The 113700-nt window shown below is 60.7% G+C and carries 99 protein-coding genes, 5 tRNA genes and 2 pseudogenes (1 of these 106 running past the window's edge); 56 read left to right on the forward strand and 50 right to left on the reverse strand.

The features are described 5' to 3' along the window. Nucleotides 1–765 carry the 5' portion of a M48 family metalloprotease gene (locus tag ACWFVE_RS02955; protein WP_447527802.1) on the reverse strand. The gene continues 696 nt to the left of window position 1, outside the view, so only the first 765 of its 1461 coding nucleotides appear in the window; the start codon lies at nucleotides 763–765; its stop codon lies beyond the left edge, outside the window. Nucleotides 766–925: 160 nt separating this feature from the next. On the opposite strand from ACWFVE_RS02955, the gene ACWFVE_RS02960 reads away from it, so the two are divergent. Together ACWFVE_RS02960 and ACWFVE_RS02965 are read left to right on the forward strand one after the other, a co-directional pair. Next, nucleotides 926–1210, forward strand: coding sequence for a sulfurtransferase TusA family protein (locus ACWFVE_RS02960; protein ID WP_447527803.1), 285 nt, complete (start codon nucleotides 926–928; stop codon nucleotides 1208–1210). Then, a complete protein-coding gene (locus ACWFVE_RS02965; protein WP_447527804.1) occupies nucleotides 1207–2319 on the forward strand; it encodes an AI-2E family transporter in 1113 nt (370 codons plus the stop codon). The genes ACWFVE_RS02960 and ACWFVE_RS02965 overlap by 4 nt, the downstream gene beginning before the upstream one ends. A 68-nt stretch (nucleotides 2320–2387) precedes the next feature. Here ACWFVE_RS02965 and ACWFVE_RS02970 read toward each other — a convergent pair whose 3' ends face one another. Continuing rightward, nucleotides 2388–2867 carry a peroxiredoxin gene (locus ACWFVE_RS02970; RefSeq protein WP_447527805.1) on the reverse strand — a complete coding sequence of 160 codons (480 nt, stop codon included), beginning with the start codon at nucleotides 2865–2867 and terminating at the stop codon, nucleotides 2388–2390. Nucleotides 2868–3124: 257 nt separating this feature from the next. Here ACWFVE_RS02970 and dapA point away from each other — a divergent pair, with 257 nt between their 5' ends. The 3 genes from dapA to purC all read left to right on the forward strand — a co-directional run bounded on the left by dapA (nucleotide 3125) and on the right by purC (nucleotide 5796). Beyond that, the gene (gene dapA / locus ACWFVE_RS02975; protein WP_447527806.1) at nucleotides 3125–4009 is read left to right on the forward strand and encodes a 4-hydroxy-tetrahydrodipicolinate synthase; all 885 of its coding nucleotides are present in this window, start codon (nucleotides 3125–3127) and stop codon (nucleotides 4007–4009) included. A 62-nt stretch (nucleotides 4010–4071) separates the two neighbouring features. Next, complete coding sequence (locus ACWFVE_RS02980; protein ID WP_447527807.1) at nucleotides 4072–5052, forward strand: lipoprotein, NlpB; 981 nt, start codon at nucleotides 4072–4074, stop codon at nucleotides 5050–5052. Between the two features lie 27 nt (nucleotides 5053–5079). Continuing rightward, nucleotides 5080–5796 carry a phosphoribosylaminoimidazolesuccinocarboxamide synthase gene (gene purC / locus ACWFVE_RS02985; protein ID WP_447527808.1) on the forward strand — a complete coding sequence of 239 codons (717 nt, stop codon included), beginning with the start codon at nucleotides 5080–5082 and terminating at the stop codon, nucleotides 5794–5796. Nucleotides 5797–5838: 42 nt separating this feature from the next. On the opposite strand, the gene tsaA is transcribed toward purC, so the two are convergent. Further along, nucleotides 5839–6552: a tRNA (N6-threonylcarbamoyladenosine(37)-N6)-methyltransferase TrmO gene (gene tsaA / locus ACWFVE_RS02990; protein WP_447527809.1), complete on the reverse strand. Its 714-nt coding sequence runs from the start codon at nucleotides 6550–6552 to the stop codon at nucleotides 5839–5841. Nucleotides 6553–6672: 120 nt separating this feature from the next. On the opposite strand from tsaA, the gene ACWFVE_RS02995 reads away from it, so the two are divergent. Further along, on the forward strand, nucleotides 6673–7185 hold the full coding sequence (locus ACWFVE_RS02995) for an N-acetyltransferase family protein (protein WP_447527810.1): 513 nt from the start codon (nucleotides 6673–6675) through the stop codon (nucleotides 7183–7185). Nucleotides 7186–7202: 17 nt separating this feature from the next. Here ACWFVE_RS02995 and nadC read toward each other — a convergent pair whose 3' ends face one another. After that, the gene (gene nadC / locus ACWFVE_RS03000) at nucleotides 7203–8057 is read right to left on the reverse strand and encodes a carboxylating nicotinate-nucleotide diphosphorylase (RefSeq protein ID WP_447527811.1); all 855 of its coding nucleotides are present in this window, start codon (nucleotides 8055–8057) and stop codon (nucleotides 7203–7205) included. A gap of 77 nt (nucleotides 8058–8134) precedes the next feature. Between nadC and ampD the strand changes: the two genes are divergently transcribed. The 7 genes from ampD (at nucleotide 8135) to ACWFVE_RS03035 (ending at nucleotide 17563) form a co-directional block, all read left to right on the forward strand. Beyond that, a complete protein-coding gene (gene ampD, locus ACWFVE_RS03005) occupies nucleotides 8135–8719 on the forward strand; it encodes a 1,6-anhydro-N-acetylmuramyl-L-alanine amidase AmpD (protein WP_447527812.1) in 585 nt (194 codons plus the stop codon). Nucleotides 8720–9123: 404 nt separating this feature from the next. Then, the gene (aceE, locus tag ACWFVE_RS03010) at nucleotides 9124–11796 is read left to right on the forward strand and encodes a pyruvate dehydrogenase (acetyl-transferring), homodimeric type (RefSeq protein ID WP_447527813.1); all 2673 of its coding nucleotides are present in this window, start codon (nucleotides 9124–9126) and stop codon (nucleotides 11794–11796) included. 57 nt (nucleotides 11797–11853) lie between these two features. Then, nucleotides 11854–14001: a pyruvate dehydrogenase complex dihydrolipoyllysine-residue acetyltransferase gene (aceF, locus tag ACWFVE_RS03015; RefSeq protein ID WP_447527814.1), complete on the forward strand. Its 2148-nt coding sequence runs from the start codon at nucleotides 11854–11856 to the stop codon at nucleotides 13999–14001. Nucleotides 14002–14221: 220 nt separating this feature from the next. Then, nucleotides 14222–14875 (forward strand): adenylate kinase, encoded by a 654-nt coding sequence (gene adk / locus ACWFVE_RS03020; protein WP_447527815.1) that lies wholly within the window; start codon nucleotides 14222–14224, stop codon nucleotides 14873–14875. A gap of 141 nt (nucleotides 14876–15016) precedes the next feature. Then, entirely contained in the window at nucleotides 15017–15715 is a 699-nt protein-coding gene (gene tsaB / locus ACWFVE_RS03025; RefSeq protein ID WP_447527816.1) for a tRNA (adenosine(37)-N6)-threonylcarbamoyltransferase complex dimerization subunit type 1 TsaB, read from the forward strand. After that, nucleotides 15712–16428 carry a class I SAM-dependent methyltransferase gene (locus ACWFVE_RS03030; RefSeq protein ID WP_447527817.1) on the forward strand — a complete coding sequence of 239 codons (717 nt, stop codon included), beginning with the start codon at nucleotides 15712–15714 and terminating at the stop codon, nucleotides 16426–16428. The genes tsaB and ACWFVE_RS03030 overlap by 4 nt, the downstream gene beginning before the upstream one ends. 16 nt (nucleotides 16429–16444) lie before the next feature. Next, a complete protein-coding gene (locus ACWFVE_RS03035; RefSeq protein ID WP_447527818.1) occupies nucleotides 16445–17563 on the forward strand; it encodes a phospholipase D-like domain-containing protein in 1119 nt (372 codons plus the stop codon). A 7-nt stretch (nucleotides 17564–17570) separates the two neighbouring features. Here the strand turns inward: ACWFVE_RS03035 and ACWFVE_RS03040 are convergent, their stop codons facing one another. Then, entirely contained in the window at nucleotides 17571–18254 is a 684-nt protein-coding gene (locus ACWFVE_RS03040; RefSeq protein WP_447527819.1) for a YecA/YgfB family protein, read from the reverse strand. 83 nt (nucleotides 18255–18337) lie between these two features. On the opposite strand from ACWFVE_RS03040, the gene ACWFVE_RS03045 reads away from it, so the two are divergent. The 3 genes from ACWFVE_RS03045 (at nucleotide 18338) to ACWFVE_RS03055 (ending at nucleotide 21899) form a co-directional block, all read left to right on the forward strand. After that, nucleotides 18338–18889, forward strand: a complete 552-nt coding sequence (locus ACWFVE_RS03045) for a SprT family zinc-dependent metalloprotease (RefSeq protein ID WP_447527820.1) — start codon at nucleotides 18338–18340, stop codon at nucleotides 18887–18889. Nucleotides 18890–19055: 166 nt separating this feature from the next. Beyond that, nucleotides 19056–21005, forward strand: coding sequence for an acetate--CoA ligase (acs, locus tag ACWFVE_RS03050; protein WP_447527821.1), 1950 nt, complete (start codon nucleotides 19056–19058; stop codon nucleotides 21003–21005). 231 nt (nucleotides 21006–21236) lie between these two features. Next, the gene (locus tag ACWFVE_RS03055) at nucleotides 21237–21899 is read left to right on the forward strand and encodes a response regulator (protein ID WP_447527822.1); all 663 of its coding nucleotides are present in this window, start codon (nucleotides 21237–21239) and stop codon (nucleotides 21897–21899) included. 215 nt (nucleotides 21900–22114) lie between these two features. Here ACWFVE_RS03055 and ACWFVE_RS03060 read toward each other — a convergent pair whose 3' ends face one another. The 4 genes from ACWFVE_RS03060 to ACWFVE_RS03075 form a co-directional block, all read right to left on the reverse strand. After that, nucleotides 22115–26053, reverse strand: coding sequence for a hybrid sensor histidine kinase/response regulator (locus tag ACWFVE_RS03060; protein WP_447527823.1), 3939 nt, complete (start codon nucleotides 26051–26053; stop codon nucleotides 22115–22117). A gap of 78 nt (nucleotides 26054–26131) precedes the next feature. Beyond that, nucleotides 26132–26665 carry a hypothetical protein gene (locus tag ACWFVE_RS03065; protein ID WP_447527824.1) on the reverse strand — a complete coding sequence of 178 codons (534 nt, stop codon included), beginning with the start codon at nucleotides 26663–26665 and terminating at the stop codon, nucleotides 26132–26134. A 91-nt stretch (nucleotides 26666–26756) separates the two neighbouring features. Then, nucleotides 26757–28538: a sodium:solute symporter family protein gene (locus tag ACWFVE_RS03070; protein ID WP_447527825.1), complete on the reverse strand. Its 1782-nt coding sequence runs from the start codon at nucleotides 28536–28538 to the stop codon at nucleotides 26757–26759. Nucleotides 28539–28541: 3 nt separating this feature from the next. Beyond that, nucleotides 28542–28802 (reverse strand): DUF4212 domain-containing protein, encoded by a 261-nt coding sequence (locus ACWFVE_RS03075; RefSeq protein WP_447527826.1) that lies wholly within the window; start codon nucleotides 28800–28802, stop codon nucleotides 28542–28544. Nucleotides 28803–29357: 555 nt separating this feature from the next. On the opposite strand from ACWFVE_RS03075, the gene ACWFVE_RS03080 reads away from it, so the two are divergent. The 3 genes from ACWFVE_RS03080 to ttcA all read left to right on the forward strand — a co-directional run bounded on the left by ACWFVE_RS03080 (nucleotide 29358) and on the right by ttcA (nucleotide 32823). Beyond that, nucleotides 29358–31175, forward strand: coding sequence for a putative nucleotidyltransferase substrate binding domain-containing protein (locus tag ACWFVE_RS03080; RefSeq protein WP_447527827.1), 1818 nt, complete (start codon nucleotides 29358–29360; stop codon nucleotides 31173–31175). Between the two features lie 4 nt (nucleotides 31176–31179). Continuing rightward, nucleotides 31180–31836, forward strand: a complete 657-nt coding sequence (locus ACWFVE_RS03085; protein ID WP_447527828.1) for a DNA polymerase III subunit epsilon — start codon at nucleotides 31180–31182, stop codon at nucleotides 31834–31836. 84 nt (nucleotides 31837–31920) lie between these two features. Further along, nucleotides 31921–32823 (forward strand): tRNA 2-thiocytidine(32) synthetase TtcA, encoded by a 903-nt coding sequence (gene ttcA / locus ACWFVE_RS03090; RefSeq protein ID WP_447527829.1) that lies wholly within the window; start codon nucleotides 31921–31923, stop codon nucleotides 32821–32823. 7 nt (nucleotides 32824–32830) lie between these two features. Here ttcA and fnr read toward each other — a convergent pair whose 3' ends face one another. From fnr to ccoN, 11 genes are all read right to left on the reverse strand, one after another. Next, the gene (gene fnr / locus ACWFVE_RS03095; protein WP_447527830.1) at nucleotides 32831–33571 is read right to left on the reverse strand and encodes a fumarate/nitrate reduction transcriptional regulator Fnr; all 741 of its coding nucleotides are present in this window, start codon (nucleotides 33569–33571) and stop codon (nucleotides 32831–32833) included. Between the two features lie 34 nt (nucleotides 33572–33605). Further along, a complete protein-coding gene (gene hemN / locus ACWFVE_RS03100) occupies nucleotides 33606–35015 on the reverse strand; it encodes an oxygen-independent coproporphyrinogen III oxidase (protein ID WP_447527831.1) in 1410 nt (469 codons plus the stop codon). Nucleotides 35016–35122: 107 nt separating this feature from the next. Then, on the reverse strand, nucleotides 35123–35818 hold the full coding sequence (locus ACWFVE_RS03105) for a sulfite exporter TauE/SafE family protein (RefSeq protein WP_447527832.1): 696 nt from the start codon (nucleotides 35816–35818) through the stop codon (nucleotides 35123–35125). Further along, on the reverse strand, nucleotides 35815–36018 hold the full coding sequence (ccoS, locus tag ACWFVE_RS03110) for a cbb3-type cytochrome oxidase assembly protein CcoS (RefSeq protein ID WP_447527833.1): 204 nt from the start codon (nucleotides 36016–36018) through the stop codon (nucleotides 35815–35817). The genes ACWFVE_RS03105 and ccoS overlap by 4 nt, the downstream gene beginning before the upstream one ends. After that, nucleotides 36015–38462 carry a heavy metal translocating P-type ATPase gene (locus ACWFVE_RS03115; protein WP_447527834.1) on the reverse strand — a complete coding sequence of 816 codons (2448 nt, stop codon included), beginning with the start codon at nucleotides 38460–38462 and terminating at the stop codon, nucleotides 36015–36017. The genes ccoS and ACWFVE_RS03115 overlap by 4 nt, the downstream gene beginning before the upstream one ends. Next, nucleotides 38459–38971, reverse strand: coding sequence for a FixH family protein (locus ACWFVE_RS03120; protein WP_447527835.1), 513 nt, complete (start codon nucleotides 38969–38971; stop codon nucleotides 38459–38461). Before ACWFVE_RS03120 ends, ACWFVE_RS03115 begins: the two co-directional genes overlap by 4 nt. Before the next feature lie 4 nt (nucleotides 38972–38975). Then, nucleotides 38976–40370, reverse strand: a complete 1395-nt coding sequence (gene ccoG / locus ACWFVE_RS03125; protein ID WP_447527836.1) for a cytochrome c oxidase accessory protein CcoG — start codon at nucleotides 40368–40370, stop codon at nucleotides 38976–38978. 118 nt (nucleotides 40371–40488) lie between these two features. Then, complete coding sequence (ccoP, locus tag ACWFVE_RS03130) at nucleotides 40489–41436, reverse strand: cytochrome-c oxidase, cbb3-type subunit III (RefSeq protein ID WP_447527837.1); 948 nt, start codon at nucleotides 41434–41436, stop codon at nucleotides 40489–40491. After that, entirely contained in the window at nucleotides 41433–41615 is a 183-nt protein-coding gene (locus tag ACWFVE_RS03135; protein WP_447527838.1) for a cbb3-type cytochrome oxidase subunit 3, read from the reverse strand. Before ACWFVE_RS03135 ends, ccoP begins: the two co-directional genes overlap by 4 nt. After that, the gene (ccoO, locus tag ACWFVE_RS03140; RefSeq protein ID WP_447527839.1) at nucleotides 41616–42224 is read right to left on the reverse strand and encodes a cytochrome-c oxidase, cbb3-type subunit II; all 609 of its coding nucleotides are present in this window, start codon (nucleotides 42222–42224) and stop codon (nucleotides 41616–41618) included. Continuing rightward, nucleotides 42214–43686, reverse strand: a complete 1473-nt coding sequence (gene ccoN / locus ACWFVE_RS03145) for a cytochrome-c oxidase, cbb3-type subunit I (protein ID WP_447530494.1) — start codon at nucleotides 43684–43686, stop codon at nucleotides 42214–42216. Before ccoN ends, ccoO begins: the two co-directional genes overlap by 11 nt. Before the next feature lie 299 nt (nucleotides 43687–43985). On the opposite strand from ccoN, the gene ACWFVE_RS03150 reads away from it, so the two are divergent. From ACWFVE_RS03150 to ACWFVE_RS03170, 5 genes are all read left to right on the forward strand, one after another. Next, nucleotides 43986–44061 (forward strand) — tRNA-Val (locus ACWFVE_RS03150). 47 nt (nucleotides 44062–44108) lie between these two features. After that, nucleotides 44109–44185: transfer RNA gene (locus ACWFVE_RS03155), tRNA-Asp, on the forward strand. A gap of 34 nt (nucleotides 44186–44219) precedes the next feature. Beyond that, nucleotides 44220–44296: transfer RNA gene (locus tag ACWFVE_RS03160), tRNA-Asp, on the forward strand. A gap of 55 nt (nucleotides 44297–44351) precedes the next feature. Next, nucleotides 44352–44427, forward strand: a tRNA-Val gene (locus ACWFVE_RS03165). 44 nt (nucleotides 44428–44471) lie between these two features. Continuing rightward, nucleotides 44472–44548 (forward strand) — tRNA-Asp (locus tag ACWFVE_RS03170). Between the two features lie 129 nt (nucleotides 44549–44677). Here the strand turns inward: ACWFVE_RS03170 and ACWFVE_RS03175 are convergent. The 4 genes from ACWFVE_RS03175 to glcD are packed head-to-tail and all read right to left on the reverse strand — an operon-like array spanning nucleotide 44678 to nucleotide 49004. After that, nucleotides 44678–45079 (reverse strand): heme-binding protein, encoded by a 402-nt coding sequence (locus ACWFVE_RS03175; RefSeq protein WP_447527840.1) that lies wholly within the window; start codon nucleotides 45077–45079, stop codon nucleotides 44678–44680. A gap of 56 nt (nucleotides 45080–45135) precedes the next feature. Beyond that, entirely contained in the window at nucleotides 45136–46365 is a 1230-nt protein-coding gene (gene glcF, locus ACWFVE_RS03180; RefSeq protein ID WP_447527841.1) for a glycolate oxidase subunit GlcF, read from the reverse strand. Between the two features lie 11 nt (nucleotides 46366–46376). Beyond that, on the reverse strand, nucleotides 46377–47471 hold the full coding sequence (gene glcE / locus ACWFVE_RS03185; RefSeq protein ID WP_447527842.1) for a glycolate oxidase subunit GlcE: 1095 nt from the start codon (nucleotides 47469–47471) through the stop codon (nucleotides 46377–46379). Nucleotides 47472–47504: 33 nt separating this feature from the next. Then, entirely contained in the window at nucleotides 47505–49004 is a 1500-nt protein-coding gene (glcD, locus tag ACWFVE_RS03190; RefSeq protein WP_447527843.1) for a glycolate oxidase subunit GlcD, read from the reverse strand. A 184-nt stretch (nucleotides 49005–49188) separates the two neighbouring features. Here glcD and glcC point away from each other — a divergent pair, with 184 nt between their 5' ends. Continuing rightward, complete coding sequence (glcC, locus tag ACWFVE_RS03195; RefSeq protein ID WP_447530495.1) at nucleotides 49189–49929, forward strand: transcriptional regulator GlcC; 741 nt, start codon at nucleotides 49189–49191, stop codon at nucleotides 49927–49929. A gap of 100 nt (nucleotides 49930–50029) precedes the next feature. Then, nucleotides 50030–50554 carry a gamma carbonic anhydrase family protein gene (locus ACWFVE_RS03200; protein WP_447527844.1) on the forward strand — a complete coding sequence of 175 codons (525 nt, stop codon included), beginning with the start codon at nucleotides 50030–50032 and terminating at the stop codon, nucleotides 50552–50554. Nucleotides 50555–50647: 93 nt separating this feature from the next. Here ACWFVE_RS03200 and ACWFVE_RS03205 read toward each other — a convergent pair whose 3' ends face one another. Beyond that, nucleotides 50648–52339 carry an L-lactate permease gene (locus tag ACWFVE_RS03205; protein WP_447527845.1) on the reverse strand — a complete coding sequence of 564 codons (1692 nt, stop codon included), beginning with the start codon at nucleotides 52337–52339 and terminating at the stop codon, nucleotides 50648–50650. Nucleotides 52340–52686: 347 nt separating this feature from the next. On the opposite strand from ACWFVE_RS03205, the gene ACWFVE_RS03210 reads away from it, so the two are divergent. Beyond that, nucleotides 52687–53379: a glutathione S-transferase N-terminal domain-containing protein gene (locus ACWFVE_RS03210; RefSeq protein ID WP_447527846.1), complete on the forward strand. Its 693-nt coding sequence runs from the start codon at nucleotides 52687–52689 to the stop codon at nucleotides 53377–53379. A gap of 140 nt (nucleotides 53380–53519) precedes the next feature. Next, nucleotides 53520–53876: a phasin family protein gene (locus ACWFVE_RS03215; protein WP_447527847.1), complete on the forward strand. Its 357-nt coding sequence runs from the start codon at nucleotides 53520–53522 to the stop codon at nucleotides 53874–53876. Between the two features lie 63 nt (nucleotides 53877–53939). Here ACWFVE_RS03215 and uraD read toward each other — a convergent pair whose 3' ends face one another. Next, on the reverse strand, nucleotides 53940–54491 hold the full coding sequence (uraD, locus tag ACWFVE_RS03220) for a 2-oxo-4-hydroxy-4-carboxy-5-ureidoimidazoline decarboxylase (protein ID WP_447527848.1): 552 nt from the start codon (nucleotides 54489–54491) through the stop codon (nucleotides 53940–53942). 106 nt (nucleotides 54492–54597) lie between these two features. On the opposite strand from uraD, the gene uraH reads away from it, so the two are divergent. Next, nucleotides 54598–54951: a hydroxyisourate hydrolase gene (gene uraH / locus ACWFVE_RS03225; RefSeq protein ID WP_447527849.1), complete on the forward strand. Its 354-nt coding sequence runs from the start codon at nucleotides 54598–54600 to the stop codon at nucleotides 54949–54951. 51 nt (nucleotides 54952–55002) lie between these two features. Next, nucleotides 55003–55722, forward strand: a complete 720-nt coding sequence (locus ACWFVE_RS03230) for a GntR family transcriptional regulator (RefSeq protein ID WP_447527850.1) — start codon at nucleotides 55003–55005, stop codon at nucleotides 55720–55722. A 92-nt stretch (nucleotides 55723–55814) separates the two neighbouring features. On the opposite strand, the gene ACWFVE_RS03235 is transcribed toward ACWFVE_RS03230, so the two are convergent. After that, the gene (locus ACWFVE_RS03235; RefSeq protein ID WP_447527851.1) at nucleotides 55815–56711 is read right to left on the reverse strand and encodes a LysR substrate-binding domain-containing protein; all 897 of its coding nucleotides are present in this window, start codon (nucleotides 56709–56711) and stop codon (nucleotides 55815–55817) included. Nucleotides 56712–56841: 130 nt separating this feature from the next. Between ACWFVE_RS03235 and ACWFVE_RS03240 the strand changes: the two genes are divergently transcribed. Then, on the forward strand, nucleotides 56842–57738 hold the full coding sequence (locus ACWFVE_RS03240; protein WP_447527852.1) for a DMT family transporter: 897 nt from the start codon (nucleotides 56842–56844) through the stop codon (nucleotides 57736–57738). A gap of 113 nt (nucleotides 57739–57851) precedes the next feature. Here ACWFVE_RS03240 and ACWFVE_RS03245 read toward each other — a convergent pair whose 3' ends face one another. From ACWFVE_RS03245 to ACWFVE_RS03255, 3 genes are all read right to left on the reverse strand, one after another. Beyond that, nucleotides 57852–59330, reverse strand: a complete 1479-nt coding sequence (locus tag ACWFVE_RS03245) for an NCS1 family nucleobase:cation symporter-1 (protein WP_447527853.1) — start codon at nucleotides 59328–59330, stop codon at nucleotides 57852–57854. A 57-nt stretch (nucleotides 59331–59387) separates the two neighbouring features. Continuing rightward, on the reverse strand, nucleotides 59388–60749 hold the full coding sequence (locus tag ACWFVE_RS03250; RefSeq protein WP_447527854.1) for an NCS1 family transporter: 1362 nt from the start codon (nucleotides 60747–60749) through the stop codon (nucleotides 59388–59390). A 136-nt stretch (nucleotides 60750–60885) separates the two neighbouring features. Further along, nucleotides 60886–61641 (reverse strand): aspartate/glutamate racemase family protein, encoded by a 756-nt coding sequence (locus tag ACWFVE_RS03255; RefSeq protein WP_447527855.1) that lies wholly within the window; start codon nucleotides 61639–61641, stop codon nucleotides 60886–60888. A gap of 260 nt (nucleotides 61642–61901) precedes the next feature. Between ACWFVE_RS03255 and puuE the strand changes: the two genes are divergently transcribed. From puuE to exaC, 10 genes and pseudogenes are all read left to right on the forward strand, one after another. Then, the gene (puuE, locus tag ACWFVE_RS03260; protein ID WP_447527856.1) at nucleotides 61902–62849 is read left to right on the forward strand and encodes an allantoinase PuuE; all 948 of its coding nucleotides are present in this window, start codon (nucleotides 61902–61904) and stop codon (nucleotides 62847–62849) included. Between the two features lie 12 nt (nucleotides 62850–62861). Then, on the forward strand, nucleotides 62862–63692 hold the full coding sequence (locus tag ACWFVE_RS03265; protein WP_447527857.1) for a bifunctional allantoicase/(S)-ureidoglycine aminohydrolase: 831 nt from the start codon (nucleotides 62862–62864) through the stop codon (nucleotides 63690–63692). 61 nt (nucleotides 63693–63753) lie between these two features. After that, nucleotides 63754–64245 (forward strand): ureidoglycolate lyase, encoded by a 492-nt coding sequence (locus ACWFVE_RS03270; protein ID WP_447527858.1) that lies wholly within the window; start codon nucleotides 63754–63756, stop codon nucleotides 64243–64245. A gap of 71 nt (nucleotides 64246–64316) precedes the next feature. Then, nucleotides 64317–65792, forward strand: a complete 1476-nt coding sequence (gene pyk, locus ACWFVE_RS03275; RefSeq protein WP_447527859.1) for a pyruvate kinase — start codon at nucleotides 64317–64319, stop codon at nucleotides 65790–65792. 14 nt (nucleotides 65793–65806) lie between these two features. Beyond that, complete coding sequence (locus ACWFVE_RS03280) at nucleotides 65807–66337, forward strand: DUF192 domain-containing protein (protein ID WP_447527860.1); 531 nt, start codon at nucleotides 65807–65809, stop codon at nucleotides 66335–66337. 156 nt (nucleotides 66338–66493) lie between these two features. Next, nucleotides 66494–66847 (forward strand): annotated as a pseudogene (locus ACWFVE_RS03285) (TRAP transporter large permease subunit); the annotation flags it as partial. 389 nt (nucleotides 66848–67236) lie between these two features. Next, entirely contained in the window at nucleotides 67237–68217 is a 981-nt protein-coding gene (locus ACWFVE_RS03290) for a TAXI family TRAP transporter solute-binding subunit (RefSeq protein ID WP_447527861.1), read from the forward strand. 141 nt (nucleotides 68218–68358) lie between these two features. Next, nucleotides 68359–70962 (forward strand): TRAP transporter permease, encoded by a 2604-nt coding sequence (locus tag ACWFVE_RS03295; protein WP_447527862.1) that lies wholly within the window; start codon nucleotides 68359–68361, stop codon nucleotides 70960–70962. Nucleotides 70963–70974: 12 nt separating this feature from the next. Beyond that, nucleotides 70975–71403: a universal stress protein gene (locus ACWFVE_RS03300; protein WP_447527863.1), complete on the forward strand. Its 429-nt coding sequence runs from the start codon at nucleotides 70975–70977 to the stop codon at nucleotides 71401–71403. Nucleotides 71404–71536: 133 nt separating this feature from the next. Continuing rightward, nucleotides 71537–73057, forward strand: coding sequence for an acetaldehyde dehydrogenase ExaC (exaC, locus tag ACWFVE_RS03305; RefSeq protein WP_447527864.1), 1521 nt, complete (start codon nucleotides 71537–71539; stop codon nucleotides 73055–73057). A 55-nt stretch (nucleotides 73058–73112) separates the two neighbouring features. Here the strand turns inward: exaC and dauA are convergent, their stop codons facing one another. Continuing rightward, on the reverse strand, nucleotides 73113–74873 hold the full coding sequence (gene dauA, locus ACWFVE_RS03310) for a C4-dicarboxylic acid transporter DauA (protein ID WP_447527865.1): 1761 nt from the start codon (nucleotides 74871–74873) through the stop codon (nucleotides 73113–73115). Nucleotides 74874–75078: 205 nt separating this feature from the next. Beyond that, entirely contained in the window at nucleotides 75079–75465 is a 387-nt protein-coding gene (locus ACWFVE_RS03315) for a hypothetical protein (RefSeq protein WP_447527866.1), read from the reverse strand. Nucleotides 75466–75616: 151 nt separating this feature from the next. On the opposite strand from ACWFVE_RS03315, the gene ACWFVE_RS03320 reads away from it, so the two are divergent. The 5 genes from ACWFVE_RS03320 (at nucleotide 75617) to ACWFVE_RS03340 (ending at nucleotide 80711) form a co-directional block, all read left to right on the forward strand. After that, nucleotides 75617–76549 (forward strand): alpha/beta hydrolase fold domain-containing protein, encoded by a 933-nt coding sequence (locus ACWFVE_RS03320; protein ID WP_447527867.1) that lies wholly within the window; start codon nucleotides 75617–75619, stop codon nucleotides 76547–76549. A gap of 116 nt (nucleotides 76550–76665) precedes the next feature. Beyond that, nucleotides 76666–77679: a Bug family tripartite tricarboxylate transporter substrate binding protein gene (locus ACWFVE_RS03325; RefSeq protein WP_447527868.1), complete on the forward strand. Its 1014-nt coding sequence runs from the start codon at nucleotides 76666–76668 to the stop codon at nucleotides 77677–77679. A 44-nt stretch (nucleotides 77680–77723) separates the two neighbouring features. Beyond that, a complete protein-coding gene (locus tag ACWFVE_RS03330) occupies nucleotides 77724–78176 on the forward strand; it encodes a tripartite tricarboxylate transporter TctB family protein (protein ID WP_447527869.1) in 453 nt (150 codons plus the stop codon). A gap of 9 nt (nucleotides 78177–78185) precedes the next feature. Beyond that, nucleotides 78186–79691 (forward strand): tripartite tricarboxylate transporter permease, encoded by a 1506-nt coding sequence (locus ACWFVE_RS03335; protein ID WP_447527870.1) that lies wholly within the window; start codon nucleotides 78186–78188, stop codon nucleotides 79689–79691. Nucleotides 79692–79694: 3 nt separating this feature from the next. Then, nucleotides 79695–80711, forward strand: coding sequence for an AbrB family transcriptional regulator (locus ACWFVE_RS03340; RefSeq protein WP_447527871.1), 1017 nt, complete (start codon nucleotides 79695–79697; stop codon nucleotides 80709–80711). Here the strand turns inward: ACWFVE_RS03340 and ACWFVE_RS03345 are convergent. The 6 genes from ACWFVE_RS03345 to ACWFVE_RS03370 form a co-directional block, all read right to left on the reverse strand. Beyond that, nucleotides 80695–82140, reverse strand: a complete 1446-nt coding sequence (locus ACWFVE_RS03345) for a sensor histidine kinase N-terminal domain-containing protein (protein ID WP_447527872.1) — start codon at nucleotides 82138–82140, stop codon at nucleotides 80695–80697. The two genes, ACWFVE_RS03340 and ACWFVE_RS03345, sit on opposite strands and share 17 nt — an antisense overlap. Nucleotides 82141–82156: 16 nt before the next feature. After that, nucleotides 82157–82822: a response regulator transcription factor gene (locus ACWFVE_RS03350; RefSeq protein ID WP_447527873.1), complete on the reverse strand. Its 666-nt coding sequence runs from the start codon at nucleotides 82820–82822 to the stop codon at nucleotides 82157–82159. A 173-nt stretch (nucleotides 82823–82995) separates the two neighbouring features. Continuing rightward, nucleotides 82996–83730 (reverse strand): response regulator, encoded by a 735-nt coding sequence (locus ACWFVE_RS03355; RefSeq protein WP_447527874.1) that lies wholly within the window; start codon nucleotides 83728–83730, stop codon nucleotides 82996–82998. A 12-nt stretch (nucleotides 83731–83742) separates the two neighbouring features. Next, nucleotides 83743–85164, reverse strand: coding sequence for an ATP-binding protein (locus ACWFVE_RS03360; RefSeq protein WP_447527875.1), 1422 nt, complete (start codon nucleotides 85162–85164; stop codon nucleotides 83743–83745). Beyond that, on the reverse strand, nucleotides 85161–88262 hold the full coding sequence (locus ACWFVE_RS03365; RefSeq protein WP_447527876.1) for an efflux RND transporter permease subunit: 3102 nt from the start codon (nucleotides 88260–88262) through the stop codon (nucleotides 85161–85163). Before ACWFVE_RS03365 ends, ACWFVE_RS03360 begins: the two co-directional genes overlap by 4 nt. Continuing rightward, nucleotides 88259–89464, reverse strand: coding sequence for an efflux RND transporter periplasmic adaptor subunit (locus tag ACWFVE_RS03370; protein WP_447527877.1), 1206 nt, complete (start codon nucleotides 89462–89464; stop codon nucleotides 88259–88261). The genes ACWFVE_RS03365 and ACWFVE_RS03370 overlap by 4 nt, the downstream gene beginning before the upstream one ends. 203 nt (nucleotides 89465–89667) lie before the next feature. On the opposite strand from ACWFVE_RS03370, the gene ACWFVE_RS03375 reads away from it, so the two are divergent. After that, entirely contained in the window at nucleotides 89668–90273 is a 606-nt protein-coding gene (locus ACWFVE_RS03375; protein ID WP_447527878.1) for a TetR family transcriptional regulator C-terminal domain-containing protein, read from the forward strand. 40 nt (nucleotides 90274–90313) lie between these two features. Here the strand turns inward: ACWFVE_RS03375 and fabF are convergent, their stop codons facing one another. Continuing rightward, nucleotides 90314–91579 (reverse strand): beta-ketoacyl-ACP synthase II, encoded by a 1266-nt coding sequence (gene fabF / locus ACWFVE_RS03380; protein WP_447527879.1) that lies wholly within the window; start codon nucleotides 91577–91579, stop codon nucleotides 90314–90316. A gap of 88 nt (nucleotides 91580–91667) precedes the next feature. Here fabF and ACWFVE_RS03385 point away from each other — a divergent pair, with 88 nt between their 5' ends. Then, on the forward strand, nucleotides 91668–92306 hold the full coding sequence (locus tag ACWFVE_RS03385) for a TetR/AcrR family transcriptional regulator (RefSeq protein ID WP_447527880.1): 639 nt from the start codon (nucleotides 91668–91670) through the stop codon (nucleotides 92304–92306). Between the two features lie 481 nt (nucleotides 92307–92787). On the opposite strand, the gene ACWFVE_RS03390 is transcribed toward ACWFVE_RS03385, so the two are convergent. Next, nucleotides 92788–93642, reverse strand: a complete 855-nt coding sequence (locus tag ACWFVE_RS03390; protein ID WP_447527881.1) for an SDR family oxidoreductase — start codon at nucleotides 93640–93642, stop codon at nucleotides 92788–92790. A gap of 569 nt (nucleotides 93643–94211) precedes the next feature. Here ACWFVE_RS03390 and ACWFVE_RS03395 point away from each other — a divergent pair. From ACWFVE_RS03395 to ACWFVE_RS03405, 3 genes are read left to right on the forward strand one after another with little or no spacing between them, the layout of a single operon-like run. Further along, a complete protein-coding gene (locus tag ACWFVE_RS03395; protein WP_447527882.1) occupies nucleotides 94212–94922 on the forward strand; it encodes a hypothetical protein in 711 nt (236 codons plus the stop codon). A gap of 50 nt (nucleotides 94923–94972) precedes the next feature. Next, the gene (locus tag ACWFVE_RS03400) at nucleotides 94973–95410 is read left to right on the forward strand and encodes a phage holin family protein (RefSeq protein ID WP_447527883.1); all 438 of its coding nucleotides are present in this window, start codon (nucleotides 94973–94975) and stop codon (nucleotides 95408–95410) included. Beyond that, a complete protein-coding gene (locus ACWFVE_RS03405; RefSeq protein WP_447527884.1) occupies nucleotides 95407–96639 on the forward strand; it encodes a DUF3618 domain-containing protein in 1233 nt (410 codons plus the stop codon). The genes ACWFVE_RS03400 and ACWFVE_RS03405 overlap by 4 nt, the downstream gene beginning before the upstream one ends. 64 nt (nucleotides 96640–96703) lie before the next feature. On the opposite strand, the gene xseA is transcribed toward ACWFVE_RS03405, so the two are convergent. From xseA to ACWFVE_RS03430, 5 genes are read right to left on the reverse strand one after another with little or no spacing between them, the layout of a single operon-like run. Then, nucleotides 96704–98047: an exodeoxyribonuclease VII large subunit gene (xseA, locus tag ACWFVE_RS03410; protein ID WP_447527885.1), complete on the reverse strand. Its 1344-nt coding sequence runs from the start codon at nucleotides 98045–98047 to the stop codon at nucleotides 96704–96706. 36 nt (nucleotides 98048–98083) lie between these two features. Continuing rightward, nucleotides 98084–98806 (reverse strand): dipeptidase PepE, encoded by a 723-nt coding sequence (gene pepE, locus ACWFVE_RS03415; RefSeq protein WP_447527886.1) that lies wholly within the window; start codon nucleotides 98804–98806, stop codon nucleotides 98084–98086. A gap of 54 nt (nucleotides 98807–98860) precedes the next feature. After that, nucleotides 98861–100489 (reverse strand): OPT/YSL family transporter, encoded by a 1629-nt coding sequence (locus tag ACWFVE_RS03420; protein WP_447527887.1) that lies wholly within the window; start codon nucleotides 100487–100489, stop codon nucleotides 98861–98863. Between the two features lie 52 nt (nucleotides 100490–100541). Continuing rightward, a complete protein-coding gene (locus tag ACWFVE_RS03425) occupies nucleotides 100542–101231 on the reverse strand; it encodes an AroM family protein (protein WP_447527888.1) in 690 nt (229 codons plus the stop codon). Further along, nucleotides 101228–102169: a DUF1177 domain-containing protein gene (locus ACWFVE_RS03430; protein WP_447527889.1), complete on the reverse strand. Its 942-nt coding sequence runs from the start codon at nucleotides 102167–102169 to the stop codon at nucleotides 101228–101230. The genes ACWFVE_RS03425 and ACWFVE_RS03430 overlap by 4 nt, the downstream gene beginning before the upstream one ends. Nucleotides 102170–102264: 95 nt before the next feature. Between ACWFVE_RS03430 and ACWFVE_RS03435 the strand changes: the two genes are divergently transcribed. The 5 genes from ACWFVE_RS03435 to ACWFVE_RS03455 all read left to right on the forward strand — a co-directional run bounded on the left by ACWFVE_RS03435 (nucleotide 102265) and on the right by ACWFVE_RS03455 (nucleotide 109961). Beyond that, nucleotides 102265–103182, forward strand: coding sequence for a LysR family transcriptional regulator (locus tag ACWFVE_RS03435; RefSeq protein WP_447527890.1), 918 nt, complete (start codon nucleotides 102265–102267; stop codon nucleotides 103180–103182). 194 nt (nucleotides 103183–103376) lie between these two features. Beyond that, on the forward strand, nucleotides 103377–104846 hold the full coding sequence (gene guaB / locus ACWFVE_RS03440) for an IMP dehydrogenase (protein WP_447527891.1): 1470 nt from the start codon (nucleotides 103377–103379) through the stop codon (nucleotides 104844–104846). A gap of 117 nt (nucleotides 104847–104963) precedes the next feature. Further along, a complete protein-coding gene (guaA, locus tag ACWFVE_RS03445) occupies nucleotides 104964–106541 on the forward strand; it encodes a glutamine-hydrolyzing GMP synthase (protein ID WP_447527892.1) in 1578 nt (525 codons plus the stop codon). A gap of 569 nt (nucleotides 106542–107110) precedes the next feature. Then, complete coding sequence (locus tag ACWFVE_RS03450; RefSeq protein WP_447527893.1) at nucleotides 107111–108184, forward strand: DUF4297 domain-containing protein; 1074 nt, start codon at nucleotides 107111–107113, stop codon at nucleotides 108182–108184. 52 nt (nucleotides 108185–108236) lie between these two features. Continuing rightward, nucleotides 108237–109961 (forward strand): hypothetical protein, encoded by a 1725-nt coding sequence (locus tag ACWFVE_RS03455; RefSeq protein WP_447527894.1) that lies wholly within the window; start codon nucleotides 108237–108239, stop codon nucleotides 109959–109961. 49 nt (nucleotides 109962–110010) lie between these two features. On the opposite strand, the pseudogene ACWFVE_RS03460 reads toward ACWFVE_RS03455, so the two are convergent. The 5 genes and pseudogenes from ACWFVE_RS03460 to ACWFVE_RS03480 all read right to left on the reverse strand — a co-directional run. Next, nucleotides 110011–110411: pseudogene (locus ACWFVE_RS03460) on the reverse strand (transposase); the annotation flags it as partial. 115 nt (nucleotides 110412–110526) lie between these two features. After that, entirely contained in the window at nucleotides 110527–111417 is an 891-nt protein-coding gene (locus ACWFVE_RS03465) for a pseudouridine synthase (protein WP_447527895.1), read from the reverse strand. Between the two features lie 215 nt (nucleotides 111418–111632). Next, nucleotides 111633–112892 (reverse strand): HipA domain-containing protein, encoded by a 1260-nt coding sequence (locus tag ACWFVE_RS03470; RefSeq protein ID WP_447527896.1) that lies wholly within the window; start codon nucleotides 112890–112892, stop codon nucleotides 111633–111635. Beyond that, nucleotides 112882–113139 (reverse strand): helix-turn-helix transcriptional regulator, encoded by a 258-nt coding sequence (locus tag ACWFVE_RS03475; RefSeq protein ID WP_447527897.1) that lies wholly within the window; start codon nucleotides 113137–113139, stop codon nucleotides 112882–112884. The genes ACWFVE_RS03470 and ACWFVE_RS03475 overlap by 11 nt, the downstream gene beginning before the upstream one ends. A 209-nt stretch (nucleotides 113140–113348) precedes the next feature. Then, nucleotides 113349–113657 (reverse strand): hypothetical protein, encoded by a 309-nt coding sequence (locus ACWFVE_RS03480; RefSeq protein ID WP_447527898.1) that lies wholly within the window; start codon nucleotides 113655–113657, stop codon nucleotides 113349–113351. Nucleotides 113658–113700: the final 43 nt, after the last annotated feature.

Consider the following 113700-nt stretch of genomic DNA (forward strand, 5'->3'; position numbering starts at 1 on the left):
CAAGCGGCTGTCCGATACCGGGTGGGTCAGCAAAAACTCCGGCGGCGTGCCGCCCTGCAGGCGCGCCATGCGCTGCATGGAGGCGAACATGCGCACCATCGCTTGCGGCTCATAACCGGCGTCGGCCATGGCCTGTAGGCCGATTCGGTCCGCCTCTTGCTCGAAGCGCCGCGAGTAGGAGAGCTGGTCCTGGATCACCGCGGCCTGGGAGCCCATGGCCGCGGCGATACCCGCATCGCCGCCGCCGCTAGCGGCGATCAGAATGCCGGCCAGCATGCCCGCCATGGCGGGTAGCTGGGTTTGCCCCGCGCGTTCGGAGCCGCGGGCGTAGTGGCGCTGAGACAGGTGGCCAAGCTCGTGGGCGAGTACCGAGACGAAAGCGCCTTCATCGTCGGCAAAGGCAAATAGCCCCGAATTGATCCCCACCACGCCACCGGGTACCGCAAAGGCGTTGAGCGCGCGGTGATCCACCATCACCGTCGTGGTGTTCAAAGCGCCCAGTTGGCTGTAAGGCGTGAGCCGGGCCACTAGACTCTCCAGGTAGTCGTTGACGATCGGATCCTGCCACTGCGGCGCCTGGGCGCGAAACTGCCTGAGCCAGGCGCGGCCAAGGCGAAACTCTTCCTGGCTGACCGAGGGCGCGGCGCCGCCAAGACTTGGCAGTTGGCTGTTGTCGAAGGCTCGACCTTGCGAGGGCAAAAGAACGCTTGCCAGTACCAGCGTAAACGCCAGGGCCCAGCGTGGCAGAAAACGAACGTGCGGCATGGCATCCTCTTCTAGTAAGACCTGCTCGGGGAAGCGGGGACGTGGATGTGACATTGATTCGAGCGGGGAAGTGCCGTTAAATCAAACGCAATCGAAGCTTAGTGATAACCAGGTTTATGCCACAATGCCAGCTTTGCCCAGGCATTTTAAGGGAGGCGCCATGGCCAGTGATGACGAGTTGGATCAAAACACGCCCGAAGCACCCGCGCCGGACGCGTTCGTGGACGCCTGTGGTCTGGCCTGCCCGCTGCCGCTTTTGAAAGCCAAGCAGGGGCTGGCGGCGCTCGAAAGCGGTCAGCTTCTGGAAATCGTCGCAAGCGACCAGGGGTCATGGCGGGATATCACCTCGTTCACCGAGCAGAGCGCTCACCGGCTTATCAAGCGCGAGCAGCGCGACGATAAGTACCATTTTTGGATACGCAAAGCAGAGAGTTCGCCTATATGACCATGCGCAACATCCTGAAAAGCTGGGTGGAACGCTACTTCTCGGACGAAGAAGCCCTGGTGCTTCTGTTAGTGCTGATCGCCGGGTTTGCCGCCATTATCTGGTTTGGCCGTATGCTGGCGCCGTTTTTCACCGCGCTGGTGCTGGCCTTTCTGCTGCAGGGCGTGGTGAACGTTTTCACCCGCCGCGGCGTGCCGCACCTGTTGGCCGTCATCATCGTCTTTTTGGCGTTTATCGGCGTGCTGCTGACCCTGGCCTTCATTTTGATGCCGTTGATCTGGAATCAGTTGGTGGGGCTCGTGCAGGAGTCGCCGCGCATGTTCGCCAGCAGCCAAGCGTGGCTCGACGATCTTCAGGCTCGCTACCCCAACCTGATCACCCCGGACCAGATGCAGAGCTGGGTGGGCGTGGCCAGCCGCGAGATCAGCCAGCTTGGCCAGCGCGCGCTGACGCTGTCGCTGGCCTCATTGGGTAACGTGATGTCGATCATCATCTACTTGGTGCTGGTGCCGATTCTGGTGCTTTTCATGCTCAAGGATCGCGACAAGCTGGTGGGCTTCATTCTTTCGTTATTGCCGCAAAAGCGTACGCTCTTGACGCGCATCTGGCGGGAAATGGATGTCCAGATCGCCAACTATATCCGCGGTAAATCCATCGAGATTATCATCGTGGGCACGGTGGCGTTTTTCACCTTCACGCTGTTTGGCCTGCCTTATACTGCGCTTTTATCGGTGCTGGTCGGCTTTTCGGTGCTGGTGCCGTTTATCGGCGCCGCCGTGGTCACGCTGCCGGTAGCCGCAGTGGCGGGCTTTCAGTTCGGTATCGGCGAGCAGTTCGCCTACGTGCTGCTCGCCTACGCCATCATTCAGGCGCTGGATGGCAACGTGCTTTCGCCGATTCTGTTCTCGGAGACCAACAACATCCACCCGGTGTCGATCATCGTCGCCGTGCTGTTCTTTGGCGGTATCTGGGGCTTTTGGGGCATCTTCTTCGCGATCCCCTTGGCCACGCTTTTAAAAGCGCTGGTCTACGCCTGGCCCAGGCGCGTCAATACCCGGCAAGCGCTCGAGGAGCCTGGCATCATGGTGACGGACGAAAGCAGACTATAAGCCAGTCCAGAAGCCGCTCTAAAACGCCACAGTAAGCGCCCGCCAGAGCCTCTGGCGGGCGCTTTGGGTTAAGCGCTTTGCGGGTCGAGGGCTTGGGCCTCGGCCAGCACCTCTTCGACGTGGCCGGGTACCTTGACACCACGCCACTCCTTGGCCAGTACGCCGTCTTTATCGATCAAGAAGGTGCTGCGCTCGATCCCCAGGTGCTCCTTGCCGTACATCTTTTTTAGCTTGACGACGTCGAAAATCGAACACACCGTTTCGTCCTTGTCGGAGATCAGCTCGAAGTTGAACGCCTGCTTGGCCTTGAAGTTCTCCTGGGCGCGAATGCCGTCTCGGGAGACGCCGATCACCACCGTATTGGCCGCTGCGAACGCCTCCTTGTGGTCACGGAAATCGCCCCCTTCGGTGGTGCAGCCGGGGGTGCTCGCCTTGGGGTAGAAGTAAACGACCACCTGCTGGCCCTTGTAATCCGAGAGCGTTACGGTGGTGTCACTGGTCGCCGGGGCGCTGAAATCGGGAACGGGTTTGCCTACTTCCACGGCCATTGAAAAGCTCCTGTTACTGGGGGGTGTTGCTCGATTACACGCAACTGGGCTCTCTGTGTCAAAGTCGGCGGGAGCGTCTCTTGCCCGGCCAGGTGAAAACTTGGCGCGCTTTACGCTGTACAGGTTCGAGTGCGCTGAGTACCATTTGCCTCTTGAATGTGCCTGTCGGCGGCAAGACGAGGGCGTTTTAGAACGCTTCGAGCGGGCCGATCGTTTTAATATGACGTATTTACACTTACCAGGTGAGGAATAAGCGGATGATCACAGGCAGCATAGTCGCCCTGGCGACGCCAATGAAAGTCAATGGCGATATCGACTGGGAGGCGTTACGTCGTCTGGTGAACTTCCATCTCGAGAACGGCACCGACGCCATCGTCGCCGCGGGCACGACCGGCGAGCCCACCACGATGTCTTTTGCCGAGCATTTCGATGTGATTCGAAGCGTGGTGGAGGAAGTGAACGGGCGCATTCCGGTCATCGCCGGTACTGGCGCCAACGCGACTTCTGAGGCGGTAGAGCTTGCCCGTTACGCAAGCGAGGTAGGCGCGGACTACTGCCTGTCGGTCTGCCCGTACTACAACAAGCCCACCCAGGAGGGCCTGTACCAGCACTTCAAAGCGGTGGCCGAGGGCAGCAAACTGCCGGTCATCATGTACAACGTGCCGGGGCGCACCTGCTCGGATCTTTACAACGAAACCGTGGTGCGTTTGGCCGAAGTGGACAATATCATCGGTTTGAAGGACGCCACCGGGAACCTTGAGCGCGCGGAAGATCTAATTGCACGGCTCAAAGGCAGCGGTTTCATGCTCTACTCTGGTGACGATGCAACCGCCTGTGACTTCATGCTGATGGGGGGGCACGGCGATATCTCGGTGACCGCCAACGTCGTCCCCAGCGCCATGCACGAGCTGTGCAGCGCGGCGGTTGCCGGTGATAGTGAGAAAGCGCACCAGATCAATACACGTTTGATGCCGCTTCACACGAATCTCGGGATCGAGTCCAATCCGATCCCCGTCAAGTGGTCGCTCAACCGCATGGGCTACATGGACGCGGGCATTCGGCTGCCCTTGACCTGGCTTTCGGAAAAATACCACGCCACTGTTAGTGAAGCGCTGCAGTTGGCTGGCGTCGTCGAAGAGTAACGGCGTCCGACCCCAATGCCCGGCCACGCCGGGCGAGTGAACTGTTGACTTAAGGTGGCTTGATGAGCTCTGTGCTTAAAAGACCCGCGCTGAAATGTATGCCGCTGGCACTGGTTATGGGGGTGGCGCTTTCTGGCTGCGCACGCGATGGCTTCTATGACGATCGCAATCTGGACTACGCCGACGTCACCCCGGCCTCGCCGCTGGTGCTGCCGGAAAGCCGTAACGCCCAGCGCTACAACGATGCCATGCCGGTCCCCCAGGCATCGCTTCAGGGCAGCCGGGTCGAAAGCGCCGCCGACGTTGCACCGCCGCCGTCGCTTTCGATCGGCAGTGGCCTGGAGCCCGAATACGTCGAGCGCCGCCAGGTAGGCAGCCGCGCTTGGCTGGTCGTCGCCGCCGATACCGGCGCCGTGTGGCCTCAGCTTGAAGCCTTCGCGCAAAGCCGTGGGCTGGGTATCCAACAAAGCGATGCCAATCAGGGCGTGATCGTCACCTCCCAGGCCAGGCTTGAACTGCAAAGCGCGCTGCGCGCGGGCAGTAGCGAAGTGCGCTGCGAGCAAAACGGCCAGGCGGCAAGCAGCTGCCTCGACGCCCTGGAAGAGTATCTGGGCGCGCGCAGCGCCACGGCCAGCGCCTCCTCCTGGAACGCGCAGCGCCTTTCCAACGAGCGCAGCTTGCAAATTCGCCAGCAAGACGGCGAGTGGGAAGCGGTCATTCCGCAAGATGCCGAGCGCGTATGGGCCGAGCTCGACCACTACATGACCCAGGATTTCACCGTCGAGAATCGCCGTGAGCTGGTCGAAAAGTCGCCGGAGAACTACGAATTTCTGGTCAACTACATGACCGCCTCGGAAGAGGGTCGCAACCCGATTCAGGTTGTCTTTAGTAATGACGTTCGCCGTATGACCCAGAACATTCGCCTGGTGCTTGAGCCCCAGGGCAACGAAAGCGTACTTCGCGCCATCAATGCAAGCGATCGCGAATTCAGTGCCAGTGATCAGCGCGAGCTTCTCGAACGCGTTTCCGGCTACTTGCGCTAACGTTTAACTACATTATTCGGAGCCCCCATGGAAAAGCGTAACGAACTCTACGCTGGCAAAGCCAAGTCGGTCTACACCACCGACGACCCGGACCTGCTGGTCCTTAAGTTTCGCGACGACACCAGCGCTTTTGATGGCAAAAAGATGGAGTCGCTGGCGCGCAAGGGGATGGTCAACAACGTCTTCAACGCCTTCATCATGGAGCGTTTGGAAGAGGCCGGGATTCCTACCCATTTCGAAAAGCAGCTCTGTGATACCGAGAGCCTGGTCAAGAAAATGGAGATGATTCCGGTCGAGTGTGTGATCCGTAACGTCGCCGCCGGCGGTCTGGTCAAGCGTCTGGGCATCGAGGAAGGGCAGGCGCTGACGCCGCCCACCTTCGAGCTTTTCTTGAAAAATGACGAGAAAGGCGACCCGATGATCAACGAATCATTAGCGGAGACCTTCGGCTGGGCCACCCCCGAGCAGCTTTTACAAATGAAGAAGCTGACCTACAAGGTCAACCAGGTGCTCAAGCAGCTCTTTCATGAGGGCGGCATGCTGCTGGTGGACTACAAGCTCGAGTTCGGCGTGTTCAAGGGTGAGATCGTACTCGGCGACGAGTTCTCCCCGGATGGCTGCCGTTTGTGGGACGCCAGCACCCGCGAGAAGATGGACAAGGACCGCTTCCGCCAAGGGCTCGGGGGCGTGATCGAGGCCTACGAAGAAGTCGGCCGCCGCCTGGGCATTACCTTTCCGGGCTAAGCGCTAATCTTGAGTACTGGGATTAAGTACTAATCTTAAGCACTAGGCGCTGCCGGATTCGATAGCCACCACCTCCAGGGTGGTGGCGTTGTTTTGGGCCGCGCAAAATTTCACTTCTACATCGCGCAGGCGCAGGCCGTACACGCGCTCGCCGCCGGTGTGGTAGGCCGGGCGCGGGTCCTGGCTGAGTACCTGCTCGATCAGCGCATAAAGCGACGCTCGGTCCGGACGGTTTTCCAAAAAGGTCAGCGCTTTGGCGCTGAACGCGACCGCCTTGAGCGTAGGCGCTTGCGGTGCGAAGCCCGCTTGTGCCTCGGGGACCGATTCCGCCCAGGGCAGGTAAGGCTTGATATCCACGACCGGTGTACCGCTGACCAGATCGCACCCTTCCAGTTGCAGGCGCACGCCGTTTTTGAGCTCGATGCCCACCAGTTTGACCAGCGAAAGCCCTAGCCGGTTGGGGCGATGGGTGCTGCGGCTGGCGAACACCCCGACCTTTTGATTGCCGCCAAGCCTTGGCGGGCGTACCAGCGGTGTCCAGCGTATGGGGCTTTGGTGAAAGATGAAACTCAGCCACAAATGGCTAAAGGTTTCGAGCCCTCGCACCGCCAGTGGGTCGTTATAGGGCGCCTGCAGTTCGAGGGTCGCCCTGGCCGCCGGGGCAAGCCCTGGCTGGCGCGGTATGCCGAACTTGTCCGGGTAGTCGCTCGCTATCAGTCCAACGGTCGCGAGTGAAAAGGGCGGGGCGTTGTGCATCGCGTGGCCTTGTGCTGAGATAGGTGCCCCAGTATAAAGCAGCAAGGCGCCTGGGCCGAGCGACTGGAAAATCCGAGGGGCCTTATGTTTTAACCCCCGAACCCTGCGTAGAGGTGGTGCATGACGACAACACGAGAGCCGGCCGCGCGCATTACCTACCGCCAGGCCTTGGGGCGCGACGCCTCGGATCAAGCGGAGGTGTTTTATCACGCGGTGATGCAGGGGGCGGCGAGCCACTACGCGACGAGTGAGCGCGAAGCTTGGGCCAACGCGCTGCCCCGCGAGGCCAGCGCCTGGGCGGCGCGCCACGCCTTTTATACGACCCTGGTGGCGGTATGCGACGGGCGCTGCGTGGGCTTTTTGGAGCTCGACAGCCAAAACGCGCGGATTGTCACCCTCTACGTTTGGCCCTCGCTTACCGGGCGCGGGATCGGCAGTACCCTGCTGATCCACGCCGAGCGCCTGCTGCTCGAGCAGGGCATTACGCGGGTCGAGATCGAGGCGAGCCTGGTGCTTTATGAGCGCCTCGAGCGCCGCGGCTTTGAAAACCACGGCGAGCAGTGGGTGGAGCGCAGCGGCGAGTGGCTCAAGCGCTACCACATGAGCAAGGCGCTCAAGGCCGTCGAGACCTAACGCCTTACGCTTGAGAGCTAAACGCTAAAGGTTTGGGTGATGCGCATGGAAAGGTCGATCGAGGCGATATCCTGGGTCAGCGCGCCGCTCGAAATCGTGTCGACCCCGGTCTCGGCGATGGCTCTTAGCGTGGTGGCATCCACGTTGCTCGAGGCCTCCAATACCGCCCGGCCGCCGTTGATCTCCACCGCCACGTAGAGATCCTCAATCTCGAAGTTATTCAGCATGACGATATCGGCGCCGGCGGCCAGTGCCTGGTCGAGCGCCTCAAAAGTGGCGACTTCGACCTCGACGAGCACATCGCTTGCAAGCTTGCGCGCCTGGGACACGGCGGCCTGGATGCCGCCGCAGGCCGTAATGTGGCTCTCCTTGATCAGGAAAGCATCCCAAAGGCCCAAGCGATGATTATGCCCGCCGCCGCAGGTCACCGCGTACTTCTGGGCGATGCGCAGTCCCGGCAGCGTCTTGCGGGTATCGAGTAGCCGGGTCGAGGTGCCCTTTAGAAGGTCAACGTAGGCACGGGTCGTCGTGGCCGTCGCACTCAACGTTTGTAGAATGTTTAGCGCGGCGCGCTCGCCGGTTAACAGGCTGGCCGCCGGGCCCTCCAGTTCCAGAAAATGGTGCTCGGGCGTAATGGTGTCGCCATCCGCTGCTTCCCAGCGCAGCGTAACGCGGCTGTCCAGACGGCGAAAAATCTCGTCGACCCAGGCCACGCCGCAAAGCACCGCGTTTTGGTGTGCACTGATCCGGGCGGTCGCCCACTGGTGCTCGGGAATCAGCTGCGCAGTGATGTCCCCCGCGCCCACGTCCTCCGCCAGCAGGCGGGCGGCGCTTTCGCGGATCTCTTCGGCAAGAGCGTTTTGATAATGCATGGCGGTATGGTCTCAAGGCGTAGGTATAGCGCAGAGTATAGTGAATTTACTACCCGAACCTAGAGGAGAGTGGTGACGTGGTCCAACCCGGTTCCCCGGGCATCTGGCCTGGCGCACGCCAGGCCAGATCGCCCAATGCAGACGAGCGCGCGGGCGGCGAAGTGTCACTTTTGGTGATTCACGCGATCAGCCTGCCGCCTGGCCAGTTTGGCGGCCCGGCGATCGAGGCGCTGTTTACCAATACCCTGGATGCGAAGCGCCACCCGTTTTTCGAAACGATTGCCCACCTTCGCGTCTCTGCACATCTGTTGATCCGCCGCGACGGCGAGTGCGTGCAGTTTGTCGATACCGACCGGCGCGCCTGGCATGCCGGGCGCTCACGCTGGTTCGACCCTTGCCTTGGGCGCTCGCGCGACGCGCTCAACGAGTTTTCCGTGGGCATCGAGCTTGAAGGCGACGGCGTGAGTCCGTTTACCCGCGCCCAGTACAAAAGCCTGGTCGCGGCGACCCGGTGGCTGATAGCGCGTTATCCGGCGCTCGATGCGTCGCGCATTACCGGCCATGCGCATATTGCCCCGCTTCGTAAAGAGGACCCGGGACCCTGCTTTGATTGGGCTTACTATCATCAACGTCTGAATTCACCGTCATCGCGCCTGCGTTAGGCGAGCAGGGCGCCTGACAAGCCCAACGCATTCATTCGTCGGGAAATAAAACGGTAGTTTGACTACAGTTCACGCCAGTCAAGGGTATGGAAATAGCTTCCAAAAGCGCTATGTTGCGGTGCAATATGCTGTTTTGGATGGAATTTCCATCGCGCTGGAATTGGCAGAATAGCGACTTTGCGGTATCTTCTATATACAAAAGGCTACCCTTTACGGCCCCTATGTAGCTTTCCTACATTCTCGAGCGTTTTCCTGATCGGGTAGCTCGTTGAATGTAGAATAAAAAAACGTTCAAGACACGCAAGCTCGGCTTTTATCGGCCTTGGCGGCTCAACGTCGCAGCCGCCCCATCCCCAAAAGGGTCGCGGGCGTATTGTCATTTATCGTCATTCGGAGAGACCTCTATGAGTCTGGAGACAAGAGAAGATCTCGATCCGGTCGAAACCACGGAGTGGCTGGAATCCCTGGAATCGGTACTGGATCGTGAGGGCGAAGATCGCGCCCGCTACCTGATGACCCGCCTGGCGGATCGCATGCGTCGGGACGGTATGAAGGTGCCCTTCTCGGTGACGACCCCGCACCGTAATACGATTCCGGTTCACCGCGAAGCGCAGATGCCGGGCGATTTGTTCATGGAGCGGCGTATCCGCTCGCTGATTCGCTACAACGCGATCGCCCAGGTCATTCGTAACAACCGGGCCAACCCGGGATTGGGCGGCCACATCGCAAGTTTCATGTCCTCGGCCACGCTTTATGATGTGGGCTTCAACCACTTCTTCCGCGCGGCCAAGGACGACTTTGCCGGCGACCTGGTCTACATCCAGGGCCACGTGGCGCCGGGTATCTACGCGCGTTCCTATCTGGAAGGGCGGCTGTCCGAGGATCAAATGGACAGCTTCCGCCAGGAAGTCGACGGCGACGGTCTTTCGTCCTACCCGCACCCCTGGCTAATGCCGGACTACTGGCAGTTCCCCACGGTTTCCATGGGACTTGGCCCGATCCAGGCCATCTACCAGGCCCACGTGATGAAGTACCTGCATCACCGTGAGCTCAAGGACATGCACGACCGTAAGATCTGGTGCTTCATGGGCGACGGTGAGTGCGACGAGCCGGAATCGCTGGGCGCGATTTCCCTGGCGGGCCGTGAGAACCTCGACAACCTGATCTTTGTCATCAACTGCAACCTGCAGCGCCTCGACGGCCCGGTGCGCGGTAATTCCCGCGTCATGGACGAGCTCGAAGGCGTGTTCCGCGGTGCCGACTGGAACGTCATCAAGGTCGTTTGGGGTCGCCATTGGGACTCGCTGTTCGAGAAGGACAGCAAGGGCGTTCTGCAAAAGCGCATGGACGAAGCAGTCGATGGCGAGTACCAGAACTACAAGGCCAACGGTGGCGCCTACACCCGCGAGCACTTCTTCGGCAAATACCCGGAAACCGAAGAGATGGTCAAGGATCTCTCGGACGAAGACATCTGGAAGCTCAACCGCGGCGGTCACGACCCGTTCAAGGTCTACTCGGCCTACCATGAAGCGGTGAATACCCAAAACGGCAAGCCAACGGTCATTCTGGCGCATACCGTCAAGGGCTACGGCATGGGTGCCGGCGACGGCGAAGCGGCCAACGAGGCCCACCAGGTCAAGAGCATGGAGCACGAGGCGCTGAAGAAATTCCGCGACCGCTTCGGCATTCCGCTTTCCGACGAGCAGCTGCAGGAAGTGCCGTACTACAAGCCCGAGGAGGACTCCCCGGAGCTCAAGTACATGCACCTGCAGCGCGAGCGCCTGAACGGCTACCTGCCGAGTCGCCAGAGCGACTTCGAGGCGCTGGAAATCCCCACCCTCGAAGACAAGACCTTCGCCTCGCAGCTCGGCGGTTCGCGCGGGCGTGAAGTGTCGACCACCATGTCCTTCGTGCGCGTGCTCAACGGCCTGGTCAAGGACAAGAAGCTTGGCAAGTACGTCGTGCCGATCATCCCGGACGAGGCGCGTACCTTCGGCATGGAAGGCATGTTCCGCCAGCTGGGTATTTACTCCGCGGCCGGGCAGAAGTACGAGCCGATGGATAAAGGCCAGATCATGTACTACCGCGAGGACCAGAAAGGTCAGGTTCTCGAGGAAGGCATTACCGAGGCGGGTGCGATGTCGGCCTGGATGGCGGCCGCGACCTCCTACAGCAACAACCACGTCACGCTGTTGCCGTTTTACATCTACTACTCGATGTTCGGTTTCCAGCGCATTGGCGATTTGGCTTGGGCGGCAGGCGATTTGCAGGCGCGCGGCTTCATGGTCGGCGGCACCGCCGGGCGGACCACGCTCAACGGCGAAGGCTTGCAGCACCAGGATGGCCACAGCCTGATCCAGGCCTCCACCATCCCCAACTGCAGAAGCTACGATCCGACCTATGGCCACGAAATCGCGGTGATCGTTCAGGACGGTCTGAAGCGCATGTTCACCGATAAGGAGAACTGCTTCTACTACCTGACCGTGATGAACGAGAACTACGAGCACCCGGAGCTCGAGGACGTGCCCGCCGACGATATCGTCAAGGGCATGTACCTGCTGCGCGAAACCAAGGGTGACAAGGGCCGCGTTCAGCTGCTTGGTTCCGGCACCATTTTGCGCGAGGTCGAAGCCGCGGCGGAGCTTCTCGCCGAGGATTGGCAGGTAGGCGCCGATATCTGGAGCGTCACCAGCTTCAACGAGCTGCGTCGTGAAGCGCTAACCCTTGATCGCGAAGCCTTCCTGAACCCGGAGAGTGAGGCGCAAACGCCCCACGTCACCAAGTGCCTGGCAGGCCGCGAGGGCCCGGCCATCGCCTCGACGGACTACATGAAGCTTTATGCCGATCAGGTCCGCGCTTGGGTGCCGACTGATTACACCGTGCTGGGTACCGACGGCTTCGGCCGCTCGGACACCCGCGAGAAGCTGAGAAGCTTCTTCGAGGTGGACCGCTACTTCGTAGTGGTCGCCGCCCTGCGGGCGCTGGCCGAGCGTGGCGATATCGAACGTAAGCTGGTGGGCGAGGCGATGAAGAAGTACAACATCGACGCCAACAAGCGTAACCCGCTGACTAGCTAAACCGCAGCCCGGCGGGCAGTGCCCGCCGGCTCGATCCGATTTGGAAGGAGCGCGACCTTGAGTAGCGAAATCATCAAAGTTCCCGATATCGGTGGCGATACCGATGTCGAAATCATCGAGATTGCGGTGTCAGAAGGCGACGTCATCGAAGCGGAAGACGCCCTGATAACGCTGGAATCCGACAAGGCCAGCATGGATGTTCCCTCGCCCAAGGGCGGCAAGGTCGTCAAGGTGCTGGTAAAAGAAGGCGACAAGGTCTCCGAAGGCGACGACATCATCGAGCTCGAAGTCGAGGGTGATGATGACGGCGACGGCGAGCAGGTCGAAAGCGACGACCAACAAAGCAGCGAGCAGTCAGAAAGCGCCGCCCAGGACGAAGGCCAGCAGGAGCAAAAAAGCGAGCAGAAAAGCGCTTCCTCCGGCAGTGCCAAACCCTCCGGCGGTAAGCAGACCGTCGATATTATCGTGCCCGACCTTGGTGGCTCCGAGAACGTCGAGATCATCGAGGTCGCCGTCAGCGAAGGCGATAGCGTCGAGGCCGAAGACGCGCTGATCACGCTCGAGTCCGATAAGGCTTCGATGGACGTGCCGAGCCCGCACACCGGTAAGATTGTCTCTTTCACCGTGAAAGAGGGCGACACCGTCTCGGAAGGCGACGTGATCGGCCAGATCGAAATCGAAGGCGAAGGGGCTGGCCAGGACGAAAGCGATAGCGCGGACGACGCGCCGGAGCAAAAGCAAGACACGGCTTCCGATGCCGACGATACCGAGTCCGATGACGACGAGGACGATGACGAGGAAGAGAGCGGCGGCACCGAGCGCAAGGAAGTTCGCGTACCGGATCTTTCCGGCGCCTCGGAAGTGCCGGTCATCGAAATCGCCGTGTCCAAGGGCGACGAGGTCAACGAAGAAGACGCGCTGATCACGCTGGAGTCCGACAAGGCCTCGATGGACGTACCGAGCCCTTACAAGGGCAAGCTGGTCGAGGTCAGCGTCAAGGAGGGCGATACCGTCTCGGAAGGCACGGTGATCGCGATTATCGAAGTGGCCTCTTCGGGCGGTGCCAAAAAGGCGAAAAAGCCCACCGGCAAGCCGTCGGATCAACAGAAGGACAGTGAGAACAGCACCTCGAACCAGGGCTCTGAGAGCAAGAAGTCGGAGTCCCAAAAAACCGAGAGCAAATCCGCTGACAAGACACCTTCAAAAGGCAAGGGCGAAAGCGCGGGTGGCTCGCCAAGCCCGGAAGCGGCCATGGCGGCGCATAAACCGCGCGACGGCAAGCTGGTCCACGCCGGCCCCGCGGTACGCATGCTCGCCCGTGAGTTCGGCGTCGACCTGGAACTCGTCAAGCCCAGCGGTCCGAAAGAGCGCATCCTGAAAGAGGACGTGCAGGCCTACGTCAAGCAGGCGCTCTCCAATGAGGGCGGTGCCAAGGCCCAGGCTGGCGCGGCCCCTGCCGGCGGCGGCAGCGGTATTCCGCCGATTCCGGAGGTCGACTTCAGCCAGTTCGGTGAAGTGGAAGAGAAGCCGATGGGGCGTCTGCTCAAGATGGGCGCGACCAATCTGCACAGAAGCTGGGTGAACGTGCCCCACGTGACCCAGTTCGACGAGGCGGACATCACCGAGCTCGAGAACTTCCGCAAGTCGATGAAAGCCGAGGCCGAAGCCCAGGGCGCGAAACTCACGCCGCTGCCGTTTTTGGTCAAGGCCTGCGCCTTTGCCCTTAGGAAGTTCCCGCAGTTCAACGTAAGCTTGAAGGGCGACGGCGAAACCCTGGTATGGAAGAAGTACGTCCATATCGGTATCGCCGTGGACACACCCGAAGGCCTGATGGTGCCGGTGCTTCGCGATGCGGACAAGAAATCCTTGATCGACATCGCCAAGGAAATGGCCGAGCTTGGCAAAAAAGCGCAGAGCAAAAAGCTCAAGCGCGACGAGATGACTGGCGGCTGTTTCACCATTTCGAGCCTTGGCTCGATTGGCGGCACGGCGTTCACGCCGATCGTCAACGCCCCGGAAGTCGCGATTTTGGGCGTGTCGAAGTCGCAGATGAAACCGGTCTGGGACGGCGCTGCCTTCCAGCCGCGTTTGATGATGCCGCTGTCGCTCTCTTATGACCACCGTGCGATCAACGGCGCTGACGCTGCGCGCTTCACCGCGTTTTTGGCCGATGTGCTGACCGATATCCGTCGCCTGCTGCTCTAGGCAGCGTTGGCGGAAAGTAAGCGGCGCCCATTTTTATGGGCGCCGCTTGCGTTTCATCGACCCCCTTTTGAGGCAAGGCGCCGGGCCAAACGAAAAAAAGCGCTCGTTTGAGGCTTTTGGAGAGTTGTGCCGCCCGAGTGGCCCGGTTATTGTCCTTCTATTCACGTTTACTTTGACCGTTTTATTACTTTGAACGATTTATGACTCGAGGAGCAGTGCCATGCGTTTAATCTTGTTGGGTGCCCCAGGCGCGGGTAAGGGAACCCAGGCCCGGTTCATTTGCGAGCGGTTCAAGATTCCGCAGATATCGACCGGCGACATGCTCCGCACGGCCATCAAAGACGGCACCGAGCTTGGCCTGAAGGTTCAGGAAATCATGCAAACCGGCGGGCTTGTGTCCGATGACATCATCATCGACCTGGTGAAAGAGCGCATTAGCCAACCCGACTGCGAAAACGGTTTTCTCTTCGACGGCTTCCCGCGCACCATTCCCCAGGCCGACGCCATGCGCGAAGGCGGCGTGAAGATCGACCACGTGCTGGAAATCGCCGTGCCCGACGAAGAGATCGTCGACCGTATGGCCGGGCGCCGCGTACACCCAAGCTCCGGGCGCGTCTATCACATCGATCACAACCCGCCCAAAGAGCCTGGCAAGGACGATGTGACCGGCGAAACCCTGATTCAGCGCGAAGACGATCAGGAGTCCACGGTGCGCAATCGTCTGTCGGTCTATCACGACCAGACCGCACCACTGATCGACTACTACCAGCAGTGGGCCACGCAAGAGCCCGAGGCGGCGCCCCAGTACCACCGCGTGGAAGGGGTGGGCAGCGTTGCCGACATCACGCAACAAGTGAAAGACGCCCTGAGCTAAATTACTGGCTTTTCAGGCACCGGGGCCCGCTGATGCGGGCCTTTTACATCGCCGGGCTTTCGGCGTTCAACGCCTGGTTTTATCATATCGCCTCGAGGCGCCCCTGTTACCTGCGCCCCTGGATCGGAGTATCAAGTCGTCATGCCGTCATACCTTCTCGCCCTGGACGCCTCGTCGAGTGCCTGTTCCGCGGCGCTCATCCGCGCCGAGGGCGAGCGCCGCGAGTGTCTGGCCCGCTTCGAGCATACCCCGCGCGCCCATACCAAACGGCTAATGCCCATGGTGGACGACGTGCTCGGTGAAGCCGGGATTGCCCCGAAGGCGCTAAACGGTATTGCCTATGGCCAGGGGCCAGGCTCGTTTACCGGTCTGCGGATCGCCGCGGGCACCGCCCAGGGGTTGGCGTTCGGCCTCGACTGCCCGCTGGTGGGCGTCTCCACCCTCGAGGCGCTGGCGCTTCAGGCCCATCGGCGCTATCACGTTCGCCATATCGTGACCGCCCTCGATGCGCGCATGGGGGAAGTTTACACCGCTGCCTGGCACTGTCAGAACGACACCCCCACGTTGATCGATGAAGAAGTGGTCGTAGCACCTTCGCAGGTGCTGCTACCCGACCAGCAGACCGACTGGGTCGGTATCGGCTCGGGGTTTACCCTCTGGGAGCAGTTCGACGATCTCTTGAAGGCGAGCATGACCCAGCACCTGAGCGATCTCGAGCCTCGTGCCGAGGAGATGGCCTGGCTTGCGCTGCGCACTCTGGAAAGCGGCGGCGGCCAGGCCCCGATCGAGGTGCAGCCGGTTTATCTGCGCAACGACGTGGCCTGGAAGAAGCCTGCATGAATAGCGTGCAGGCCCCAGGCCTTGGCCTTCCCGCCGGGCTGAGCCTGGCCGAAATAGACGGGCGGCTAGCGCTTGCGGGCGAGCCTGGGGAGTTCGGCCACCCCTTGAGCGTGGATTTCGTCGGCGGCAAGGCCGGGCACCGGCGCCAGTTCGGCGGCGGGCGCGGCCAGCTAATCGCCAAGGCGTGTGGCTTGAGCCAAGGCGTGACGCCAAGTGTGGTGGATGCCACCGCCGGGCTTGGCCGCGACGCCTTCGTGCTGGCAAGCCTGGGGGCGCCGGTGCTGTTGATCGAGCGGGTAGCGGCGATCGCCGCGCTGCTCGAAGACGGCCTGGCCCGCGCCGCCCGCGAAAGCCAGGTCGAGATGATCGTGGCGCGTATGCGCCTGCTTCATGGCGACGCTGCCCGCGCGCTCGCCGCGCTGGTCGAGCAGGCCGGTTTTACCCCGGAAGTCGTTCATCTGGACCCGATGTTCCCTCACCGGGAGAAGTCCGCGCTGGTAAAAAAGGAGATGCGTCTTTTTCGGCTTTTGGCGGGCAGCGATGACGATGCGCCGCTTCTTCTGGAGCAGGCGCTGGATGTGGCCACTCACCGCGTGGCGGTCAAGCGTCCGCGCAAGGCACCGCCCATCGAAGGCCCCGCGCCCAATCATACGCTGCTGGGCAAAACCAGCCGCTACGACCTTTACGTGCACCGCTCGCTTAAACCCCGTTAACGGTCGAGGAGTCGCCATGTCGCCCATGTGGCGCGACGGTAATCGCTTTACCCTGCTGCCCGAAGCATCCATATTTTTGCCCGAGATGCTCGAGGCGATGGCGAGCGCCGAACACTATATTTTCGTCGAACTCTACCTGATGGAGTCTGGCGAGCTTGCCGATCGGCTAAGTCAGGCGCTGATCGACGCCCGCGCTCGGGGAGTGAAGGTATATTTGCTGCTCGACGGTTACGGCGCCCGGGGGCTTGCGCGTAAAGACCGTGCGCGGCTGATGGAAGGCGGCGTGGCGCTGCGCTTTTTCAACCCGCTGGGGCTTCATTCGCTGGCACGCAACTTGAGCCGGGATCACCGCAAGATCGTCGTGGTGGATGGGAACGTGGCCTTTACCGGCGGCTTCGGCGCGGTGGATGAGTTTTTGAAGGCCTGGTACGAAATTGCCGTGCGCGTCGAGGGCCCTTCGGTGAAAGACTGGGAGTCACTGTTTCGCCGCCTGTGGCGCTCGAAGCTGACGCGCCGCGCCAAGGGCAGCCCCGAGTGCGAGCTGGTCGAGCGCCGTGCGCCGCCGGCGTTCGATGACGGTGCCAAGGGGCGGGTGATGCCGGCCCGGGGCTATCGCTACCAGGCGATCCGGCGTTCGCTTTTTGAGCGGGTGCGCCACACCGACACGCGGCTTTGGCTCTGCACGCCGTACTTCGTACCGACGTTTTCACTGCGCCGGCGGCTGGCCTGGGCGGCCCGGCGCGGGGTCGATGTGCGTTTGCTGCTACCCGGTCGCAAGCACGACCACCCGGGCGTGCGCTACGCCGGGCAGCGTTACTATCAGGCGCTATTGAAAGCAGGGGTGCGGATTTACGAGTTCCAGCCGACCTTCATCCACGCCAAGTTCGTGCTCGCCGATAACTGGGTGAGTATCGGGTCGTGTAACTTCGATCACTGGAACCTGCACTACAACCTGGAGGCCAACCAGGAGATCGATTCCCCGGAGATGGCCCGCCAGGTTCAGGCGCTTTTCGAGCGTAACTTCGCCGCAAGCGACGAGGTCGATGCCACCGCCTGGGGTGAGCGCCCTTGGGGCCAGCGTGCCCGCGAGTGGATGTACGGGCTGCTGAACGCGGTGGTGATGCGCCTTAAGTAGGCTGGCTCTAACGCTTTTTGCCTTTGGGCGGTTTTTTACCGGCGGGCTTTTTGGGGCGCGGCTTGGGCTTGGCGGTTTCCGGCGGTACGCGGTAGTGCAGGTATAAATCGAGCACCAGCTCCGGCAACTGCGCAACGAGCTCCTCCTGGCGGGCGGTGTCGCCGGCTAAATCCTGCATGTCCGGCTCGTCGTCGAAAAGCCCGGAGAGCAGCATGAAAGGCAAAAGTAGCGTAGCCGCGGCCTCCTCATCGTCCTGGAACCAGGCGCTTTCGTCGCTAAACACCGCTTCCATGAACCCCGCGCACCAGTCGCCGATGGGCGTCTCTTCCGGCGCAATGCCGTCCAGGCTCAGCTCGAAGGGCAGCTCCGGAAGCCCCCCTTGCTCTAGCACGCTGACCGCATTGTTGCGAAGCGTGGCCAAGAGCCCGGTGATCTCATCGCGCTCGGCGGCGTCCTGGTAGTCGGGCTCGCCCTGAAAAAGCTCTTTGAGCCAGGTGTCGTGAGGCTGCTCGCTGGGGGCCACGGCCAGCGCCACCAAAAAGCCGTGGGCAGAAATCAGATCCAGCGCGTCTTCGCCGACGCGATCGGAGTCGAGAAAGTCGTCCAGCCGGTCGAGCTGCTCGTCGTCCAGCAGCGGCTCCGGCGGGAGCTGCTCGGAATTTTCACTACCACTTTGCGGTTCAACTGCCATAAAAGGCCTCGTTCGATCATTTTGAGAAATCCGGCGCGATCGCTCACACTGGCAAGCGTCACCTGGGAGCTAGTTTATCATCAATGCGTATTTCTCCACTGCCCGCCTGGCCGCTCGAGCGGCTAAATGCGTTAAGCCAGCCGGCGCTTTTTGATGCTGCCCGCACCCGCGCCGACGAGGCGCTGGCGCGAGCCCGCGAGGTGCACCCACATTTACCCGCGCCCAGGGTGTGGTTCGACCTCAAGGGCGCCAGCGCCGGCCAGGCCCACCTGGGGCGCGGGGGCTTGCGCTTCAACCCGGCGCTGATGGCGGACAACCGCCAGGCCTATTTTGATGAGGTCATTCCCCACGAAATGGCCCACTGGCTGGTGTTCCATCTCAAAAATGGCCCGCGCCTGAAGCCCCACGGGCGCGAGTGGCAAACCGTAATGCGCGAGCTTTACGGCCTTGCCCCGCGCGTGACCCACCGCTTGGATATCACCCAAACCCAGCGCCGGCCTTATCACTACCGCTGCGATTGCCAAAGCCACCATTTCACTGCCCAACGCCATGCTCAGGCGGCCAAGGGGCGGCGCTACAAGTGCCGGCGTTGCGCCCACACGCTTCGCTTCATCGCCCGAGTTGAACCAGAATAGGGCATTAAACACCTGTTTTTTATGGCAAATTAGCTACTACCAATGTCTAAGGGGAAGGTGCTCTGAGTAGGTTTATGCTAGGTTGATATTTGCCCGCCTGACCCGGCACGATCTACGGGCGGCGCCGTTTTCCAACTATTGCAATTTCACGGACTGAGGCAGTGTCATGAGCGAGCATAAGAACGTTTATCCGGTGCGCGATAACATCGCTGCTAATGCATGGGCTGACAAGGCCAGTTATGAGGCCCTGTACCAGCGCTCCATCGACGACCCCGAAGGTTTCTGGGCCGAGCAGGCCAAGCGACTCGATTGGATCAAGGCGCCGGGCACCATCAAGAACACCTCGTTTTCACGTGACAATGTCGATATCCGCTGGTTCGAGGACGGCACGCTCAACGTCGCCGCCAACTGCCTGGACCGCCACCTGGAAAAGCGCGGCGACCAGACCGCGATCATCTGGGAAGGCGACGACCCGAATGACACCAAGCACGTAAGCTACCGCGAGCTTTACGAGCGCACCAACCAGCTTGCCAACGCGATGAAGTCCCTGGGCGTCGGCCGTGGCGATACGGTCACGCTCTACATGCCGATGATTCCCGAAGCCGCCATGGCGATGCTCGCCTGTGCGCGTATCGGCGCGGTGCACTCGGTGGTGTTTGGCGGCTTCTCCCCGGACGCCGTTGCCCAGCGCGTGATCGGCGCCGACTCCAAACTGGTCATCACCGCCGACGAGTCCGTGCGCGGTGGCAAACAGGTACCGCTCAAGGAGAACGTCGACGCGGCGCTGACCCGCGATGGCACCGAGGTGTGCAAGAACGTGCTGGTGGTCAAACGCACCGGCGGCGATATCGACTGGCACGAGGGGCGGGATATCTGGTTCAGTGATCTGGTCGATCAGCAATCCACCGAGTGCGCGCCGGAAGCGATGGGCGCCGAAGACCCGCTGTTCATTCTCTATACCTCCGGTTCCACCGGTGCGCCCAAAGGGCTCAAGCACACCTCCGGCGGCTACCTGCTGTTCGCGGCCATGACCCACCAGTACGTGTTCGACTACCAGGAGGGCGAGATCTACTGGTGCACGGCGGATGTCGGCTGGGTCACCGGCCACAGCTACATCGTTTACGGGCCGCTGGCCAACGGCGCGACGACGCTGATGTTCGAAGGCGTGCCCAGCTACCCAAGCCACGGCCGCATCGGTGAGATCGTCGACAAGCACCAGGTGAATATCCTCTATACCGCGCCGACCGCGGTGCGCGCGCTGATGGCCCACGGCGATAGCGTGATGGACTCAAGCTCTCGCGACTCGCTGCGCCTTTTGGGCTCGGTCGGCGAGCCGATCAATCCGGAGGCCTGGGAGTGGTTCTACCGGGTGATCGGCAACGAAAAATGCCCGATCGTCGATACCTGGTGGCAAACCGAAACCGGCGGCATCATGATCGCCCCGCTACCCGGCGCGACCGACCTCAAACCCGGTTCCGCCACCAGGCCTTTCTTCGGTGTCCAGCCGGCGCTGGTCGACAACGAAGGCACTCTTCTCGAAGGCGCGACCGAAGGCAACCTGGTGGTACTCGACTCCTGGCCAGGGCAGGCGCGCTCTATCTGGGACGACCACGAGCGCTTCGTGCAGACCTACTTCTCGACCTACGACAACATGTACTTCACCGGCGACGGCTGCCGGCGCGATGAAGACGGCTATTACTGGATCACCGGGCGAGTAGATGACGTGTTGAACGTTTCCGGTCACCGCATGGGCACCGCCGAGATCGAGTCGTCGCTGGTTGCGCACTCAGCGGTCGCCGAGGCGGCGGTAGTGGGCTTCCCGCACGATATCAAAGGCCAAGGCATCTATATCTACGTCACCTTGAATGATGGCATCGAGGCCTCTGACGAGCTCAAGAAGGAGCTGACCCAGTGGGTGCGCAAGGACATCGGGCCGATCGCCTCGCCGGACGTGATCCAGTGGGCGCCGGGGCTGCCCAAGACCCGCTCGGGCAAAATCATGCGCCGGATTCTGCGCAAGATCGCCGCCAACGAGTGCGAGGGGCTTGGGGATACCAGCACGCTGGCGGATCCCTCGGTGGTCGACGATCTGATCGAGCATCGCGCCACGCAGTAGCCCGCCAAGGAATATCAGACGTTGAATGGCAGGCTATGTTAAGTTGAACGCAGGTCACAACCGTTCGGGTGCCGGCTTTTAGCCGGCACCGTTTTTTTACGCCGGATGACGAATGACAAATTGTGCATGGCGGAGCTTTTGTAACTTAAAGCCCATGGGGTACCATGCTAAACCGTATGAGCTAGCCGTTGCGGCAAAGATGTCCCGCGCTCGAGGAACCGGAGGAGTATCATGGCAGTAGCCCATAAGTTTATCGTCGCTGACGATCATCCGCTGTTTCGAGCAGCGCTTACCCAGGCGTTGCGTCAATTGGCTCCCCAGGCGGAGATCGTCGAAGCCGATACCATGGAAGCTACCACCGAGGTGGTGAACCGCCACCCGGACGCGGATCTGATTTTGCTCGATCTGCACATGCCCGGCGCCCACGGCTTCTCGGGACTTATCCAGCTTCGCGGCCAGATGCCCGACGTGCCGGTAGCGGTGGTCTCCGGTAGTGACGAACCCTACGTCGTGCGCCGCGCCATCGACTACGGTGCCTCGGGCTTTATTCCCAAGTCGTCGTCGCTTCAACTGATTGCCGAGGCGGTTGGTGAGATCCTTCAGGGCGAAGTATGGCTGCCCGAGGCGCTGGCCGGCATTCTGGAAGAGACCAGCGAAGAGGAATCGCGCTTTGCCGAGGCGATCGCCTCGCTCACGCCGCAGCAGTTTCGCGTGCTCAACATGCTGACCGAAGGCCTTTTGAACAAGCAGATCGCTTTTGAGCTCAACGTCTCCGAGGCGACCATCAAGGCCCACGTCACCGCGATTCTGCGCAAGCTGGGCGTTCATTCGCGCACCCAGGCCGTGATCGCCGCCCAGAAACTCGAGGTCGAGCCGCCGAAAGTCGAATCCTGACCGCGGGTATGTGAGTTCCAGAGACCTCGCTTATGGTATCCATAAGCGAGGTTTTCTTTTGGGAGAGCGGGGGATGGCACCGCGGGCTCGAGCAACCCTTTGCGGGTCGCTGTGAATACCTCCCTGTACGCTACTTTCGCCATCCCTGGCGAAAAATCCCCGCGACGGGTTACTCGAGCCCGCTCCCTTCTGCCTTAATTGCAATACGCATCACATCAGCTTCTGGCCCGGCTCGCCTGTAGCGTGCGGGTCAAAAGCGCGCGCAGGGCGGCGGGTTTGACCGGTTTTAGCAAGAGCTGGTAGCCGGAACGCTTCACTTCTTCGGCGACCTCCTCGGTGCGGTCGGCGGTAATCACGATACCCGGTACCGCGCCTTTCAAACGCTCGCTGAGCGCCTCCAGCGCCATCAGGCCGGTGACCTCGTTATCCAGGTGGTAGTCGGCCAGAATCGCGTCCGGGTCGCCGTCCATGTTACGCAAAATCGACTTTGCCCCGCCGATGCTGGTGGCGGTGAATACCTCGCAGCCCCAGCCGCTGAGCATCGCCGTCATGCCTTCGAGTATCAGCGTTTCGTTATCGATGCATACGACCCGCGCGCCGGCCAGCTTGTTGCCACCGCGCCGGGTGGGCGCCTCGCTCGCATCCGCGCTGCGCTCCTGGGCGGCCACTACCGGCACGCTGACCGAGAAGACCGTGGCCACCCCCGGCCAGGAGCGCACCTTGATCGGGTGATCCAGCACGCGGCTCATCCGGTCAGCGATCGAGAGCCCCAGTCCCAGCCCTTTTTCGCTCTCCTTGTGGCGCGATACCTGATCCAGACGACGAAACTCCTGGAAGATTTCGGTGAGCTTCGACTCGGGAATTCCTGGGCCGCTGTCCCACACCTCGATGTTCAGGCGGCCGTTTTGGCGGCGACAGCCCAGCAGCACGCGGCCCTGTTGGGTGTAGCGCAGGGCGTTGGAGAGAAAGTTCTGTACGATGCGTCTCAGCATCTGCGGGTCGGAGTCGACCCAGAGCGCGGTGGGCACGACCTTGAGATCCAGGCCGCGCTCGTCGGCCATCACATCGAACTCGGCGCGCAGCGGGCGGGTGATATCCGAAAGCGCAAAATGGCTGCGCCGCGGGGTCAAGGCGCCGGCGTCGAGCTTGGAGATATCCAGAAGCGTGCTCAAGAGCTCCTCGGCGGCCTGCAGCGAGTTGTCAATATGGCCGATGGTGCGCTGGGTGCCGCTTTCCTGCTCGTTTTGCATCAGCGCCGAGGTGAAAAGCCGGGCCGCATTCAAGGGCTGGAGCAGGTCGTGGCTCGCCGCAGCCAGAAAGCGCGTTTTGGAGGCGTTGGCGTCTTCGGCGACCTGCTTGGCCTGGCGCAGTGCCTGCTCCGCCTCGGCGCGTACGCGGTTCTCCTGGCGCAGCGCAGCGTTGGCCTTGGAGAGCGCCTGGGTGCGCTCGCGCACCCGCTCCTCGAGGGTCTCGTTGGTCTCCTTGAGCGCGATCTCGGCCTGGCGGCGTTCGGTAATATCCTGATACAGCGCGAAAAAGCCCAGAATCGACTGGCTGTCGCCGAAGTGGGGCGTGTAGGTCACCAGCATGTAGCGCATGTGCGTGTCCACGCGCATGGCCACCTCGAAGCTCACCCGCTCGCCGCTTTGGGCTCGCTTCACCCAGGGCAGGCGCTCCTCGGCCTGTTTCACCGGCAAAACGTCTTCGAAACGGCGGCCGATCACCGCGTTACGGTCGATGCCAAAGGCCTGTTCGTAGGCGCGGTTGGTAAAGAGGTAGCGGCTCTCTTTATCGAAGTAGGCGATCAGTGCCGGTACGTTGTCGGTGTAAATCCGGATATTGTTTTCCGAGCGAATCAGCGCCTCTTCGATGTGCTTTTGCTGGGTGATGTCCTGATAGGTGTACACGAAGCCACCGCCGGGCATCGGCGTGCCCTGAACCTCCAGGACGCTGCCATCCTGGCGGTAACGTACGTAGCGGTGGGGCTGGCCCTTGCGAATGTTATCCATCAAAAGCTCGACGTGTTCTTCCGGGTCCCCCGGGCCGTACTCGCCGTTGTGGGCGTTGTAGCGAAAGATGCGATCGATCGGCGCGCTCACCCGAATCAAGTGATCGGGAAAGCGGAAGAGCTCCAGATAGCGCTGGTTCCAGACCACCAGACGCAGATTCTGGTCGACCACGCTGATGCCCTGGTTGATGTTCTCGATGGTGGCCTGCAACAGCGCCCGGTTGAACTCCAGCACCTGGGAGGCTTCGTCGACGATCGAGATCACATCCGAGATACCGATACCGCGGCCCTGAAGCGCCGAGTTCACCACGATGCGCGCCGAGGAGGCGCCGAGTACCGAGGCTAGAAAGCGTTCGGTGAACTGAATTACGTCGATCGAGGCGCGGGTGGCGTTATCCAGCGGCTTGCCGGCCCGCCCGGCGTAGTCCTCGAAGGCGCGCGCCACCTGGTCGGCACTTAGAAAACGCTCGCAGAGCACCTTGAGATCGCCCACGGTGGTGGCCCCGGTCCAGGGGCGGTTGACCGAGGTCTGGCGGGTCTCGACGCTGTCAACGAACAGAGACGCCTGGATGCGCTCGACCACCCGCTGCGAGCTCACCTGGGAGACGAAGATATAGCAAAACAGATTCACCCCTAAAGAGAGCATGACGCCGTGGGTGAAGCTATCGCCCAGGTTCAAACCAAAAAGCGCCGTGGGCGAGAGCCAGCCGATACCCAGCGGCCCGCCAGCAAGCCACGCCTGAGGCAAAACGCCTGCGCTGATCATCGCGGGCAACAGCAGGCTGTAGGTCCAGATCGCGAAGCCCGCGTTCATGCCGATGACGACCCCCAGCCGGTTACCGCGCTTCCAGTAGAGCCCGCCGATCACCGCCGGGGCGAACTGGGCGGCAGCGGCAAACGAGAGCATGCCGATCGAGGCGAGCGAGGTGAACTCGGCAAGCAGCTGATAAAAGCCGTAGGCCATCGCCAGCACGGCGATGATCGTCAGGCGCCGGGCGCGCAGCACCAGTCGGCCGTAGTCCCGCGCCTTGGTGTCGAACCAGCGCAGCCGGAAAAGCGCTGGAATCACGATCTCGTTGGAGATCATGATCGACACTGCCACCGCCGCGACGATTACCATGCCGGTGGCCGCGGAGAAGCCGCCGATAAAGGTCAACAGCGTCAGCCACTCGTGGCCGGAGGCCATGGCTAGCGTCAACACGTAGGTGTCGGGCTCCACGCCGCTGTCCGAGAACAGATAAAGGCCCGCGGCGGCCAACGGCACCACGAAAAAAGCGATCGCCAGCAGGTAGAGTGGGAAGAGCCAGCGCGCCTTGGTGGCGTCGTCCGGGTGGATGTTTTCGACCACGGCAACGTGGAACTGGCGCGGCAGGCACAAAATGGCCAGCATCGCTAAAAGCGTTTGCGCCCAGAAGCTCTGGCCGAAATCCTGGTTGGCGAGCTGGCGCTGTAGGCCCAGCTGGGTTTCGGCGTGCTGCATTAACGCACCTAGCCCGTCGAACATGCCCCAGGTGACGAAGGCCCCCAGCACGACAAAGGCGAAGAGCTTGACCAGCGACTCGAAGGCGACGGCGTGGATCAGCCCCTCGTGATGCTCGGTGGCGTCGGTGTGGCGGGTGCCGAACAGCACCGCGAAAAGCGCCATGACGATCGCCACGTAAAAGGCGGTATCGTTGAAAAGCGCCCCGGTGGGGGCGTTGTTTTCGGTCAGCACGCTAAACGTGGTCGAGACGGCTTTGAGCTGCAACGCGATATAGGGCAGGGTGCCGATCAGCGCCACCAGGCTTGCGAAGGCGGCAAGCGACTGGCTCTTGCCGTAGCGCGAGGCGATGAAGTCGGCAATCGAGGTGACGTTTTGGTGCTTGGCGACGCGAATCATCTTGGCCAACACCGGCCAGAAGAGCAAAAAGGTCAGAATCGGGCCGACGAAAATACTCGCAAAGGACCAGCCCGCCGTCGCGGCCTGGCCCACCGCGCCGTAAAACGTCCAGGAGGTGCAGTAAATCGCCAGCGCGAGGCTGTAGATGATCGGCCGGCGGCGGCTGGCACCGCGGGTGCGCGCGCGGCGGTCGCCAAACCAGGCAATGCCAAAAAGCACCGCGATATATAAAAGCGATACCGCGACCAGCAGCCCACCGTGAAACATGCCTATTCCCTCTACCAACGATTATTTTGCCCAGTAAGCGGTGCTTGCAAGGTTCTTCATTCTAGGTAAAAGCGGCGCTTACGTCTGCTCTTGAGCGCCCGCGAGTCCGCAGACCGCTGTGAGTAGCGGCGAGGTTTCGCGCAGGCGGCGTAATTCGCCGGGGGAGGCCGCGTCGGCTGTGCTGTTCAACGCCATTAGCTCGCGAGTAGCGCAGTTTAGAACGTAAGGCTGGGTGGTCAGAATATCGGTGTGGTGGCGCTCGAACTGATACAGCAGGAACTCCGCCACCCAAGCGTCCTCGATCTCTCGGGCCACGATATTGTCGCTATCCACTACGCTGAATTTGGTGGTCATGGGAAAGGCAAACGTCCAGGGACGCCATACCGCAGTCGACGTATCGCTTGAAATCACGCGCGCCGTCTCCGGCAGCTGCGCTTTTTTGTGCTCGAACCAGGAGTATTCTACCTGAATCTGATAGGCCAGCATGCCAAGCCCCCCCAATACCGGCACGACCCATTTGGGAAGGCGTTTGCCGCTTAATGCGCGCAGCAGCAGGCCGATCCCGGCGCCAGCAAGGCCGGCAAACACGGCGGCGATCAGGTGCCATATCATAGAATTTCCTTTCTGAAAGTCATCGGGCCTCCCTGAGGAGGCCCGATGGTCAATGGTGATTCCTGCACGAGGTGTCAGGATCGATTATGGCTTAGTGGTCGACGGCAACACCAGCTCCTTTCGGGTAGCGCACGCTTTCTACCAGCTCCTGGATCTCTTTCGGCGGTGCGGCGGTGACGCTGGAGACCGCAAACGCCACGGCGAAGTTGATCATTGCACCGACCGCGCCAAAGGAGAGCGGCGAGATACCGAAGAACCAGTTATCCGGCGTGTTGGCCAGCATGTTGGTGCCGGGGATGAAGAACCAACCCAGGTAGGTGAAGATGTAGAGCAGCGTGCAGAGCAGGCCCGCCAGCATACCGGCAATCGCGCCGACGTTGTTCATGCGGGTGGAGAAGATCCCCATCATGAGCGCCGGGAACAGCGACGCACCGGCGATACCAAAGGCCAAGGCGACGGTTTGCGCGGCAAAGCCTGGCGGGTTCAAGCCCAGGTAGGTCGCCAGCAAGATCGCCCCGCCCATGGAGATGCGCGCTGCCAGCATTTCGCCTTTCTCGGTGATTTTCGGGTTGATCATGGTCTTGATCAAATCGTGACTGATCGCCGAGGAGATCGCCAGCAAAAGGCCCGCCGCCGTCGAAAGAGCCGCTGCAATACCGCCCGCCGCGATCAAACCGATGACCCAGCCGGGCAGGTTGGCAATTTCCGGGTTGGCCAGTACGAGAATATCGTTGTTGACGGTAAGCTCGTTGCCTTCCCAGCCGCGGTCGGCGTAGTCGGCGTCGTCGTTGTAGAACTGAATACGACCATCGTTATTCACATCGTTGTATACGATCAGCCCGGTATCTTCCCAGGTACGGAACCACTCCGGACGCTCTTCGTAAAGAATGGGATTTTGTGTGGCTTCTTCGTAGTTTTCCACCTGGCCGGCCATCTCCGGGTAGACCGTGGTCATCAGGTTCAGGCGCGCCATGGAGCCTACCGCCGGGGCGGTCAGGTACAAAAGCGCGATGAACACCAGCGCCCACCCCGCGGACCAGCGCGCATCGGCGACTTTCGGCACGGTGAAAAAGCGAATGATAACGTGGGGAAGACCGGCGGTACCCACCATCAAGGACAGCGTGAACAGCACCATGTTGAGCTTGTTATCGACATCGGCGGTGTAGTCCTGGAAGCCCAGGGCACTGACCACGTCATCGAGTTTTTGCAGCAGCGGAATGCCCGACTCGGTGTGCGTGCTGAACATGCCGAACATGGGGATCGGGTTGCCGGTCAGTTGGAAGGCGATGAAGACCGCAGGAATCGTGTAGGCGATGATCAGCACCACGTACTGCGCTACCTGGGTATAGGTAATCCCTTTCATGCCCCCGAATACGGCGTACAGGAAGACGATCAGCGCTGCCAGCCAAATGCCCCAGGTATTGCTGACTTCCAAAAAGCGCGAGAACGCCACACCCGCACCGGTCATTTGACCGATAACGTAGGTGACCGAGGCGATGATCAGACACACGATCGCGACCAGGCGAGCGGTGTTGCTGTAAAAGCGGTCACCGATGAAGTCCGGCACGGTGAACTTGCCGAACTTGCGCAGGTAAGGCGCCAACAGCATGGCCAGGATCACGTAGCCGCCGGTCCAGCCCATCAGGAAGGTGGAGTTGGCGTAGCCGCCGGAGGCCAAAAGACCCGCCATGGAAATGAACGACGCCGCCGACATCCAGTCCGCGGCGGTCGCCATGCCGTTGGTGATCGGGTGGACGCCGCCGCCGGCGACGTAGAAGTCCTTGGTGGAGCCGGCCCGCGCCCATATCGCAATGCCGATATAGAGCGCGAAGGAGGCGCCTACGAACAGTAGGTTAATTGCAAACTGGCTCATCGCTTACTCTCCCAGGCCGAATTTCTTGTCGAGCTGATTCATTCTCCAGGCGTAGAAGAAGATCAGTACGATGAAGGTAAGGATGGAGCCCTGCTGGGCGAACCAGAAGCCGAGATCCGTGCCACCCACGGGAATCGCGGCCAGCAGCGGGCGGAACAGTATCGCACAGCCATAGGATACGAATGCCCAGACCACCAGGCAGCCAGTGATCAGGCGAACGTTGGCTTTCCAATATGCAGCAGCGTTGGATTTGTCATCTGCCATTATGATGCTCTCCGTTTATGGTTTTTAAGGTTGGAAAGTGTCTTCACAGCGGTTTGCGGCCTTGTACCGCGCAGATAAAACCACCGGGTCGAAAGTGCCCTTGCCAAATCGATGAGTGTGACGCTTTGTTGCGCGACCCCCTGTGTCGCGTTAAGCGTCTCGATAATGTTTGTCCCGGGGATTTATTGGCTTTGTGAACTCAAGGTAATACTGGCCAATAAATGAAAAAAAGAAATCCAGACTTTGGTATCACGGACTAAAGGCGTCCTTGGCAGACTGCTTTATACAGGTAAATTACTCTAGGTGTTCACGTTTTTACGCCAAAAGAGTACGACTTTAGTCCGGATGGGACGATAGTCTATAGGTGGTCATAAAGCGCTATCCGCTATTTTGAAAGTGCCGTCCTGAGTCTCTTCGAAGGCAGTTTTAAACGTTTCAGAAAAGGGCTTCTCGGTCGTTTTATATAGACTTTAGTAATGCCCACAATAATCGCGATAAGTATTGAGGTGTCTAAGTACGCCGTATGTTAAAGGGCCATTTTTATCGGGGTGATCCATGATCGAGGTCGATCTTACCAGGCTGCCATTTTCCCTGCTCGACGAAGCGGGGCTCGAGCGCGTGCGCAGTGACCTAAACCTGGCTTACTTCGACATCGGCGATATCATTTTAGAGGCCCGCCAAGCCGGCGAAGGCGTGTTCATCATCCATAAAGGCGAGGTCGCCGAGCTCGACCCGGCGATGCCCCAGGCGCAGGCACGCATCGGCCACTACACGCCGGGCGACCTGTTCGGGGCGATCAGTATTTTAAACGGCCAAAGCCGCTACCGCTTCGAGGCGGAGCAGGAGGCGCTTTGCTACGTGCTTCCCAAAGCAGCGTTCTGCGCGCTTTGTCAGCACTATCCGGCGTTCGAGGCGTTTTTCAAACAAACGCTTGCCAACAAGGCGCGGCTTCTTACCGAGCGGCGTGCCGTGGGCGGGGTCACCATGGCCGGGTTCATGCTGGCCCGCGTGCGCGAGTGCATGCGCGCGCCGATCGTCATCGAGGCAGGCCTGGACATTCAAAGCGCGGTCCATACCCTCTTGGCGCATCAGGCCGACAGCCTGCTGGTCAGCACCCAAGGCGCCTACGGTATGGTCACCAAAACGGATCTGCTCAACGCCCTGGTCGTCGAGCAGAAGCCCCAAACCACGCCCATCGACGCCCTGGCCTGCACTGCGCTGGTCGCCGCCGCTCCGGAGCAGTATTTGTTCGAGGTGCTGGTGCTGATGACGCGGCACAAGGTGGCCCGGGTGGTCGTAATGAAGGAGAACACGCTTTGCGGCATCGTCGAACTCACCGACGTGCTGAGCTACTTCTCCAGTCGAAGTTACGTGGTGGGGCTACAAATCGAGAAGGCCAGTGATCTAAAAGCGCTGGCTCAGGCGAGCCAACGCACGCCGGAACTCGTCGAGGCGTTGATGGTTCAGGGTGTGAAGCTTCGCTTTGTCATGGAGCTTTTGGCGGCGCTTAACGCGCGTATCATCCACAAGGCCTGGACGTTTAGCGTGCCAAAGGCGCCAGAACAGCGGTGCTGCCTGGTGGTCATGGGCAGCGAAGGCCGGGGTGAGCAGATCCTCAAAACCGATCAGGACAACGCGCTGATTCTCGAAGACGATCAGAGTTGGCCAGATGTCGCGGCCCAAATGCAGCGCCTGAGCGATACGCTGATCACGCTTGGCTACCCGCCGTGCCCCGGCCATATCATGGTCTCCAACCCGGAGTGGGTAGGTAGCGTGGCGGTCTGGCAAGCGCGTATCGCGCGCTGGGCCGAGCGGCGCGACGGTGACAGCCTGATGAAACTTGCCATCCTGCTCGACGCCCAAGCCGTGGCCGGCAACCCCGCGCTTGCCCGGCGCGTGCAGCAGGCATTGTTTGATCGCTGCGCCGGCGACGAGCTGCTGTTGAGCTACCTGGCCCGCGCTGCGCTGAGTTTCTCCACCCCCCTGACGCTGTTTGGTTCGCTTAAAAAGCGCGAGCACGGCATCGATATCAAAAAGGGCGGCATCTTTCCCATCGTTCACGGCGTGCGCACCATGGCGCTGGAGCGGCGTATCGAAGCCGTGGGCACGCTCGAGCGCCTCGAGGCGCTGGTAGATGACGGCCGACTGGAGAAGCGCTTTGCCGAGGACCTGGGCGAGGCGCTGACGCTTTTCACCGAGCTTCGCCTTCGCCAGCAACTGGCCGAGGCGAATGCGTCGACGAGTACCTCGACCAACCGCGTGGTGGTGCAGCATCTTTCCTCGCTGGAGCGCGACCTGCTGCGCGAGGCGCTGCATATCGTCAAGGAGTTCAAGTCGCGGCTGACCCATCGCTATCATCTGGAGTACGCGTAGCCGTATGCGCTTCACGGACCGATACGCGCCGCTTTTGGGCGGCTCGCTGCGCACGCTTGTCAAGCGCGAAAGCGACCGGCGCCGCTTCGCCGGCTCCGCCTTCGAGTGGCTTTTTCACCCCTACCTGGGCGAAGAGTTCGTGGCGCTGGCGTTCAGGTTTTCTCAGGAGAGCGAGAGTTTGAGCATCGCGGCGGTGGTGTTTGACCAGCGCCAGGTGTATACCCGAAGTGCCTGGGTCGCCACCCTGGCGGACGAGGCTCCAATAAAGCGCAGCCGCCAGCGTCCTTCCATTGACCGACACTGCATCGCCCAGCACCGAATCGCCGCGCCGCTCCCCCCGACGGCGGAAAACATCGCAACGCTTGCCGAGTTTATCGGCAACCGACCGGTGGTGGGGTGGGGGCTTGGCAGGGCGCTGGCACCGATCAACCGGCTTTTCAACGCACGGCTCGGTTTCGAGCTGCCCAACGCCCAGGTCGATGTGGCCAGGCTTTATCAGCGCAAGGCTCGGCGTTCGCCGGTAGAGGTGCAGGCGGCAAGCTTTAGTCAGGCGCTCAGCCACTCGCGGCTGGCGCTGCCCTGGCCGTCGCTTCTGGGCGAGGCCAGCGCCTGTGCGCTTTTGTACATGCGGCTCAAGCGCGACGCCGCGCTCGAGGTTTGAAGGCGCTCGAAGGCTTTGTTGGGTGGCAGCGGGAGTCTTGATAGAATAGCGCCTTCACCACCCATCACCGGCAGTGCTTACACCATGCAACAACCCGATCATTTCGAGCCCGTCGTGGCCGAGGCCCCGGCCCCGGCAAGTTCAATCGAGCCAGGCGATGTGAAACAAAAGCGCGAATTCAACAAGTTGCAGAAAAGACTTCGCCGCGAGGTCGGCAACGCCATTCTCGACTACCAAATGATCGAAGAAGGCGACCGGGTGATGGTGTGCCTCTCCGGGGGCAAGGATAGCTATACCATGCTCGAGATCCTGCGCAATCTGCAGCGCAACGCCCCGGTCAATTTTTCGCTGGTGGCGGTGAATCTCGACCAGAAACAGCCCGGCTTCCCCGAGCACGTGCTGCCTCGCTACCTCGACAAGCTGGGCGTCGAGTACCATATTCTCGAGCGTGATACCTACTCGGTAGTGAAGGAGAAAACCCCGGAGGGTAAGACGACCTGCGCGCTTTGCTCGCGGCTACGCCGTGGCTCGCTCTACGGGTTTGCCGAAGAGATCGGCGCCAACAAGGTGGCGCTTGGCCACCACCGCGAGGACATTCTCGAAACCCTTTTCTTGAACATGTTCTTCGGCGGCACGCTCAAGGCCATGCCGCCCAAGCTTTTGTCCGATGATGGCAGGAATATCGTCATTAGGCCGCTGGCCTACTGCAAGGAAGCGGATATCGCCGAGTTCTCGCGGCTAATGGAATTTCCCATCATTCCCTGCAACCTGTGCGGCTCGCAGCCCAACATGCAGCGTCAGAACGTCAAGGCGATGCTTGCCGAGTGGGATAAAAAGTACCCGGGCCGGCTCGAAAGCATGTTCAAAGCGGTGACCAACGTCGCCCCTTCGCAGTTGGCCGACCAGGCGCTGTTCGACTTCCAGGGCCTGGAAGCCAAACAGGCGGAAATGAAGGCGGGGCGTATTCAGGCGCTCAATGTGGGCTAAAGGCGGGTTAGGCGGACACTTCTTCGTCGGCCAGGGTGGTCAAGCGCGCCATATCGAGAATGTTCACCTCGCGTCCGGAAACGGCGACCACCTGCTGCTGCTGAAGCCGGCTTAAAATCCGGCTGACCGTCTCGACGGCCAACCCCAGGTAGTTGCCGATATCGGCCCGCGCCATGGAGAGGCGGAAGCTATAGGGCGAGTAGCCGCGGCGGCGGAAACGATCAGAGAGCGTGGTGAGAAACGTCGCCAGGCGCTGGTCGGCGGTCTTGCGCGATAAAAGGCGCATCATCCGGCGATCGTCGCGAAGCTCTTTGCTCATGCTGCGATAGAGTTGGCCGCGCAGCTCGGGCAGCTCTTCGGAGAGCTTGTCCAGGTGCTGGAACGGAATCTCACATACCGTGGTGGTTTCGAGTGCAATGGCGCTGCCCGGGTAGAATTCCTCATCGATACCGTCGAGGCCGACCAGCTCGCTTGGTAAATAGAAGTTGGTGAGCTGGTCGTCGCCATTGCCTTCGCTGGTTACCTGCTTGAGACTTCCCGAACGGACCGCGTAGACGCTGGAGAAGCGCTCGCCTTGATGAAACAGCGCCTCGCCCTTTTTGAGCGGCGCGCGGCGGCGGATGATGGCGTCGAACTGGCTGACGTCCTCGAGCTGCAGCGCTAGCGGTAAACAGAGCGAACTCAAGCTGCAGGTTTGGCAGCGCGGCGCCTGTAGCATCGAGCGGCGTTGGCTGGCAGTGATGGACATCACCTTCTCCTCGTATGGCCGGGTACTTAGCATCTTATAATATTCTTGAATAACGTGCGGCGAACTGCTCTGTCAAGTAAGTATCGAAGGCCATAGCCAAGTGGCGGATCAGTAGCCGACCGATCGGCGTAACGTTCAATACCAGGTCCTGGCGCGTCACCAGCCCGTCACGTTCGGCCTGACGCAGGTTATCCAGCGCTTGGGCGAAGTACGTTTCGGCATCGATCCCGAAACGGGTGCCAATGGCCGCCAGGTCCAGGTGCATATCGCACATTAGCCGCTCGATCACCTCGCGGCGAATGAGGTCGTCCGGGGTCAGGCGCACGCCTTTACAGGTGGCCAGTTTACCCTGATCCAGCGCCTTTGCGTAGTCATCCAGGGTGACCGGGTTCTGCGCGTAGACGTCGTCGACCCGGGAAATCGCCGACACCCCCAAACCGATCAAATCGCACTGCGCGTGGCTTGAGTACCCCTGGAAGTTACGCTGGAGCGTGCCGTTTTGCTGGGCGAGCGTCAGGCTATCATCGGCGCGGGCGAAGTGGTCCATGCCGATATGCACATAGCCCGCTTGGCTTAACATTTCGATACTCATGCGCAAAATGGCGAGCTTTTCATCGGCGCCGGGCAAGTCGGCTTCGAGAATACGCCGCTGGGGCGCAAAGCGCGTGGGCAGGTGAGCATAATTGAAAAGCGATAACCTGGCCGGGTTGAGCTCGATGATCTGCGCAAGCGTATCGGCGAAGCGTTGCTCGGTTTGGCGCGGAAGCCCATAGATCAGGTCCACGTTGAGCGAGCTAAAGCCCAATCGGTGCGCCTCGTCCATCAGGGTTTCGGTGAGCCTGCGGGGCTGGACGCGGTTGATCGCTTTCTGGACCTCGATGTCCAGATCCTGCACGCCCAGACTCAGCCGATTGAACCCAAGCGATTGAAGATGGCGCAGGGTGAGGACGTCCGCCTCGCGCGGGTCGATTTCGATGGCGTAATCCCGCGCCGGGTCACTCGAGAGCCCGAAGCGGGCATCCATCCGGTCGATCAGGTCGCCCATCTGCGAAAGCGTCAAAAAGGTAGGCGTGCCACCGCCCCAGTGAAGCTGCTGCACCGGGCGCGCGGTATCCACGTGGCGCGCGGCCAGCACCATTTCCCGGTCGAGGCGGGAAAGGTAGGGCTCGGCCAACTGGCGATTCTTGGTCGCGATCTTGTTGCAGGCGCAGTAAAAGCAGATCTTCTCGCAAAACGGAATATGCACGTAAAGCGACAGCGCCCTTTGGCTATCGTTGCTTCGCGCTAAAGCGTCGGTAAGATCCTCCGGGCCAAACGCTTCGTGAAAAGCGAGCGCCGTGGGGTAGGAGGTGTAGCGCGGCCCGCTTTTATCGTAACGGCGCACGAGCGCTTCATCCCAGGCGGGAGCGGTTGACGAGGGGGCAGCGTGGGCGCAGGTCGACATAAAAGCTCCCGGGTAGGTGAATGAGCGGCCGGACGGGTAGGTGGCGACGTACAGATTAACGTCTGCCGCCAGGGCCTACGTTGAGCTGAGTCAAGAAAGCCCGCCGCTTAATGCCCCGCGTGGGGTAAAAGCGCCCACAGCTGGTAAAGCGCAAAGCCGATGATGAGAAGCGCCGCGACGACGCGGGTGGCCGGGTGGCGGATTAGCCCGGCAAGCGTGCGGGCGGCAAAGCCGGTGGCCAAAAGCGCGGGCAGCGTGCCCAGGCCGAACGCGCCCATGAGCAGCGCGCCCTGAGCGGGGCTGGCGCTGGCCATGCTCCAGGCAAGCATCGAATAGACCAGCCCGCAGGGCAGCCAGCCCCAAAGCGCCCCCAGCGCAAAGGCCTGGGGCAAGTGAACCACCGGCATCAGGCGCCGGCCCACTGGCTCGATATGACGCCAAAGCCTGCGTCCCAGCGCCTCGAGCGCTAACAGCCCCTTCCACCAGTTGGCGATATAGAGCGCCATCAAAATCAGCATCACTGCGGCAAATACCTGAAGCGTCAGCCGGGCGGCAGGTGCGAGGGAGACTAGCGTGCCAAGCCCTGCCACCAAGGCGCCGGCCAGCATATAGCTCGATACGCGCCCCAGGTTGTAGCCAAGCAACAGCCCGGTCATGCGCGCGGGGCTTCGCATGCTGGGCGGCACCGCAAAGGCCAGCGCGCTCATGATGCCGCCGCACATGCCGATGCAGTGCGCCCCGCCAAGCAGGCCGAATACCAGCGCGGCGGCAAGCGGCGGTAAGTCCATGCCGGTGGGGTTCATGGCGGTGGCTCTTTGGAGGATGGGGGCTTGTCACCGGCGCGGCGCTTTGCCGGCGGGGGCGGGTCGTCATCGAACAAAATGCGATGAGCGGGGCCGTCCAGATCGTCGAACTGGTCGTTTTTGACCGCCCAGAAAAACGCCCATACGGCCATGGCGAGCAGCGTGAGCGAGAGCGGAATCAGCAGGTAGAGAATCGTCATGCGCGCACCTCTTGGGGAGGCGTCTCTTGGGAAGGCGTCGTGTGTGCGTCGACCCGCGCGCGAGCGTTCAGGCGCAGCGCGTTGCAAACCACCACCAACGAGCTCAGCGACATGCCAAGCGCGGCAAGCCAGGGCGGCACCAGGCCCAGGGCGGCCAGCGGTAGCGCCAGGGCGTTGTAGCCCACCGACCACGCCATGTTTTGGCGCATCACCCGCCGGGTGGCGCGGGCAATGGTCAGGGCCTCGCCAATGCGGGTCAGGCGTGGGCTCAATAGCAGCGCATCCGCGCGGCTGCGCGCCAGGTCCGTTGCGCCATTCATCGCCAGGGCGACATCCGCACCGGCCAGTACCGGCACGTCATTGATGCCGTCACCGACCATCAAAACCCGCTCGCCGCCGGCCTGTAAAGCGCGCAGCCGCGTAAGCTTGGCCTCGGGCGAGGCCTGGGCCTGCCAAATCGGGATGCCAAGCGCGGTGGCCAGGTGCTCCACCGCCTCCGGCGTGTCGCCGGACAAAAGCTCGACCCCCACCCCGAGCGCCTTTAGCCGGGCAATGGCCAGGGCGGCGTCGTCGCGCAGGGTATCTTCGAGTTGGAACCAGGCCTTGGGAGCGTGCTCTTCGCTGAGCAACAGCCACTGGCCGGGGCCGGGAGGGGCGAGTTCGCGTCCTGCGGCAAATGCCGCCTGGCCAAGGCGCCAAGTGGTGGCGCCGAGCGTGGCGGTTAGCCCACGGCCCGTCTCGCGGACGACATTTTCCGCGCTTGTTTCTACATCCCTGAAAGGGCGAAACGCCGAGGCGATGGGGTGCTCGGAGTGGGCCTCGATGGCGGCGGCGATGCGCCGGGCCTGGTGGCCGGTCAGGGTGTCGTCCACTGGCTGGGTAGCGCTTAGGCGCATCTCGCCTTGGGTCAGCGTGCCGGTTTTATCGAACACCACGCGGGTCACCGTGGCAAGTGTTTCCAGCGCGTCGGCCCGGGTGATCAGCACGCCGCGCTTACCCAGATGGCCGTGGCCGGCGGCAAGCGCCGTAGGGGCGGCCAGCGCCAGCGCGCAGGGGCAGGTGACTACCAAAACCGACAGCGTCACCCAGAACGCCCGGCCGGGGTCGATCAACGTCCAGACGATGGCCACGCACACCGTGACCAGCAGCAGGCGCAGCACGAAGCGCTGGGCCATGGTCTCCGCCAGCCGGGCAAGCCGTGGGCGGCGCTCGAACGCGCGGTCGGTCAAATCCAGCACGTGGGAGATCGCCGCCGAGCTGCCGGCCCGGGTGACGCGCACCACCAGCGCGTTTTCCATGTTCTGGCTGCCCCCGGTGACCCGCTCGTTCAGCCGCCGGGTGACCGGCAGAAACTCGCCGGTGAGCATCGACTCGTCAAGGCTCGACTCGCCCTGTTCGATCACGCCGTCGGCGGGAACGGTGGTGCCGGGTTTTATCAGCACGCGGTCATCCGGGGCAAGATGGCTGGCGGGGACGATGCGCTCGGCGCCATCGGCTTCCAGGCGCACCGCCGAGGCGGGCAGCGCGCCGCTCAAGGCGTTGCCGCTTTGCCCGCCACGGCGCCGGGTGCGCGCCTCGATGTAGCGGCTAAACAGCAAAAAGAAGGTGAACATGGCGATGGAGTCGAAATAGACCTCGCCCTGGTGGAACACCACGGCAAAGGCGCTGGCCAGGTAGGCGCCACCCACGGCGAGCGCCACCGGTACCTCCATGGTGAGTCGGCGGTGTTGAAGCCCCGCGAGCGCCTGCTGAAAAAACGGCCAGGCCGAAAAAAACACCACCGGCGTCGTCAGCGCAAGCGACAGCCAATGAAAGAGCGCGAAGAAATCAGCGCCCAGCTCATCCGGGCCCGCCACGTACATGGGCACGGAGAACATCACCACCTGCATCATGCCCACCGCGGCGACGATCAGCCGCCGCACGGTCATACGTTCTTCGCGCTTCAGGCGCTTTTGCGCCCGGTCGGGCTCGAAGGGCATCGCCGCATACCCGATGGCGGCTAGTTCGGCAAAGATATGGGACGGTTTGAGCGTGTCCGGGTCCCAGCTCACCCGCAGGCGATGATCCGACAGATTCACCGCGCTTTGAGTAATGCCTTCCAGCGCGTTCAGGTGGTGCTCGATCAGCCAGGCGCAGGCCGCACAGGTAATATTTTCCACGGCCAGGGTCGCGCTAACGTCCGCTTCACGCGGGTGAACGAACTGCGCCTGCAGGTCCGGGTGGTCGAACGCCGACCAGGTTTGCGCCGCGGCCTGGTTGCTTTCCGGGCGGGCGGAGAGCTCGGTGCGGTAGCGGTAGTAGTTCTCGAGCCCGCCCTCGACGATGGCGTGCGCCACCGCCTCGCAGCCGGGGCAACAAAGTGGGTGCGTGGCACCGTCCAGCGTGATGGACCAGGGCGCACCGGCGGGCACCTGCGTGCCGCAGTGATAGCACGGTGGCGTCACGGTGCGCTCCTGGCGGGGGCCAGGGTGACGCCCGCGTTGGACGGCAGGGTGATCTCGCCGCTTAGCCGCCACTCGTCGGTCTCTTGCGGGGTGAGCGTTACGTACCAGCGGTGCTCGAGCCCTGCCGGGGCCTGGCCTAAGTAGCGCCCGCCGTGGCGGTGCGTCAGCGCTACGGTATGGTCACGGTTATCCTGAGTGGGAAATATCAGGTTGAGCGTCAACACCTCCGGGCGCGCCTGGCCTCTCAGGTCGAGCACCACCTCCTGGGTGAGCGAGTCGATACGCAGCCCGGCTTCAAGATTCAGCGCCTCGGCGCGCTCCGCTTTGGCGAGCACCGCGTTGATCGCTTTGCCGTGCTCGAAGTAATCCTCCTGGACCACCATACCGTCGAAGGTCTTGACCGCCACCACCGCAAAGCCAACGCTCACCAGCATCGAAGAGAGCAGCAGGGTGATCAAAAACCAGGGCCAGAACTGGCGATACCAGGGCGACGGCGCAGGTTCCAACATGGGGCTATCTCCTCTCGCCGCTCAAAAAGCGGGTTTGCCGCTCGGCACGTATCGGCGCGTGCTCGGCTTCAAGGATGAAAGCGAGCGGCTGGCTGGGGGTAAGCCCGGGGCCAGGGGCGCTCACATTGACCACTTGGGTGCGCGAGGCCCCAGCGGGCACCCTTAAGCTTCGGGTGTCGAGCTGCGCGTCGGCCACACCCTCGACGCTTAGCCGGTAGGTATGGGCCTGGCGGTCGCGGTTGCGCACGGTCAGCCGGTAGACGTTTTGGATGTCGCCGCTGGCGGTGGTGGTATAAAGCGAAGCCCGAGGGCGCTCGGCCTCGAAGCTTACCGGCACGCGCTGGCCAAGGGCAAAGCCAAGTGCGGCCAGCGCCACGGTTAACGCCGCCAGGTAGCCTAAAAATCTTAACCGGTAGCGCGAAGAGGGGCGCCCTTCCAGGCGGTTTTGGGTGGTGTAGCGGATCAAACCGTGGGGTTTTTCGAGACGGTCCATCACCGTGTTACAGGCGTCCACGCAGGCGGCGCACTGGATACAGGCGTACTGCAGCCCGTCGCGAATATCGATACCGGTGGGACAAACCTGCACGCAAAGCGAGCAGTCGATGCAGTCGCCGCCGGTGCTTGGGGCGTTCGAGGCCTTTCGCCCCCGGGGCTCGCCACGGCGGGCGTCGTAAGCCACGGTGAGCGTGTCGCGGTCGAACATTACCGACTGAAAGCGCGCGTAGGGGCACATGTAAAGACACACCTGCTCGCGTAGCCAGCCGGCGTTGAGATAGGTGAAAAAGCCAAAAAAGCCCACCCAGAACAGCGCCCAGCCGTGGGCCTGGAGCGTGGCAAGTTCCGCGACCAGCGCTTGGACGGGCGTAAAGTAGCCGACGACCGTGACGGCGGTGACCAACGCCATCGCCACCCAAAGGACGTGTTTGACTGCCTTGCGCGCGAAATGGCCTTTTGGGCGGGTGCGGTCGCGGCGGATACGCCGGTGACGCGACCCCTCCAGGCGGTGTTCGACCCACATGAACGCAAAGGTCCACACGCTTTGCGGGCAGGTGTAGCCGCACCACACTCTGCCGGCTAGCGCGGTGATAAAGAAAAGCCCGAAAGCGGCGGCGATGAACAAAAGTGCCAGCAGGATGAATTCCTGGGGGTAGAACGTCGTAGAGAGCAGATGAAATTCCCGCCCCGGGATATCGAGCCAGATGGCCGGGCGCCCCTGCACCTCGACCCAGGGCAGCAGGAAAAAAACCAGCATCAGCAGGGTATTGAGCCCGCGGCGAAGTGCCTGGAAAAACCCTTTGCTTTCGCGCACGTAAAGGCGGCCGTGCTGGCTTTGCGGCGCTTTGGTCGTCGGTGGTTTCTCGGCGCGAGGGGTTATGTCCTGGGCGGGTATCGGCTGCATCGAACTCCGGCCTTATCGGCGGTGGCGCAAAAGCGTAGGGCCATGATAGCAATAATCGCGGCCAGATTAGATGGCCTGGGTTAGGTGGGCGCCAAGTGATGGTGCGGCAAATGCGCGCCTACTCGCGCTGAGTGGCGCTAAAGCGCAGGCTGTAGACGTAGGCGGCCACCAGGTGAATGCGCTCCTCGTTAATGAACGGCGCTTGGGGCGGCATTTGGCCGGTTCGGCCTTCGTTCAGGGTCTGGCGGATCGCCTGGGCCACGCTTTGGCCGGGCGCCTGGTGCAGCCAGATGTCGTTGGTCAAGTTCGGCGCTCCCAGGGCCTGGTTGCCGGTGCCGTCTGCACCGTGGCAGGCCACGCAAAAACGGGCATAGCTTTGTTCGCCGCGTTCGGCCTGGGGGCTTTCGTGTTCGCGGCCGGCCAGGGCGAGCACGTGTTGGGTAAGGTCTTCGAGGGTCTCGTCGCCCAGCTGCGCCCAGGCCGGCATCACCCCGCGCCGGCCTTCGCTAATCGTCGTTACCAGCGTCTGTGGGTCGCCGCCGTAAAGCCAATCGTCGTTGGTCAGGTTGGGAAAGCCATCGCCGCCCTGGGCGTTAACGCCGTGGCACATGGCGCAGTTGTTCATGAACAGGCGCTCGGCGATCTGCATGGCCTCAAAATCCTCGGCGAGCTCGGGGATCGGGACTTCGTGGTACTGGGCGAAAATAGGCCCGAAGCGCGCCTCGGCGGCGGCCACTTCCTCTTCCCACTGATCTTCCTGGGACCAGCCGAGCAGCCCTCTAAAGTTGCCAAGCCCCGGGTAGAGCGCGAGATACCCCAGCGCGAACACCACCGTGGCCGCGAACAGGTAGAACCACCACTTGGGGGTGGGGTTGTCGTACTCTTCGATGCCGTCGACCTCGTGGCCGGTGGTCTTGCGCTGCGCCTCGCCGTCAGCGCCCGGCGGGCCACCGTGGCCGACATTGGCCGCCACGATCCAGACCACCAGCGCCAGGGTGATCAGCGTGAGCGCGATGATCCAGGCGCTCCAGAAGCCGGGCAAGGCGTTATCCCACAAATCGCTCATGGGCGATCCTCGCGCTCGTCTTCGCGGGGCCTTGCGCTTTCGTCGTCGTCGGCGAAGGGAAGGTGGGCGGCTTCGCTGAAATCGTCGCGGCGGCGTTTTGAGTATGCCCACACCACGATGCCGATAAAGGCGATGATGAGAAACAGGGTGATGAGCCCGCGAAAGGTGCCGGTATCCATTTAGCGTGCCCCCTCGAGTACCGTGCCGAGCTGCTGCAGGTAGGCGATGAGCGCGGTGATTTCCGGGGTGCCCTCGACCTGCTCCTGGGCGCTTTCGATCTCTTCATCCGAGTAGGGCACGCCCAGGCGCTGCAAGGCACGCATCTTGGCGGGCGTGGCCTGGCCGTCGAGCTCGCGCTCGAAAAGCCAAGGGTAGGCGGGCATGATCGACTCTGGCACGACGTCGCGCGGGTCGTACATGTGCCGACGGTGCCAGGCGTCGGTGTAGCGCCCGCCGACCCGGGCAAGGTCCGGCCCGGTGCGCTTGGACCCCCACAAAAAATTGTGCTCGTACAGACCTTCGCCGGCCACGTTGTAGTGACCGTAACGTTCGGTTTCGGCGCGAAACGGGCGAATCATCTGGGAGTGGCAGCCCACGCAACCTTCGCGGCGGTAAATATCGCGCCCCTCGAGCTCCAAAGCGGTCAGTGGGCGAAGTCCCTCCACGGGCTCAGTGGTATCTTTTTGAAAGAACAGCGGCACGATCTCGGCAAGCCCGCCGAAGCTGATCGCCACGAGTATCAATACGCCCAAAAGCCCGGCGTTTTTCTCGACCAGTTCATGCTTCATGGCGGCCGCCCTCCAGCGCTACCGTGCGCGGTGCGGGCGCCGAGGTTTGGCGGTACTTCACCGTCATGTAGACGTTGAACGCCATCACCAGCATGCCCGTCAAAAAGAACAGCCCCCCCAGCATGCGCACCACATAGCCTGGGTGGCTCGCCTCGACGGCGTCGACAAAGCGATACATCAATGTGCCGTCGGCGTTGATCGCGCGCCACATCAGCCCCTGGATCACCCCGTTGACCCACATGGCGGTGATGTAGAGCACCGTACCGATGGTCGCTAGCCAAAAGTGCAGCGCGATCAGCCCCACCGAGTGCATCTGGGTGCGGCCGTAAAGGCGCGGTATCATGTGATAAAGCGAGCCGAAGGTGATCATCGCCACCCAGCCAAGAGCGCCTGCGTGGACGTGGCCGATGGTCCAGTCGGTGTAGTGGGAGAAGGCGTTGACGGTCTTGATCGCCATCATCGGGCCCTCGAAGGTCGCCATACCGTAGAAGGTGAGCGCGACCACCAAAAAGCGCAGGATCGGGTCGGTACGCAGCTTATGCCAGGCGCCGGAGAGCGTCATGATGCCGTTGATCATGCCCCCCCAGGAGGGTACCAGCAGGATGATCGACATCACCATGCCAAGCGACTGTGCCCAGTTGGGCAGGGCGGTGTAGTGAAGATGGTGCGGCCCGGCCCACATGTAGATCATGATCAGCGCCCAGAAATGGACGATCGAGAGCCGGTAGGAGTAAATCGGCCGCTCGGCCTGCTTGGGCACGAAGTAGTACATCATGCCCAGAAAGCCTGCCGTCAGGAAAAAGCCCACGGCGTTGTGGCCGTACCACCACTGCACCATGGCATCCACGGCCCCCGCGTAAAGCGAGGTGGAGTACATCGGCGTGACCGGAAGGGCTGCGTTATTGACGATATGCAGCACGGCGATGGTGAGAATGAACGCCGCATAAAACCAGTTGGCGACATAAATATGCGAGGTGTTGCGCCGCTTCAGGGTCATCAAAAAGACCACCGCGTAGCTCACCCATACCACCGCCAGCAGGATATTGATCGGCCATTCGAGCTCGGCGTACTCCTTGGTGGTGGTGTAGCCCATCGGCAGCGACACGAGCGCAGCGACGATCACCGCCTGCCAGCCCCAGAAGGTGAACGCCGCCAGTCGGTCGCTATAAAGCCGGGTCTGGCAGGTGCGCTGGACCACATAGTACGAGGTGGCGAATAGCGCCGAGCCGCCGAAAGCAAAGATCACCAGGTTGGTGTGCAGCGGGCGAAGGCGGCCAAAGCTCGTCCAGGGCAGGCCCAGGTTGAGCTCGGGCCACACCAGCTGGGCGGCCAGCAAAAGGCCCACCGCCATGCCAACGATCCCCCAAACGACGGCCATCATCGCGAACTGACGCACGACCGTGTAGTTGTAAACAGAGTTATAAACCGAGTTGTAAACCGGGGCCGAGGGCGGTGGCGGCATTGTATGGGCGTCGCTTTGTGGGGCGCTTTGCATAATGGCTTTCCATGAAACGGGGAGGGCATGAAGCCCTGGGCGAGTCTAGCCTGGCGGCGCGTTAAGCTAAATAGCACGTGTGGTGAAAACCGCTGCTCGATTGTGACACTTTTGATTGACGAAGCGGGGGCAGTTGCGGCATTCTGCCTCGGCGCTCAAGGCAGGTGGTTCGGGCTCTAGCGGCAACACGTTAATTTGAATCAAAAATTCATTAGCGTATTGACACCAGACCGGAACCCTGTAGAATGCAGCGCCACGTGACCAGCGGGTGGTTAGCTCAGTTGGAAGAGCACCAGCCTTACAAGCTGGGGGTCACTGGTTCGAACCCAGTACCACCCACCATTTTTTAATGGGTTGGACACGTTAGCAGTAAAAGTTGGTGTATCAGCGGACCGGTAGTTCAGTTGGTTAGAATGCCGGCCTGTCACGCCGGAGGTCGCGAGTTCGAGTCTCGTCCGGTCCGCCATCATCGCTTTTGTTGCCCTATGTTATCGTTATTCGGACCGGTAGTTCAGTTGGTTAGAATGCCGGCCTGTCACGCCGGAGGTCGCGAGTTCGAGTCTCGTCCGGTCCGCCATCGATAACAGTCGCGGTAGATAGAAAGTGATTGAACGTTTTCGACGTTAGATCATGGGTGGTTAGCTCAGTTGGAAGAGCACCAGCCTTACAAGCTGGGGGTCACTGGTTCGAACCCAGTACCACCCACCATTTAAAAGCGCCTCTGAACCGCGATTAAATGGTTGTTTCAAAGTGGACCGGTAGTTCAGTCGGTTAGAATGCCGGCCTGTCACGCCGGAGGTCGCGAGTTCGAGTCTCGTCCGGTCCGCCATCAAGTTTCCTTCCTGCTTTATCCTTTTCTTTGCTTCTCCGCGCCACCGCGCACTCTCAGCCTGTTTACGCTTCACACATAAAAAAAACCCCGAGCCATTGCCCAGGGTCGTTTTTGCGTGCCTGACGTTTAGCCGATCGCGGCGACACCGGCCTTGGCGACCTGCGCGTCCTGGTCCGGCTTCACGCCGGAAACGCCCACCGAGCCTACAACCTGGCCGTCGATGATGATCGGGACGCCGCCGGTCAGCATGCCCTCGAGCGGGGCGGAGAGAAACGCCGTGCGGCCATTGTTGATCATCTCCTCGAAAACCTGGGTCTCTTTACGGCCAAGGGCGGCGCTGCGCGCTTTTTGCGTGGCGACCTCGGCGCTGAAGGGCGCGGCGCCGTCCAGACGGCGAAGGCCCAATAAGTAGCCGCCGTCGTCGGCGACTGCAATGGTCACCGACCACCCCTGGCGTTCGGCTTCCTTTTGCGCCGCGTCGAGGGCGGTGAGTACATCGGTCTGGCTCAAAATGGCTTTGGTTTGCATACTGTTTCCTTTTTGATGTTGTAAAAGTGCTTGGATTGCGCGGGGGTTAAAACGGGTCAGGTCAGCGCGGCATCGACGATTTCTACCCAGTGACGAACCGGTGTGCGGTTGGCGCCGGCCAGGTGCGTTTGACAGCCGATGTTAGCGGTGACGATCATCTCCGGGTCGCCGGCTTCCAGGGCGTTGAGCTTGTTGTCGCGAAGCTGCGTGGCAATTTCGGGCTGGGTGATCGAGTAGGTACCCGCGGAGCCGCAGCACAGGTGGCTATCCTGCACCGGTGTCAGCGTAAAGCCGAGCTTGGTCAGCACGCCTTCTACCGCGCCGTTGAGCTTTTGGGCGTGCTGCAGCGTACAGGGGCAGTGAAACGCCAGGCGTTTGTGCTCTTTCACGGCAAGTTTCTCCAGCGGCTCCTCGCGTAACACTTCGACGATGTCGCGGGCCAAAGCGCTTACGCGCTCGGCTTTGGCGGCGTACTGCGGATCGTGTTTGAGCATTTCACCATACTCCTTCACAAACGCCCCGCAGCCGCTGGCGGTTTGCACGATCGCCTCGACTCCTTGCTCCACGTGGGGCCACCAGGCGTCGATATTGGCGCGCATGCGTTGGCGTCCCGCCTCCTGGGCGTTCAGGTGAAAGTCGATCGCCCCGCAGCAACCCGCCTCGCTAACCGGCGTCAGGCCAATGCCCAGCCGATCCAGCAGCCGGGCGGTGGCGGCGTTGGTGTTGGGCGAAAGCCCCGGCTGCACGCAGCCTTCCAAAATCAGCATCTGCCGGGCGTGCTGAGTGGTCGGGCGTGTGCCCGCATCCACCGGGGGCGGCGGCATTTTGTCTCTGAGCGTAGCCGGCACCAGCGGCTTGAAGGTTTGACCGAGTTTCAAAAGCGCCTTGAAGCGTTTGGGCTCGACCATCATCTTGCGTAGCGCAAAGCGCGTGGCGCGTTGGCTTGCCGGTCGCGGCACCCGGCGCTCGATCTCCGCGCGGCCGATGTTCAAAAGCTTGTGATACTCCACCCCCGACGGGCAGGTGGTTTCACAGTTTTGACACGTCAGGCAGCGGTCCAGGTGAAGGCGCGTTTCTTCGGTCACCTGGGTATCGTCGTCGCGGCTCTCCAAAAGCTCCTTCATCAGGTAGATACGCCCACGCGGGCCGTCGCGCTCGTCGCCTAAAAGCTGGTAGGTCGGGCAGGTGGCGTTGCAAAAGCCGCAGTGTACGCAGGTGCGCAGAATGCGCTCGGCTTCCTGAATGTGCGGTTTCTGGCGGTCGGCATCGGTAAAGTGCGTTTGCATGAAAGCTCTCCTCAAAGCCCCGCGTAAAGCCGGCCCGGGTTGAAAATGCCGTAGGTATCGAGCTCGGCCTTGAGCTTCTTGTGATACTTCTCGACGACCGGGTCAAGCGGTGTAAAGGGCGATTCATCGCCCCCCTGGGCGTGGGGCGTAAAGCAGGTGGCGTGTCCGCCTTTGGCCTGGCACGCTTGGCGCAGCGCCTGGCCGTCCCGGGTTTTTACCCAGCGCTGGCAGCCCGCCCAGTCGTAAAAAACCTCGGCCTCGCCGGTATCCAGCGCCGCGGTATGCGCAGGGAGCGAGGCGCGCCAAAGCGTCTGGCCTGCTTCGAGAGTGAAGAAGTCGTGGCGGTGGTCGCGAAGGGCCGTCCAGAAATCACCCTCCAGGGTTTCGCCGCCCAGGCGCTCGCGGGTCGCCTTGACCGAGCTTTCCCCCCCTTCGAGGCGAATATAGAGCGCATTTTGATGCCACGCTGCGCCGGTGATCGGCAAGGGCTCGCGGCCGAGTGTGGAAAGCATCTCCAGCGCTTTTTCGATGCCCAGATCGTCAAGGCGCAGGCTGTGGCAGGCGCTGGGTTGGGGCAGCACCTTGAAAGAGATATCGGTCAGTACGCCTAGCGTGCCCTGGGCGCCGGTCATCAGCCGTGACACGTCGTAGCCGGCCACGTTTTTCATCACCTCACCGCCAAAGCGCAGCTGTTTGCCTTGCTGGGTGATCACGTGGCTGCCCAGTACGAAATCGCGCACCGCCCCCGCCCAGGGGCGTCGCGGGCCGGAAAGCCCGGTGGCCACGGCCCCGCCGATGGTGCTGGCCGGGCCAAAGCGCGGCGGCTCGAAGGGCAGCATCTGATGATGCTCGCCAAGCGCCGCTTCCAGGGCGTCGATACGCGTGCCCGCGCGCACGGTGACGACAAGCTCCACCGGGTCGTAGCTTACGATGCCGCTATGCTCGGCGAGGCTGAGTTCGATACCCTCTACCGGGCGCCCGTAAAAGCCGCGGGTGTCGCCGGCTTTAATGCGCAATGGCGCCCTGGTTTGGTAAGCGTTGGCGACCTGTTGGCAAAGCGCCTCGCTAATATCGCGATCAAAAGCCTGTACCGCTGGTTCTGTCATGGTCATTCCTTTATGTCGCAAACCGGACCGGCGTTAAAAACGCGGCAGCTCCGGGTGGGGCAACTCGTTGTTATGGACGTGCATCGCCCCGAATTCGGCACAGCGCGCAAGCGTGGGAATGTTCTTGCCCGGGTTGAGCAGGCGCTTTTCATCGAAGGCCGCCTTTACGGCGTGAAAAACGCTGATCTCATCCGCCTGGAACTGGCTGCACATCTGGTTGATCTTCTCACGGCCCACGCCGTGTTCGCCGGTGATCGACCCGCCGGCGGCCACGCAAAGCTCCAAAATCTTGCCGCCCACGTCCTCGGCGAGTTCGAGCTCGCCCTCCTTGTTGGCGTCGAACAGGATCAACGGGTGCATATTGCCGTCGCCGGCGTGAAACACGTTGGCCACGCGAAGGCCGCTCTCTTCGGAAAGTGCGGCAATACCCTTGAGCACCCGGGGCAGCTCACGACGGGGGATGGTACCGTCCATGCAGTAGTAGTCCGGCGACATACGCCCCACGGCAGGGAAGGCATTCTTGCGTCCGGCCCAGAAGTTGGCGCGCTCGATATCGTCCCGGGCTTGCTGTATATCCGTGGCGCCGGCCTTTTCAAGCACCCGGCGTACGGTCTCGCAGTCATCGTCCACATCGGCCTCGACACCGTCGAGCTCGCATAAGAGGATGGCCTCGGCCTCCAGCGGGTAGCCTGCTTTGACGAAGTCCTCGGCGGCCTGGATGGCGAGTTTGTCCATCATCTCGAGCCCGCCGGGAATGATGCCCGCGGCGATGATGTCACCCACCGCTTTGCCGGCTTTTTCCACGTCATCGAAGCTTGCCATCAACACCTTGGCGGTTTCCGGCCTGGGCAGAAGCTTCACGGTGATCTCGGTGACCACTCCAAGCATGCCTTCCGAGCCGTTCATCAGTGCGAGCAGATCAAACCCGGGGGCATCGAAGGCCTCCGAGCCCAATGTCATGTGCTCACCCTCGATGGTCAGCACGTCCACGCGCAGCACGTTGTGCACGGTCAGGCCGTACTTCAAACAGTGAACGCCGCCGGCGTTTTCCGCCACGTTGCCACCAATCGAGCAGGCGATCTGGGAGGAGGGGTCCGGGGCGTAGTAGAGACCATAGGGCGCGGCGGCTTCAGAAATCGCCAGGTTGCGTACCCCGGGCTGTACCCGGGCGATACGGGCGTCCGGGTCGACCTCGACGATTTTGTTGAAGCGCGACATCACCAGCAGCACGCCTTGCTCGAGCGGCAACGCCCCACCGGAGAGCCCGGTGCCCGCACCGCGGGTGACCACGGGCACACCCAGCGCGAAACAACACGTCAAAAGGCGTTCGACCTGCTCGAGGTTCTCGGGTAGCGCCACCAACATGGGCAGCACGCGGTACGCCGCCAGCCCGTCGCATTCGAAGGGGCGCAGGTCCTCTTCCCTGTGCAGAAGGGTTAGCGTGGGGGCCGCGTTTTGAAGCTCGCGCAGAACCTCGCTCTTGTCACGGTCAGCCAGCTCGCCGTCCAAGCGGGCGTCGTAGAGGATGTTCATATCCCCTCCTGTTTTTGTAATATCGATTTTTAAACGCGGCGTAGCGCCGCTGATATCGAATAATCTGGGCTTTTTTCGTGCAGGTGTCTAGCCTGTGGTGCAGTGGTCTGACCAGTTATTCGAGCCCGCCCTGGAGGAGACGCGCGTGAGCCAGATACCTTTTGAGACGCCGCTTGGGCGGCGCATGCCGGAGCAGGTAGCCGCGAAAATCGAGGCGCTGATTCTGGAGGGCGTGTTCCGCCCGGGCCAGCTGCTGCCCTCGGAGCGGCGCCTTTGTGAGCGCCTTGACGTCTCCCGCGCCTCGCTGCGCGAAGGCCTGCGCATTCTGCGCAGCAAGATGATCATCGAAACCCGTCAGGGGCGCGGGTCCGTGGTCGCCTCGCTGCTGCCCATGCCGCAGCAAGGCCCGCTCATGCATCTGTTTCGCGATCACCCGCGCACACTGTTCGATCTTTTGGAGGTGCGCGCGCTGCTGGAAGGCGAGTCCGCCTACCTGGCCGCTCGACGGGGCACCTCGATGGACCGGGTACTGATTACCCGCCGTTTCGAGGCAATGGCCGATTACGTCGCCAACGCTGAAGAAGTGGATGTCGAGAAGCTGGCACGCTTCGACCACGCCTTTCACCTCGCGGTCTCTCAGGCCTCGCACAATCCGGTGCTGGTGCATACGCTTCAGGGGTTGACCGATCTGCTGTTGAGCTCGGTATTCGCCTCGGTGAAGCACCTTTACCACCGCCCGGGCCCACGCGCGATGATCAACCACCAGCACGAGCAGCTCTTTCACGCGGTGGTGAAAGGCGACGCCGAACAGGCCAAGCGCATCGCCCTCGAGCATTTGAGCAGTATCACCGAGCTTTTACGTGAGCTCGACGCGGAAAACGAACGTCTCGAGCGCTCCTCGATGCGGCTGGAGGAGTGGCGTTAGTTCAAGGCTCAGGCGTTGGCGGTTTAACGAGCCAGGCGTTAGCCTGAACCTGCGCGACAGAACGAATAACTCAGCACACAACGAACAACAGGAGATCAACGTGGCCATTTATCAATTTGGCGAGGAGCGTCCGGAGATCGCCGACGATGTCTACATCGCCGACACCGCGGACGTGATAGGCAAGGTGACCCTCAAGGCGCGATCGAGCGTGTGGTATCAGGCGGTGCTGCGCGGTGATACCGAGCGCCTGGAAGTAGGCGAGGAGAGCAACATCCAGGACGGCGCGGTGCTCCACGCCGACCCCGGCTTTCCTCTGAAAGTGGGCAAGGGGGTCACCGTGGGCCATCAGGCGATGCTTCACGGCTGCACGGTGGAGGATGGCTGCTTGATCGGTATTCAGGCGGTGATCTTGAACGGCGCCGTGATCGGGGAGAACAGCCTGGTGGGGGCCTGCGCTTTCGTGAAAGAGGGCGCGGTGTTCCCACCTAACTCAATGATCGTCGGCTCCCCCGCGCGGGTGGTGAAGGAGCTACCCGAAGGCGCGGTAGAAGGGCTCAAGCTCAACGCCCAGAGCTATGTCGAGCGGGGGCAAGAGCACGCCAAAAAGCTCAAGCGAATCGACTAGCGAAGAAGTACTGGTTGTAAGGTCGCCCATAAAAAAACCACCCCGAGGGGTGGTTTTTTACGCGGTGAATGACGCGTTTGGAGGCGCCTGTCACTACATCAACATATCGGTCACGCCGAGGACGTAAAACGCGATCAGCGCGATGATACCCGTGAAAGTGATGTAGTAGATCGTCGGCAGGATCGTGATACGGATCGTCGCCCCCTCGCGGCCCAACAGGCCCACGGTGGCGGACGCCGCGACCACGTTGTGGATGGCGATCATGTTACCTGCCGCCGCACCCACGGCCTGGAGGGCTACCATCATGGCCGTGGAAAGCCCGAGGGTTTGGGCCACATTGAACTGAAACTCTGAAAGCATCAGGTTCGAGACGGTGTTGGAGCCGGCGATGAACGCCCCCAGGGCACCGACGGCCGGGGCAAAGAGCGGATAGATATCGCCCACGCCATTGGCGACGGCCTGAGCCATCATCACCGGCATGGAGACCAGATCCGCCTCGTTCACACCGGAGTTGATCAGGATACGCACCATCGGCACGGTGAATACCAGCACGAAGCCCGCGCCGAAAATGGTCTTGGTGGACTCCGACATGGCTGCTTTCAACTGACTGCCATTCATCTTGTGCAGGAAGTAGGTGATCAACACCACGGCGATGATGATGCCGCCGGGCAGGTAAAGGGGCTGCACGCCGCCGCTGACGCCGGTTTCACCCAGGATATTGGCCCAGTTCAGGTTGATGGAGGTCAGCGCGGCCTGCAGCGGCTCCACGGTGCGCGAGGCGACCAGGAAAACCGCCAACAGCACGTAGGGAACCCAGCCGCGGAAGGTGGACATGGGCGCCTGGCCCGCCACGTCATCGAGTTTGATCTGCAGTTTGCCGATCCACTCGTCCGGCCAGGACGTCGCCTCGGGGAAGTCCCAGGTATCCTTGGGCAGCAAAAAGCCTTTACGCGCTGCCGGCACCACGATGGCCAGACCCACCATCGCGCCGATCATGGAGGGGAATTCCGGGCCCAGGAAAACACCGACCAGCATATACGGGACCACGAAGGAGATACCGGTAAAAATCGCGAAGGGCGTGATCGACAGGCCCTCTTTCCAGGACTTGTTGGCGCCGAAGAAACGCACCATCACGGTCACCAGAATCAGCGGCATCAGAAGACCCACGATGCCGTGGGTGATGACGACTTCACTGGTGATCAGTTGAAAGAACACGTCCCAGGAGGAGCCGTTGGCGGCCAGGTCGGCGGTGATGCCGTTGCGATCGAGGCCGGTCCCCACGCCCACGATGATTGGTGTGCCTACCGCGCCAAAGGAAACCGGCGTGGATTGCAGCATCATACCCACGACCACGGCGGCCAGCGCCGGAAAGCCCAGAGCGACCAGCAGTGGCGCCGCCACGGCGGCGGGAGTACCAAAGCCCGAAGCGCCTTCGATAAAGCAGCCAAACAGCCACGCCACGATCAGCGCCTGCACGCGGCGGTCCGGGCTGATGCCGGAGAAGCCGTTACGAATGGCGGTGATGCCGCCGGAGTGTTTGAGCGTGTTGAGCAGTAAGATCGCCCCGAAGATGATCCACAAAAGCCCTGCGGTTTGGATCAGGCCTTGTAGGGTGGAGGCCGCCACGCGGTTAAAGGTCATGTCCCACGCGGTCAGACCGATAATGGCCGCCGTCAGGAAGACAATCGGCATGGCAATTTTGGCAGGTATTTTAAAACCCACCAGCAAAATACCCGCAAGCAGTAGCGGCATGAATGCCAGTAATGCAAGTATCGTATCACTCATGAAAAACGGCCCCTTGTTGTTAATCGGCTACGCTTTTTTAATCATTGACGCCCGGCGCTCTGACCGCCCGACGCTTTCACCTGCAAGATACGGACAGCTTAACGCCATGACTACATTGGAAAATTGGTCTTACCAATAGGCAGGTGATATCGTCGCTTTAAAAGAGCCAATCAAATTTTTTAACGTTTTGAATTTTAAATATTTTATGAGAGTTGAACGATTAAGCGATGACTCCCTCTCATTAGACTAATAGATAGGGGCAACCCCGCAGGCTGAAACTCGATGGCTTGCAGGGCGCGGGGCTCACGCCCATGCTGATTTTGTATTCCCATAAGTAGAGGTGACCGATGGATCGTATTGTTTATGACCTTTGTGGCCGCGACGAACGCCTGCGTTTTTCACCCTTTTGCTGGCGGGTGCACATGTCGATGGCCCATAAGGGCCTTGCGTATCGCACCGAACCCTGGCGCTTTCAGGAAAAGGAGAAAATCGCCTTCGCCAATCACGACAAAGTGCCGGTGCTGGTGGATGGCGAAACCGTAGTAACCGATAGCTTCGATATCATGCGCTATTTGGATAAGACCTACCCCGAATCGCCTATTCTGGGGGAAGGGCAGGACTACCAGCGCGCGCTCTTTTTCAAGCTTTTCGTGGAGCGCAGCGTCACCCCCGCGCTTTTTCGTATCGTAGTGATGGATCTGCTTGAGGCCATTCATCCGGACGATCGCGACTACTTCCGCGAAAAACGCGAAGCGAGCTTCAACATGCGTTTCGAAGAGCTACATGACCCCGAACAGGGTCGCGAGCAGCTTAAAAAAGCGCTGGTGCCGGTCAATGCAATGCTCGAAGAGAGCCCGTTTCTCGATGGCGAAGCGCCCAGCGGCGCCGACTATTTGCTGTTTGGCAGCATGATGTGGGCCCACGTGGCATCGAAGGAAGCGCTTTTTGAAAAAGACGCGCCGATAGCGGCCTGGTTTGAAAAAATGCTGGCGGTTCATGACGGTATAGCGGGCAAGGCGCCGACCGTACGCGACGTTTAAAGCCCACAAGCGGGGCTTTTAAAATTTTATGTTGCGCTGCACAAAAAGCACTGCTAGCTTTAGCAGAACAAGGCAATTGCTTTGCTATCGACCGCCAGTCTACAAGCGCGTCGAATCGCTAACTTGCAGGAGGTTACGTGATGGATAGGACCGCAGAAAATACCAAGCAGCAGTTCGAGTCGGCTTTCGTATCGCCGATGCGCTCATACACGCTGGCGGCGCTTGATTACTACGAGCGTCTGGTAAGTGCCCAGATCGACGCGGCGCGTGCTTACTCCGACATGAGTATTTCCCAGGCACGTACCTGGCTTGATGTAAAAGACGCGGACAGCTTCAAGCGTGCGATGCAGACCCAGCAGAAGACCGCTTCTGACTTCGTGGAGCGCGTAAAAGGCGACTCCGAGAAAGTCACCTCGATCGGTCAGGACTTCATGCAGGACAGCCAGAAAATGGCCGAAGAGAATACTCAAAAAGCCGCCGACAGCCTGAACAAGTAATCAGGCGTTAGCCGCTTTTCAAGCCGCGCTTTTTAGCGCGGCTTTTTCGTGGGTGAAAGAAACTCAAGAAGCCTCTTCGCTACGCGCCACCAAGCGAAAGCGCGCGATGTGAATGATCTGCTCGATAGCGGTTTGCCGCTCGACGGCGGGGGCGTTCTCCAGGCGCGTTTCGAACGCCTCGAGAATCGCGTAGCGATCGAGGCCCTTCACCGCGGCCACGAAGGGAAAGCCGAACTTCTCTTTATAGGCGCTATTGAGCGACTCAAAACGGGCAAGCTCCTCCGGTGAGCACTGATCGAGCCCGGCGCCGGCCTGCTCGCTTGTCGACGATGACGTAAGCTCCCCGGCAAGCGCCGCCTTGCCCGCTAAATCCGGGTGGGCGCGAATCACCTCGATTTGACGCTCCGGGCTTGCCGCCAGCAGCACACTACCCATCGTGTCGGCCAGCGCCGTCGGCGCGTCGTGGGTGGCGTTCAGTCCTTGCTGCCAGGCGCGCTCGGCAATCCAGGGGGAGTGCTCGAAGATGTCGCCATAATGGGCTACAAAATCATCCCGCCCGCACTGGCTAGGTGCTGGCGTAAGAGAGCGGTTAGCATCGCGATTAGCGTGAGACACGGCGTCTTCTCCTGGGCGTACGTCGAGGGCGTTAGCGTATACAATCGATAGTATCACCCGTAATCTTTGACCAATAGGTCAAACACAACCCCAATAAGGAGACGCTATGGGACGGCTTACCACTCACGTGCTGGATACGGCGAAAGGCCAGCCCGGAGAAGGCATTACCATCGAAATTTTTCGGCTATCCGCTGGCTCTCGTGAACATCTGGGTAGCGTCGTCACCAACAGCGACGGCCGCTGTGACGGCCCGATTCTGGAAGGCGAAGCGTTCCCGGCGGGTGAGTACGAGCTCGTTTTTCACGCCGGCGACTACCTGCGCACCCATGGCGTCGAGGCCATCGAGCCGCGCTTTTTGGACGTGATTCCGCTGCGCTTTGGCGTGGCCGACGCCAGCCAGCACTACCACGTACCGCTTCTGCTCTCCCCCTATGGCTATTCGACGTATCGCGGCAGCTAACCCCCTAAAGCGTGGCTAGCGCAGGACGTTCAACCATTGCAAGGAGAGGGCATGCGCGACGAGGCAACAACGAAACGCCGCACATTCGAGAAAGAGGGCGACGCGCGCCATGAAGCGATTTATCGCGCGGTGAGCGACGCCATCGTCGAGCAGCGGCTACCTCCCGGCGCGCGTCTGCGCGAAGACGCGCTATCAGACGTATTCGGCATTAGCCGCACCGGTATCCGCAAGATTTTACAGCGTTTGGCGCTCGAGCAGTTGGTCACGCTCACCCCAAGGCGCGGCGCCAGCGTCACCCGCCCGACCGCGGACGAGGCCAAGGATGTATTCGACGCCCGCCAACTCGTGGAGTGTGGGCTGATGGCGGACGTCGCTCGGCGGATGGGGGCGAAGGAGGTGGACGAGCTGCGCACCCTGGCCCATCAAGAGCGCCAGGCCCTGCGAAGCGGCCAGCAGAGCGTAGCGATTCGCCTCTCGGCGGATTTCCACGTGCACCTGGCAAAGCTTTCCGGCAACGCCGCGCTTGCCGAGTTCGTCGAGCGGCTCTGCTCGCGCTCCTCGCTGATTCTCGCGGTCTACGGCCACCGCGGTCACCTGGGCTGTGAATCCCACGACCACGACGACCTGATCACCTATCTCGAAGCTGGCAACGCCGCCCGCGCCCAGGCCTTCATGAGCCGCCACCTGAAAGCGATCGAAGCGTCGCTCTCCATGGTGGTGGAGCAGGAGAACGCGCCGGACTTACAGAAGATATTCGCAGACCCGCGTTAACCGTAAAGGATTAAAGCTTAAAAATGTAAACTTAAAAATGTAAAGAGAGATGAGCGTCACCTCTGGGCGCGCTGATGAGTCTTGTCGGTTTCTCAATGGGTCGGCGTACCGTGGGTTTGGAGCTCGGCGTGGAGCCACTGTTGAAACGCATTGAAAAGAGGGGATACCTCGCGCTCGCTCGCGCGCACCAGGTAATGGCTGCGCGGCGCTTTTATCCATCGATCGCTTAAAAGCTGTAGCTTCTTCTCTTCGAGAAGCGAATGGACCTGAGTGGAGCGTCCGAGAATGACGCCCCAGCCCGTGCAGGCGGCTTCCGCCAGCGTGTTAGCGTCCTGCAGATTGACGCCTGTCAGCGCGCTGGGCCTGGCGGCGGCCATCGAACCGTGCGTTTGGCGATGTTGAGAAAACCAGAGCGGCCACCAATCATCCGGGTCGTTGAGCAATGGCCACTGGTCCGGCCGGTCGACTTTCAGCTCGAGGCGCTCGATCAGGGCGGGGTGGGCAACCGGGGCGACCCACTCGTCGAACAGGTGGTCGGCGTACGTATCCGGCCACTCCCCCTGGCCAAAACGCAGCGCCGCCGAGACCTCGCCGCTTTTCAGGTCGGCCAGCGCGCTACTCGTTTCGACCCGGATCACCGCTTCCGGGTGGGCCTGGGTAAAGCGGTGAAGCCGGGGCATGAGCCAGCTCGACGCAAGCCAGGGCATCACGCTGATGGTAAACGGGCGGTGGTCGTCACTCATCTCATGAAGGGCTTCCTCGATCGCCACCATATGCCGTTCGACGCGGCTATAAAGCGCTTCGCCTTGAGGTGTGAGCCAGACCCCTTGGCTATGTCGTTTGAGTAACGCAGTACCCACCTTTTCTTCGAGCGCCTTGAGCCGTAGGCTAACCGCGCCGGTCGTAATACACAGGCGTTTGGCGGCACGAGTGATATTGCCGGTCCTGGCGACCAGCAAAAAGGTTTGTAAATGAACAAGATATTTCATGGCTTTAGCTCGTTTAAAGACGCCTTGAATAAAACTCCATAGAGACGCCCTGGAGATCCCGTTAACCTTTTCTAGAGCATCGACCCGATAGGGTTGCATGTTGCCCTCACCATGAAAAGGTCCCCGTGTAATGCGCGCCACTCTCTATCTTCTAGCGGTCGTCCTGTTCTTCTCCGGCAATCTGCTGATCGGCAAGACGGCCACCGAAGCACTGCCTCCCTTCGCCCTGGCCACCGCGCGCATGGGGGTGGCGTTGATAGCCGCCACGTGCTGTTTTGGTAGGGCCAGTTGGCGCTGGCGACACCGGTTGATCCCTCAGTGGCGAGCGCTTTTGATCATGGCCGTCATGGGGATGGCACTTTTCCAGGCACTCATTTACGCCGCGCTTGCCACCACCAGTGCCAATAGCGTGGCCGTACTCGAAACCGGCATTCCCGTCGCCACCGCCGTCGTCATGGCCCTCATCTTCAGGGAACGGTTGAGGGGCACGCAGTGGGCCGGCGTGTTGCTCTCCGTAGTGGGGGCTATCTGGGTCGTGACGAAAGGGGAGCCCGCTCAGGTGCTCGATAACGCAAGCGCGGGCAGCGCCATTATGGTGTTGGCGATCGCCTGCTGGGTCATCTACTCCCTGGCGGTCAGGCACTGGTGGGCAACTCTACCTATCTATGCAAGCCTTCCTCCCATGACGGCGATCGGTGTGCTGGTGCTTTTACCCCTGGCGTGGATAGAGTATTGGATGATCGAGCCGACCTTGAGTCTGGATAGCGCGACACTCGGCGCGGTGGTGTATCTCGGTCTGGGGCCCTCTCTGGTCGCCTTTGTCTGCTACAACCGGGCGGTGGCACTGGTAGGGCCTAGTCGTGCGTCGCTGGCGCTCAATTTACTTCCCGTGGCGACCATGCTGCTGGGGTATGGGGTGTTTGGTTACGGGGTCACCTCGGCGCAAGTCGTCGGCAGCGTGATGACCATCACCGGCGTTTGCCTGGTGATCGCGCCTCGCTTTGGGCCAGCGCGTGAGCGCCAATAAAAGCCTGACGGGCCTAGGGTGTTCTGCTCATCCTTCTCCCAATAGCAAACGCCACCGGGGGGGGGTGGTGGCGTTTTCAAGCCGCTGGTCTTTCTTGACTTGAACGCGTTGTCTTAGGCGTTTTGAGGATCGGCAGCGGGTTCCTCCACCCTGAACTTGCGCATCAGCATAAAGTAGATCAACCCTCCCAAACCGGCACCGATTAGCCAGCCGTAGCCGTCCATCTCGGCAAGCGCTGGCACCAGTACGGTGGAGAGCGAGAAAGCCGCTGCCCCCAGGAAGGCGAACAACGCGCGTTTGTTCCAGCCTTTTACGTAGTAGTAGGCGCCACCGGGTTTGGATGAGAAGAGTTCCTGCATGTTCAGGTGTTGGCGTTTGATCAGGTAATAATCCACTACGATGATGCCGTAGAAGGGAGCAACGATGGCACCGAGCGCGTTCACGAAGCCCGCCACGCCGATCTGGCTGATGACCGAGACCCACAGCGCACCCACGAAGAACGCGATGATCGCGGTGATCAGCCCGCCGGTTTTGAAGCTGATCTTGCTGGGGAACAGGTTGGCCAGGTCGTAGGCCGGCGGGATGAAGTTGGCCACCAAATTGATGCCTACGGTGGCGGCAAAGAAGGTCAGGGCGGCCACGATGGTCAGCGGCAAGGAATCCACGCGCTCGACGATATCCGCCGGGTTGGTTAGCGCCTCGCCAAACAGTACCAGGGTGCCGGCGGTAATGATCAACGCGATGAAGGAGAAAAACGCCACGTTGAGCGGTAGCCCTAACAGGTTGCCCAGCTTCATTTGCCGCTCGCTTTTGACAAAGCGGGTGAAGTCGCCAAAGTTGATCACCACGGCGGCAAAGTAGGCCACCATGGTGCCAACGATGGCAAAAAAGGCCGAGATGGCGCCGCCGCTAGGCTCACCGCTACCGCTAAAGATGGTATCGACGGCGGGGAGCAGTTCGCCACTGGCCTGGTACCAGACCACGCCCATTAGCACCAGCATGACCACGTATACCATCGGGCCTGCCCAGTTGAGAAAGTGCTTGATGCGCTCGATGCCCTGCCAAAAAATCGCGATCTGGAAAAGCCAAACGATCACGAAGGAGATCCACGCCACTGGCGAGAGCCCCAGGAACTCGCCGCCGCCAACATCGCCCACGAAGGCAGTGATCAGTAACGCCACCGCCGTCGAGGCGAAGTAGGTCTGCACGCCGTACCAGAAAATCCCCACGATGGCGCGCAGCATTGCGGGCAGGTTGGCGCCGCGCACGCCCATGCTGGCGCGTACCATGACCGGGAAGGGGATGCCGTACTTGACGCTGGGTTTACCGGTCAAGTTGACCAGAAACATCACGATTACGCTTGCCAGAATGATGGCCGCCATGACCGCCCAGCCGTTCAAGCCGTAGCTAAGAAACAGCGAGGCGGCCAGGGTGTAGCCAAAAAGACTTTGAATATCGTTGGACCAGACGTTGAAGATTTCGAACGCGCCCCAACTGCGTGCCTCAGGCTTGAGGGGGGCCAAATCCTCGTTATAGAGGCTTGGGTCGATCTGCTTTATATCGAGCTCAGGGGAGAGCGGCTTCTCATTCATTATCGCGTCCTTGGGTCGAGAAGCTGCCGCCTTGGGGGGCGGCAGGTGAACAAGTGCTTACTGGGTAAATCGCTGGCAGGTGGGCCAGTAGGTCATGAGTAAATAATAGACGACCCCGGCGGGGATCAAACTGGCATACCAGGAGACCGCCGAGAACGAAAGCGCTGCGACGACACCCACCGCCATGGCGATCAGGGCCGCGAGGTTGATGCCTTTATACGGCCCCTCCGGATCGTAGAGTTTGTCGATGTCCAGCGTACGCCGGCGAATCAGGTAGTAGTCCACGACCAGGATCGCAAAGATGGGGCCAAGAAAGGCGGAGTACGTTTGCACGAACAGTTGAAGGCCAGCCGCAGATTCAGGCTGCACCAGCTTCCAGGGGAAAGTGGCGAAGGCCAGGAAACCAACGATGATCGTGGCCGTGGGAAAGCGCATCTTGAAAACGTCCATCAGCACATAGGTAGGCGGCACCACGTTATTGAGCACGTTGGTGGTCACCTGGGCGAAGGCGATGAACAAAAGGGTGGTCATCAAAAGCGGGGTGTTGTCCACGGCGTTGGCGAATACCTGAATGGGGTCGGCGGTGCCGGTGGCCTCGGACACCATATAGCCGATCAACCCCATGAACAGCGTACAGGGCAAAATCGACATGGCGTAAATGGTCGCCAAAAGCCCGCCGCCGGTGCCCTTTTTATGCTCGCGGGAATAGTCGCTAACGTTGAGCATCATGGTGCTGTAGATCCCCAAAAAGAGCATGGTGGCGCCCCAGAAGGGCATGCCCCAGGAGCCCTCCATGGTCAGAAGGCTGGCCGAAAGCTCGTCGCCGTAGCGTTGCACCGTGGCGTAGAACATGTAGGTCAGCGAGCACAAAATGAAGATACTACCGATGTTCTCCAGCCACTTGATGCCCTGAAAGCCGGTCACCGACAGCGCGATCTGCAGAAGCTGGAACGCGATGAAGTAGAACACCAGGTGGTCGAAGCCGAACAGCGTAGCGGACACCATGTTAAGCGCCCCGGCGCCGATCCAGCTTTGAAAGCCGTACCACACCACGGCGGGCACCGCGCGCACGAGTCCCGGAATGCGCGTACCGGTAAACCCGAAGGCGGATCTTGCCTGTACCATGAAGGGAATGCCGTACTTGTAGCCGGCGGCGCCGTTGATCGCCAGCGCCACGCCGATCACGAAACAGCCGATGGCGATGGCAAGCGTTGCCTGCAAAAGATTGAGGGTGCCCACCACGCTCGAGCCCATGGCGAAGGTGCCGATCGACACACACCCCCCGAACCAGGCCAGAAAGTAGGAGCCGCGCCCCATGATACGGGTCTGCTGGGGCGCCAGGCTTTCGGCGCCCATTGCCTTGTGGGCAGGGTCGGTCGTGGGCCCTGAGGCCGCTGATTTGGGTTTAGTCGTGCTCATCGTACCGTCCTCGCAAGATTTTATCGGCGTTATAGTTTTGCCCGGTGGCCGGGCGACGCTTGCGGCGTGGCGTACTAACGGTGTTTTTAATTGTTTATGTGTAGCGTGTAATCGTTATGGGATAAATCGAGCGAAATTAGGGTTTGGGCGGCAAACGAAGCTCGGAGAACTCAGCGAATTTACCGGTGAAGGGTTTCGGACGCGGGTAATCCAGGTCGCCGTGCTTGCTGGTCGTCAGGTTCAAACTCACCAGCGACTCGGCCAGTTTCAAGGCGGCACTGACGCCTTCGACCACCGGCAGGCCGACTTGCTGGCTAATCGCTTGGGTCAAGTTCGCCATACCGCCGCAACCTAGTACGATCGCGCCGATGCCGTCTTCGTCCCGGGCCCGGCAGCACTCTTCGACAATACGCTTGAAGGCCGCATCCGGGTCGTGCTCCAGGTCCAGCACCGGAATTTCCGCCGCGCGAATACGCCGACAGTGGTGGCGAAAGCCGTACTGCTCCAGCAGGTGCTCGGCGATGATGCCGGTACGGCCAAGGGTGGTGACGATCGAAAAGCGCGTGCTGATCAGCGTGGCCAAGTGAAAACCAGCTTCGGCAATGCCGATGACCGGCTTGGCGGTCAGCTCCCGGGCGGCCAGAAGCCCCGGGTCGCCAAAGCAGGCGACGATGTAGGCGTCGATGCCGCCTTCGCGCTCGCCCTTGAGCACCTCTTCGGCCACGCCTACCGCGCTAATGGCTTCGTCGAAGTGGCTTTCGATCGAGACCGGGCCGGACTCGGGCTGCGTCGCGCTCAGCGTCGTGTCCGAGCCTTTGAGCGCCTGCGCGGCCCGTTGAATCGCCTGGGTCATCGAGGCGGTAGTATTGGGGTTGATAATGCGTATATGCACGTTGAGCGGCTCGCAGGTAAACGTTAACGGGAGTCTTGTATACGAAAATAGGGCGGTTTAAAGCCCGGCGCAACCCCTTTGGCGTCGAACCCTGGCGAAACGCGTAGGCGCCAATGACCGGGGCTTACTGGCAACATAAAGCCAAGTGGGTAGGCGCAGTGGCGGCTTCGAAGCTTGCGATTTCGCGCGTTGCGGTGCGGCTTTGAAATCGTATACCTTGTATACAAAGAGAATGAATCGACAAACGACGGGGAAACGCCATGGCGGCTGACAATGAACAAACCGAAAGCTTTTATCCGCGGGATTTGATCGGCTACGGCCGGACGCCGCCCCACGCCAACTGGCCCGGCAACGCGAAAATCGCCGTTCAGTTCGTGCTCAATTACGAAGAGGGCGGGGAGAACTCCGTGCTGCACGGCGACGTCGGCTCGGAGCAGTTTCTGTCCGAGATCATTGGCGCCGCCAGCTACAGTGACCGCCATCTGAGCATGGAGTCGATCTACGAGTACGGCTCCCGCACCGGGGTTTGGCGGATTCTGCGCGAGTTCGAGCGTCGTGGCCTGCCGCTGACCGTATTTGGTGTGGCCATGGCCCTGGAGCGCAATCCGGACGTCGCCCAGGCGTTCAAGGAGCTGGGCCATGAAATCGCCTGCCACGGCTACCGCTGGATTCACTATCAGGAAGTCCCCGAGCACATCGAACGCGACCACCTGCAAAAAGCCGTGGCGATCTTCGAGCGTCTTTACGGCGAGAAGCCCGAAGGCTGGTATACCGGACGCGACAGCCCCAATACCCGGCGTCTGATTCTTGAGGAAGGCGGCTTTTTGTACGACAGCGACTACTACGGCGACGACTTGCCCTTCTGGTCCCGCGTCACCGACCGCCAGGGCTGCGATCACAACCACTTGATCGTGCCCTATACGCTGGATACCAACGACATGCGCTTCGCCTCGCCGCAAGGCTTCAACACCTCGGATCACTTCTACAACTACCTGCGCGACGCCTTTGATGTACTCTACGCCGAAGGCGAAGAGGCGCCCAAAATGCTCTCGATCGGCATGCACTGTCGCCTGCTTGGCCGCCCGGGGCGCTTTCGTGCGCTGCAGCGCTTTTTGGATTACATCGAAACTTTTGATCGCGTGTGGGTCGCCCGGCGTATCGACATCGCCCGCCACTGGGCCGAACACCACCCGGCGCCGACTCTGTAAAAGGTGACTGCCATGACGACACCCCGTTACTACGCCCCTAAAGGCGGCCATCCGCCGCAAACCCAGCTAACCGCCGACCGCGCGGTGTTTACCGAGGCTTACGCGCTGATTCCCAAGGGCGTGATGCGCGATATCGTGACCAGCAACCTGCCGTTTTGGCAGGGCACCCGGGCCTGGGTGCTGGCGCGGCCGCTGTCGGGTTTTGCCGAGACGTTTTCCCAGTACATTATGGAAGTGCAGCCAGGCGGTGGCAGCGACAAACCCGAGCCCGAAGCGGATGCCGAAGGCGTGCTGTTCGTCGTCGAAGGGGAGTTGACGCTGACCCTCGACGGGGTGCGCCACACCCTGGCGCCGGGCGGCTATGCGTTCATCCCGCCAGGCTGTGAGTGGCGGGCGGGTAACGACAGCGGCGAGCCGGTGCGCTTTCACTGGATTCGCAAGGCCTTCGAATTCGTCGAAGGGCTCGAGGTGCCGGAAGCCTTCGTCACCAACGAGCAGGCCATTACGCCTAATGAGATGCCCGGTACCGAAGGGCGCTGGTCGACCACGCGCTTCGTCGACCCCGGTGACGTGCGCCACGATATGCACGTCACCATCGTCAATTTCCAGCCCGGCGGCGTCATTCCCTTCGATGAAACCCACGTCATGGAGCATGGCCTGTACGTGCTGGAAGGCAAGGCGGTGTATCACCTCAACCAGCAGTGGGTGGAGGTCGAAGCGGGGGATTTCATGTGGCTGCGCGCCTTCTGCCCCCAGGCCTGCTACGCCGGCGGCCCGGGGCCGTTTCGCTACCTGCTCTACAAGGACGTCAACCGCCACGCAAAGCTCAAACTTTCCCGCTAACGGGTTTTTTGCTGCCAGAACGTTGCTGCCAAAACCTTGTTGTCAAAACAAAGGAGCCGCCATGCTAACCCTGACCGCGACGCCCCTCACCGCCGAGGCTTTTCGCCCCTTTGGGGAGGTCATCGACGCGCGCGCATCAAAATCCTTTCCCATCAACGCCGGGCGCACCCAGCGCCACCACGATCTGGCGAAGGTCGAGACCCTGGGCGAAAGCGCCCATACGCTGATCAACATCTTCGTCAGCCAGCCGGTCACACTTCCGCTGGAACTTACCTTTTTGGAGCGCCACCCCCAGGGCAGCCAGGCCTTCATGCCGCTGCACGGTGAGCGCTTTATCGTGGTGGTGGCGCCCGCCGGCGAGACGATCGACGAAGGCGCGGTGCGTGCCTTCGTCACCGACGGCCGCCAGGGCGTGAACTACGCCGCAGGCACCTGGCATGCGATCAATTCGGTCCTGGAGCGTGAAGGGGAGTTTTTGGTGGTCGACCGCGGCGGCGAGGGTAATAACTGCGACGAATATCCGCTCGCGATCACGGTCACCCTCGACGACTAGCGACGCAACCCTTTGTTCGTCACATTATTTTGCTAAGCTGATAACCCACTTCCCGACCAATCGAGAACGTCATGAGCCAGCACACCGCTACCCCGATTCGCCGTACCAAAATCGTCGCCACGCTAGGGCCCGCCAGTGACCGGGAAGGCGTACTGGAAGCCATGTTGAAGGCGGGGGTGGATGTGGTGCGCCTCAACTTCTCCCACGGCACCGCGGACGATCACCGCCAGCGCTTGGCGCGAGTGCGCGAGATCGCCGACAAGCTCGGGCGCAGCGTAGCCGCCTTGGGCGACCTGCAGGGCCCCAAGATTCGCGTAGCGCGCTTTAAAGAGGGCGCGGTAGTGCTCCAGGAAGGTAAGCCCTTCGTGCTCGATATGGCGCTGGACAGCGACGCCGGCGACATCGACAAGGTCGGCTGCGAATACAAAACGCTTGCTCAGGACGTAGTGGCCGGTGACCGGCTGCTGCTCGACGACGGCCGGGTCGTGCTCGATGTCACCCGTGTCGAAGGCCAGCAGGTTCACACCCAGGTGGTGGTCGGCGGCAAGCTCTCCAATCACAAGGGCATCAACAAGCAGGGCGGCGGGCTTTCGGCCCCGGCGCTGACCGACAAGGACAAGGAAGATCTCAAGACCGCCGTCGAGATCGGCGTGGACTACCTGGCGATCTCGTTTCCCCGCTCGGCGGCGGACATGCAGGAAGCCCGGCGCCTGCTGGGTGAAGAGGGCGCCGAGATCGGCCTGGTCGCCAAGGTCGAACGCGCCGAAGCGGTGGCCGATGAGGCCACCCTCGACGGCATCATCGAAGCCTCACAAGCGGTAATGGTCGCGCGGGGTGATCTCGGCGTGGAGATCGGCGACGCCAAGCTCGTCGGCGTGCAAAAGCGCATGATCAAGCGCGCCCGTACGCTCAACCGCGCGGTGATTACCGCCACCCAAATGATGGAGAGCATGATTTCGGCGCCGCTACCTACCCGCGCCGAGGTGTTCGACGTGGCCAACGCAGTGCTCGACGGCAGTGACGCGGTGATGCTTTCCGCCGAAACCGCCGCCGGCGACTACCCGGTCGAAACCGTCGAGGCGATGAACCGGGTGTGCCTGGGGGCCGAGCGCGAGCGGCTGATTCAGGAGTCCGGTCACCGCATTCACGAAGGCTTTGCCCGCCCGGACGAAACCATTGCGCTCTCGGCGATGTACGCCGCTAACCACATGGAAGGCGTGGCCGCGATCGCCTGTATGACCTCATCGGGCTATACGCCCTTGATCGCCTCGCGCATAAGCTCGGGTCTGCCCATCGTCGGTCTTGCCCACACGCCCATCGCCCAGCGGCGCATGGCGCTTTACCGGGGCGTGGTCTCGCTGCCCTTCGATACCAGCGAGATGAGCCCCACCGAGCTCAACGACCGGGCGATGGATGTATTGGTCAAGCAGGGCGTGGCCAAGCCGGGAGATCACGTGATTCTGACCCGGGGCGATCACATGAATGCCCACGGCGGCACCAACACCATGAAAGTAGTGTCGATTACCGACGAGCACGCCAGCGCCTGACCGAGGAAACCGCCATGAACGTATCGCGTCGCCAACTCATCAAGACCGCGGTTGCCGCTTCGCTGCTGGCAAGCGTCGCTTCACCGCTTTTAAACGCCTTTGCCGAACCAAAAGCCGAGGACCCCACCGCGTCTACGCTGCCGCTGACCCTTCATACCGATCAGGGCCCGCACCGCCTCGACGTGGAGGTAGCCGAAACACTCTCTCAGCGCCAGCAGGGTTTGATGGGCCGCGAGCACCTGGCCGAAGAGCGCGGGATGCTGTTTCGCTTTGAAAACGAGCAGCCTGCCAATAACGCTTTTTGGATGTACAACACCTTGATCGCGCTGGATATCGCCTTCATCGACGACGAAGGCCGAATCGTTGCGATCACGACCATGCCCCCCTGCGAGGCGGAAAGCGCCCAGGAATGCCCCACCTACCCGGCGGGCGCGGCGTACTACTCCGCCCTCGAGGTTAACGCCGGTTATTTCAAAGAGCGCGGGGTCCAGGTGGGCGACTGCGTCTCGGTACCGGCGCTGGCCGGGTTTTGCCGGCCCGAGTAATTCCCCACCCGGCCTACGCCGAAAGTCGAGCCCGTAAAGCGGGCCGGCCACCTATCTTTCGCTTTTCAAACCCATAAAATAGAAGCAGGCGGCCGCTCAAGCGGCCGCCTGGGTCTATTCACACCAACCTAGGCCGCGCTCGTCGCGGTCGCCTACGGCACACTGCTGCTGGTACTGGTGATGCTGGCGGTACTGCTCGCCGGGATGTTGCTCGATGCGATCTCGATCTATCTGATCCTGATGCCCATTTTGATCCCGGTGATGCAGCACTTCGAGTGGAACCCGGTCTGGTTCGGCATTTTGCTGGCCATGAATATCGCGATTGGCCAATTTACGCCCCCGGTGGCGGTGAATCTGATGGTCACCACCGAGGTTGCAAAGATTCGCCTCGAGCACACCCTGGGGTGGGCACTTTTGTTCGTGGCCGCGATGGCCTGCGCCATGGCCGTCGTGGCGACTTTTCCGGCCATCGCCCTGTGGCTGCCCGGGGTGCTGGGCTATAACGTGTGAAGTGAAAGCGGGGCGCCTGCATTGCCGGCGAAGGCATCCGCGTTAACGTTTAAAAAAGGCGAAGCGCTAAACGCATGTTTAGCCAACGGTTTTCTATACTCCTTAAAAAGGTTGGACAGCGGCGCACAAGAAGCGCTATAAGCCTAAAGGGCTATGTCGAGTTAAGCCGTATTAATCGCGGATGAAAGCGAGTAGGGTGCAAGGATTGCTGCGTTCGCGCCCACGGCGGTTTCGCCAAGCGGCGGTTTTTTCGCTAAAGTGAACAAGGCTCTGCTGCCATTGGCAGAGTTAACAGCCTGTATTAAAAACGTTTTGGACGAAATAGCCCAGGGGATCGGTAACGGGTGTTCAAAGCGAATAATGCTCACAAAAGATAAAGAGGTGTGTCCATGAAGCGCCATGTATTTTCAACCGCCGCCTTTTCAGGCGCGCTGATTGCCGCGGCCAGTTTTGCAAGCCCGGCCGTCGCCCAGGAAAGCTACATTACCATCGGTACCGGCGGCCAAACCGGCGTTTACTACGTGGTCGGCCAGTCGGTTTGCCGCATGGTCAACCGCGGTAGCGAAGACCACAACATCCGCTGTAACGCGCCCTCGACCGGTGGCTCCGTTGCCAACGTCAACGGCATGAAAAACGGCGACCTGGATATGGGCGTGGTGCAGTCCGACGTTCAATATCGCGCCTACAACGGTGAAGCCAACTTCGAAGGCGACGGCCCCTGGGAAGAGATGCGCTCCGTGTTCACCATGCACGGCGAGCCGCTGACCGTGGTTGCCCGCGCCGATGCCGGTATCGACAACATCAGCGACTTCCCCGGCAAGCGTGTCAACATCGGCAACCCGGGTTCGGGCCAGCGCAACACCATGGACGTGGTGATGGACGCCTTCGGTTGGGATGAAGACACCTTCGCCCTGGCCTCGCAGCTCGACGCCGCCGAACAGGCTGCCGCGCTTTCCGATAACAACATCGACGCCATGGTCTATGTGGTCGGTCACCCCAACGGTTCGATCCAGGAAGCGACCACCACCATCGACGCCAAGCTGGTTTCGGTGACCGGTGACGAGATCGACGGCCTGATCGAAGAGTACCCGTACTACACCCGTTCCGTGATTCCGGGCGGCTTGTACCGGGGTAACGACGAAGACGTCGAAACCTTCGGCGTGGCGGCAACCTTCGTTTCCTCGACCAATGTCGACGAAGAAGTGATCTACGAAACCGTTAAAGCCGTGTTCGAAAACTTCGACCGCTTCAAGCGCCTGCATCCGGCGTTCGAAAACCTGGACGAAGAAGAGATGATCTCTGACGGCTTGACCGCACCGCTGCACGCCGGCGCCGAGCGCTACTACCGTGAGCGTGGCTGGATCGAGTAAGCCGTACCCGGCGCTAAACGGTGAGTACCGGTAGCGCCGTTGAGTAAAACGCAAAGCGCGGGCACCCTGGGTGTCCGCGCTTTTGTTGAATGCGCTGATGACAAATGCTCATGATCGGCGTGGACTTCAAAGGGCAAGCGTATGCAAGATGAAAAGAAATCCTCGGCGGACGCGCACCACGACCTGGAGGATATGGTCGCCTCCAGCGACACCGGCGCGCGAAAACCCCTCGGGGCTCCCGGCAAATTACTGGTGGGAATTGCCGCTGCCTGGTCGCTGTTTCAGCTTTGGATCGCCTCACCGCTGGCTTACATGGTGGGCTTTGGCGTCTTCAGCGCGACCGAGGCGCGCTCGATCCACTTGGCCTTTGCGCTCTTTCTAGCCTTTATGGCCTACCCGGCGCTCAAGCGCTCGCCGCGGGACCGGGTGCCGCTTCAAGACTGGGCGTTTGCCGCCGTGGCGGCGTTTTGCGGCGCCTATCTGTTCGTTTTCTACGACGACCTGGCCAGCCGGGCCGGGCGGCCGATCACCCAGGATATCGTGATCGGCGTGATCGGTATCGTCATGCTGTTGGAGGCGACCCGGCGCGCGCTTGGGCCCCCCTTGATGGCCGTGGCCGCGATCTTTATCGCCTATTCGCTGTTCGGGCCCTATATGCCCGGTATTCTCGCCCACCGCGGCGTAAGCCTGGGCGGGTTGATCAACCACCAATGGCTGGGTACCCAAGGGGTGTTCGGCATTGCGCTGGGCGTGTCGACCAGCTTCGTGTTTTTGTTCGTGTTGTTCGGTGCGCTGCTCGATAAAGCCGGCGCCGGCAACTATTTCATCAAAGTGGCCTTTTCGATGCTGGGCCACTTCAAGGGCGGCCCGGCCAAGGCCGCGGTGGTGGCCTCGGGCATGACCGGGCTGATCTCCGGCTCCTCGATCGCCAATACCGTGACCACCGGTACCTTCACCATTCCCATGATGAAGCGAGTGGGCTTTAGCGCGGAAAAAGCCGGTGCCGTCGAGGTGTCTTCCTCGGTGAACGGCCAGATCATGCCGCCGGTTATGGGCGCGGCGGCGTTTTTGATGGTCGAGTACGTGGGTATCTCCTACGTCGAGGTCATCAAGCACGCCTTTTTGCCCGCACTGATCTCCTATATCGCGCTGATCTATATCGTTCACCTGGAAGCCCTCAAGGCAGACATGAAAGGGCTGCCCTCGAGCAATCCGGCGCGTCCGCTCTTGAACAAGATCATCGGCTTTTTGACCGGTCTTTTACTACTGATGGGGCTTTCGATCGGTGTCTACTACGGCCTTGGTTGGCTGAAGCCGGTGCTGGGCGATGCAACGCCTTGGGTCGTGTCGGTGGGCCTTGCCGTCGTCTATATCGGGCTTTTGAAAATCGGCGCCCGCTACCCGGAGCTCGAAATCGACGACCCCAACTCGGCGGTAATGACGCTGCCGCAAACCCGGCCGACGGTCATGGTCGGGCTTCACTACATTCTGCCGGTGGTCGTGCTGGTATGGTGTTTGATGGTCGAGCGTCTGTCCCCCGGGCTTTCGGCGTTTTGGGCCACCATGTTCATGATTTTCATCATGCTCACCCAGCGCCCGATCATCGCGCTGTTCCGGGGGCGCAGCCAGCTGGCGGCGGATATCAAAGAAGGCCTTTTCGATCTGTGGGATGGGCTTGTGACCGGCGCGCGCAACATGATCGGCATCGGTATCGCCACCGCCACCGCGGGTATCGTGGTGGGGGCGGTCTCGCAAACCGGGGTCGGGCTGGTGTTGGCGGACGTAGTCGAGCTCCTTTCCGGCGGCAACCTGATGGTGATTTTGCTGCTCACCGCCGTGTTGAGCTTGATTCTGGGGATGGGCCTGCCCACTACTGCCAACTACATCGTGGTGTCGGCGCTGATGGCGCCGGTGATCGTGCTGCTTGGCCAGCAGAACGGGCTGATCGTACCGCTGATTGCGGTGCACCTGTTCGTGTTCTACTTCGGCATCATGGCGGACGTCACCCCACCGGTGGGCCTTGCCTCCTTCGCGGCGGCGGCGGTCTCCGGCGGGGACCCGCTGCGTACCGGTTTCCAGGCGTTCTACTACAGCCTGCGCACTGCGGCGCTGCCGTTTCTGTTCATCTTCAATACCGACTTGCTCTTGATAGATGTGACGGTGACCCAAGGGATCGTGGTGTTCATCGTGGCCACCATCGCCATGCTGATCTTCGCCGCCGGCACCCAGGGTTACTTCATCACCCGCAACCGCTGGTACGAGTCGATTCTGCTGCTGTTGGTCGCCTTTACGCTGTTCCGTCCGGGCTTCTTCATGGATCGCATTCACGACCCGTACAACTCCGTGCCGCCGGCGCAGTTCGCCGAGGCGCTGGGCCAGGTCGATGAAGGCAGCAACCTGCGCATCCAGATTGCCGGCGAAGACGACTACGGCGCGCCGATGTCGACCTATATGCTCATTCCGGTACCCGCGGGTAACACCGGCGAGGAGCGCCTGGAGAACCTGGGATTAGAGCTTTATACCGACGGCGACCAGACCCTGGTCGATTTCGTCGAGTTCGGTAGCCCCGCAGCGGATCTGGGCCTGGATTTCGACCAGGAGATCATCGAAGTGCTCGCCCCGGTGGACCGCTGGACCAAGGAGTGGATGTGGTTGCCGGCGCTTGGCGTGTTCGCCCTGGTGGTGTTGATGCAGCGTCGCCGCCGTGGCCGCAAAACGCAGGACCACACCCCGGCCAGCGCCTAAGGAGGCCGTGCGATGTATCAGAAAATTCTGCTTCCTGTGGATCTCAACGAGGCGGCGTCCTGGCAAAAGGCGTTGCCGGTAGCGGTAACGCTTTGCCATACCTTTGGGGCGTCGCTTCATTTGGTGAGCGTACTGCCGGAGTTCACGATGCCGATGGTCGGGGCCTACTTTCCGAAAAACTTTTCGAAAAAGGCCCACGAGGCGATGCACGAGGCGCAAAACGCGTTTATCCAGGAGCACGTGCCCGAGGATATCCAAACCCAAAGCGTGATCGTCGATGGCTCGCCCTGGGAGGCGATCATCAAGATCGGTAAGAAAATCGACGCCGACCTGATCGTCATGGCCTCGCACACCAAGCGTAAGTTCGCCGACTACGTGCTCGGCCCCAACGCCGAGCACGTGGTGCACCACGCGAAAGTCTCGGTGATGATCGTGCGCTGACCCGGCGCCTGGTCAAAAAAGACGGCTTCGGCCGTCTTTTTTTATGGGCTGCGACTTTTGGGTGATTTCGTTTGGGCGCTGGGTGACCAACACTGAAAGTGGTTCAATCATCTTAACGCTGAGGAGCTTAACCATGATCTACGCAAACCCAGGCGATAACGGCGCCCTCGTCACCTTTGAAAAACGCTACGGTAATTACATCGGCGGCGAGTTCGTCGCACCCGAGAAAGGGCAGTATTTCGACAACATCAGCCCGGTGAACGGCCAGGTGTTCTGCGAGATTCCCCGCTCCAGCGCCGAGGATATCGACAAGGCCCTGGACGCTGCCCACAAGGCCGCCCCCGCCTGGGGCAAGACCTCCGCCGCCGAGCGCAGCAACATCCTGCTCAAGATGGCGGATCGCATCGAGCAGAATCTTGAGATGCTGGCCGTGGCGGAAACCTGGGACAACGGCAAGGCGGTGCGCGAAACCCTGAATGCCGACCTGCCCCTGGCGGTGGATCACTTTCGCTACTTCGCCGGCTGTATTCGCGCCCAGGAAGGGAGTGCTGCAGATATCGACGCCAACACCGTGTCGTATCATTTCCACGAGCCGCTGGGCGTGGTGGGGCAAATCATCCCCTGGAACTTCCCCATTCTGATGGCGGTATGGAAGCTGGCGCCTGCGCTGGCTGCGGGCAACTGCGTGGTGCTCAAACCCGCCGAGCAGACCCCGGCCTCGATTCTCGAACTGATGAAGGTCATCGGTGATTTGCTGCCGCCCGGGGTGGTCAACATCGTCAACGGCTTCGGCGAAGAGGTCGGCGAGAGCCTGGCCACCAGCAAGCGTATCGCCAAGATCGCCTTTACTGGCTCAACGCCAGTGGGCTCGCATATCTTGAAGTGCGCCGCCGAGAACATCATTCCCTCCACGGTGGAGCTCGGCGGCAAGTCACCGAACATCTACTTCGCCGACATCATGAACGCCGAGCCCACCTTCGTGGATAAAGCGGTCGAGGGGCTGGTGCTGGCGTTCTTGAACCAGGGCGAAGTGTGCACCTGCCCGTCGCGGGCGCTGGTCCAGGAGAGCATGTTCGATGATTTCATGGCGAAAGTGCTCGAGCGCACCAAGGCCATCAAACGCGGCAACCCTTTGGATACCGACGTGCAGGTCGGCGCTCAGGCCTCCCAGGAGCAGTTCGACAAGATCATGTCCTACATGGACGTGGCCCGGGAAGAGGGCGCGGAGTTTCTGACCGGTGGCAACAAGGCGAGCATCGAGGGGGATTATGACAGCGGCTATTACATCGAGCCGACGATTCTCAAGGGCAACAACAAGATGCGCATCTTCCAGGAGGAGATCTTCGGCCCGGTCGTGTCGGTGACGACCTTCAAGGACGAAGAAGAAGCGCTGGCGATTGCCAACGACACCGAGTTTGGCTTGGGTGCCGGGGTATGGAGCCGCGATATCAACGTGGCGTTTCGGATGGGCCGCGGCATTCAGGCCGGCCGCGTGTGGACCAACTGCTACCACCAGTATCCGGCGCATGCGGCCTTCGGTGGCTATAAAAAATCCGGCGTGGGCCGCGAAACCCACAAGATGGCCCTCGAGCACTACCAGCAAACCAAGAATCTGCTGGTGAGCTACGACATCAACCCGATGGGTTTTTTCTAAGCCTGACACCAGGCCCGGCTTGGCCGGGCGAGTGAACGCGCTATAAACGCCGGGGCTACCCCGGCGTTTTTTTGTCTGCCGCTTGGCTAGCGGCAAGCCACCGCTCGGCCAAGCGGCTTGCCTGATCGAGGCTGGCCGTGACTGCGAGTTTTCCGGTTGCGCGGCGCATACCGGCACGCTTGAGTTTCAACACCATGCGCGGTGCCAGTCCTGCCATGATCACCCCGACCCCCTGCTCATCGAGCTCGCCTAGAAGTGTCTGCAGCGCGACCATGGCCGAGGCGTCCAGGCTCGGTACCGCGTGCATATCCAGCACCACGACCTGCACGTCGTGGTCGATCACGCGCAGCGTGGCCATGGCTTTCTCGGCGGCGCCGAAAAACAGCGGGCCGCTGATTTTGTAGCGTGCCACGCCCGACGGGAAGGTCCCGGCGGAGCCGGATGCTTCGACGCGCTGTGTCCGGGTCAACTGCGCCATGCGCCGGATGAACAGCGCCGCCGCCAGGCCCATACCGACGGCCACCGCGATGACCATATCAAACACCACGGTGAGCAGAAAACAGATCACCAGCACCGCCACGTCGCTGGCCGGGGCGCTTTTCAGCGTGTGCACGAAATGGCGCGCCTCGCTCATGTTCCAGGCGATGATGAATAAAAGCGCCGCCAGTGCTGCCATGGGCACATAGCCCATCGCCCCCGCCAGGGCGATCACCGCCAGCAGCACGACGAATGAGTGGACCAGCGCCGCGATGGGGGAGAAGCCGCCGCTTTTGATATTGGTCGCGGTACGGGCAAGCGCCGCGGTGGCGGTAATGCCGCCAAAAAAGGGCGCGACCACGTTGCCAAGCCCCTGGCCGATCAGCTCCACGTTGGGGTTGTGGCGGGTGCGGGTCAAACCATCGGCGACCACGGCGCACAAAAGCGACTCGATCGCCGCCAGCAGCGCGATGGCAAGCGCCGGGCCGAGCAGCGCCTGGATCAGTGCGAAGTTAACGTTAAGCGGCTCGCTATTGGCCCCGGGCAGCTGCCAGGGCAGCGCAAAGCCCGGCGCAAACGGTGGGATACCGCTGCCCGTCACGCCCTGGGATTCCCAGCTAAAGCGCGAGGCGATGGTCGCGACATCGCTACCCAAAAGCGACAGCAGTAGCGCCACCAACGTGCCCGCCGCCAGCCCCACCAGGGGCGCGGGGATCGGCGTTTTCAAACGCGGCCATGCAATCAAAACGCTCAAGGTCGCCACGCCCACGCAAAGATCGGCAAGCGAAAGTCCGGGCAGTGCCTGGGCGATAACGAGCAGGTTGTGCGGAGTGCTACTGCCCAATGTAATATCGGTTAGGCCCAGAAAATCCGGCACTTGCAGCAGCGCGATGACCACGCCGATCCCCGCGGTGAAGCCCAGAATGACCGGGTAGGGCACGTACTGAATCAGCGTGCCGAGTCTTGCTAGCCCCAGCGCCACCAAAATGGCCCCGGCCATGAGCGTGGCCAAAAGCAACCCGCCCAGGCCAAACTCCGCCGCAATGGGGAATAAAATCACCACGAAGGCCGCCGTGGGCCCAGAGATATTGAAGCGCGAACCGCCGGTCAGGGCGATGATCGCCCCCGCCACGATCGCCGTATAAAGGCCGTGCTGCGGCGCTACGCCGGTGGCGATTGCCAGCGCCATCGAAAGCGGTACGGCCACCACGCCCACGGTGATGCCCGCCAAAACGTCGCGCTTGAGTTTGCCAAGGGTGTAACCTTCGCGCCAGGCACTCAAAAGTGCACTGCCAGGCACGGGAAAGCCCCCTCCCGAGGGGCGGCGGGCGCGGGACATGAAGAACCTCGTAGCCGGTTGGAAACGTTAGCCTTTTAACTTACTCCGCGGTGCTTCGATGCACAACTGCGCCGCCGGTATTAGGCGCATACGAAGTGGGGTATGAGAAAAAAGCCAAGCCTACAACGGCGCCATGCCCGGCTGGGCCGGGCATGGCAAGAGGGTATGCTAAGAAGGGTAGAACGAGACGGTCGCGCAGAGAGACTTACTGCGTGGTGATAGGCTCGTCGCTTTCACTATCGTCTTCGCCGTGGTGGCGCTCGCCGCGGCTTTCTTCGTGCATTTCGCGCATGGCTTCTTTCAGGGCCTCTTCTTCGTCGCTGGTGAGAATCTCACTGACGCGCTCCTTGTGCTCGTCGCGAAGCGTCTTCATCGCCTCGTAAAACTCGGCGTTGGCTTCATTGAGCTCTGTCTGTTTCTCTTCGTTGATCTCGGCGCGCTGATATACTTCATCGCGCTGCTCCTGCATGTGTTCGCGCATCTGCTCGCGGTCCTTGCTATCGTGCGGCCCGGCCTGAGCGGTCAATGCCACCGGAATCAAAGCGGCGGCGAGCAGGGCAGGAGCGGCGATTTTACGAATGGATAGCGTCATGGCGTACCTCTTTTGTCGATGCAGTTGAATGTCTTGACCCCTGCAGTATCAAACGCCTCGGTGTAAAGTCGTTGCACGAAGTGTGCAAACAACGTGACCTTCGCTTCTCGATGCGAAGATATGAATGCGCGAAAGATAAAAGGAGTTATCGATGCAGGCATTTCGCGGGATCCGCCAAACTCTGGGCGCGGGCAGTCTGGCACTGTTGCTCGGCGGTTGCGGCGCCACCCATCTCGCCTCGAACGGCGAACCCGCCCAGGCCCTGGCCCAGGAAAAGCCCGACGTGCGCTCCACGGCGCTGGCCCCCCAGCGCTACACACCGCCCGAGTGGCCCGAGGCGCTCACGGCCAGGGTGCGCCTGCCGGATACCCCGGGGGAAGGCCTGCGCCCGGCGGCGCTGATCGTCCATGGTGGCGGCTGGCGTGGGCGAAACCCGAAGGATATGGATAAAATCGCCAAACAACTGGCAGGCCAAGGCTATGTAACGGTCAATGTCGCCTACCGCTTCGCCCCCGAGTATCGCTTCCCCGCTCAGCTTCATGATTTGCAGCAGGCAATGGCCTGGATTCATCAAAACGCCGAGCGCTTTCGCATCGATACCGACCGCATCGTGGGCGTGGGCTACTCCTCCGGAGCGCACCTGGTGAGTTTGCTGGCGCTGGCAAGCGAGCACGGCCCGTTGGCCGAGCCTTTTGGGGGCGCGCATACCCGGCTGCGCGCGGCGGCGGTAGGGGGCCTTCCAAGCGATCTTTTGAAATTCGACGACGGCGAACTGGTGATCAACCTGATCGGTGGCACCCGGGATGAAGAGCCCGAGGCGTACCAACTGGCCTCGCCCGCGCGCCAAATCACCTCGCAAGCCCCGCCGTTTTTCATCTTCCACGGTAACCGGGACCGCTTGGTACCAGTGGACCACGCCGAGGATTTCTACCAGGCGCTCGCGGATCAGGGCACGCGCTCCGAACTTTATGTGCAGCACGGCCGCGGGCATATCGGAAGCTTTCTGCTGCGCGGCGGCGCCATCAAAGCGGCCATCGCCTTTCTCGATAGAGGGGTGAATTCTGAGGCGGGCCAGGGCGATTAGACTTTAGTTGGCTTTTGAGGGCGTGCAAGGTTGGTGAAAGCTTCGTGGCATAGCGTAGGGGCACTGCAGGCGCAGACCTGCCCAAAATCTATAAATTTATAAAAAGTGAGAACGCTATGCCTAAAAACAGTGTCGCTTCGCTTGGTATGACCGTGAAATCGCTGCTGGTCGGCGCTACCGCCACCGCTGCCTCCCTTGCCATGGCGCTGCCCGCCGCGGCGGACAACTACCCCGAGCGCCCGATCAACATGATCGTAGGCTTTGGCACCGGCGGCAGCGCCGACCGCCTGGCCCGCGCCATGTCCGGCTATATTTCGGAGGAAATCGGCGTGCCGGTTCAGGTCAGCAACCGCCCGGGCGCCGGCACGCAGGTCGCCTCCAACTACGTGCTGAACATGCCCGACGATGGCTACACCGTGTACGCCTCGACCTTCGCCCCGTACCTGACCAACTCGATTTTGACCGGCGGCGCCAACTTCAGCGTGGATGACTTCAACTACATCAATTTCCAGTGGTTCGACTTGGATCTGATCGCCGCCAACGAAGACAGCGGCTATGACGACCTGCCCGAGCTGCTCGAAGCCATTCGCGACGAGGACACCCAGGTACGCGGCGCCGTGGTACAGGGCTCCGCCGGCCACCTGATGGTGCGCTTGCTGCTCGACCAGGCCGGTATCGACCAGGACAACCTGAATCTGGTGACCTACAACAGCGGCGGTGAAGCGCGTTCGGCGGTCGCTGGTGGTCAGGTCGATTTCGTCTCGATCAGTGCCCAAGGCAGCGAAGGCATTCGCGAGTTCCTGACGCCGCTTGCCATCGTCAGCGATGAGCGTATCGAGCAGTGGGACGTGGCGCCGATCAACGAAGCCCTCGCCCCGATGGACATCGAAGTACCGGTGCTCCAGGGCTCGATGCGCGGCTTCGCGGTCACCAGTGAAATGGAGCGCGAGCATCCGGAGCGCTTCGAGACGCTCTCATCCGCCATCCAGAGCGCGCTGGCCCGCAAAGAGGTGCAGGATCACCTCGAGCGTAACGACATGGGCGGCGTTTGGGTCGGCCCGGAGCGCGCCAACGAGCTGATGCGCGAAAACTACGAGGTCTTCGAGCAGTACGCCCACCTGCTTAACTGATCCGCTTGAAGGCCGGCCCGCCGGGGCCGGCCTGGAGAATCACCATGTCCGCAAACAAACGTGACTATGGGGACTTTTTGGTCCTCATGGCCTTGGCGTGCTTTACCCTCTGGTATCTGTGGGATGCCTATAGCGTCTCGGCCAGTGCCCAGAACCTGCTGCTGATCTTGCCGCTTTCGCTGGTCGTGCTGGCGGTCATTGCCCTGGAGCTTGGGCTTCGCATCAAGCACGGCACGCTTTTCCGCCCCAACGAGGAAGAGGAGCCGCTACACCAGACGTTGCCGGTGGTCGGGCTCTTCGCCGCCTACGTGATCTCGCTGGAAACGTTGGGATTCGATATCGCCACCGTGGCGTTCATCGCGCTTTTTCTGGTGCTCAAAGGCGAGCGCAATGTCTGGCTGGTCACGGGCTTTAGCGCCGTTTTCGGGCTGGGCTGTGCGTTTTTCTTCTCGCAGATGTTGCCCTATCCCATGACCCTACTGCTGCTGCCCAGCTAAGGAGCCGCCATGATCGATTTTGCCGCAGTAGAGCAGAGCCTGGCGCTGCTTTTTTCCAGTTTCAGCCCCTGGCTGGTGGTCATCCCCGGCATCATTTTGGGGCTGATTTTCGGCGCTACGCCCGGGCTTCAAATCTCCATGGCCATGGCGATCTTCTTGCCCATGACCATGTACATGGACTTCATCCAAGCCATGCTGTTTTTGACCGCCATCTTCACCGGCGGCTCGTTCGGCTCGGGTATTCCGGCCATTTTGATGAACATTCCCGGTACGTCGTCGGCGATCGCCACCGCTTTCGATGGCTACCCCATGGCGCGCAACGGCCAGCACAACGAAGCGCTCGGCGTAGCACTCGCCTCCTCGGTCATCGGCGTGCTGATGGGCTACGTGATCCTGTTCATCATGATCCAGCCGTTATCGGTGATGGTGTTGAAGCTCGGCCCCGCCGAGATGTTCGTCGTCATTTTGTGGGGCATGACGTTGATTGCAAGCCTCAAGGGCGAGCAGGTACTCAAGGGCTTGATGGCCGGCTTCGTGGGCCTTCTGGCGGGTACGATCGGTTTTAGCGAAGTGGGCCTAGCGCGCGGCACCATGGGGCAAACCTACCTGCTCGACGGTATCCCGGTCATCCCCGCCATGATGGGCATGTTCGCTGCCTCGGAGCTTTTCAAGCTGGCCAATAAAAACTTCATCGTCGAGTCCGAGGCGTCGCGCAAGGTCAGCATCGGCCAGATTCTCGGTGGCTGCCGGATGGCGTTGAGCCACCCCTGGGTGATGATTCGCGGCGGCTTGATCGGCGTGTTCGTCGGCGCGGTGCCAGGCGTGGGCTCGTCGGTGTCGAATCTGCTCTCTTATGTCGAGACCAAGCGCCGTGACAAGGACCCGGAGTCGTTTGGCAAGGGCAACCCCAAGGGCGTGGTGGCCTCGGAATCCGCCAACAGCACCTCGGAAGCCGGTTCGATGGCGACGCTCTTGGCGCTGGGTATTCCCGGCGGTGGCGCCACGGCGGTCATGCTGGCGGCGTTTGCCATGCACAACATCACCGGCGGCCCGCAGTTCATTCGCCAGCAAACCGATGTGGTCTACGCCATCATTTTTGCCAACTTCGCCCAGGTGTTTTTGCTGGTTATCGTGGGGCTTTTGTTCATTCCGCTGTTGGCCAACATCATCAAGGTGCCGATGCGCTATCTTATTCCTTCGGTGCTGGTGCTGGCGGTGATGGGCTCGTTCGGGCTGACCGGCAACATGACCGGCCCGGCCACGGTGCTGGTGTTCGCGGTGATCGGCTGGATTTTCCGCCACTACGGCTACTCGGTGCCCGCCGCGGTTATCGGGCTCTTGTTGGGCTCGCTTGCCGAGAAGTCGCTTCTGCATTCGTACCAGATCAGCGGCGGCGATTTTAGCTATCTGTTCACCCGCCCGGTGGCGCTGGGCATTCTGGCGCTGCTGCTGATTTCACTGATCGGCAAACCCTTGATGCAGCGCTTTCAAACGCGGCGCGCGCAAAAGGCGTAGCGGATGGTCTGGCGAACGCTTAAAACCCTGGGCCTGGGCGGTGTGGGTGGTGTGGTCGCCACCCTTTTTTCACTGCCGCTGGCCTGGATGCTGGGCGCGCTGTTTCTGGTGATGGGGGTCTCGCTTGCCGGGGTGAAAACCGGCGTCGACAAGCGCGTTCACCTGGTCGCCATCGGGCTGCTGGGGCTTTTTATCGGCAGCCGTATTCAGGCCTATGAGTTGGCCGGGCTGATTCACTGGTACCCAAGCGTTCTGGCCATGCTTGTGTATATGGCGATGATGCTGGCCGGCGGCTACTGGATCTTCACGCGCGCCGGGGTGGGGCGGGTAAGCGCGATGTTCTGCGCCTACCCGGGCAGCATGAATTCGGCGCTGGTGCTGGCCGAGGACGCCAAGGGCGATTTGCGCTGGATCGCCATTTCCCACTCGCTGCGCCTGGTCACCGTCGTCTCCGGGGCGGCGCTAATGGCAAGCCTTTTGGTGGGCGAGGCAACGCTTTCAAGCGATTCCCACGCCCCGAATCTGATGGACGCCGCCGCACTGATGCTGGCGCCGCTTTTTTGGTGGCTGGCACGAAAGCTCAACGTGCCGATACCGGAATTTCTGGGGCCCATGGCCGCCGGGGCGGTGCTGGCCAACGCCGGTCTCGACTACTCGGTGCCGGTCTGGCTGGTGTTCGGCGCTTTCTTGATACTCGGCTCCTCAGTGGGGTCGCGCTTTTCCAACACGCCGTTTTCTCAGGTGCTCAAGGTCGGGCGCTTCGGCATCGCCTACGCACTGTTCGCTTTGGGCGCGGCGGCGGCCATGGCCTGGTTGGTGGCATCCATCACCGCGCTTTCCTTCCTGGCGGTGCTGCTCGCGCTGATTCCCGGCGGGGTGGGGGAGATGGCGGTCATCGCCACGGTCATGGGCATCGACCCGGTCTACGTGGTTTCCCACCACGTGCTACGGCTACTGATCCTGATCTTCATGACGCCAGCAATGGTGCGCTTGGCAAGCGCGGTCAACCAGCCGGAATAGCCGGAAACGCGACCCGCACGACCAACCCACGCCCTGCCTGGGTGTTCGGCGCTTGCTCGCCGTCGGCTCGGTTGCCAAGCGTCAGCGTGGCCGAGTGGGCGGTCGCCACCTGCTCGACGATCGCAAGCCCCAACCCGCTACCCGGGGTTTGCCGGTCATGGCGGTAGAACCGCTCGGTCAGTTGGCCAAGGCTTGTCGGGTCGACACCGGTGCCGTGGTCGCTGACGGTGAGTACGGCGCTGCCCGGCTTTTCTTCGAGCACGATGTCGATACTGCCCCGGTAGGGCCGGCCGCCACCGGCGTGAACGCTGGCGTTCTCGATCAGGTTGGTGACCATCCAAAGCAGCATGATCGGGTCGCCCAGCACCTCGAGCGGCGTACCGGTCTGCTCGAAAGAGAGCTCTTGGCCCTTTTGGTAGATGCTGGTGGCCGTTTGGGCGCAGGCCTGCCGGCAGATAGCGACCAGGTCGACTTCTTCCAGGTGGGTCGCGTCGAAAAGCTCGTGGCGGGTCTTGGCGTATTTGAGAAGCTGCTGCACGGTGTGGCTTGCGTGCTCGGCGATGCGCTGCATTTCGATCAGGTTGGCGCGGGTGTCGGGCTCCTGGGTGGTTTTGAGCGAAATCTCGGTGAGCGCGCGCAGCTCGGAAATCGGCGTTCGCAGTTGATGGGAGACGTCGGCATTGAGCTGCTGGGTGCTCTCGATGCTGCGGCGGATACGCTGCATCAATTGATTGAGGCTATGGATCAGCGGGTGAATCTCTTTGGGGGCGTCGTCCTCGATAGGGTGCAGGTCGTTGGGCGAGCGATGGCGCAACGCTTGGCTGACCGCGTTGAGCGGCGCAAGCCCCCGGTAGATGGCGAAAAGCGCCAGCGTCATGGCCAAAATCCCCGTTACGGCCATCAGGCTGCTCAAGGTCAGCATGAAGTCGTTGGCCAGGGTGTAGCGCGCCTCTTTCGACTCGGCGACGATCACCTCGATGTCGGTATGGGTGCGGCTGCGGTTGAAAGGGAAGGTGAGCGCCACGGCGCGCAGCTCGTTGCCGGCGTAGGTGACATCGTAAAAAAGCGGCTCGTCGAGCGGCCCGGGTGGGTCGCCAAGGCCCGGGAAGCCGGCAATGATACCCCCGTCGATGTTGCGAATGCGGTAGAAGATTTTGCCTTCGCCGCGACTACCCAGAGTGCTCACGCTGAAGTAATGCATGTTGATCTGAAGCTCACCGTCCACGGTGTAAATGCGCCGCTCCAGACGGTTGGCCGCGTTGAGCAGCATGGCATCGAAGGTCTCGTTGATCTGGCGGGTAAGCAGCACGTGGCTCGAGGCCAGCATCACCAGTGCCAGGCCAATGAAGGGCAGGCCGATCCAGAGCAGCAGGCGCCCGCGAATCGAGGTGGGCATGCGCTTTTTCAGTCGGGCTGCGACGTTCAACATCCGGTGACGCTCAAGATCAAGACGGGGGTGCCAGGTAGTAGCCCAGCCCGCGCACCGTTTTCAGGCCGAACTCCTGGCCAATCTTTTTACGAATACGCGAGATATAGGTTTCCACGGCGGCGGCGCTGACCGGTTCGTCCAGGCTCGAGAGCCGGTCGATGATCTGGTCCTTACTCACCAGGCGGTTCTGGTTGATCATCAGGTATTCGACCACCTCGAGTTCGCGACGGTGCAGGGTGATGGGCGCGCCATTGACGCGAAGCTCCCAAGCGTCGGGCAGAAACTCAAGCGGGCCGCAGGTGAGCGACTCGCCGCCGAAATGCTTGGCACGGCGCACCAGCGCCCGGGCCCGGGCGGTCACTTCATCCAGCGAAAAGGGCTTGCACAGGTAGTCGTCGGCGCCCTCTTCAAGGCCCGAAATACGCTGGTCGAGCGTATCCCGAGCGGAGATGATCAGCACGGGCACTCTGTCGTGCTGGTGACGCAGGCGCCTCAATAGGGTGATACCGTCGAGCTCGGGCAGGCCCAGGTCCAGCAGCAGTAGGTCGAAGCCGCCCTGGGCCAGCATGTGCTGGGCCTGGGCGCCATCGCTTGCCAGGCTGATCTTGAAGCCCGCCTCGGTCAGCGTCGTGGCGATCGAGCGCGCCAGGTTGTCGTTGTCTTCTACAATGAGCGCTTTCATCAAAGCCTCTGCCGATGTCCTTGATAAACGCCTAGGGTCTCTCTGAAAAGTCGACGAGCGAAGACAAGACAAGGCAAAAATTGGCGAAAAAACGGAGTTTACATGTGTAAATGAGTATTTTGAGCCAATTTTTAACGCCGTATTGTCGAGCGCAGGCACTTTTCAGACAGAGCCTAACCTTCGGGCTGATACTTGTAGCCCACCCCGTACACCGAGCGGATGATCTCTTGCTCGGGCAGGGCTTCGGTGATTTTCCTGCGCAGCTTCTTGATGTGGCTGTCCACGGTGCGCTCGGACACGATGCGGTTGTCGCGATACATATGATCCATCAGCTGTTCGCGGCTGAAGATGCGCCCGGGGGCGTGCATCATGACGCGAAGAAGCTGAAATTCCACCGCGGTGAGCCCTAAATCCTGGCCCTTGGCCAGCGCCACCCAGCCATCGTCGTCCAAAGTGACCGGTGACGGCGGCGCCGCTTGCGGGGCGGGCTCGGCGGCGGCGGTGCTGCGCCGCAGCACCGCCTTGACGCGCGCCACCACTTCCCGCGGGCTGAAGGGTTTGCAGATGTAGTCGTCCGCGCCCATTTCGAGCCCGACCAGGCGGTCCACCTCTTCGACCTTGGCCGTCACCATGATGATCGGCAGCGCCGGCCACTGCTGGCGGATCTCGCGGCAAAGCGTCATGCCGTCCTTGCCCGGCAGCATCAAATCCAGCAGCACCAGCGCCGGGGTGTTGGCCTCGAGCCAAGGGAGTACCTCGTCGCCGTGCTCGATCAGTGTAGGCGCGAAATGGTGACTTGCCAGGTAGTCGGCCATCAGCCGGGCAATTTTTGGCTCGTCCTCGACGATGAGAAGCGTCGGGTTGGCGGGCGGCCGTGCGTCGGCATGATGTGAATCAGTCGGTGACATAGGAAAGCTCGTCTAGCGTGAAGACAAAAGTGGAAAGCGCAGTGTCCATTGAAGCCCACCCAAGGGCGCGGCGTCGGCGGTGAGCGTGGCGTTGTGGGCGCCGGCCAACGCCTTGGCAATCGAAAGCCCCAGGCCGCTGCCGCCGCTTGCCCGGCTGCGCGAGCCCTCCACCCGGTAGAGCCGCTCGGTCAGCCGGGCAAGCTCGCTTTCGGGGACGCCCGGGGCGCTATCTTCCCATATCAAAACGGCGTGTTGGCCATCTTTATAAAGGCGCACGTGCAGTTCTCCGGGGGGCGCGGTGTAGGCGCAGCTGTTGTCCAGCAGGTTACTCCAAAGCTGGCGCAGGCGCTGGGTATCGCCCAGTACCGTAAGGTTCGGGTCGATACGGGAGGTCAGCGTCAGGCCGCTGTCGCTTAGCCAGCGGTCGGCGTCCAAAAGGCGCCGTTCCAAACACTCGCTCAAGTCCATGGGGGCGAGCCGGATGTCCAGCGCCCCGGCATCGCTTTGCGAAAGCAAACGCAAATCCGCCACCAGCCGCTCCAACTGGCTGACCTCCTGGGCAAGCGAGCCCAGGTTCTCCTGATTGAGCGCTCGCACGCCGTCCTGCATCGCTTCGATCTCGCCGCGCAGCACGGCAAGCGGCGTACGCAGCTCATGAGCGGTGTCCGAGACCCAGCGCGCCCGGGCGTTGCGGCTAGCTTCCAGGGTTTCGGCCAGCACGTTGAAATCCTGGGCCAGCCGCGAGAGTTCGTCGCGGCCCCGGGCGCGCAGGCGCATCTCGTAGTTGCCTTCGGTAAGACGACGCGTGGCGCCGGCCAGCGCCCGGGTGCGCCCACCCAGCCACCAGGAGAGTCCGCCCGCCAGCAGCAACGAGGCCACGACCAGCGAGATCACGATGATGAACAGGTTACGCTTTTGGCGCTCCAGAAAGCGGCTCTCCATACGCTCCATCATCTGCTGGGGCGAGCGAAAGCCCAGGCTGCCAATCGCCTGGGTGCCGGGCCCCGAGGCGCTTTCGCTGTAAAGCGTGAGCCAGCGCCAGTCGCTTTCGGCGCCGCTGGGGAGGGGGCGAACCACGTCGTCGCCCTGGGCGTCGCGCAGCGCGAAATCCTGCGCCTCGCCCAAAGGCGATGGGCGCTCGTTGTTCTCCTGGCCAAGCTCGAAGCGCACGACCCGGGGCCAGCGCTGCGGGTCGCGTTCGAGCCACGCCCAGCTGCCCTGGGCGTTCCAGCGGCTGACCAGGCCGTCGGCCAGTAGCGCCGCGCGGCGCTGCTGGGCCTGGTTCAGGTACTCGATAAAGCCCCGGTCGATACTGTAAGAGACGGCCAGAAAAATACTCGCGGCAATCGCCACGTTCACACTCAGGATGACCGCGAAAAGGCGCAGCCCAAGCGTGGAAGGCCGCCAGCGAGAAAGCGCACCGAGCCGGCTCATGAGGAGGCTCCTTCAGGTTGGGGGGCGACCGGGGCGCTTAGCCGCTCGCGCAGGTTCTCGAGGCCAAGGTACAGGCAGGGCACCAGAATCAGCAGGATGACGGTGGCGAAGATCATGCCAAAGCCCAGCGAGATCGCCATGGGGATCATGAAGCGCGCCTGGCGCGAGGTTTCCAGAATCATCGGCGCCAGCCCCAAAAAGGTGGTCAGCGTGGTCATCATGATCGGGCGCAGGCGCCGGGTAGCGGCGGCCACGATCGCTTCCCGAGCGGCCATGCCTTCCCGGCGCTTGCGGTTGGCGTAGTCGATCAGCACCAGGGCGTCGTTGATGACCACCCCGGAGAGCGCCAGCATCCCCAGCAAGCTGATGATCGAAAGGCCAAAGCCCATCACCATATGGCCGGCCACCGCCCCCACCAAACCAAACGGGATGGCGGCCAGTACTAAAAGCGGCTGCAGGTAGCTTCTAAACGGGATCGCCAGCAAGGCGTAAAGGGCGGCCAGCATCATCCACATCGCGGTGCGCAGCGTGGCGAGGTTGTCGGCGGTATCCTGCTGGCGCCCGCCCAGGGCCACTTCCAGCCCCGGCCAGGTGTTGGTCAACGTGGGGAAAACCTCCTCCTCGAGGGTGGCCAGCACCTGGTTGATCACCTGGCCGTCGTCGGAGTCGGCGGTGACGGTAATGATGCGCCGGCCGTCGATACGTTGAAGGCTGCTGGAGGCCTGGCTCAAGGTGATATCCGCCGCCCGCGAAAGCGGGATGCTCATGCCTTCGGAGGTGCGCACGGGCAGCCGGTAGAGCTCGTTCAAGCTCGCCCGGTCCTGCTCGGGCAGGCGCACCTCGACACTGACTTCCTGACGGCCGATGAACTGCTCGACGGCGGTGGCGCCTTGAAGCGGGCCGCGTAGGGCCTGGGCCAGGTCGCTACCGGTGAGCCCCAGCGCCCGGCCTTCGGCGGAAAGGCGCATTTCGAGCTGGGGTTTGCCGTCGCCCAGGCCGCTGTCGATGTCGGTGAGCCCGTATTCGCCGAGCTGCTCGGCCAGGCGCGTGGCGGCGGCTTCCAATACCTGGGTGTTGGGGTGGGAAAGGCGCAGGCTAAGTGCGGCGCCGCTGCCCGGGCCGCCCACGTCCGAGGCGAAGCGCACCGACTGCGCGCCGACCAAATCGCCGGTTAGCTCCCGCCAGTCGGTGGCGATGCGCGACGGCGGCCAGGCGTCCAGGCTTTCCCGGGCGATATCCAGGGTGACTTCCAGGGACTCGCCATCGAGGCGGCTACGAGTGCTCTCGAAAGCGAGGGTCGGCTCGCGCTCGCTCAGGGTTTCGGCGGCGTCGATCAACTGCTGGCCCAGTTCGCGGCTCACGCTTATGTTGCTGCCGATGGGCAGCGTGACCGTCGCCCGTACCTGGTCGGATTCCACCCGCGGCATCAGCGAGAACCCGAGGCGCCCGCTCATGGCCCAGGCCAGCACCACCAGCAACAGCGCCACGCCCAGCGCCACGCTTAGCAGGCGCTGGTTGAGCGCGCGCTGCAAAAACGGCTCGAAACCCTGGTAGGTAAAGCGATGCAGCCCGCCCTGCAGGCGATGGCGAAGGCCCTCCAGCGGGCGCTGCCAGGCCGGGGTTTGGCGGGGCTTATGGCTGTGGGCCAGGTGTGCCGGCAAAATGAACAGCGCCTCGACCCAGGAGATCAAAAAGACCGTCACGACCACCACCGGCACGGTGGCGAAGATCATTCCCAAAAAGCCGGGCAGAAACAGCAGCGGCATGAACGCCACGATGTTGGAAAGAATCGCGAAGGTGAGCGGTACGGCGATTTCGCCGGCGCCCTTGACCGCGGCGTCGCGCAGCGAATAGCCCTCTTCGCGGTAGCTGTAAATGTTCTCGCCCACCATGATGGCGTCATCGACCACGATGCCCAGCGCAATGATGAACGCAAACATCGACATCATGTTCAGCGACACGCCCACCCAGGGCAGAAACAGCATGGCGCCCAAAAAGGCCGTGGGAATGCCAAGCGTGACCCAAAAGGCGAGCCGTGCTTCCAAAAACAGCGCCATCAGCACCATCACCAGCGCCAGACCCATCCAGGCGTTTTTGAGCAAAAGCCCTAAGCGGTCTTCGTACACCTCGGAGCTATCCCGGGCGACATCCAGGTGAATATCAGCGGGCAGGTTGGCGCGCAGCTGCTCGAGCTCGCTATTCACCGCGTTGGAGATACTGGTGGGCGTTTGATCGCCGACCTGGTAGACATCCACCGAGAGCCCGCGCTGGCCGTTATAGAACTCCTCACGGTCGGCCTCGGCGAAACCTTCACGAACCTCGGCGATTTGGCCCAGCAGCACCGGCGCGCCCTGGGCGGTGGTCAGAACCGGCAGGTTCGCGAACTCGGCGGCGCTGTTGCGCCGGCCCTGGTAGCGAATCAGCCACTCGCCCTCGGCGGTGGTGAGCTGGCCGCTGGCCAAATCCAGCGCCTCCTCATTGATGCGCGCGGCGAGCTGCTGGTGGTCGAGGCCAAACCGCTCGATCGCCTCTTCATCCAGCAGTACCTGAATTTCGCGCTCCCGGTTACCGGAAAGCTCCGCCCGGGAGATACCGCTCGAGGCTTGAAGCTCGGCGCGTACGTTCTCGGCGGCGTCGTGCAGGGCGGCCAGGCTGGCCGAGCCGTAGACCTGCAGACTCACCACGCTGCGCGAGTAGCCGGCCAGGGTGAAACGGGGCGGGTCCGCGGCGCCCGGGAAGGTGGTGATCGCGTTGACGCCCTGCTGGATTTCCTGGTAAACGCGCATGGTGTCCACGCCGTCGATCAACGTGGCGCGCACCACGCCGCTACCTTCGCTGGCGGTGGCGGTCAGCTCGTCGATGCCCTCCACGTTGGACACCGCCGCCTCCACGGGCAACAGCAAGCTCTGCTCGATATCCTCGGGCGTCGCCCCTGGGTAGCTGATGGTGACCTGCACGGTTTCGCTCTCGAAGTCGGGGAACACCTCTTTTTTGATCGCAAGCGAGGCCATCAACCCCCCGACGATGAACAGCACCATCATCAGGTTGGGGGCGACGCCGTGATCGACCATCCACGCGAGCGGGCCTTTGCGCATCATGAGCCTTCCTCTGACTGCTGGGCGGGGGTGTTCGCCGGCGCGCGCGGGCGAACCTGCTGGCCGACCCGGGGCTGTGCCAGCCCGCCGGTCACCACGCGCTGACCGGGGGAGAGCCCGGCGCTGATAAGCGCTTGCTCTTCGCCGCGGTAGGCGAGTGTCACCGTGGTGTTTTGCAGGCGGTCCTCGTCATCGAGCCACCACACCACATCCCCCGGGCGAAGCGCCGCCGAGGGCAGGGCAATCAGCGGCTGGCGGGCGGTGGTGTGATAGCGCAGGCGCATGACGTCGTTCAGGCGCAGGGCGGGGCCGGAGGTGTCCAGGGCCAAGGGGTCATCGATTGAGACCAAAAGCTGCGCCTGTAGGCCGTTCTCTTCCAAACCCGGCAGAATCGAGGTGAGCCGGCCTTCGCGGCTTTCTCCTGGCGGCCAGCTCTGGCTGGTCAGGGTGACCCGGTCGCCGGGGGAGAGCCAGGTCAGGGTCTCGCCGGGGAGCGAGGCGCGCACCCAAAACTCCTCCACGCCCACCAGGCTCAGCACTTCGGTGCCCTGGCTTAAAAGTGTACCGGCGCCTACCGTGCGCTCGGTCACCATGGCGCGCCAGGGGGCGCTTAGCGTGGCGCGCTCCAGGTTCAGCGCCGCCTGGTTACGCACCACCCGGGCCTGGCTGAGCGCCGCTTCGGCCTGGCGCAGTTGGGGCTCGCGCAGTACCAGCGCGCGGCGCTCGGCACTTAGTTCGCGCCCGAAACGGGCGTAATCGGCGCGGGCGCGCTCCTGCTCGGCCTCCTCTAGCGCCAGGCCGGCCTGGGCGGTGGCGACCTGAGCGTCGGCGTCTTCAAGGGTTAGCTCCAAATCCGCGCGGTCGATATACACAAGCGGAGCCCCCGCTTCCACCACCTGGCCTGGCACCACGCCGGGGGCGAAACGATCGAGCTGGCCGGCTACGCGGCTGGCAAGCTGGGTCGATTTTTCCGCCTCTACCCGGCCGAACCCGGTGAGCTCCGGGGCCTGGGTTTGCTCGTCGACGATGGTGGTATCGACCACGGGCACGGGCGCCGGGGGTGGCGCGCGTCGCTCGATACGCGGGGGTTGGGTCATAATCCACCAGGCCAGGGCCAAGCCACCGACCAACACGAACAGAGCCAAAACAGCGCCAAGGCGCACCCGGCCAGACTGGCTGGCAGCCGTCGAATCAAAAAGAGTCATTGCCGCGCGTCATCCGTAATAAAGACTAAAATGCTTGAAGAGAAGCTTGATATGCTAGCATCTACGCTAGTTAAGCAGGGACTGGGCAAGTAATATGCAAAGAACGTGCAAGCTGGCGCCCAGCCCCACGGCATGCCATTTTTAATAAATATACCGGCTTCAAGATCGGTAGCGGTATCCGAACGACAGGCTCAAACAACGCTATGAAAAACACCGCAACCCGCGACAAACTGATTAATACCGGCGCCGAGCTGATCTCTCAGCACGGCTATACGGCCACCGGGATTAACGCCGTTCTGAGCACCTGCGGGGTGCCCAAGGGGTCGTTTTATCACTACTTCTCGAGCAAGGAAGATTTCGGCCTGGCAGTGATCGAGCGCTTTGGCGAAGAGTACGACGAAGACCTTGCTGCCCTGCTGGAAAACGACTCCCTCGACCCTTGTGAGCGGCTGCGCCTCTATTTTGCCCAGGGGCGCGCCTACATGAGCGACTGCAACCATAAAACCGGCTGTTTGATCGGTAACCTGGGCCAGGAGCTCTCCGGCCAAAGCGACACCTTCCGCGACGCGCTCAACAACGTGTTCAAGCGCTGGGAGCAGCGTTTTGCGGTGTGTATCGAAGCCGCCCAGACCAAAGGCCAAATCGCGTCTCAGGCGCCGGCCGAAGCCCTGGCCAGTTTCATTCTCTCTGGCTGGGAAGGCGCCATTCTGCGCTCCAAAACGCTCAAGTCGACGGCGCCGATGGAGCAGTTCGAAGCCATTTTGTTCGAGGGCGTGCTGGTCGATGCGCCGGTTGCGCAACCGGCCTGATAGCGTTTTTTACGCTGCTTCCCAGGCCTCGATTAGAGGGTTAGTGGACCGGGCTGATGATCAACGCAGCGTTCACACCCCCGAAACCAAATCCGTTGCACAAGACGTGCCGGGTAGCGTGGCCTCGGGCAGCGGTGACGAAGGTTAAATCCTGCATGTCGTCATCGCACTGCTCCATGTTGAGCGTAGGCGGGAGCGTTTGATGAATGGCCGTCAGGGCCGAAAAGATACTTTCGATGCCTCCGGCGGCGCCCAGCAGATGCCCCGTCGATGCCTTGGTGGCTGAAATGGGAATAGAGGGCAGCCGCTCGCCGAAGGCCGCCCGAAGTGATGCAATTTCCGCACGATCGCCGACCGGCGTCGAGGTAGCGTGAGCGTTGACGTGGTCGATATCGGCCCCGCTCAAGCCCGCCATGTCGAGCGCGCTATTAATCGCCAAGGCGGCGCCGGCACCATCTTCCGGGCCCGCCGTCATATGATGCGCATCCGCGCTGGTACCATAGCCGCTCACGACGGCAAGCGGCGTGGCGCCCCGAGCAAGAGCGTGATCCAGCGTTTCGATCACTAAAAGCCCGGCCCCTTCCCCCATGACGAAGCCCGAACGCGCCCGGTCGAACGGCCGCGAGGCGCGCTGCGGCGCCGTGGACTCGGTGGAGAGCGCTTTCAACGCGTTAAAGCTTGCCAGTGACAAGGGGTCGATACACGCCTCGGCGCCGCCCACCAACGCGACATCCGCCTCGCCGCTGCGAATCAAGCGCATGCCATCGCCAATGGCCTGCAGGCCGGCCGCGCAGGCAGTGACCGGGCACCCCAGCGGCCCTTGAAAGCCGTAGCGAATGGAAATATTGCCGGCGGCCAGGTTGGCCAAAAAGGCCGGTACGGTAAAGGGGGAAAGCTTGCGATGACCCCGCGTGCTCAGGGTTTGCTGCGCTTGGGTGATCGTCGGAAAGCCGCCAATCCCCGAGCCCACGATGGTGGCGGTCCGGCGTTTATGAAACGCCTCGGTCGGGTGCCAACTCGCCTGGTCCAAGGCTTCCTGGGCGGCGGCCAACGCATAGAGGCTGAACAAATCGAGCTTGCGCCGCTCCTTGGGGTTGGCAATCGCGTCCAGGTCCAGGCCGTGCTCCGGGTCTTGGTCCAGCGTCTTGACGGCGCCCGATATCTTGACCGGGAGCTCGCCGGTATCAAAGCGTTCGATGGCGCCAATACCGGACTGGCCCTCCAGCAAGCGTTGCCAGCTCGTATTGACGCTACTGCCCAGAGGGCTGACCATACCCATGCCGGTAATAACAATTGGTGATTGCATAGCGGTTCCTGAGTGATTAATGCCGCCACCCTAGCAATCCGCATTATATGATCAAGATAATATTAAGCGTGCCCAGTCCGAGGTCACTATGCCTTACCCCAAGAGTCGTAAGTCGAAAACGAAAGAGCGTATTTTAGCCTCGGCCACCGAGCTTTTTAGCCGCAACGGGTTTCATAAGGTATCGATTGGCCAGATCATGAAGCTCGCTAAAATGACGCATGGCGCTTTTTATGCCCATTTTGCCTCGAAAGAAGCCTTGTACCACGAGTCCGTTCGCTTGACCTTGAACGAGAGCCGCGCCGCCCGCTTGGTGAAAGGGCCGCTTTCGCTTCAGCACCTGACCGAGCTGGTCGCTAACTACTGCAATCTTCAAGAGCTCGAAACCCGGCAAAAGCCGGGCCCGGAAGCGGTGCTGTTCAATGAAATCGGCAGCGAACAAGCTGAAATTCGCACCCTGTTCGAAGCCTCGTATCTGAGTATGAAAAAGATGCTGGAGATGCGCCTGCGCGCGCTGGGCCGGCTCAATAAACTGCCGCTAGCGGATGACCGTCAGGCGATTGCGGATAAATCCCGCGTCATTCTGGCCGCTTTGGTGGGCGCGGTCGCCATTGCCAAAAGCCTGCCCGGCGAAGCGGAGCGCAAGCAGGTGCTGATCGCCACCCAGCGCTATATTTTGCAAATGCTGGGCGTCAGCGACGATGAAGCGGATACCATGATTCAAACCTGACGCGAGCATTTAAAAGGCCGGCTTTAAAGCCGGCCTTTTGGCGTAATGCCGATCAGTTAAGCTTGGCTAGCACCTGTGGGATGGAGCTTTAGCTCGCGACGGGTGGCCTGGCCAGGGCGCCTGACGGCGCTATTCGCCGAATGGTCGGACCACCGCTGAAGCGGGCTCCACAACAACGAAATCTTGCATCCATCCCTTGTAGGAGCAGGCTTCAGCCAGCGATGCAGCGCAACGCGCTGCCGGGGTTGGTGATGATGGCAACCAAAAGTGCCGTCGCCACCGAAGGGCGGCTATCGCCGCCATCGCCCAATGGAATTGGGCTCCTACAATGGATTCGTGCCCCCTCCCTCGTAAGGGCAGGCTTTAGCCAGCGACGCAGCGCAACGCGCTGCTACAATAGATTTACCGCTCGTTGTGGGTAGGCAAAAGCCTTAACTGATCGGCATTAGGCCTTTTGGCGTACCGGGTTTCGAAAGCCCTCTTACGTATTCAGTACGACCCCGCCGTTCAAGTGCAGCGTTTGTCCGCTCATGTAGGAAGAGTCCTGGCTTGCCAGATAGACGTAGGCGGGGCCCATTTCGCTGGGCTGACCCGCGCGTTTCATGGGCACCTGGGCGCCGAAACCGGCGACTTTATCGTCATCCATGCTGGCGGGAATCAACGGGGTCCACACAGGCCCTGGGGCCACGGCGTTGACACGAATACCGCGATCCATCAGCGACATGGCAAGCGAACGTACCAGCCCCTGAATCGCGCCCTTGGTCGCGGTGTAGTCGATCAGTGTGTCGTTGCCCTTGAAGGCGTTGATCGACGAGGTCGCGATGATGGTGTCGCCTTCGTTTAGGTGGGCCAAGGCCGCCTTGACCATGTAGAAGTGGCTGAAGATATTGGTCTGGAAGGTACGCTGCAACTGGTCATCGGGAATGTCGGTGATGTCATCCCAGTCGTACTGTTCGGCGGCGTTGTTGATCAGGATGTTGATCTGGCCGTATTCATCGAGAGTGCTTTGTACGATCTCGCGACAAAAACCGGGTTCACCGACATCACCCTTGAGTACCAGGCACCGCCTGCCTTCCGCTTGTACCAGCCGGTTGGTCTCTTCGGCGTCTTCGTCTTCTTTGAGATGAACGATCACGCTGTCGGCGCCTTCCCGAGCATAATGCACGGCCACGGCGCGGCCGATGCCGCTATCGCCGCCGGTAATGATCGCTACTTTATCGAGCAGCTTATTGGAGCCCCGGTAGCTCTCCCGAATGTACTCGGGCTCCGGGCGCATGGCGTGCTCGTCGCCTGGCTGCTTGTTCTGATGTTGCGGGGGTTGCAGTTGATCGCTCATGGTGTCTCACTCCTTGGCTAACGGCGTAGGGCGGGCGCTTGGCTCAAAGGCCGACCGGCGGCCGCTTCCTCGGCCGCGGCATATGTTCATACTAGATGCCGATGTTCATTCTGGGCGCCTATGTTCACCCTAGTTGAAAGTCGTAAAAGGGCCAAACCTACGACGTATCACTCACACTTTTAATTAATAACCTTTGTTAAATTAATCATTCCGGTTTAATGGCCCTTTAAATAAACTGTTTATTTTTCAATGAGGTTCTTTTTTAAATAAGTTAGTTATATTTAACCATCTTTTGCGAGTTTCGTTTTTTTGAGGTTTTGTGTTGTATAAATATTTGAAGTTGAATCGAAAATTTATATTTTTATTTGATGCTTTTGGTTTTTATAGCGCTTTTTGAGCGTCGTATTTATAAATTGACAGTTTTCGTTGTCTCGCTATATTTCAATAGTGGCGTACTATTAATCCCCACTAATAATTAGTCTTTGTTTTAAAAAGGAAGGCGCTTTAATTAGCGCTTGAAGTTCATTTTGTTTAGTACCACCAGCTGCAACGCATGGAGGATGCAATTAATGAGCGATCAAGGAAAGTACTCCCACTCCGGCCCGAGTGGCGGCAGCGCCCACCAAACGTCTGGCGCGCATGACCACCTGGATACGGAACGTCTCAAAGAGCAGGGCCGGGAAGCGGCTCATGATATCGGCGGCGCCGCCCAGCACCAGGCCGAACACTTCTATGACAGTCAGCGCCAAACGTTTGCCGAACACGCCAGCAAGTTTACCGGCGTGATGAAAAAAACGGCGGACGAGTTCGATAGCCAGCAGCAGCCGTTCTTTTCCCAGCAGGCGCGTAAAGTGGCCGACCTGGCCGACGGCTTCTCCCACCAGCTGCGCGATAAGGACCTGCGGCGTATCTGCCACGATGCTCAGGACTATAGCCGCCGCGAACCGGCGGTTTTCATCGGCGGGGCCATCGCGGTGGGCTTTTTGGTCGCGCGCTTTTTGAGAAGCTCGAGCGACCATCAGCAAGGTGCCTATAGCGAGCGGCGCACGGACATGAATGCCTCGGGGTCGCGCTACGCCTCGCAACACCCGGCGTCTGGCCATTCTTCGTCGTTCGAAAGCGACAGTATGCGACCGGGTAATGGCGGCGCGCCCCACCAGCGCGAGCCCTCAGAGCCCAGCGCTTACGGCTACGGCGAGCCTTCCCGGCCGATTACCACGCCAAGGCCCGGCGATGACCCTTTAGCCGGTGATAACGGCCCAAACCGTTCATCCCGCTAAGGATTACGGGGTTTAACGTTCATCGACTTGCCAGTACGCACGAGGCTTATATGGAAACGCAGCATAATAGTACGACGCAGGGAGCGTCCGTTGGCTCGCTCTTAACGACGTTGACCCGCGAAGTCACCGATTTGGTTCGCAACGAAGCCGAGCTTGCCAAGGCCGAGGTATCGGAAAAAACCCACCAGGCCATGACCGGCCTGGCCGCCATCGCCATTGCCGGTGCGGTCATTTTTGCCGGCTTTCTGGTGCTGTTGGCAGCGGCGGTCTTCCTGCTCAATGAAATCCTTCCCCCGGACATGACGCCCTGGCTTTCCGCGGCCATCGTGGGCGTTGTCGTGGCCGTGGTGGGCATGATCATGCTCAGCGTAGGGCTCAACAAGATCAAGGCGCGCAGCCTGATGCCCCATCGCACCATGCAAAGCTTTAAGCAGGACAAGGCGCTTGCGAAGGAGCATCAGCACAACGTCAAGGAGGAGTTGAAATGAGCGAGCATCCGGACCAACGAAGCCCCGAGGAGATCGAAAAGGATATTCACCGCTCCCGTGAGCGTCTCGACTCCACGCTTAGCGAAATCGAAGAGCGTTTTTCGCCCCAGCGCCTGCTCAACGCCTCCTACGACTACCTGCGCCACGGCGGCGCGAACGAGTTTTTCACCAACCTGAGCACGACCATCAAGGAAAACCCGGTGCCGTTTCTGGTCACCGGGGCCGGGCTTGGTTGGCTGGTGACCGCCCAGCTCAGCGCCAATACGCAGCGCCAAAGCGGGGCAGCGCACTTCGCCAACTCCGAAGCCTACCCGCATAGCGGCCCGACCGGGCGCTTCGATAACACCGGTTACCGCGAAGGCCAGACGACGGGCTTTTCGGCCGGCCAAGGTCTAGGCCGTGACCCGCGCGAGCAGGAAAGCGACGCTTTTGGCGGTGGCCATGCGGCCGGGTTGGAGGCGGGCTCACCGCCCCGGCCTTTTGGGCGCCCGGCGCCCAGCGCGTTCTCCCACCCGCCGGCGTTTGACGAGGCGTATGGCGATGACCCGGCTGCTTCCCGCCACAACGAAGGGCCGAGCATGAAAGAACGCATGGCCGAAAGAGCGCGTCATTTTGGCCACGGCGCCAGCGACGCAGCGCACCACTTGAGCGACCGGGCACACGATATGGGAGGCAGCATGCGCGACAGCACTTCGCATTTTTACGAATCATCCCAACACGGCGTTCAGGACGCCACGCAGTGGGCGCAGGACGCCGGCCGCCAAACGTCTGATTTCATTCAGCAGCACCCGCTGGTAGCCGGTGCGTTGGGGTTTGCCATTGGCGCGGCGCTGGGCGGTATTCTACCCTCTACACGTAAAGAGGATGAGTACATGGGCGAGTATCGTGACCGCTTCATGAGCGAGGCGGCGGATAGGGGCCACGAGCAAGCGGACAAGATGCAGCACACGCTTCACGAGAGGACCGAGAAGATGAAAAACGACACCGATAAGGACCATCAGGAACACGACCCCAAGCGTACGCCAAGCGATACCGAAGGCGAATCGATGCGCTACACCGACGAAGCCATGCCCGGGCACAACGCGGCCTCTGGCCCGGCGGGTAACCCGGGCAAAGAGCCCACGCCCCACGAGAAGGACCGCCGCAAAAACGAGCATGGCCTGGCCGACTCGGATACGCCTTCCGGCAATACCCAGGGCGACGACACCCTGGAGCCGCCCAAACGTTGATCTGAAACACCCCACTTAAAGCGATGCTTTGAGTATCGCCATAGCGCCCGGCCCACGCCGGGCGCTATTTTTTATGGCGGCGTTTTACCTCGACGCTCAAACGCCCCTCACCCAGGCGCAACGAAAGCTTCTGGCCCGGTGCGGTGTCCTGGGCGCGGTGTATCACCTGGCCCTGGTCATCCTGAGCAATCGCGTAGCCCCGGCCCAGTACGGCCAGGGGGCTTACCGCGTTCAGTTCCCGCGCGGCGCTGGTAAGCCTGGCCCGGCGCGCTTCAAGGGTGCGCTGCATGGCGCCTTTTAGGCGCCGCTCGAGCTGGTCGATGCGCGTTTGCTCTGCCTGGTGAAGCCGCGCCATGTCCTGGCTTGCCAGGCGCTTGCCAAGTTGAGTGACGCGGCCTTGCTGTTGCGTCAGGGTCAGTTGCATGGCGCGTTGAAGGCGCTGGCCTAGCTGCTCGACCTGCTGGCGCTTTTGGGCGAGCTGCTCGCCGGGGTGTTTGAGCCGGGCGCGCAGGGTGTCCAGCCGCTGGCTTTCGCGTTGAAGCTTTTGCTGCATGGCCCGGCGCAGGCGCGCCTCGCTCTGGCCAAGCGTTCGGGCAAGCGCTTGGCCGTCCGGCACCAGCCGCTCCGCCGCGGCCGAGGGCGTGGGGGCGCGTATGTCGGCGGCGAAGTCGGCAAGGGTGGTGTCCACCTCGTGACCCACCGCGGACATCACCGGCAGGCGGGAGTTGAAAATCGCCCGGGCCAGGTGTTCGTTGTTGAACGCCCACAGGTCTTCCAGGCTGCCGCCGCCCCGGGTGATCAGGATTGCGTCCTGGTTCGGGTCCAGCCGCGTTTGGCGGTTCAAAAGTGCCAGCGCCGAGACCATCGCCGGCGCGGCCTCGACCCCCTGAACCGGCACCGGGATCAGCGTTACGTCCGTCAGCGGCCAGCGCGCTTTGAGGACCGCCAATACATCGCGAATCGCCGCACCGGAGGCGGAGCTTAGAATCAACAGCTTGCGGGGCGGGTAGGGGAGTTCCCGGGCGTTGGCGAATACCCCCTCGCCATCCAGCTGCGCTTTCAGCCGCTCGAAGGCCGCCAGTAGCTCGCCAAGGCCTGCCGCCTGCACGGCCTCGGCAATCAGCTGGTAGTCGCCCCGGGGCTCGAACAGCGAGACCTTGCCGCGCAGCTTGACCTGGTCGCCGTCGCGCATGGGGGCTGCCACGAAGCGCGCGCGCTGGCGAAACAGCGCGCAGCGCACCTGGGCCCGGTCGTCCTTCAAGGTGAAGTAGATGTGGCCCGAGGCGGGTTTGGAGACGTTGGAGAGCTCGCCCTCGACCCAGACCTCACCCATGTCGCGCTCCAGCGCCTGGCGGGCCTGCTTGTTGAGGGCGCTCACGGAAAGCGCTTTGGAAGAAGGTGAGGTCATGGAAGGCTTCGGGTCGAGAAAGCGCTTAGCCTAGCATTAATTGGTCGTTAGCAAATGGTCCAGCTGGCTATTGGCGGTGAGTTCCTGCTGGCCGCTTGCCGAGAACGTGACGCCATCGAGCTCGCCGAGCAGTTGGAGCGACTCGCCCTCCCGGCGAAGCGCCGTGCCTTCACGCAGGCCGACCACCAACGCCTGGGGGTTGAGCGCCAGGTACTCGCTCAAACGCTCTTCGCGGCTTTCGCCGTTATGCCCGGCGGGTTTACCGGCAAGAAAGTGCGGGTTGAGCTGAAACGGCACCAGGTTCAGCGTCTTGAAGCTGGGCGGCTCGACGATCGGCATGTCGTTGGTGGTACAAAGCGTCGGCCCGGCGATATTCGAGCCCGCGCTCCAGCCCATGTAGGGGAGCCCCTGGGCCACGCGTTCCTGAATGACCGGGAGCAGATCCGCCTCATAAAGGCGTTTGACCAGCGCGAACGTGTTACCCCCGCCCACGGCGATAGCTTCGGCGTTGCGCACCGCTTGCTGAGCATCCGAGTGCTGGTGAATGCCCTCGACCTCGAGGCCCAACGCCTCGAAGGCCGGGCGTACTTGCGCGAGATAGTCATCGAAGGTTTTGCCCACACCGGCGAAGGGCACGAACAACACCCGCTTGACCGGGGTGGGGTTGTCGCCCAAAAAATCACCGATGAGGGGCTTTGCATGGTCGAGATAGCCGGTGCTACCGGCGCGGGAGCTGCTCAACAAAAGTAAACGCGACATGGTGTGACTCCTAAACAGTGCGGGCGGCGCAATCGCGTCGCCCGTAACGTCAGATTACCGGGAACCCAGTTTAAGGGTCGAGGAGAAGAAACTGTAAAGCGCCGAGCCGGTAATGAAACCCGCCCCCAGAATATAGAGCTTATGGCCGCCGTCGGTGCCAAAGCGTTTGACCACCAGCCAGCGGATGACCAGCGCAATATAGATCACGATGCCCGCCACCGGCGATGTGATGAGCAGCCCCGTGGCCAGCAGCACCCCGATTTGGCGGGACATACCGCCCACGGCCTGAATGATGGCACCCACCACGCCCCAAATCAGTAGCTGCTTGGCGACTTCCAGGCTTGCGCCGGCATCGATGGTGGCGACATAAACACGGGCGACCGGCGGCACCAGGTCGGCGGCGAAATACGCGTTGAAGACCAGGGCCACGATGACGATGGCCACGCCAAAGCTAAAAAGCTCCGCAAAGTACTGCTGACGGCGGCCGTCCAGTTCGTATTCCCGGTCGGTGCCTTCGCCACGAATCACCCAGCCGGCTTTCAGGTCGTAGGCCATATCCGCAAACGCCGGGCCGGTGGCCACGGTAAAGGCGACCAGTATGCCCAGCGCTTCGCTTGGAAAACCGATCAACATGCCGATGACCAGAAAAATGAGCGCCGTCGCGAAGGAGGGGAACCACCCGGAGTGCATCGCGGCGATGCCGACGATCAGCTCCGAGGCCATGGCGGCAAGTGCTGCAAACACCATCCAGCCGAACAGCATACCCAGCGGCATGTCGGTATAGATGCCCGTACCGAGCGCCAGTGTCAGCGCGATAATCAAGTAAACGCCAAATCCGTTCAGCATGGCGGTGCGCATTTGAAGCGCTGACCGCGTGGGCCGCTGGGTCGACTCGCCCTCGTTCGACTTTTCCCGGCGGTCTCGACGCATCAACAGAAGGATTTGAACCAGCGCCACCAACCCGGCGCCGATCATGATGCCGTGGGGGATATACGCGGTGCTGATATCGAAGCCGAAAAACTGCTCCGAATAGCCGCGCAGGATGAGCCCAAGGCCCAGCGCGCACATGGCGAAGACGTTGGCGATCCAGGCGATACCGAACATTTCCGCGGGAATGCCAAACGCCTTGCCGGTCAAACCGCCGGCCATGCCCACCAGCAGCAGAAGGGCGTTACGCCCCTTGTTGGCCGCTGCTTTCAACGCTTCTGCCGTCGCCAGCCCCGGCGGCCAGGCCGCCCGGGCGGTGAATATCTTGCTGTCAAAAGAGAAGTAAAGAATCGAGGCATCGGTAATCACGGCCAGCGCTGCGCCAAAGAGCATGGGCACCAGCATTTGCGATTCGCCCATCAAAAACGGGATCGCCAGGGGCAAGAGCAAACCGTTGGCCGCCGAGAAGGTCGCCCCGGAAATCGTGGTTTGCACCAGCGTTTGGCGCTCGAGGGAGCGGTAGCTGCGAAAAAGGCGCAGCGGAATATACGAAAGCAAAATGGCGATCAACGCCCCGATGATCGAGGTGTTGGGCGTAATACCGACCCGGGTGATCAACTCGAGGCCGATGATCGCCCCTAATACGCAGACGATGACGTTGGTGATCATCTGCCAGGGCGAGAAGAATTTGGGGTGTTGGCGCGCGAACTGTGGTGGTTCGCTATCGGCCTGCGCCGACGAGGTCGTATCGTTCATGATGGCTGTTCCCGTGTCGATGTCGTGTTTTTTTATGTAGCGAAGGTGTCGGCTAGCTCAAGAGCAGATTGGCGGCGCTGAAGACCAGCTGGCGCGGTGTCAGCGTGCGGTGGCCGGAGAGCTTTGCGATGCGCGCGCGCTGGGCCAGGGTGTACCCCATGCAGTCAAGGTAGAGCGCCTCGCCTTTCAGCAAGGCGGCCTCCCGGGCAGCGCGCTCAAGTTCCTGTGTTTCGCCGTAGGGCGACGCGCTGAGCATCTCGATCTTGAAGCCCGCTTCTTCCCACCGCGCTTGGGCGTAGGCCATCTGGCGCGGCTCCGGGCTCATCACCAGCAGTTTGCCCTTGGGAAAAAGCGCTTGAAGGCCGTGGCGGACCATCCGCTTGGGTGAGAGAACGGGCACGGGGAGTTCGCGGTAGTCGGGCAGCTCGCCGGTGCACAGCACGACGATGGCATCGACCCGCTCGTCCTCGGCCATCGCGCGGATCGCTGTGTCCAGCAAGGGCTCCAGGTCCTGTTCGGCGATGGTGACCTGGCGGCCATCGCGCATGCGCGAGACGAGTACCTGCGCCTCTTCAGGAACGGGGTAGCGGTGTTCGATCTCTTCCAAAGACCACTCATCCAGAGCGCCCCGCTCGATCACCTCGACGTTCGCGGCGAGTAGCGCCGCGAGGTCGTCATGAAGATCCGTGCGCGGCGCCTGGCCGATTGTCACGATGCCCAGCCGCGGGTTGGTCGTGCTCATGATCGAGCGCCCCCTTGCTGAAAGTGAGTCTGCTCGCCGTAAAGCGCGATGAGCCGGTCGAACTCCTCGGCATCGAAGAACTGGCAGATACCGGCGGTGAAGTCTTTGGCGACCTCGACGGCGAAGCGCGCGGCCTGTTCGATATCGACTTCATGGCTTGCGCCGGTAGCGCAGCCGGCAACGGCGGTTTCGGCCGACAGCGCCAGGCCGATCACCGGCGCCTGGGTGGCCACCGCAGGCTGGAGGATGCTGTTTAGATGATGCAGGCCGTTGCCGTAGGGCGTGATGTCTTGCTGAGTCAGCGCGAAAATATCGGGCAAGCGGCCGGTCACCCGGGAGAAGACATCCATCAGGTCTTCGCTGGTGCGCAGGATGTAGCCCTGCTTGACCGTCGGCGACATGGCCACGCCGCGCACGTTGATCACGCGATTGCCCTTGGTGGTATCGATCGAGACGATGGCGTCCATCGCGGTGTCGATCTCGTGCTCCCAGGTATCCTCGAAGCTGATCGGCGAATCCATGAACGGGACCGGGTGGTGCTCGCGGGTGGGGGCATCCGGGCAGATATGCGTGGTGATGATCACATCGCCGGCTAATTGGTCACCGTTGGCTGCCATGCCGATCAGCTTGGCCGCGGCGGCCAGGGCCGCCAGCGCGCCGTCGCCGTCGGATACGAAGCCGGTAATGTCCGGGCGGGCGCCGATGCCGCCCAGGCGGCCGATCACCCCAAGCGTAGGGGCCTCTTTGCCCGCCTGCTTACCGCTGTGGCCTGCCACGGTGATATGCAAAAAATCGCTCGCGCCTTTCTCGGACTCTACTCGGGTGACGCGAATACTCTCCGGCGCCGCGCCGCAGGCGATTAGATGCTCTTTGACCCGCTCCCCGCAGGCGCTGGGGGTATCCAGAATTTCGTGAAGATCGATCACTTGCTTAAGCATGGGCGCTGCCTCGGTAGAGTATTGAACGTAAGTAGATTACGCTTAAGCATTGATTGTATAAATTTGAATAAAAGATGGATTGATTGGTATTGCCAATGAATAACGTGACCGCCCGCCAACTCGAAGCCATCATCGCCGTGGCCGACTTGGGTAGCTTCACCGAAGCCGCTGAAAAGCTTCACATGTCTCAGCCGTCGCTTAGCCAGCTGGTGCGTCAGCTCGAGGAGATGCTGGGCGTACGCTTGTTCGAGCGCACCACGCGACACGTGAGTTTGTCCGCCGCCGGGCGAGAGTTCTTGCCAGTAGCCGAGCGGGTGCTCTCAAGGTTGGATCGTGGCCTGCAAAGCATGCGCGCCTTCGCTAAAGGCCAGCAGGGCCAAATCAGTTTCGCCGCACTTTTGACGGTGGGAGGCAGCCTGGTACCGGCGGCCATGGCGGAGTTTCAAAAGCGCTACCCGCAAATAGGCACGGAGTACCTGGAGGAGAGCGACGAGCCGATTTATCAACAGGTGATGGCCGGCGACGTCGATTTCGGCGTGAGTGTGGCGCCCACCCATTCCGAGGAGGTCAATTTCCATCCGATCTACAAGGATTATCTTTATTTCGTCTGCGCGCCGAACCACCCGTTGGCGGGGGAGGAGGAGGTGAGCTGGCATCAGATCGTCGAGTGGCCGTTCATCGCCATGAAAGCGCGCACCAGTATGCGCCGGCTAACCGAGCAGGGCTTTGCGATCACCGGTAAACCGATGGAACCGGTGCAGGTGGCGGGGTATCAATCGACCATTTTGGGCATGGTCGCCAACAATATCGGCGTGAGTGCTTTGCCGTCTTCGCTCAAGCTGATGTTTCGCCGGGAGGACGTTTGCCTCATACCCATTCGCGAAAGGCTTTACCGCGACATTGGCGTGCTGACCTCTCGCCGCCAGGAACTAACCCCCGCCGCGCAAGGCTTTATCGAAGTATTGATGGAGCTGGTCGAAGCGAACCGTTCGCTGCTGCCAAGCCCGGAATGACCAGGCCGGGTGTCGAAAAGCGCCCAGGGAAGGCGCCCTCAAAGTAGGGCACCGTGGCAAAACCGGGGCGCTATAGCCAAGCGCTATTCACCCGGATACAGCCTCCACATTGATGGCGAGGCCCTCGAAACGCTATAATGGTCGATTAACTTTACCACGCCCCATCTTCCCACTTTCCATTGGGTGTTGCCGCTATGCTACGTATGGCCCAAGAAGCGCTTACGTTCGATGACGTACTCCTCGTTCCTGGCTTCTCCGACGTTCTTCCCAACGACGTCAGCCTCAAAACCCGCCTGACCCGCAATATCACGCTCAATATTCCGCTCGTCTCCGCCGCCATGGACACGGTGACCGAAGCGCGTTTGGCGATTGCGATGGCCCAGGAAGGCGGCATTGGCATCATTCACAAGAACATGACCATGAGCCAGCAGGCCGCCGAAGTGCGCAAGGTCAAAAAGCACGAAAGCGTGATCGTCAAAGACCCGGTCACCGTGAGCCCCAAGGCGAAGCTCGAAGATCTGCTGGCCATGGCCCGCGAATACGGCTTCTCCGGCTTCCCGGTGGTCGAAGGCGAAACCCTGGTGGGTATCGTGACCGAGCGGGACATGCGCTTTCAGCCCAACGTGGGCGACAGCGTTGCCGACATCATGACCCCGCGCGAGCGCCTGGTCACTGTCGCTGAAGGCACTGATCTCGAAGCCAGCAAGGCCAAGATGCGCGAGCACCGCATCGAGAAAATGCTGATCGTCGACGATGCCTTCCACCTGCGCGGGCTGGTAACCTTCCAGGATATCGAAAAAGCCCGCACCTACCCGAACGCCGCGAAAGACACCGACGGCCGCCTGCTGGTGGGTGCTGCCGTAGGCACCGGCCCGGAAACCGGCGACCGCATCACGGCACTTGCCGAAGCCGGCGTGGACGTAGTGATCGTCGATACCGCCCACGGCCACTCCCAGGGCGTGATCGACCGTATCCGCTGGGTGAAGCAGCACTTCCCGGACATTCAAGTGGTGGGCGGTAACATCGCCACCGCCGAAGCCGCCAAGGCGCTGGCCGAAGCGGGCGCGGACGGCGTTAAAGTGGGCATTGGCCCCGGTTCTATCTGCACCACGCGTATCGTCGCCGGTGTGGGCGTGCCGCAGATTACCGCGGTTTCCAACGTGGCCGCTGCGCTCAAGGAGTTCGACATTCCCTTGATTGCCGACGGCGGCGTGCGCTTCTCCGGCGACCTGGCCAAGGCGATTGCCGCCGGTGCCAGTGCGGTGATGGTCGGTGGCCTGCTGGCCGGTACCGAAGAAGCGCCGGGCGAGGTCGAACTCTACCAGGGCCGGACCTACAAGGCGTACCGCGGCATGGGCTCCATGGGGGCGATGTCGCAAAGCCAGGGCAGTGCGGACCGTTACTTCCAGGACAAGAGCGCGGGCGCCGAGAAGCTGGTGCCGGAAGGCATCGAAGGCCGCGTGCCCTACAAGGGCCTGATGAGCGCCATCGTTCACCAGATGATGGGGGGGCTGCGCGCCTCCATGGGCTACACCGGCTGCCACGACATCGAAGAGATGCGCACCAAGCCGGAGTTCGTACAGATCACCGGCGCCGGCTTCAACGAATCCCACGTTCACGACGTGCAGATTACCAAGGAAGCCCCCAACTACCGGGTGGGCTAACCGGCACCTGAGTTAAACGGCGGCGGGCTCTGGCCCGTCGCTTGCTTTTTATAGCCCTTGTTAGAGCCCCTGTAAAAGCCTTAGCGGCCGCGCCTACACTGCTTGAGAGATACCGCCATGACAGACATTCACGCCCACAAGATTCTGATTCTCGACTTCGGCTCCCAGTACACCCAGTTGATCGCCCGCCGGGTCCGCGAAATCGGCGTTTACTCGGAAGTGCGCGCCTTCGATATCACCGAAGAGGAGATTCGCGAGTACAACCCCAACGGCATCATCCTTGCCGGTGGGCCGGAATCGGTCACCGAACTGGAGTCGCCCCGCGCGCCGCAATCCGTATTCGAAATGGGCCTGCCGGTATTTGGCATCTGCTACGGCATGCAGACCATGGCCGAGCAGCTCGGCGGCAAGGTGCAGGGTTCGAATAAGAGCGAGTTTGGCTACGCCCAGATCAGCATCGACGCGGACAATGCCCTGTTCAACGGCATCAAGGACCACGTGGATACCGAAACCGGCAAAGGCCTGCTGGACGTATGGATGAGCCACGGCGACAAGGTGGCCGAAGCGCCTTCTGATTTCACCGTGACGGCGTCTACGCCCAGCTGCCCGATTGCCGCCATGGTGTGGGAAGAGAAGCAGTTTTACGGCGTGCAGTTCCACCCGGAAGTGACCCACACGCTGCAAGGCCAGCGGATGCTCGAGCACTTCGTGCTGGATATCTGCAAATCCGAAAAGCGCTGGACCCCGGCGCAGATCATCGAAGACCAGGTCGAGCGCGTACGCGAGCAAGTGGGCGACCGCCACGTGCTGCTGGGTCTTTCCGGCGGCGTGGACTCTTCTGTCGTCGCGGCACTTCTCCACAAGGCGATTGGCGACCAGCTCACCTGTGTATTTGTGGATAACGGCCTGCTGCGCAAGGCAGAAGGCGACCAGGTCATGGAAACCTTCGCCAACCACATGGGCGTGAAGGTGATTCGCGTCGACGCCGAAGACCTGTTCCTGGACAAGCTGAAAGGCGAGAACGACCCGGAAGCCAAGCGCAAGATCATCGGCAACACCTTCATCGACGTCTTCGATGAAGAAGCCAGCAAGATCGATGGCGTGGATTTCCTGGCCCAGGGCACCATCTACCCGGACGTGATCGAATCCGCCGCCTCCAAAACCGGCAAGTCGCATGTGATCAAATCCCACCACAACGTGGGTGGCCTTCCGGAAACCATGAAGCTCAAGCTCGTCGAGCCGCTGCGCGAGCTGTTCAAGGACGAAGTACGCAAACTCGGTCTCGAACTCGGCTTGCCCTACGACATGGTGTACCGCCACCCCTTCCCGGGGCCGGGCCTGGGTGTGCGTATTCTGGGCGAAGTCAAAAAAGAGTACGCCGACATTCTGCGGGAAGCCGACGCCATCTTCATCGAAGAACTGCGCGCCTCCGGCTGGTACGAAAAAACCAGCCAAGCCTTTGCCGTGTTCCTGCCGGTGAAATCCGTCGGCGTGGTCGGCGACGGCCGCCGCTACGAATGGGTCATCGCGCTACGCGCGGTCGAAACCATCGACTTCATGACCGCTCGTTGGGCGCACCTGCCCTACGAGCTGCTCGAGAAGGTGTCCAATCGGGTGATCAATGAGCTGGAAGGAGTTTCGCGGGTGACTTATGATGTTTCCAGCAAGCCGCCGGCGACGATTGAGTGGGAGTGAGTTTTACTCATTAGCTCTGTTCGTAAAAACCCGCCGGAAGGCGGGTTTTTTTATCATTAAACTTTTGGTTTGTGTATGACTACTTTGTAAAAAAAGCTTGATAAATCAAATAATAATTTAAAATTTAGACATTCAATTTATGTTTAGTAGCAACAGTAGTTAGAGGTAAAGACGATCGTTAGATTTATGATTGGTTGAGGCTAGCGTAAAAAAGTCTTTCATGTTATCTTCGAGAATTATTTGTTTTTAGGCTGGTTGGGCTGAAATATAAGGCATACTAAAAAAATAATAAGCTTTTAATATAAGAACCGCAAGAAATAGAAAGCCACTATAATCAAGATTTATATTAAAATATATATTTTATATAGAATAAAATGGATAAAGTGAATAGCAAAAATACTAATCGTTGTTGGCTGAAGATTGAAAGATCGGCTTATATTGCATATCCCTTGTCCCTTGGGAAATTGAAAAGGTCAGTGAAATACGTATTTATAAGCTTATATTATACAAATAATCTGTTACACGACATAAGTTGACAATTAAAGTCGTCTTTAGATGGAATAAGGCACATGGCAAATAATCCTCTTGCTGATGCTCAGCGTGAGTCCGCAGGCGCTAGCACTTTTGGAAAATATAATTTTCAATTCCATTGGGCTTTATGCGAAGTAATTAAAAAGCATGAGCAGCAGAAAGAGTACGCTATTCTCATAGAGTATCATGAGGATGTGGTTATTTCAAACGCCTTAGAAGCTGATAAAGCGACATTTGAGTTTTATCAAGTGAAAAATCAATCTGCAAAGTTTACAGCAGACTCATTAACTAAACGCAAAAAAGGTAGTAAGGAAACACTAAAGAGCTCAGTTTTAGGTAAGTTGCTTGGTTCTTGCCTTAATAATCAATATGAAAATCGTATCACAAAAATTGGCTTGGTTTCATCTAGCGGTTTTAGCTTGGCCCTAGATAAGGAATTGAAACTCGATGTTATTAAGATGGGAGATATTTCTGAAGATGAGTTAGCGGCACTGACTCAGAATATTAACAATGAGTTAGGTATAGTTGTATTGCCAGAGCACTTGCAGTTTATTATCCCTGAGATACAACTAAAAAACCAAGAAGATTACGTGCTATCCAATTTTGCACGACTCGTCGATAAGCTTTTTCCAGGAGCTCTGTGTAATGCAGTTTCAATCTATCGGGCAGTGGTTGACGAAATGGGCCGAATTGGCCGTCTAGAGTACGACTATAAAGACTGGGCTAGGCTCATTGAAAAGAAATCTTTAACTTCGACAAATGTGCATCAAGTTATTACGTTGCATTCGAATCACCCTTGTGTTGATGATATGAAAAACGACTTTGATGACTTAGTGAATGATATGGGTTGGAGGTCAAATAGAAAACGCAGTTTTAAACGGCGGTTGTCACTATTAGCTCTTCAAAGGGCAGGTTTTATGAGTGCCTTGGATATCGATATTACTAATTTATTTAGAGATTCTTATAACAAAATTAATGAAAACAACTTTAGTAATGATGCGGATTTTGTAGAGGCGTTAGAACAACAGGCTGTTAAAGATGGCTTATTGAGAAAAGTTAAAGATCAAGATGAGCTTTTGGTTGAAATTATCTACTGTTTATTAAAGGCATGAGTGATGCAAAAAAATTATAAGCTCTTGATTAGAAATCTTAGGGGACAAAAAAATGAAAGGCTTGCAATTTCAACGACTAGTTCTATTATCCGATTCGAAAAAACTTGCGAATCAGTTCAAGTTTCCGAAGAGATTCAATCTCGTTACCGGAAACGATAATAGTATAGGTAAATCTACTCTTGTTAAGAGCTTGTTTTGGGCCATCGGCTGTGATCCACACTTTGATCATGAATGGAAATCAAATGATGTGAAGGCTATTCTTTATTTTAAAGTTAATAATGTTAACTATATTGTTAGCCGCTATCAAAATACTATAATTTTTGGAGAGCTAAGTAAACCATTAATAAAATACTCTAAAATTACTGGTGAGTTTTCTCAAGATTTTGCCAAGGTTGTAGGGTTCGACCTTCTTCTGGCGAACAAAGAATCTAGCCTAGACTGCCCTCCCCCTGCTTTTTACTTTTTACCTTTCTATATTGATCAGAAAAAAAGCTGGAATGAACCTTGGAATGGATTTGAATATCTTTCTCAATACAGTAATTTTCGGAGAAATCTTATCAAATACTTTTGTGGTTACTTAACTCCTAAATATTTTGAAATTGAAGAGGAGGTCTACGAACAAAAGGCTCAACAGCATGCTGCCAACCAGAAGGTTAATCGTATTGGCGCTGCAATAGAAGTGCTTGCAGAGGTTGCACCTACGCAAACTATCGCGATTACTCCTTCTGAGTTTGAAGTAATTCAGCTTGAAATTGAAAGTGAACTTAAAGAATTCACCGCCCAGCAGTTTAGCCTATACGAGCAACAGTCTATATTGGCTAATGAGATACATGATTTAGAACAACAATATGTTATCGCTGTTGCTTCATCAAAAGAGTTAAATAAAGACTATATGTTTGCGGTGGAAAATATTGCTTCTGATTTGTTAGAGTGTCCTTTGTGCGGTACTGAGCATGATAATTCTCTTCTAAGTCGAGCAGGACTTTTAGCTGATAAAGAAGCTCTTGAGTTACAAGCAAATAATATTAAAGATATTTTAAAAGATAAGTATAAAGCCAGAGAAGTGCTGGTTGGAGAGATTGATTCCGTATCGTTTGAAATTGAAAGAATAAATAATAAGTATTTATCTCAATATGATAGTGCGGAAAGTGATAATGAGATTGGTTTTGAGCAAGCTTTTTACGCAGTATCTCAAAAGAAAGTGAATCAAAGCGTCGCTAAAACTAAAGAAAATTACCAGTTAAAATCTAAGCGAGCACAAGAGCAACAAAAAGAACTCAAAGCAGATCAGCGAAAGCTTATGAAAAAGAAAGATAAAGACGATTTAAATGAACTATTTATGGGTAATTTAATAAAAAATATCGAAAATATATCTGCTAAAGGCGTGAATCTTAATGGTGTTAATTCTCCTGTGGATTATAAGAAAATTCTAGGAGGAGGAGCGGCTGAAGGAACTCGCGGAACATTAGCTTACCAGTTGGCGATATTGCGCCAAATTGAATATGCCGCCCATTGTGAGTTGGCACCGTTCGTTATTGATACACCTAATCAACAGGAGCAAGCAGAACACAGATATAAAAAAGTTCTTGAAGTGATTAGGGAAAACGTTCCAAATGGGTATCAAGTGATTCTTTGTGCTATGGATAGTGATGTTTTATCTTCGTATAAAAAAGATGCTTATGTTATTAAGCTGGATAATAAACGATTATTGCAAAGCAAGTGTTACGAAACACTTCGCTATGAATACGAAGAAGTAGTCTTAGCGGCTAGCAGGTGATGCTGATCGAGAACCGCCTGCTGGCGCGCCTCGGTGACGGTTCACCGTCACGCTGCCGCCAAGCGTAGTAGCCACTGCGAGCAACCCCTAGATCGCCGCACATCTGCTGGATGCTGAGTGTCTGAAGATGCTGGTGGATGAAGGCGTACTTCACTTGAGGTGCTTGGCGAAGTACGCGGCCGCCTTTTTTGTGATTTCAATCTCTTCCGACTTCTCGGCCAGTTGTCGCTTGAGTCGAGCGTTCTCATCGGCCAGAGCTTGCTCACGTGCTGAAGCTCTTTGCTGCTGCTGGGCCTTGGCTCGCCACTGGTAGAGTTGGCTGGGCTGAAGGCCAAGCTCTCGGGCGGCGGCACTACTGCCAACACGGTCGGCGAGTGCCAGTGCCTCGGCCTTGTAGTCCTGGGAGTAGCGGGTACGGGTCTTCTTCATCGAAGCTGCTTGCCTTGCCATGGGTCACCTCGTATTAATGTACTGCCTTAACGGGGTGCCCACTGCTGCTGGGCAAGATCAGTCCGGCTCGAGACGCGCTTAGGGGAGTAAACGATAAGGGAGTGAAAACGCCGCGCTATTCAAGCGTCAAGCCACCATCGTATTCAATGCACCTGGGCTCATTGGTCACGGGATCAGTGAACGCGAAGCCCTTGGAGAGCAGCTGCAAAGGGCGCGTAACGTCATCCGGCGAGAGTGGCTGCAGCACCGGGTAGTAGCGGTCGTTCAAAATCGGCCAGCCGAGTGATTGCATGTGCAGGCGCAGCTGGTGGCGGCGCCCGCTCACGGGGTGTAATTCGAACAGCGCTTGGGTGTCGGTTTGCTTCACGCAGCGGATCACCGAATGGCTGTTGGCGTCGCCCTCACTAATCCGCATGCGAAAGCGCTTCTCGCTTGGCTCGATGCGATTCTTTACCTCCCACTCTCGACCCACCCATGACGTATTGCCGTCTACCTCGGCGATGGCCTGATAGGTCTTGTGAATTTGTCGCGACTTGAACAGCTGGTGATACAGCGCGCGGGTCTCGGGATTCAGCGAGCAAAGCACCAGTCCTGCCGTCACTCTATCCAGACGATGCACCGGCTGCAGCGCCTCGATCCCCGTGCTTTTACGCAGACGCTGTTGCAGGCACTCGTTTACGTAGCGCCCGCCGGGCGTAACGGGCAGAAAGTGCGGTTTGTAGGCCACCAGAATGTGCTCATCGCGATAGACAGTATGCTCTGCGAAGGGAATGCTCGGCTCGCTCGTTACTTCGCGATAATAGAACACGCGAAGCTGTGGCTTGAAGAATGAGGCCGGCGTAATCCAGGTGCCGTCATCGCGATGCACTTTGCCGGTGGCCATGCGCTCACGCCATGTCGCCTCATCGATGGCCGGAAACTTGAGCCGCAGATACTCCAGCACCGTCGACACACCGGGGTTGACCTGCGGCAGGCTCAGCTTCGAAGGGCGTTGGGAAATGGACATGAATGCATCACAGGTTGGGAAGGGGATGGGAGGCGTTCACGCTAGTGTAACCGAGCGAGGTTTTCGTGTCGGGCGAGACATGTCTCCTCTGTCAGCCTGGTTGTCTGGTTGGAATGCCCCGGCTTAATGGACACTTCGAAAGCCAGCCCATCGTAAATTTTTGGTTTTAAAGTCAATCACCTGCTTTCACTTAACATTACCGTAATGGCGGTGCATTATTTCGCTGACCAACGCTGGAGGAGTTTCCGGCGATTACTGGATAACCGCTTCGTTAGTCTCTCGAGTAACGTCTGTTCGGTGCCTTGGCGGGCAATCGGGCTCAGCGTAGCCAGTGTCTTTTCGATGGCTGTTGGCATGTAATCAGCGAGTTCAACGCCCTGGCGTAGGAAATAGCGTGGCTGAAAGCGTAGCGTGCGAGCCAACGCTTCCAAGTGTGAACGCTCGATGTGGCCTGGGCGGTCCTCATTGTTGATGCTCAGCGCAAAGCGATTGGAAAGGCCGCTATAAAACGTGGTGCTCATCAAGTCGTAGAACGGCGCCAACCGTGGGCCATCAGGGGTGTAAAGGATGGCGAGGTTCTTGGCGTGGCTGTCATTGTTGCCGATCAATAGATTGAAGAAGAGCCAGCCGATCAGCCGCTGCAAGTCTTTAGCCGGTGCGCCCTGTCGCTGCAAGAGGTCACGGCAGCGTATCAAGCCGGGCCCGCCGTCACTTTCGTATTTGATTGTTGAAGGCGTACCGGCGAGTTGGCAAAAATCGAGTTGGTGCAGGCGCTGCAAGTTGCCATCTGCATCGGCAATACGATCATACCGGCGCACCAGGCAGGCGCGGGTGTCGGGCTGGTAGCTCGCTTCGGCGGCGTTTAGCCCCAGCTCTGCGGCCAGCTGCATACAGAAGGTTTCATTGAGCGCGCTCGCCCAAACACCTTCAAAGCCTTGAATATCAGGCTTGAGTATATGGCTGGAAGGCGCCGACCCTTCTGGTATGGCGGGGCTTCCATCCGACGTTACCATCAACAGTAGCTTGTTTTGCGCCCCTGCGAGCGAGATACGCGGCTCGCCGTCCTGCTGCGAAAACAGAGAACTGGGTGTGTGCCTCTGTAAGTGTTCCGCCACAGTTTCCCAGCGAGTAACCCGGTAATTAGGTAAAGCCGGGGACTCATCGGGTGAAAGCAGAGTGAAGCCGCTGGCTGTGTCTCCACCGATAGCTTTCAGCAGCCCGAAAACGGTCGTGGTGTGATGACGAAGCTCGAGGTGATGGCGAAGATCACCTTCCGGCAGCAGGTTCTCGAAGTAGGCCAACACGCCATCGCCTTCATGAACCGGCTGCGAGAGCGGCAGTGACGGCGAGAGGCTGACCGCACCAGAATGCTCGCGCCATGTTGGGGTGTACTCGAAGCGCAGCGGTTGGGTATCGTAAAGCCACCCGACGAGTCTCTCGCCATGATAAACCGTTAGGGTGGCGTCACTCGCCATGGCGATTAGCCCCTTTGCGCTTCACGACGACCTCAAGCCCCATCAGGTCCAACACATCCAGCACCTTTTGCAGCTGCAGGGTGGGTTTGCCCCGTTCAAGGTCGACGATAAAGCGGTTGCCGGTGCCTGCAAGGCCGGCCAGGTCCATCTGTAACAAGCCTTGTTCAGTGCGGAGTTTACGGATCAACTGGCCCAGCTCTTCGCTTTGGCGAATGGTCGTGGGGGAAGGGGCGTTATCGATTGGCATAGGGCGCCTGCTTGTGATTACCGTTCGGTAATAATAGGCGCGGTTTTGGTACGTAGCAATCACATAATTACCGTTCGGTAACTTTTACGCTTATAAAGCAAAGCGGCTACTTTTAAATTACCGTTCGGTAATTATTACGCGCGGCGGGATCAGATACTGGAGCGTAACCACTGTACTGCTTAACAGATCAAAAACAGCTTTCAAGGGGTTCAGTAAGCGACGCTTACACAATTGTCCTGATACAGCGGGGCATCGGTGCCAAGCGCTAGCCGCTTAGTGGCGCTGTTGTAATAGAAGCGGCCGGACTCGGCGTCTGAAAGCGCGTAGTCGCCACACACGCCATAGCCCTTGTTGACGCGCTCCAAGTCAGAGATGTCGGCCGGTGCTTGGCTTTCAAGGCGTTCGGCTATCGTCGCGGCGATGTGGGCATCGCGCTGGGCCTCGGAGTAGGCTTGGCTTCCGAATATTAGGCCCGCCACGACGAAAATGGCGACGACGGGAATCCATAGGTTGTGCATAGCGTGTCCAGTGAGAGGGTAGGGAAGTGTATCAATTCGGCCG

The organism is Vreelandella mediterranea (genome assembly GCF_970647075.1).

Coding starts and splice junctions, on each gene's coding strand:
- ACWFVE_RS02960 (WP_447527803.1), top strand. CDS start 926: ATGGCCAGTGATGACGAGTTGGATCAAAACACGCCCGAAGCACCCGCG.
- ACWFVE_RS02965 (WP_447527804.1), top strand. CDS start 1,207: ATGACCATGCGCAACATCCTGAAAAGCTGGGTGGAACGCTACTTCTCG.
- ACWFVE_RS02970 (WP_447527805.1), bottom strand. CDS start 2,867: ATGGCCGTGGAAGTAGGCAAACCCGTTCCCGATTTCAGCGCCCCGGCG.
- dapA (WP_447527806.1), top strand. CDS start 3,125: ATGATCACAGGCAGCATAGTCGCCCTGGCGACGCCAATGAAAGTCAAT.
- ACWFVE_RS02980 (WP_447527807.1), top strand. CDS start 4,072: ATGAGCTCTGTGCTTAAAAGACCCGCGCTGAAATGTATGCCGCTGGCA.
- purC (WP_447527808.1), top strand. CDS start 5,080: ATGGAAAAGCGTAACGAACTCTACGCTGGCAAAGCCAAGTCGGTCTAC.
- tsaA (WP_447527809.1), bottom strand. CDS start 6,552: ATGCACAACGCCCCGCCCTTTTCACTCGCGACCGTTGGACTGATAGCG.
- ACWFVE_RS02995 (WP_447527810.1), top strand. CDS start 6,673: ATGACGACAACACGAGAGCCGGCCGCGCGCATTACCTACCGCCAGGCC.
- nadC (WP_447527811.1), bottom strand. CDS start 8,057: ATGCATTATCAAAACGCTCTTGCCGAAGAGATCCGCGAAAGCGCCGCC.
- aceE (WP_447527813.1), top strand. CDS start 9,124: ATGAGTCTGGAGACAAGAGAAGATCTCGATCCGGTCGAAACCACGGAG.
- adk (WP_447527815.1), top strand. CDS start 14,222: ATGCGTTTAATCTTGTTGGGTGCCCCAGGCGCGGGTAAGGGAACCCAG.
- tsaB (WP_447527816.1), top strand. CDS start 15,017: ATGCCGTCATACCTTCTCGCCCTGGACGCCTCGTCGAGTGCCTGTTCC.
- ACWFVE_RS03030 (WP_447527817.1), top strand. CDS start 15,712: ATGAATAGCGTGCAGGCCCCAGGCCTTGGCCTTCCCGCCGGGCTGAGC.
- ACWFVE_RS03035 (WP_447527818.1), top strand. CDS start 16,445: ATGTCGCCCATGTGGCGCGACGGTAATCGCTTTACCCTGCTGCCCGAA.
- ACWFVE_RS03040 (WP_447527819.1), bottom strand. CDS start 18,254: ATGGCAGTTGAACCGCAAAGTGGTAGTGAAAATTCCGAGCAGCTCCCG.
- ACWFVE_RS03045 (WP_447527820.1), top strand. CDS start 18,338: ATGCGTATTTCTCCACTGCCCGCCTGGCCGCTCGAGCGGCTAAATGCG.
- acs (WP_447527821.1), top strand. CDS start 19,056: ATGAGCGAGCATAAGAACGTTTATCCGGTGCGCGATAACATCGCTGCT.
- ACWFVE_RS03055 (WP_447527822.1), top strand. CDS start 21,237: ATGGCAGTAGCCCATAAGTTTATCGTCGCTGACGATCATCCGCTGTTT.
- ACWFVE_RS03060 (WP_447527823.1), bottom strand. CDS start 26,053: ATGTTTCACGGTGGGCTGCTGGTCGCGGTATCGCTTTTATATATCGCG.
- ACWFVE_RS03065 (WP_447527824.1), bottom strand. CDS start 26,665: ATGATATGGCACCTGATCGCCGCCGTGTTTGCCGGCCTTGCTGGCGCC.
- ACWFVE_RS03070 (WP_447527825.1), bottom strand. CDS start 28,538: ATGAGCCAGTTTGCAATTAACCTACTGTTCGTAGGCGCCTCCTTCGCG.
- ACWFVE_RS03075 (WP_447527826.1), bottom strand. CDS start 28,802: ATGGCAGATGACAAATCCAACGCTGCTGCATATTGGAAAGCCAACGTT.
- ACWFVE_RS03080 (WP_447527827.1), top strand. CDS start 29,358: ATGATCGAGGTCGATCTTACCAGGCTGCCATTTTCCCTGCTCGACGAA.
- ACWFVE_RS03085 (WP_447527828.1), top strand. CDS start 31,180: ATGCGCTTCACGGACCGATACGCGCCGCTTTTGGGCGGCTCGCTGCGC.
- ttcA (WP_447527829.1), top strand. CDS start 31,921: ATGCAACAACCCGATCATTTCGAGCCCGTCGTGGCCGAGGCCCCGGCC.
- fnr (WP_447527830.1), bottom strand. CDS start 33,571: ATGTCCATCACTGCCAGCCAACGCCGCTCGATGCTACAGGCGCCGCGC.
- hemN (WP_447527831.1), bottom strand. CDS start 35,015: ATGTCGACCTGCGCCCACGCTGCCCCCTCGTCAACCGCTCCCGCCTGG.
- ACWFVE_RS03105 (WP_447527832.1), bottom strand. CDS start 35,818: ATGAACCCCACCGGCATGGACTTACCGCCGCTTGCCGCCGCGCTGGTA.
- ccoS (WP_447527833.1), bottom strand. CDS start 36,018: ATGACGATTCTCTACCTGCTGATTCCGCTCTCGCTCACGCTGCTCGCC.
- ACWFVE_RS03120 (WP_447527835.1), bottom strand. CDS start 38,971: ATGTTGGAACCTGCGCCGTCGCCCTGGTATCGCCAGTTCTGGCCCTGG.
- ccoG (WP_447527836.1), bottom strand. CDS start 40,370: ATGCAGCCGATACCCGCCCAGGACATAACCCCTCGCGCCGAGAAACCA.
- ccoP (WP_447527837.1), bottom strand. CDS start 41,436: ATGAGCGATTTGTGGGATAACGCCTTGCCCGGCTTCTGGAGCGCCTGG.
- ACWFVE_RS03135 (WP_447527838.1), bottom strand. CDS start 41,615: ATGGATACCGGCACCTTTCGCGGGCTCATCACCCTGTTTCTCATCATC.
- ccoO (WP_447527839.1), bottom strand. CDS start 42,224: ATGAAGCATGAACTGGTCGAGAAAAACGCCGGGCTTTTGGGCGTATTG.
- ccoN (WP_447530494.1), bottom strand. CDS start 43,686: ATGCCGCCACCGCCCTCGGCCCCGGTTTACAACTCGGTTTATAACTCT.
- ACWFVE_RS03175 (WP_447527840.1), bottom strand. CDS start 45,079: ATGCAAACCAAAGCCATTTTGAGCCAGACCGATGTACTCACCGCCCTC.
- glcF (WP_447527841.1), bottom strand. CDS start 46,365: ATGCAAACGCACTTTACCGATGCCGACCGCCAGAAACCGCACATTCAG.
- glcE (WP_447527842.1), bottom strand. CDS start 47,471: ATGACAGAACCAGCGGTACAGGCTTTTGATCGCGATATTAGCGAGGCG.
- glcD (WP_447527843.1), bottom strand. CDS start 49,004: ATGAACATCCTCTACGACGCCCGCTTGGACGGCGAGCTGGCTGACCGT.
- glcC (WP_447530495.1), top strand. CDS start 49,189: ATGCCGGAGCAGGTAGCCGCGAAAATCGAGGCGCTGATTCTGGAGGGC.
- ACWFVE_RS03205 (WP_447527845.1), bottom strand. CDS start 52,339: ATGAGTGATACGATACTTGCATTACTGGCATTCATGCCGCTACTGCTT.
- ACWFVE_RS03210 (WP_447527846.1), top strand. CDS start 52,687: ATGGATCGTATTGTTTATGACCTTTGTGGCCGCGACGAACGCCTGCGT.
- ACWFVE_RS03215 (WP_447527847.1), top strand. CDS start 53,520: ATGGATAGGACCGCAGAAAATACCAAGCAGCAGTTCGAGTCGGCTTTC.
- uraH (WP_447527849.1), top strand. CDS start 54,598: ATGGGACGGCTTACCACTCACGTGCTGGATACGGCGAAAGGCCAGCCC.
- ACWFVE_RS03230 (WP_447527850.1), top strand. CDS start 55,003: ATGCGCGACGAGGCAACAACGAAACGCCGCACATTCGAGAAAGAGGGC.
- ACWFVE_RS03235 (WP_447527851.1), bottom strand. CDS start 56,711: ATGAAATATCTTGTTCATTTACAAACCTTTTTGCTGGTCGCCAGGACC.
- ACWFVE_RS03240 (WP_447527852.1), top strand. CDS start 56,842: ATGCGCGCCACTCTCTATCTTCTAGCGGTCGTCCTGTTCTTCTCCGGC.
- ACWFVE_RS03245 (WP_447527853.1), bottom strand. CDS start 59,330: ATGAATGAGAAGCCGCTCTCCCCTGAGCTCGATATAAAGCAGATCGAC.
- ACWFVE_RS03250 (WP_447527854.1), bottom strand. CDS start 60,749: ATGAGCACGACTAAACCCAAATCAGCGGCCTCAGGGCCCACGACCGAC.
- puuE (WP_447527856.1), top strand. CDS start 61,902: ATGGCGGCTGACAATGAACAAACCGAAAGCTTTTATCCGCGGGATTTG.
- ACWFVE_RS03265 (WP_447527857.1), top strand. CDS start 62,862: ATGACGACACCCCGTTACTACGCCCCTAAAGGCGGCCATCCGCCGCAA.
- ACWFVE_RS03270 (WP_447527858.1), top strand. CDS start 63,754: ATGCTAACCCTGACCGCGACGCCCCTCACCGCCGAGGCTTTTCGCCCC.
- pyk (WP_447527859.1), top strand. CDS start 64,317: ATGAGCCAGCACACCGCTACCCCGATTCGCCGTACCAAAATCGTCGCC.
- ACWFVE_RS03280 (WP_447527860.1), top strand. CDS start 65,807: ATGAACGTATCGCGTCGCCAACTCATCAAGACCGCGGTTGCCGCTTCG.
- ACWFVE_RS03290 (WP_447527861.1), top strand. CDS start 67,237: ATGAAGCGCCATGTATTTTCAACCGCCGCCTTTTCAGGCGCGCTGATT.
- ACWFVE_RS03295 (WP_447527862.1), top strand. CDS start 68,359: ATGCAAGATGAAAAGAAATCCTCGGCGGACGCGCACCACGACCTGGAG.
- ACWFVE_RS03300 (WP_447527863.1), top strand. CDS start 70,975: ATGTATCAGAAAATTCTGCTTCCTGTGGATCTCAACGAGGCGGCGTCC.
- exaC (WP_447527864.1), top strand. CDS start 71,537: ATGATCTACGCAAACCCAGGCGATAACGGCGCCCTCGTCACCTTTGAA.
- dauA (WP_447527865.1), bottom strand. CDS start 74,873: ATGTCCCGCGCCCGCCGCCCCTCGGGAGGGGGCTTTCCCGTGCCTGGC.
- ACWFVE_RS03315 (WP_447527866.1), bottom strand. CDS start 75,465: ATGACGCTATCCATTCGTAAAATCGCCGCTCCTGCCCTGCTCGCCGCC.
- ACWFVE_RS03320 (WP_447527867.1), top strand. CDS start 75,617: ATGCAGGCATTTCGCGGGATCCGCCAAACTCTGGGCGCGGGCAGTCTG.
- ACWFVE_RS03325 (WP_447527868.1), top strand. CDS start 76,666: ATGCCTAAAAACAGTGTCGCTTCGCTTGGTATGACCGTGAAATCGCTG.
- ACWFVE_RS03330 (WP_447527869.1), top strand. CDS start 77,724: ATGTCCGCAAACAAACGTGACTATGGGGACTTTTTGGTCCTCATGGCC.
- ACWFVE_RS03335 (WP_447527870.1), top strand. CDS start 78,186: ATGATCGATTTTGCCGCAGTAGAGCAGAGCCTGGCGCTGCTTTTTTCC.
- ACWFVE_RS03340 (WP_447527871.1), top strand. CDS start 79,695: ATGGTCTGGCGAACGCTTAAAACCCTGGGCCTGGGCGGTGTGGGTGGT.
- ACWFVE_RS03345 (WP_447527872.1), bottom strand. CDS start 82,140: ATGTTGAACGTCGCAGCCCGACTGAAAAAGCGCATGCCCACCTCGATT.
- ACWFVE_RS03350 (WP_447527873.1), bottom strand. CDS start 82,822: ATGAAAGCGCTCATTGTAGAAGACAACGACAACCTGGCGCGCTCGATC.
- ACWFVE_RS03355 (WP_447527874.1), bottom strand. CDS start 83,730: ATGTCACCGACTGATTCACATCATGCCGACGCACGGCCGCCCGCCAAC.
- ACWFVE_RS03360 (WP_447527875.1), bottom strand. CDS start 85,164: ATGAGCCGGCTCGGTGCGCTTTCTCGCTGGCGGCCTTCCACGCTTGGG.
- ACWFVE_RS03365 (WP_447527876.1), bottom strand. CDS start 88,262: ATGATGCGCAAAGGCCCGCTCGCGTGGATGGTCGATCACGGCGTCGCC.
- ACWFVE_RS03370 (WP_447527877.1), bottom strand. CDS start 89,464: ATGACTCTTTTTGATTCGACGGCTGCCAGCCAGTCTGGCCGGGTGCGC.
- ACWFVE_RS03375 (WP_447527878.1), top strand. CDS start 89,668: ATGAAAAACACCGCAACCCGCGACAAACTGATTAATACCGGCGCCGAG.
- fabF (WP_447527879.1), bottom strand. CDS start 91,579: ATGCAATCACCAATTGTTATTACCGGCATGGGTATGGTCAGCCCTCTG.
- ACWFVE_RS03385 (WP_447527880.1), top strand. CDS start 91,668: ATGCCTTACCCCAAGAGTCGTAAGTCGAAAACGAAAGAGCGTATTTTA.
- ACWFVE_RS03390 (WP_447527881.1), bottom strand. CDS start 93,642: ATGAGCGATCAACTGCAACCCCCGCAACATCAGAACAAGCAGCCAGGC.
- ACWFVE_RS03395 (WP_447527882.1), top strand. CDS start 94,212: ATGAGCGATCAAGGAAAGTACTCCCACTCCGGCCCGAGTGGCGGCAGC.
- ACWFVE_RS03400 (WP_447527883.1), top strand. CDS start 94,973: ATGGAAACGCAGCATAATAGTACGACGCAGGGAGCGTCCGTTGGCTCG.
- ACWFVE_RS03405 (WP_447527884.1), top strand. CDS start 95,407: ATGAGCGAGCATCCGGACCAACGAAGCCCCGAGGAGATCGAAAAGGAT.
- xseA (WP_447527885.1), bottom strand. CDS start 98,047: ATGACCTCACCTTCTTCCAAAGCGCTTTCCGTGAGCGCCCTCAACAAG.
- pepE (WP_447527886.1), bottom strand. CDS start 98,806: ATGTCGCGTTTACTTTTGTTGAGCAGCTCCCGCGCCGGTAGCACCGGC.
- ACWFVE_RS03420 (WP_447527887.1), bottom strand. CDS start 100,489: ATGAACGATACGACCTCGTCGGCGCAGGCCGATAGCGAACCACCACAG.
- ACWFVE_RS03425 (WP_447527888.1), bottom strand. CDS start 101,231: ATGAGCACGACCAACCCGCGGCTGGGCATCGTGACAATCGGCCAGGCG.
- ACWFVE_RS03430 (WP_447527889.1), bottom strand. CDS start 102,169: ATGCTTAAGCAAGTGATCGATCTTCACGAAATTCTGGATACCCCCAGC.
- ACWFVE_RS03435 (WP_447527890.1), top strand. CDS start 102,265: ATGAATAACGTGACCGCCCGCCAACTCGAAGCCATCATCGCCGTGGCC.
- guaB (WP_447527891.1), top strand. CDS start 103,377: ATGCTACGTATGGCCCAAGAAGCGCTTACGTTCGATGACGTACTCCTC.
- guaA (WP_447527892.1), top strand. CDS start 104,964: ATGACAGACATTCACGCCCACAAGATTCTGATTCTCGACTTCGGCTCC.
- ACWFVE_RS03450 (WP_447527893.1), top strand. CDS start 107,111: ATGGCAAATAATCCTCTTGCTGATGCTCAGCGTGAGTCCGCAGGCGCT.
- ACWFVE_RS03455 (WP_447527894.1), top strand. CDS start 108,237: ATGAAAGGCTTGCAATTTCAACGACTAGTTCTATTATCCGATTCGAAA.
- ACWFVE_RS03465 (WP_447527895.1), bottom strand. CDS start 111,417: ATGTCCATTTCCCAACGCCCTTCGAAGCTGAGCCTGCCGCAGGTCAAC.
- ACWFVE_RS03470 (WP_447527896.1), bottom strand. CDS start 112,892: ATGGCGAGTGACGCCACCCTAACGGTTTATCATGGCGAGAGACTCGTC.
- ACWFVE_RS03475 (WP_447527897.1), bottom strand. CDS start 113,139: ATGCCAATCGATAACGCCCCTTCCCCCACGACCATTCGCCAAAGCGAA.
- ACWFVE_RS03480 (WP_447527898.1), bottom strand. CDS start 113,657: ATGCACAACCTATGGATTCCCGTCGTCGCCATTTTCGTCGTGGCGGGC.